The 115,343-nt window shown below is 44.8% G+C and carries 112 protein-coding genes, 1 pseudogene and 3 riboswitches (2 of these 116 cut by a window edge); of the genes and pseudogenes, 32 read left to right on the top strand and 81 right to left on the bottom strand.

What is annotated here, in order from left to right; all coding sequences use genetic code 11:
• A protein-coding gene (locus AC4E8B_RS04385; protein ID WP_490217258.1) for a hypothetical protein crosses the window boundary here: on the top strand, window positions 1-156 show its 3' portion. 123 nt of this gene lie to the left of the window's left edge; only the last 156 of its 279 coding nucleotides appear in the window; the start codon falls outside the window, past its left edge; it ends in the stop codon at window positions 154-156.
• A 261-nt stretch (window positions 157-417) separates the two neighbouring features.
• On the opposite strand, the gene AC4E8B_RS04380 is transcribed toward AC4E8B_RS04385, so the two are convergent.
• Both AC4E8B_RS04380 and AC4E8B_RS04375 read right to left on the bottom strand, forming a co-directional pair.
• Entirely contained in the window at window positions 418-1,200 is a 783-nt protein-coding gene (locus AC4E8B_RS04380; RefSeq protein WP_490217257.1) for a hypothetical protein, read from the bottom strand.
• Between the two features lie 25 nt (window positions 1,201-1,225).
• Window positions 1,226-1,594 carry a helix-turn-helix domain-containing protein gene (locus AC4E8B_RS04375; protein ID WP_490217256.1) on the bottom strand — a complete coding sequence of 123 codons (369 nt, stop codon included), beginning with the start codon at window positions 1,592-1,594 and terminating at the stop codon, window positions 1,226-1,228.
• A gap of 288 nt (window positions 1,595-1,882) precedes the next feature.
• On the opposite strand from AC4E8B_RS04375, the gene AC4E8B_RS04370 reads away from it, so the two are divergent.
• Window positions 1,883-2,227, top strand: coding sequence for a PadR family transcriptional regulator (locus AC4E8B_RS04370; RefSeq protein WP_426837263.1), 345 nt, complete (start codon window positions 1,883-1,885; stop codon window positions 2,225-2,227).
• On the top strand, window positions 2,218-3,489 hold the full coding sequence (locus tag AC4E8B_RS04365; RefSeq protein ID WP_490217255.1) for an FtsW/RodA/SpoVE family cell cycle protein: 1,272 nt from the start codon (window positions 2,218-2,220) through the stop codon (window positions 3,487-3,489). Before AC4E8B_RS04370 ends, AC4E8B_RS04365 begins: the two co-directional genes overlap by 10 nt.
• A 340-nt stretch (window positions 3,490-3,829) precedes the next feature.
• Here AC4E8B_RS04365 and AC4E8B_RS04360 read toward each other — a convergent pair whose 3' ends face one another.
• The 5 genes from AC4E8B_RS04360 to AC4E8B_RS04340 all read right to left on the bottom strand — a co-directional run bounded on the left by AC4E8B_RS04360 (window position 3,830) and on the right by AC4E8B_RS04340 (window position 9,929).
• Window positions 3,830-5,029, bottom strand: coding sequence for an AIPR family protein (locus AC4E8B_RS04360; RefSeq protein ID WP_490217254.1), 1,200 nt, complete (start codon window positions 5,027-5,029; stop codon window positions 3,830-3,832).
• A gap of 211 nt (window positions 5,030-5,240) precedes the next feature.
• Window positions 5,241-6,347 carry an IS4 family transposase gene (locus AC4E8B_RS04355; protein ID WP_490214648.1) on the bottom strand — a complete coding sequence of 369 codons (1,107 nt, stop codon included), beginning with the start codon at window positions 6,345-6,347 and terminating at the stop codon, window positions 5,241-5,243.
• Window positions 6,348-6,516: 169 nt separating this feature from the next.
• A complete protein-coding gene (locus AC4E8B_RS04350; RefSeq protein WP_490217253.1) occupies window positions 6,517-7,014 on the bottom strand; it encodes a hypothetical protein in 498 nt (165 codons plus the stop codon).
• 668 nt (window positions 7,015-7,682) lie between these two features.
• Window positions 7,683-7,976 carry a nucleotide pyrophosphohydrolase gene (locus AC4E8B_RS04345; RefSeq protein ID WP_490217251.1) on the bottom strand — a complete coding sequence of 98 codons (294 nt, stop codon included), beginning with the start codon at window positions 7,974-7,976 and terminating at the stop codon, window positions 7,683-7,685.
• 9 nt (window positions 7,977-7,985) lie between these two features.
• The gene (locus AC4E8B_RS04340) at window positions 7,986-9,929 is read right to left on the bottom strand and encodes a DNA/RNA helicase domain-containing protein (protein WP_490217249.1); all 1,944 of its coding nucleotides are present in this window, start codon (window positions 9,927-9,929) and stop codon (window positions 7,986-7,988) included.
• 390 nt (window positions 9,930-10,319) lie between these two features.
• Here AC4E8B_RS04340 and AC4E8B_RS04335 point away from each other — a divergent pair, with 390 nt between their 5' ends.
• A complete protein-coding gene (locus AC4E8B_RS04335; RefSeq protein WP_094769308.1) occupies window positions 10,320-11,873 on the top strand; it encodes an ABC-F family ATP-binding cassette domain-containing protein in 1,554 nt (517 codons plus the stop codon).
• Between the two features lie 202 nt (window positions 11,874-12,075).
• Here AC4E8B_RS04335 and AC4E8B_RS04330 read toward each other — a convergent pair whose 3' ends face one another.
• On the bottom strand, window positions 12,076-12,579 hold the full coding sequence (locus AC4E8B_RS04330) for a DinB family protein (RefSeq protein WP_490217247.1): 504 nt from the start codon (window positions 12,577-12,579) through the stop codon (window positions 12,076-12,078).
• 118 nt (window positions 12,580-12,697) lie between these two features.
• Window positions 12,698-13,201, bottom strand: a pseudogene (locus AC4E8B_RS04325) (IS1595 family transposase); the annotation flags it as partial.
• Between the two features lie 88 nt (window positions 13,202-13,289).
• Here AC4E8B_RS04325 and AC4E8B_RS04320 point away from each other — a divergent pair.
• Entirely contained in the window at window positions 13,290-14,117 is an 828-nt protein-coding gene (locus tag AC4E8B_RS04320) for a hypothetical protein (protein WP_490217246.1), read from the top strand.
• 154 nt (window positions 14,118-14,271) lie between these two features.
• Here AC4E8B_RS04320 and AC4E8B_RS04315 read toward each other — a convergent pair whose 3' ends face one another.
• From AC4E8B_RS04315 to AC4E8B_RS04270, 10 genes are all read right to left on the bottom strand, one after another.
• Window positions 14,272-15,291: an ABC transporter permease gene (locus AC4E8B_RS04315; RefSeq protein WP_490217245.1), complete on the bottom strand. Its 1,020-nt coding sequence runs from the start codon at window positions 15,289-15,291 to the stop codon at window positions 14,272-14,274.
• Window positions 15,260-16,798 carry a sugar ABC transporter ATP-binding protein gene (locus tag AC4E8B_RS04310; RefSeq protein WP_490217243.1) on the bottom strand — a complete coding sequence of 513 codons (1,539 nt, stop codon included), beginning with the start codon at window positions 16,796-16,798 and terminating at the stop codon, window positions 15,260-15,262. Before AC4E8B_RS04310 ends, AC4E8B_RS04315 begins: the two co-directional genes overlap by 32 nt.
• Window positions 16,799-16,863: 65 nt before the next feature.
• Complete coding sequence (locus AC4E8B_RS04305) at window positions 16,864-17,946, bottom strand: sugar ABC transporter substrate-binding protein (RefSeq protein ID WP_490217241.1); 1,083 nt, start codon at window positions 17,944-17,946, stop codon at window positions 16,864-16,866.
• A 142-nt stretch (window positions 17,947-18,088) separates the two neighbouring features.
• Window positions 18,089-18,253: riboswitch (SAM riboswitch) on the bottom strand.
• Between the two features lie 267 nt (window positions 18,254-18,520).
• Window positions 18,521-20,926, bottom strand: coding sequence for a S8 family peptidase (locus tag AC4E8B_RS04300; RefSeq protein ID WP_490217239.1), 2,406 nt, complete (start codon window positions 20,924-20,926; stop codon window positions 18,521-18,523).
• 17 nt (window positions 20,927-20,943) lie between these two features.
• Window positions 20,944-21,942, bottom strand: a complete 999-nt coding sequence (locus AC4E8B_RS04295) for an AAA family ATPase (protein WP_490217237.1) — start codon at window positions 21,940-21,942, stop codon at window positions 20,944-20,946.
• 446 nt (window positions 21,943-22,388) lie between these two features.
• Entirely contained in the window at window positions 22,389-23,783 is a 1,395-nt protein-coding gene (gene rlmD / locus AC4E8B_RS04290) for a 23S rRNA (uracil(1939)-C(5))-methyltransferase RlmD (protein WP_490217236.1), read from the bottom strand.
• Window positions 23,784-23,801: 18 nt separating this feature from the next.
• Entirely contained in the window at window positions 23,802-24,647 is an 846-nt protein-coding gene (locus AC4E8B_RS04285; protein ID WP_490217235.1) for a DNA-3-methyladenine glycosylase family protein, read from the bottom strand.
• Window positions 24,648-24,760: 113 nt separating this feature from the next.
• Window positions 24,761-25,561 carry a delta-lactam-biosynthetic de-N-acetylase gene (gene pdaA / locus AC4E8B_RS04280; protein WP_490217234.1) on the bottom strand — a complete coding sequence of 267 codons (801 nt, stop codon included), beginning with the start codon at window positions 25,559-25,561 and terminating at the stop codon, window positions 24,761-24,763.
• A 112-nt stretch (window positions 25,562-25,673) separates the two neighbouring features.
• A complete protein-coding gene (locus AC4E8B_RS04275) occupies window positions 25,674-27,212 on the bottom strand; it encodes a fumarate hydratase (protein ID WP_490217232.1) in 1,539 nt (512 codons plus the stop codon).
• 376 nt (window positions 27,213-27,588) lie between these two features.
• Window positions 27,589-27,774 carry an SE1561 family protein gene (locus tag AC4E8B_RS04270; protein WP_490219497.1) on the bottom strand — a complete coding sequence of 62 codons (186 nt, stop codon included), beginning with the start codon at window positions 27,772-27,774 and terminating at the stop codon, window positions 27,589-27,591.
• A 179-nt stretch (window positions 27,775-27,953) separates the two neighbouring features.
• Between AC4E8B_RS04270 and AC4E8B_RS04265 the strand changes: the two genes are divergently transcribed.
• The gene (locus tag AC4E8B_RS04265; RefSeq protein WP_490219495.1) at window positions 27,954-28,463 is read left to right on the top strand and encodes a DUF421 domain-containing protein; all 510 of its coding nucleotides are present in this window, start codon (window positions 27,954-27,956) and stop codon (window positions 28,461-28,463) included.
• Between the two features lie 39 nt (window positions 28,464-28,502).
• Here the strand turns inward: AC4E8B_RS04265 and ggt are convergent, their stop codons facing one another.
• Window positions 28,503-30,191, bottom strand: coding sequence for a gamma-glutamyltransferase (ggt, locus tag AC4E8B_RS04260; RefSeq protein WP_490217231.1), 1,689 nt, complete (start codon window positions 30,189-30,191; stop codon window positions 28,503-28,505).
• A 177-nt stretch (window positions 30,192-30,368) separates the two neighbouring features.
• Entirely contained in the window at window positions 30,369-31,235 is an 867-nt protein-coding gene (locus tag AC4E8B_RS04255) for a hypothetical protein (RefSeq protein ID WP_490217230.1), read from the bottom strand.
• A 155-nt stretch (window positions 31,236-31,390) separates the two neighbouring features.
• On the opposite strand from AC4E8B_RS04255, the gene yfkAB reads away from it, so the two are divergent.
• Both yfkAB and AC4E8B_RS04245 read left to right on the top strand, forming a co-directional pair.
• Window positions 31,391-32,506: a radical SAM/CxCxxxxC motif protein YfkAB gene (gene yfkAB, locus AC4E8B_RS04250; RefSeq protein WP_490217228.1), complete on the top strand. Its 1,116-nt coding sequence runs from the start codon at window positions 31,391-31,393 to the stop codon at window positions 32,504-32,506.
• A 67-nt stretch (window positions 32,507-32,573) separates the two neighbouring features.
• Entirely contained in the window at window positions 32,574-32,876 is a 303-nt protein-coding gene (locus AC4E8B_RS04245; RefSeq protein ID WP_490217226.1) for a DUF6199 family natural product biosynthesis protein, read from the top strand.
• Window positions 32,877-32,919: 43 nt separating this feature from the next.
• On the opposite strand, the gene AC4E8B_RS04240 is transcribed toward AC4E8B_RS04245, so the two are convergent.
• The 3 genes from AC4E8B_RS04240 to AC4E8B_RS04230 form a co-directional block, all read right to left on the bottom strand.
• Window positions 32,920-33,279 carry a hypothetical protein gene (locus tag AC4E8B_RS04240; protein WP_490217225.1) on the bottom strand — a complete coding sequence of 120 codons (360 nt, stop codon included), beginning with the start codon at window positions 33,277-33,279 and terminating at the stop codon, window positions 32,920-32,922.
• A gap of 120 nt (window positions 33,280-33,399) precedes the next feature.
• The gene (locus AC4E8B_RS04235) at window positions 33,400-34,152 is read right to left on the bottom strand and encodes a 2-phosphosulfolactate phosphatase (RefSeq protein ID WP_490217224.1); all 753 of its coding nucleotides are present in this window, start codon (window positions 34,150-34,152) and stop codon (window positions 33,400-33,402) included.
• Window positions 34,153-34,321: 169 nt separating this feature from the next.
• Entirely contained in the window at window positions 34,322-35,335 is a 1,014-nt protein-coding gene (locus tag AC4E8B_RS04230; protein ID WP_490217223.1) for an NAD(P)-dependent alcohol dehydrogenase, read from the bottom strand.
• Window positions 35,336-35,500: 165 nt separating this feature from the next.
• Between AC4E8B_RS04230 and AC4E8B_RS04225 the strand changes: the two genes are divergently transcribed.
• Window positions 35,501-35,956, top strand: coding sequence for an AraC family transcriptional regulator (locus AC4E8B_RS04225; RefSeq protein WP_490217222.1), 456 nt, complete (start codon window positions 35,501-35,503; stop codon window positions 35,954-35,956).
• A gap of 166 nt (window positions 35,957-36,122) precedes the next feature.
• Here AC4E8B_RS04225 and AC4E8B_RS04220 read toward each other — a convergent pair whose 3' ends face one another.
• From AC4E8B_RS04220 to cax, 5 genes are all read right to left on the bottom strand, one after another.
• A complete protein-coding gene (locus AC4E8B_RS04220; RefSeq protein ID WP_490217221.1) occupies window positions 36,123-36,608 on the bottom strand; it encodes a GNAT family N-acetyltransferase in 486 nt (161 codons plus the stop codon).
• A gap of 162 nt (window positions 36,609-36,770) precedes the next feature.
• The gene (locus AC4E8B_RS04215) at window positions 36,771-37,748 is read right to left on the bottom strand and encodes a ring-cleaving dioxygenase (protein WP_490219494.1); all 978 of its coding nucleotides are present in this window, start codon (window positions 37,746-37,748) and stop codon (window positions 36,771-36,773) included.
• Between the two features lie 157 nt (window positions 37,749-37,905).
• On the bottom strand, window positions 37,906-38,730 hold the full coding sequence (locus AC4E8B_RS04210) for a YfkD family protein (RefSeq protein ID WP_490217220.1): 825 nt from the start codon (window positions 38,728-38,730) through the stop codon (window positions 37,906-37,908).
• Window positions 38,731-38,795: 65 nt separating this feature from the next.
• Window positions 38,796-39,407, bottom strand: a complete 612-nt coding sequence (locus AC4E8B_RS04205; RefSeq protein ID WP_490217218.1) for a YczE/YyaS/YitT family protein — start codon at window positions 39,405-39,407, stop codon at window positions 38,796-38,798.
• A 337-nt stretch (window positions 39,408-39,744) separates the two neighbouring features.
• Window positions 39,745-40,809 carry a calcium/proton exchanger gene (gene cax, locus AC4E8B_RS04200; RefSeq protein WP_490219492.1) on the bottom strand — a complete coding sequence of 355 codons (1,065 nt, stop codon included), beginning with the start codon at window positions 40,807-40,809 and terminating at the stop codon, window positions 39,745-39,747.
• Window positions 40,810-41,048: 239 nt separating this feature from the next.
• On the opposite strand from cax, the gene AC4E8B_RS04195 reads away from it, so the two are divergent.
• Window positions 41,049-41,465: a pyridoxamine 5'-phosphate oxidase family protein gene (locus AC4E8B_RS04195; protein WP_490217216.1), complete on the top strand. Its 417-nt coding sequence runs from the start codon at window positions 41,049-41,051 to the stop codon at window positions 41,463-41,465.
• 47 nt (window positions 41,466-41,512) lie between these two features.
• Here AC4E8B_RS04195 and AC4E8B_RS04190 read toward each other — a convergent pair whose 3' ends face one another.
• The gene (locus tag AC4E8B_RS04190; RefSeq protein ID WP_490217214.1) at window positions 41,513-41,899 is read right to left on the bottom strand and encodes an OsmC family protein; all 387 of its coding nucleotides are present in this window, start codon (window positions 41,897-41,899) and stop codon (window positions 41,513-41,515) included.
• 156 nt (window positions 41,900-42,055) lie between these two features.
• Between AC4E8B_RS04190 and AC4E8B_RS04185 the strand changes: the two genes are divergently transcribed.
• Together AC4E8B_RS04185 and AC4E8B_RS04180 are read left to right on the top strand one after the other, a co-directional pair.
• On the top strand, window positions 42,056-43,240 hold the full coding sequence (locus AC4E8B_RS04185) for an MFS transporter (RefSeq protein WP_490217213.1): 1,185 nt from the start codon (window positions 42,056-42,058) through the stop codon (window positions 43,238-43,240).
• A gap of 244 nt (window positions 43,241-43,484) precedes the next feature.
• The gene (locus AC4E8B_RS04180; protein ID WP_490217212.1) at window positions 43,485-45,404 is read left to right on the top strand and encodes a heavy metal translocating P-type ATPase; all 1,920 of its coding nucleotides are present in this window, start codon (window positions 43,485-43,487) and stop codon (window positions 45,402-45,404) included.
• A 47-nt stretch (window positions 45,405-45,451) separates the two neighbouring features.
• Here AC4E8B_RS04180 and AC4E8B_RS04175 read toward each other — a convergent pair whose 3' ends face one another.
• From AC4E8B_RS04175 to AC4E8B_RS04160, 4 genes are all read right to left on the bottom strand, one after another.
• Window positions 45,452-46,444 (bottom strand): DUF3231 family protein, encoded by a 993-nt coding sequence (locus AC4E8B_RS04175; protein ID WP_490217211.1) that lies wholly within the window; start codon window positions 46,442-46,444, stop codon window positions 45,452-45,454.
• 633 nt (window positions 46,445-47,077) lie between these two features.
• On the bottom strand, window positions 47,078-47,890 hold the full coding sequence (locus AC4E8B_RS04170; RefSeq protein ID WP_490217210.1) for a YihY/virulence factor BrkB family protein: 813 nt from the start codon (window positions 47,888-47,890) through the stop codon (window positions 47,078-47,080).
• A gap of 17 nt (window positions 47,891-47,907) precedes the next feature.
• A complete protein-coding gene (locus AC4E8B_RS04165) occupies window positions 47,908-48,294 on the bottom strand; it encodes a YtxH domain-containing protein (protein WP_490217209.1) in 387 nt (128 codons plus the stop codon).
• A 25-nt stretch (window positions 48,295-48,319) separates the two neighbouring features.
• The gene (locus tag AC4E8B_RS04160) at window positions 48,320-48,787 is read right to left on the bottom strand and encodes a low molecular weight protein-tyrosine-phosphatase (protein ID WP_490217208.1); all 468 of its coding nucleotides are present in this window, start codon (window positions 48,785-48,787) and stop codon (window positions 48,320-48,322) included.
• Window positions 48,788-48,955: 168 nt separating this feature from the next.
• On the opposite strand from AC4E8B_RS04160, the gene AC4E8B_RS04155 reads away from it, so the two are divergent.
• The 3 genes from AC4E8B_RS04155 (at window position 48,956) to AC4E8B_RS04145 (ending at window position 51,030) form a co-directional block, all read left to right on the top strand.
• Entirely contained in the window at window positions 48,956-49,180 is a 225-nt protein-coding gene (locus AC4E8B_RS04155; protein ID WP_490217207.1) for a DUF1128 domain-containing protein, read from the top strand.
• A gap of 76 nt (window positions 49,181-49,256) precedes the next feature.
• Entirely contained in the window at window positions 49,257-50,078 is an 822-nt protein-coding gene (locus AC4E8B_RS04150; RefSeq protein WP_490217206.1) for an MBL fold metallo-hydrolase, read from the top strand.
• 334 nt (window positions 50,079-50,412) lie between these two features.
• Window positions 50,413-51,030 (top strand): methyltransferase domain-containing protein, encoded by a 618-nt coding sequence (locus AC4E8B_RS04145; RefSeq protein ID WP_490217205.1) that lies wholly within the window; start codon window positions 50,413-50,415, stop codon window positions 51,028-51,030.
• 59 nt (window positions 51,031-51,089) lie between these two features.
• Here the strand turns inward: AC4E8B_RS04145 and map are convergent, their stop codons facing one another.
• The 4 genes from map to treR all read right to left on the bottom strand — a co-directional run bounded on the left by map (window position 51,090) and on the right by treR (window position 54,993).
• Entirely contained in the window at window positions 51,090-51,839 is a 750-nt protein-coding gene (map, locus tag AC4E8B_RS04140; protein ID WP_490217204.1) for a type I methionyl aminopeptidase, read from the bottom strand.
• A gap of 414 nt (window positions 51,840-52,253) precedes the next feature.
• Complete coding sequence (locus AC4E8B_RS04135) at window positions 52,254-52,778, bottom strand: type 1 glutamine amidotransferase domain-containing protein (RefSeq protein ID WP_490217202.1); 525 nt, start codon at window positions 52,776-52,778, stop codon at window positions 52,254-52,256.
• 61 nt (window positions 52,779-52,839) lie between these two features.
• Complete coding sequence (locus AC4E8B_RS04130; RefSeq protein ID WP_490217201.1) at window positions 52,840-54,159, bottom strand: lysine N(6)-hydroxylase/L-ornithine N(5)-oxygenase family protein; 1,320 nt, start codon at window positions 54,157-54,159, stop codon at window positions 52,840-52,842.
• 108 nt (window positions 54,160-54,267) lie between these two features.
• Window positions 54,268-54,993 carry a trehalose operon repressor gene (treR, locus tag AC4E8B_RS04125; protein ID WP_490217199.1) on the bottom strand — a complete coding sequence of 242 codons (726 nt, stop codon included), beginning with the start codon at window positions 54,991-54,993 and terminating at the stop codon, window positions 54,268-54,270.
• Window positions 54,994-55,108: 115 nt separating this feature from the next.
• Window positions 55,109-55,191: riboswitch (cyclic di-GMP riboswitch) on the top strand.
• A 51-nt stretch (window positions 55,192-55,242) separates the two neighbouring features.
• On the opposite strand from treR, the gene AC4E8B_RS04120 reads away from it, so the two are divergent.
• On the top strand, window positions 55,243-58,551 hold the full coding sequence (locus AC4E8B_RS04120) for an EAL domain-containing protein (RefSeq protein ID WP_490217198.1): 3,309 nt from the start codon (window positions 55,243-55,245) through the stop codon (window positions 58,549-58,551).
• 56 nt (window positions 58,552-58,607) lie between these two features.
• Here the strand turns inward: AC4E8B_RS04120 and AC4E8B_RS04115 are convergent, their stop codons facing one another.
• The 6 genes from AC4E8B_RS04115 to AC4E8B_RS04090 form a co-directional block, all read right to left on the bottom strand.
• Window positions 58,608-59,597: a class I SAM-dependent methyltransferase gene (locus AC4E8B_RS04115; protein ID WP_490217196.1), complete on the bottom strand. Its 990-nt coding sequence runs from the start codon at window positions 59,595-59,597 to the stop codon at window positions 58,608-58,610.
• A complete protein-coding gene (locus AC4E8B_RS04110) occupies window positions 59,594-60,913 on the bottom strand; it encodes an FAD-dependent oxidoreductase (protein WP_490217195.1) in 1,320 nt (439 codons plus the stop codon). Before AC4E8B_RS04110 ends, AC4E8B_RS04115 begins: the two co-directional genes overlap by 4 nt.
• A 781-nt stretch (window positions 60,914-61,694) precedes the next feature.
• Window positions 61,695-61,820 (bottom strand): hypothetical protein, encoded by a 126-nt coding sequence (locus AC4E8B_RS04105; RefSeq protein WP_490217194.1) that lies wholly within the window; start codon window positions 61,818-61,820, stop codon window positions 61,695-61,697.
• A gap of 868 nt (window positions 61,821-62,688) precedes the next feature.
• Window positions 62,689-64,362 (bottom strand): acyl-CoA dehydrogenase family protein, encoded by a 1,674-nt coding sequence (locus tag AC4E8B_RS04100; RefSeq protein ID WP_490217192.1) that lies wholly within the window; start codon window positions 64,360-64,362, stop codon window positions 62,689-62,691.
• 12 nt (window positions 64,363-64,374) lie between these two features.
• The gene (locus tag AC4E8B_RS04095) at window positions 64,375-65,892 is read right to left on the bottom strand and encodes a class I adenylate-forming enzyme family protein (RefSeq protein ID WP_490217191.1); all 1,518 of its coding nucleotides are present in this window, start codon (window positions 65,890-65,892) and stop codon (window positions 64,375-64,377) included.
• Entirely contained in the window at window positions 65,889-66,272 is a 384-nt protein-coding gene (locus tag AC4E8B_RS04090; protein ID WP_490219491.1) for a MerR family transcriptional regulator, read from the bottom strand. The genes AC4E8B_RS04095 and AC4E8B_RS04090 overlap by 4 nt, the downstream gene beginning before the upstream one ends.
• A gap of 230 nt (window positions 66,273-66,502) precedes the next feature.
• Between AC4E8B_RS04090 and AC4E8B_RS04085 the strand changes: the two genes are divergently transcribed.
• Window positions 66,503-66,826, top strand: coding sequence for a helix-turn-helix domain-containing protein (locus tag AC4E8B_RS04085; RefSeq protein ID WP_490217190.1), 324 nt, complete (start codon window positions 66,503-66,505; stop codon window positions 66,824-66,826).
• Between the two features lie 147 nt (window positions 66,827-66,973).
• Here AC4E8B_RS04085 and AC4E8B_RS04080 read toward each other — a convergent pair whose 3' ends face one another.
• Together AC4E8B_RS04080 and AC4E8B_RS04075 are read right to left on the bottom strand one after the other, a co-directional pair.
• Window positions 66,974-67,114 (bottom strand): anti-repressor SinI family protein, encoded by a 141-nt coding sequence (locus tag AC4E8B_RS04080; RefSeq protein WP_490217189.1) that lies wholly within the window; start codon window positions 67,112-67,114, stop codon window positions 66,974-66,976.
• Window positions 67,115-67,149: 35 nt separating this feature from the next.
• Window positions 67,150-67,256: riboswitch (cyclic di-GMP riboswitch) on the bottom strand.
• Window positions 67,257-67,500: 244 nt separating this feature from the next.
• A complete protein-coding gene (locus AC4E8B_RS04075) occupies window positions 67,501-67,698 on the bottom strand; it encodes a hypothetical protein (protein ID WP_490217188.1) in 198 nt (65 codons plus the stop codon).
• Between the two features lie 217 nt (window positions 67,699-67,915).
• On the opposite strand from AC4E8B_RS04075, the gene AC4E8B_RS04070 reads away from it, so the two are divergent.
• The gene (locus tag AC4E8B_RS04070) at window positions 67,916-68,263 is read left to right on the top strand and encodes a helix-turn-helix domain-containing protein (RefSeq protein ID WP_490217187.1); all 348 of its coding nucleotides are present in this window, start codon (window positions 67,916-67,918) and stop codon (window positions 68,261-68,263) included.
• A 35-nt stretch (window positions 68,264-68,298) separates the two neighbouring features.
• Here AC4E8B_RS04070 and AC4E8B_RS04065 read toward each other — a convergent pair whose 3' ends face one another.
• From AC4E8B_RS04065 to AC4E8B_RS04055, 3 genes are all read right to left on the bottom strand, one after another.
• Window positions 68,299-69,210: a pseudouridine-5'-phosphate glycosidase gene (locus AC4E8B_RS04065; RefSeq protein ID WP_490217185.1), complete on the bottom strand. Its 912-nt coding sequence runs from the start codon at window positions 69,208-69,210 to the stop codon at window positions 68,299-68,301.
• Window positions 69,211-69,225: 15 nt separating this feature from the next.
• On the bottom strand, window positions 69,226-70,326 hold the full coding sequence (locus AC4E8B_RS04060; RefSeq protein WP_490217184.1) for a carbohydrate kinase: 1,101 nt from the start codon (window positions 70,324-70,326) through the stop codon (window positions 69,226-69,228).
• 157 nt (window positions 70,327-70,483) lie between these two features.
• A complete protein-coding gene (locus AC4E8B_RS04055; protein ID WP_490217182.1) occupies window positions 70,484-71,869 on the bottom strand; it encodes an alanine/glycine:cation symporter family protein in 1,386 nt (461 codons plus the stop codon).
• 155 nt (window positions 71,870-72,024) lie between these two features.
• On the opposite strand from AC4E8B_RS04055, the gene AC4E8B_RS04050 reads away from it, so the two are divergent.
• Together AC4E8B_RS04050 and AC4E8B_RS04045 are read left to right on the top strand one after the other, a co-directional pair.
• Window positions 72,025-72,444, top strand: coding sequence for a MarR family winged helix-turn-helix transcriptional regulator (locus AC4E8B_RS04050; protein ID WP_490217181.1), 420 nt, complete (start codon window positions 72,025-72,027; stop codon window positions 72,442-72,444).
• Window positions 72,445-72,522: 78 nt separating this feature from the next.
• Window positions 72,523-73,725 (top strand): MFS transporter, encoded by a 1,203-nt coding sequence (locus AC4E8B_RS04045; RefSeq protein ID WP_490217180.1) that lies wholly within the window; start codon window positions 72,523-72,525, stop codon window positions 73,723-73,725.
• Between the two features lie 501 nt (window positions 73,726-74,226).
• Here AC4E8B_RS04045 and motB read toward each other — a convergent pair.
• The 3 genes from motB to AC4E8B_RS04030 all read right to left on the bottom strand — a co-directional run bounded on the left by motB (window position 74,227) and on the right by AC4E8B_RS04030 (window position 76,422).
• Window positions 74,227-75,036: a flagellar motor protein MotB gene (motB, locus tag AC4E8B_RS04040; RefSeq protein ID WP_490217179.1), complete on the bottom strand. Its 810-nt coding sequence runs from the start codon at window positions 75,034-75,036 to the stop codon at window positions 74,227-74,229.
• Entirely contained in the window at window positions 75,029-75,823 is a 795-nt protein-coding gene (gene motA, locus AC4E8B_RS04035) for a flagellar motor stator protein MotA (RefSeq protein ID WP_490217178.1), read from the bottom strand. Before motA ends, motB begins: the two co-directional genes overlap by 8 nt.
• Before the next feature lie 221 nt (window positions 75,824-76,044).
• Window positions 76,045-76,422, bottom strand: coding sequence for a DnaJ family domain-containing protein (locus AC4E8B_RS04030; RefSeq protein WP_490217177.1), 378 nt, complete (start codon window positions 76,420-76,422; stop codon window positions 76,045-76,047).
• A gap of 149 nt (window positions 76,423-76,571) precedes the next feature.
• Between AC4E8B_RS04030 and AC4E8B_RS04025 the strand changes: the two genes are divergently transcribed.
• Window positions 76,572-78,404, top strand: a complete 1,833-nt coding sequence (locus AC4E8B_RS04025; RefSeq protein ID WP_490217176.1) for a solute:sodium symporter family transporter — start codon at window positions 76,572-76,574, stop codon at window positions 78,402-78,404.
• Window positions 78,405-78,531: 127 nt separating this feature from the next.
• On the opposite strand, the gene AC4E8B_RS04020 is transcribed toward AC4E8B_RS04025, so the two are convergent.
• Window positions 78,532-79,101, bottom strand: coding sequence for a peroxiredoxin (locus AC4E8B_RS04020; RefSeq protein WP_490219490.1), 570 nt, complete (start codon window positions 79,099-79,101; stop codon window positions 78,532-78,534).
• A 170-nt stretch (window positions 79,102-79,271) separates the two neighbouring features.
• Here AC4E8B_RS04020 and AC4E8B_RS04015 point away from each other — a divergent pair, with 170 nt between their 5' ends.
• A complete protein-coding gene (locus AC4E8B_RS04015; RefSeq protein WP_490219893.1) occupies window positions 79,272-79,448 on the top strand; it encodes a hypothetical protein in 177 nt (58 codons plus the stop codon).
• Between the two features lie 24 nt (window positions 79,449-79,472).
• Here the strand turns inward: AC4E8B_RS04015 and hutH are convergent, their stop codons facing one another.
• The 5 genes from hutH to AC4E8B_RS03990 form a co-directional block, all read right to left on the bottom strand.
• Window positions 79,473-80,960: a histidine ammonia-lyase gene (gene hutH / locus AC4E8B_RS04010; RefSeq protein WP_490217175.1), complete on the bottom strand. Its 1,488-nt coding sequence runs from the start codon at window positions 80,958-80,960 to the stop codon at window positions 79,473-79,475.
• A 1,183-nt stretch (window positions 80,961-82,143) separates the two neighbouring features.
• A complete protein-coding gene (pssA, locus tag AC4E8B_RS04005; protein ID WP_490217173.1) occupies window positions 82,144-82,845 on the bottom strand; it encodes a CDP-diacylglycerol--serine O-phosphatidyltransferase in 702 nt (233 codons plus the stop codon).
• 164 nt (window positions 82,846-83,009) lie between these two features.
• Window positions 83,010-83,270: a hypothetical protein gene (locus AC4E8B_RS04000; RefSeq protein WP_490217171.1), complete on the bottom strand. Its 261-nt coding sequence runs from the start codon at window positions 83,268-83,270 to the stop codon at window positions 83,010-83,012.
• Window positions 83,251-83,415, bottom strand: a complete 165-nt coding sequence (locus AC4E8B_RS03995) for a YvrJ family protein (protein WP_009792171.1) — start codon at window positions 83,413-83,415, stop codon at window positions 83,251-83,253. Before AC4E8B_RS03995 ends, AC4E8B_RS04000 begins: the two co-directional genes overlap by 20 nt.
• The gene (locus tag AC4E8B_RS03990) at window positions 83,408-83,953 is read right to left on the bottom strand and encodes a sigma factor-like helix-turn-helix DNA-binding protein (protein WP_490217170.1); all 546 of its coding nucleotides are present in this window, start codon (window positions 83,951-83,953) and stop codon (window positions 83,408-83,410) included. The genes AC4E8B_RS03995 and AC4E8B_RS03990 overlap by 8 nt, the downstream gene beginning before the upstream one ends.
• Window positions 83,954-84,234: 281 nt before the next feature.
• On the opposite strand from AC4E8B_RS03990, the gene AC4E8B_RS03985 reads away from it, so the two are divergent.
• The 4 genes from AC4E8B_RS03985 (at window position 84,235) to AC4E8B_RS03970 (ending at window position 90,874) form a co-directional block, all read left to right on the top strand.
• A complete protein-coding gene (locus AC4E8B_RS03985; RefSeq protein ID WP_490217168.1) occupies window positions 84,235-86,331 on the top strand; it encodes a DNA topoisomerase III in 2,097 nt (698 codons plus the stop codon).
• A gap of 361 nt (window positions 86,332-86,692) precedes the next feature.
• Window positions 86,693-88,009, top strand: a complete 1,317-nt coding sequence (locus tag AC4E8B_RS03980) for a short-chain fatty acid transporter (RefSeq protein ID WP_490217167.1) — start codon at window positions 86,693-86,695, stop codon at window positions 88,007-88,009.
• 106 nt (window positions 88,010-88,115) lie between these two features.
• A complete protein-coding gene (locus AC4E8B_RS03975; protein WP_490217165.1) occupies window positions 88,116-89,396 on the top strand; it encodes an MDR family MFS transporter in 1,281 nt (426 codons plus the stop codon).
• A 245-nt stretch (window positions 89,397-89,641) separates the two neighbouring features.
• Window positions 89,642-90,874: an aminopeptidase gene (locus tag AC4E8B_RS03970; RefSeq protein ID WP_490217163.1), complete on the top strand. Its 1,233-nt coding sequence runs from the start codon at window positions 89,642-89,644 to the stop codon at window positions 90,872-90,874.
• 155 nt (window positions 90,875-91,029) lie between these two features.
• On the opposite strand, the gene AC4E8B_RS03965 is transcribed toward AC4E8B_RS03970, so the two are convergent.
• Window positions 91,030-92,211 carry a DUF4309 domain-containing protein gene (locus AC4E8B_RS03965; protein ID WP_490217161.1) on the bottom strand — a complete coding sequence of 394 codons (1,182 nt, stop codon included), beginning with the start codon at window positions 92,209-92,211 and terminating at the stop codon, window positions 91,030-91,032.
• A gap of 775 nt (window positions 92,212-92,986) precedes the next feature.
• Here AC4E8B_RS03965 and AC4E8B_RS03960 point away from each other — a divergent pair.
• Window positions 92,987-93,265 (top strand): acylphosphatase, encoded by a 279-nt coding sequence (locus tag AC4E8B_RS03960; protein ID WP_490217160.1) that lies wholly within the window; start codon window positions 92,987-92,989, stop codon window positions 93,263-93,265.
• A gap of 49 nt (window positions 93,266-93,314) precedes the next feature.
• Here AC4E8B_RS03960 and panF read toward each other — a convergent pair whose 3' ends face one another.
• The 4 genes from panF to queF all read right to left on the bottom strand — a co-directional run bounded on the left by panF (window position 93,315) and on the right by queF (window position 96,661).
• The gene (gene panF, locus AC4E8B_RS03955) at window positions 93,315-94,763 is read right to left on the bottom strand and encodes a sodium/pantothenate symporter (RefSeq protein ID WP_490217159.1); all 1,449 of its coding nucleotides are present in this window, start codon (window positions 94,761-94,763) and stop codon (window positions 93,315-93,317) included.
• Window positions 94,760-95,050 carry a YhdT family protein gene (locus AC4E8B_RS03950; protein ID WP_490217158.1) on the bottom strand — a complete coding sequence of 97 codons (291 nt, stop codon included), beginning with the start codon at window positions 95,048-95,050 and terminating at the stop codon, window positions 94,760-94,762. The genes panF and AC4E8B_RS03950 overlap by 4 nt, the downstream gene beginning before the upstream one ends.
• A gap of 468 nt (window positions 95,051-95,518) precedes the next feature.
• A complete protein-coding gene (locus tag AC4E8B_RS03945) occupies window positions 95,519-96,148 on the bottom strand; it encodes a queuosine precursor transporter (protein WP_490217157.1) in 630 nt (209 codons plus the stop codon).
• Window positions 96,149-96,163: 15 nt separating this feature from the next.
• Window positions 96,164-96,661 (bottom strand): preQ(1) synthase, encoded by a 498-nt coding sequence (queF, locus tag AC4E8B_RS03940; protein ID WP_009792185.1) that lies wholly within the window; start codon window positions 96,659-96,661, stop codon window positions 96,164-96,166.
• Window positions 96,662-96,995: 334 nt separating this feature from the next.
• On the opposite strand from queF, the gene mscL reads away from it, so the two are divergent.
• From mscL to AC4E8B_RS03925, 3 genes are all read left to right on the top strand, one after another.
• On the top strand, window positions 96,996-97,385 hold the full coding sequence (gene mscL / locus AC4E8B_RS03935; RefSeq protein ID WP_490217156.1) for a large conductance mechanosensitive channel protein MscL: 390 nt from the start codon (window positions 96,996-96,998) through the stop codon (window positions 97,383-97,385).
• Window positions 97,386-97,441: 56 nt separating this feature from the next.
• A complete protein-coding gene (locus AC4E8B_RS03930; protein WP_490217155.1) occupies window positions 97,442-98,080 on the top strand; it encodes a Bax inhibitor-1/YccA family protein in 639 nt (212 codons plus the stop codon).
• Window positions 98,081-98,418: 338 nt separating this feature from the next.
• On the top strand, window positions 98,419-98,838 hold the full coding sequence (locus AC4E8B_RS03925; protein WP_490217154.1) for an AhpC/TSA family protein: 420 nt from the start codon (window positions 98,419-98,421) through the stop codon (window positions 98,836-98,838).
• 749 nt (window positions 98,839-99,587) lie between these two features.
• Here the strand turns inward: AC4E8B_RS03925 and AC4E8B_RS03920 are convergent.
• From AC4E8B_RS03920 to AC4E8B_RS03840, 17 genes are all read right to left on the bottom strand, one after another.
• Complete coding sequence (locus AC4E8B_RS03920) at window positions 99,588-102,185, bottom strand: ABC transporter permease (protein WP_490217152.1); 2,598 nt, start codon at window positions 102,183-102,185, stop codon at window positions 99,588-99,590.
• Window positions 102,182-102,862: an ABC transporter ATP-binding protein gene (locus AC4E8B_RS03915; protein ID WP_490217151.1), complete on the bottom strand. Its 681-nt coding sequence runs from the start codon at window positions 102,860-102,862 to the stop codon at window positions 102,182-102,184. Before AC4E8B_RS03915 ends, AC4E8B_RS03920 begins: the two co-directional genes overlap by 4 nt.
• Before the next feature lie 315 nt (window positions 102,863-103,177).
• On the bottom strand, window positions 103,178-103,594 hold the full coding sequence (locus AC4E8B_RS03910) for a hypothetical protein (RefSeq protein WP_490219488.1): 417 nt from the start codon (window positions 103,592-103,594) through the stop codon (window positions 103,178-103,180).
• 257 nt (window positions 103,595-103,851) lie between these two features.
• Entirely contained in the window at window positions 103,852-104,298 is a 447-nt protein-coding gene (locus AC4E8B_RS03905) for a VOC family protein (protein ID WP_490217150.1), read from the bottom strand.
• Between the two features lie 290 nt (window positions 104,299-104,588).
• Entirely contained in the window at window positions 104,589-104,987 is a 399-nt protein-coding gene (locus tag AC4E8B_RS03900) for a hypothetical protein (protein ID WP_490217149.1), read from the bottom strand.
• 181 nt (window positions 104,988-105,168) lie between these two features.
• The gene (locus AC4E8B_RS03895; RefSeq protein ID WP_490217148.1) at window positions 105,169-105,306 is read right to left on the bottom strand and encodes a hypothetical protein; all 138 of its coding nucleotides are present in this window, start codon (window positions 105,304-105,306) and stop codon (window positions 105,169-105,171) included.
• 162 nt (window positions 105,307-105,468) lie between these two features.
• Window positions 105,469-105,663 (bottom strand): hypothetical protein, encoded by a 195-nt coding sequence (locus AC4E8B_RS03890; protein WP_490217147.1) that lies wholly within the window; start codon window positions 105,661-105,663, stop codon window positions 105,469-105,471.
• A gap of 524 nt (window positions 105,664-106,187) precedes the next feature.
• Window positions 106,188-106,646 carry an NUDIX hydrolase gene (locus AC4E8B_RS03885; RefSeq protein WP_490217146.1) on the bottom strand — a complete coding sequence of 153 codons (459 nt, stop codon included), beginning with the start codon at window positions 106,644-106,646 and terminating at the stop codon, window positions 106,188-106,190.
• Window positions 106,647-106,851: 205 nt separating this feature from the next.
• Window positions 106,852-107,085, bottom strand: a complete 234-nt coding sequence (locus tag AC4E8B_RS03880) for a DUF3951 domain-containing protein (protein WP_490217145.1) — start codon at window positions 107,083-107,085, stop codon at window positions 106,852-106,854.
• A 253-nt stretch (window positions 107,086-107,338) separates the two neighbouring features.
• Window positions 107,339-107,761, bottom strand: coding sequence for a hypothetical protein (locus AC4E8B_RS03875; protein WP_490217143.1), 423 nt, complete (start codon window positions 107,759-107,761; stop codon window positions 107,339-107,341).
• Between the two features lie 63 nt (window positions 107,762-107,824).
• A complete protein-coding gene (locus AC4E8B_RS03870) occupies window positions 107,825-108,079 on the bottom strand; it encodes a hypothetical protein (protein WP_490217142.1) in 255 nt (84 codons plus the stop codon).
• Between the two features lie 93 nt (window positions 108,080-108,172).
• On the bottom strand, window positions 108,173-109,012 hold the full coding sequence (locus AC4E8B_RS03865; RefSeq protein ID WP_490219486.1) for a tyrosine-type recombinase/integrase: 840 nt from the start codon (window positions 109,010-109,012) through the stop codon (window positions 108,173-108,175).
• Between the two features lie 130 nt (window positions 109,013-109,142).
• On the bottom strand, window positions 109,143-109,892 hold the full coding sequence (locus AC4E8B_RS03860) for a phosphotransferase family protein (protein WP_490217141.1): 750 nt from the start codon (window positions 109,890-109,892) through the stop codon (window positions 109,143-109,145).
• 182 nt (window positions 109,893-110,074) lie between these two features.
• On the bottom strand, window positions 110,075-110,632 hold the full coding sequence (locus AC4E8B_RS03855) for a D-glycero-alpha-D-manno-heptose-1,7-bisphosphate 7-phosphatase (protein ID WP_490217140.1): 558 nt from the start codon (window positions 110,630-110,632) through the stop codon (window positions 110,075-110,077).
• A gap of 292 nt (window positions 110,633-110,924) precedes the next feature.
• Window positions 110,925-111,794, bottom strand: a complete 870-nt coding sequence (locus AC4E8B_RS03850) for a DUF6843 domain-containing protein (protein WP_490217139.1) — start codon at window positions 111,792-111,794, stop codon at window positions 110,925-110,927.
• A 298-nt stretch (window positions 111,795-112,092) separates the two neighbouring features.
• Window positions 112,093-112,572, bottom strand: coding sequence for a hypothetical protein (locus AC4E8B_RS03845; protein WP_490217138.1), 480 nt, complete (start codon window positions 112,570-112,572; stop codon window positions 112,093-112,095).
• 103 nt (window positions 112,573-112,675) lie between these two features.
• Window positions 112,676-113,071, bottom strand: coding sequence for a DUF7674 family protein (locus AC4E8B_RS03840; RefSeq protein WP_490217137.1), 396 nt, complete (start codon window positions 113,069-113,071; stop codon window positions 112,676-112,678).
• Between the two features lie 526 nt (window positions 113,072-113,597).
• On the opposite strand from AC4E8B_RS03840, the gene AC4E8B_RS03835 reads away from it, so the two are divergent.
• Entirely contained in the window at window positions 113,598-114,329 is a 732-nt protein-coding gene (locus AC4E8B_RS03835; protein WP_490217136.1) for a ZIP family metal transporter, read from the top strand.
• Window positions 114,330-114,668: 339 nt separating this feature from the next.
• On the opposite strand, the gene cccB is transcribed toward AC4E8B_RS03835, so the two are convergent.
• The gene (gene cccB, locus AC4E8B_RS03830; RefSeq protein ID WP_490217135.1) at window positions 114,669-114,998 is read right to left on the bottom strand and encodes a cytochrome c551; all 330 of its coding nucleotides are present in this window, start codon (window positions 114,996-114,998) and stop codon (window positions 114,669-114,671) included.
• Window positions 114,999-115,269: 271 nt separating this feature from the next.
• Between cccB and AC4E8B_RS03825 the strand changes: the two genes are divergently transcribed.
• Window positions 115,270-115,343 carry the beginning of a gluconate 2-dehydrogenase subunit 3 family protein gene (locus AC4E8B_RS03825; protein ID WP_490217134.1) on the top strand. The gene runs 682 nt beyond the window's last position, so only the first 74 of its 756 coding nucleotides appear in the window; the start codon lies at window positions 115,270-115,272; its stop codon lies off the right edge, out of view.

Here is a 115,343-nt window from a genome sequence, read left to right as displayed (position 1 = left end):
TCTTCACCCTACAAAGACTGTATAGGGATTGGGGTGGACGATGAGAATGAGAGCAGTGCTTTGAGGAAGGCACTTCGAGAGCTGTACCTGGACGCTTATGGGAGAGCCTCTTCGCTGAAGTTTACTAGACGGGTATTGAACCAGCTTTATGTGTAAAGTCAACTAAAAATCAATGGATAAAAGCGGCTAGTTTTTCCTAAACTAACTTCTTTTGTCCCCTCCCCTCCCTTATTCGCAAGAATGCAATTTATTGTCGTACTGGCATGGAAACTAACTTAGCAAGGGAAAATCTTTGTTACTTTAACCGACTTGATACACACACTTTAATCCTTAATTCTATGAGTCTAGCCCTGCTTATTAATGTCTAGAATTAGAATTCTGATATTACTTGAGTTATTTATTACTTCATCTAAATCCCTATAATTCCCCACTTTCCAGTTTCCCTTTCACGTCCAAGTATTTTCTTTCTAACTCAAAAATAAAATTCTTAGTCTCATTAAATACCCGGTCCCCTGGGTTATTAATTTCTTCTTTTTCTGCAAGATGTTTTAAAAGACCAAAATCTACTGTGTGTGAAGGTTTCACCAAATTTTCATCTAATGATAACGTTTTGAACAGTTCTATCCATTCTTCTCTACTTAATGCAACATCAAAGTTTTTTCTTATTTCCTCTTGTAAAGTTTCGTTTTGATGTGCAATTGCAGATTCATACAACTGTATGAGGATTGCTTTGTAAGGAGCTTTGAATGTATCCATACATTTAGCTGCACGTTCAATGAACTTCTCTTCTATTGAATCTAAGAAGTAAAGGTATAGATCTTTACCTATTAACATTTGACTAGCAAAGTAATCAGCCTTACGTTCTGTTAAGTCAAATTCGGTTAAGATATCATGGGGAACTGAGGATAAAGGTTCTTCGGTTAAATGAAATATCTCATGCCAATAAATAAAATATTGATACAATCGTGGCTGTGACGTATTAATTACCGGAACTTTTTGTCCGTTCGGCAGTTCTCTTATTGCCCCGCCCCAATCAGAATCTGGAATAGGAATTTGAATTAAATAATGATCCTTCAAAATTTGCAATGCTTGTTTTTCCGGAGATTGTATATCATATTTAGCAAAGTGCCGATGCATAAATCTGATATGACGTTGAATTTCACTCTTTATTTGTTGATTTAACTTTATCGTTTCATCCAAATTCGTACTAGTGATCCTCAAGTTTTCACCCCTTTATATAAAAAGCAGCAACAGTTAATAACTCGTCTAAATCATCTAATAAATCTTGTGCTAGATAACTTCTCTTGGCAGCAGGTGATCTATCTGAATATTGGGTTGAAGGTAATTGCCATTTCTCCGGCTTGTTAGAAGGGGGATTTATGAAATAATCTAAAGGTAATTTTAGTGCTCCAGTGATTTTTTTTAATTGCTCTTCGTATATGTTAGGATTAGGGCTTTGTCCTTCTAAAATTTGATTAATTGTTGGCCGGGAAATTCCAGTTAATTTTGATAACGAAGACTTGGTATAACCATTTAGCCTAAGAAAAGTAAGTAAATTCTCTCCAATATTTCGCTGCAGAGCATATAATTTCATTATTTTCACCTCCATGTTTTCTAATTTAATTATACACTAGCGCTAAAGAAAGGTGTAAAATTAATTTTTACACTTTGTAAAAATAATTTACCCACCAATTATCTCTTTTATACATTTTTTAAAAAAAGGTGCCTGACCCCACAAGCTTTAAAGATTTAGCTAATGTGGGGTCAGGCACCTTTTTCTGTTTTTCTTTTCAGACATATTGACACAAATTAATTTATATCATAAATTATACATATAATATCTATGCATAGATTTACTATGCATTCAAAAGGTGGACTGTTTATGAAGATTAGCAAAGAATTACTAAAGGGTAGTACAACTACTCTTATTTTGAGTTTGCTTCATTCTAAACCAATGTATGGCTATGAAATTATCAAAGAGCTGGAATCGAAGTCTAATGGAATTTTTAGTTTTAAGGAAGGCACGATCTATCCCATCCTACACAGCCTTGAGGAAAAAGAATTAATTGTATCTTACTGGGGCGAAGGTACCGGAAAGAGAAAAAGGAAGTATTACAAGATTAATGACCAGGGAAAAGAGTTTATTCAAGAAAAAAAGGAAGAATGGTCCGTTTTCAAGAATGCTGTTGACGAAGTTTTAAGTGGGGAGAAAATCGTATGGGAATAGATAATAAGTTTGAAATGTATATTAGAGATTTGTGTAAAATGATAAAAAATAAGGATGTACATGCCCATATAAAACTGGAAATTAACGATCACCTTCATACGCTCAAAGAGGAGGCCATGAGTACAGGACTTTCTGAAGAAGAGGCTATAGATCAAGCATTAACACGTATGGGAGATGCTGGGGTTTTGGGAAAGCAGCTTAACAAAACACATAAAGCCCCTATGGATGTGAAAACCTTGCTGCCAGTGCTGACAGCTTCTCTATTTGGACTGCTGGTTATGTATTATCTGCAATTCTATTCGGCTTTTACAGAGCTTCAGGAACTGAAAGTTTTCAATAAAAGTCTTAGCTTCTACTCGTTGGGTGCCGTGCTTATGCTAAGCCTATTTATATTTGATTACAGAAGATTGCTGAAATACTCCAGGCACTTCTATGCGGCAACAATCCTCATCCTTTTAGTGACCATTCTCATTGGTATCAGAGTCGATGATGTGCCATTTTTAAATATAGGTTTTGCCACTATTAATTTCACCGAAATCACTCCATTCCTTTTGGTCATTGCCTTTGCTGGAATGTTTCATTCCTGGGATTGGAATGATAATCGAAAGTCTTGGTTAGCTATAGGTATGATGTTAATACCCATTTTATTAATGGCCACTACAGGAGCCTTCGCAGCTACTATTATTAGCATCGTTGTATGCGCTGCAATCATGCATACGTCAAGGTCCAGCCTTAAGCAAACTATCACATTCGCCGTTGCTGCTTCTATATGGCCCATCTGGAATCTGCTGTCCCTTTCTCAGAGATACTCCATGGCAAGCTCCTATACAGATCTTAAAATAGGTGAAGCATATTTTATAGGAAGTGCCCTTCAAGTGTCCCCAAGTTTCATTTCTGAGGTCCATACCGATTATGTCTTGGCATACATCATCTACTCGTTTGGGTGGCTAGCCGCTATCACGGCTTTAGCTCTGGTTATATTTTTCATTTACAGAATATCGAATACAGCCAAAAGAGTGGCTCCCCCTTATGGAAAATTACTGATTACAGGATTGGCAGCAGTGTTTTCAGCTCAGTTTATACTAAGCCTGCTGACGAATCTCGGTTTATCTCCACTGACTGGTGTCCCCGTACCATTCATGAGTTTTGGAGGTTCACATTTATTGCTGGAGATGATATCCGCAGGACTGATTCTAAGCGTATTTAGAAGGCGAAAAACCAAGGAGACTGTTTCCTTGCATCACGGTACGCAAAGTGATTAAGCCACAGGGACAGACCCCTCGGCCAGCATCAAAAGGAGCCAAGGAACCTGTCAACTTGGCTTGTTTTGAATCTTAATCGATGAAAACTGGTTAATCTAAATTTATTAAAATCTGTTGATTTCTACTTGACGGTTACAATTGAATCATTCTTAATCAGCATTTTTTTCTCCTCAGGAATTGGTATATCTTATATTTTATAAAAAAATAGACTGTAAGCAAACCCGATGTTCGTCGAGTTTTTCTACAGTCTGAAAGATAGAATGCCTTATTTATAAGGCATTTTATCTTTATCACTTACCTATGATAAGGCTCTCGCGATGTATCAAAATGAGGTTGTTGATTAAATGCTAACTTTTTCCTTTATAGATTCTATTAACTTTTCTGTTACATCTTTTCTTTTAAAAGCATCTCTATTAGACAAGTCACCCACTACTTTATCTACTATTTCTGTTACCTCAATAAATATTTCAAGTGCTTTGTCATTATTGTTTAAAACTTCTATTATCTTGTTACAGTATTTATTAATAGCCTTTTGTTCAAATGGACACATTTCCTCCCCATTAATTATTAGTCTGAACAACATCATCATATGATATCTAGCTTTTTTATACTTCGAATCGATTACTCCACTCCTAAAGAAACTTTCCAATTTATAAAAAGTTAATCCACTTGTATAGTAAGGAGATAGTTCATGATTTTTTTTGAATATTTTTTCTCCCATTTCATTGGCTATGGTTCCATAATACCTAGATACCAAGTGTGGATTTTCTAAAAACATTGCAGAAAAAATTTTAATCTGTGTTGGAATGGAGATAATTGTAGTTTTAAAAACAGAATTAGATGCATATTGATTTGTTCTTCTTTCATAATGCAGCCTTGTATCTCCAGGATATAACGCATAATATTGTTCAAGCTTTTTTTGAAATTCAGATAATGCTTCTAATTCTTCTTGCTTTACTTCTGTTTGGCTATTTGTAGCTTTAGTTATATCATTTTTTATATCATCACTATCAGTAATAATAAGTCTAAAAGGAACATTTACTTCATCTATTCCATCTATGTTTCTATTATTATATAGAACATGACTTGTTTGGCATCCATTTACAATCTGATAATTATTAATTGTAAACTGGTCACCAGTTGATTGAAGCGTATCTGCTACAATTGTTACTCCGTTATTTAACACACCAAAAAATCCAAACTTTTTATCTTCTATTGTATTTGAAATACTTTTATTTACAGGATTTTCACCTAAAAAGTCTCTTACATTATCATAAAAAATATTTCTCATTTGACCTGAGTCATCTGTAATTATTTTCTTTAGTTCTCCAAAAGCTAAGATTCCAAAGTAAGATTCTTTAATACCTTCTACAACTGGTATAGTAACTCTTTTTTCAAACAAAAATGTAGTTGAAAGCTCTGTTTTTGTTTTTCGATAAAAGTCTTGTATTTCTTTCGCACCAAAAGGGTTAAAATTTATATTTGCAAACAAATTAGTATTTCGGAGATCAACCTCATACTGCTCTTTTATAGCAACCAAATTAGAATCGTTTTGCCAATTGCCAGTAGTAACGTAATATAATTTAATATCTGGATTCTTTTTTAATAAAGCAGGGTTTTTGTCACTAGTCTTGCAAATAAGAGGTTAAAAATGGAAATTTGTTCAAACTAGCTTTAATTAGCTTGTTTTTTCGAAAATGAGGGCATGCCAAAAAAGACATGACGGTCGCATTTTTTAAAAATTTTCCTTCTTAGTTTCCGTGGATGATTTGCACAGTCTTCAATTTTTTAGGATGTTTCCTTCGTCTACCTGGCTTTCCTTTTTTCCTTCTTCCTTTTGATGGTTTGGTAGGTTTTCGATCCAGAGCCTGGATAAACCGGTCCCAGCTATCATGCCAATAGAACCGAAGAAGCTTAAGCACCCGCCATGTTGACCGCTTAGTACCTGTCTCGATTTTAATCAGTTCGCTTATGCCATATGCAATCATTGCGAGCCATAATTGATTCCAAACAGCTGCGGGCTTATGGTTGTAAAGCTTGACGAGTTTAAGGTGCTGTTTCACCCACTTGAAAAAAAGCTCGATTTTCCAACGCATCCTGTAAATTTCAGCCACTTGTTCGGCGGAAAGATCTCTTCGTGTGGTCAGGATTCGAAACTTATTGTCCTTTTCATCCCGGAATTCCACCAGCCTGAGAGGGAATTTCCGGTCATTCTTGATATCGTGGATTTCAACCTCCGCATCCTTAACAATTCGGCTGTTGGAAGGAACCGAATGCTCCGTGAGGAGTTTGGTCCTTGAATTTCCTTTAATACGAACGACAAAATTGATTTTCCTCTCAATCCAATTATGGAAATGGCTGTAGTTGATATACCCGCGATCCATTACGTAAGTGGCATCCTTATCAACTACTAAATCAATGGATACTTCCTTATCTGCAACGCCTGTTGTGGAAAGTATTGCATCTTCCGGATAATAAGTTTTTTCATCCAGAACGGCCAATTTCAAGTGGATTTTAACGCCATTTTTGGATTTTGAGGAATACGCCCATTCGCCTGCCTTTTCCGGTAAAGAGATTTCAGTCGAGTCAATTACCGAAAGCCTCCCGGCTTCCATGGTGCTTACCTTTTGTGTGTAATGGCCATCAATCCGGGAGAATAATTTCATGGCTGTATCCTGCAGAAGCCAGGTTGGAAGTTTTTCAAGTTTCCGGTACAGAGTGGAGGAGTGGATTCCCTCAAGTTCTGTCAGTTCCTGCAGTTTATCCTTAGCCTTAAGGTTTTCCTCCAAATCCCAAAGGGAACCCCTTTGGTGAAGGAAAGCTTCTACGAATAAAAGGATGGCTTTACCCGATAACAATTTCTTGGCTCCGTGGTCAAGGTAAGGGTCTCGGAAATTTTCAAGTTTTAATAGGCACAAACACTTTTCAACGACAGTAGAATTGGGTAAATGATCAATGAGCATTTTACCATCTCCTAATTGTTGAAGTGTATTAAGGTGTTGCGACCGCCTTATTTGTCTTACTTCTTCAATTAGGAGATTTTTTATTATCTAAACCTTTAATGCTCTGGAAATATATACCATTCATTTGCAAGACTAGTGGGTTTTTGTATATAAAATCTTTGATTTCAATAAAATTCTTCATTTTTTCTCCTGCAAAATACGTAGGATTGCCGAAAAAGAATTTTACAGCTGTGTAAAAATTATGTATATCTCCACTTGAAAAACTAGAAGAGATTTTCGTTTGAATAAATATAAAAGTACAATCTAGAGTTTTTTGATTTTCAATAATATCCTCTAAATTGGAAATATCCTCTATTAAATCACCATTTACTATAATTCCAACTCCATCAATACCTTGCGTATGAGGGTCTGTTAATACCTCTTCACTATCGCATAAGACATTAAATTCATTTTCTAAAATTGTAGCACATGCGAATTTTTCAAAATCATTTTCTAGACCTTTAGATTTTATTTCATTTATATTTAGAAATTCTTCTACCATTCCTTTTGTTATTACATCCAAAAAAATCACTCACCTTATACATTTATACATCTTATTATATAATAATATGGAATATTTCGTATAGTTATTAAATTCTAGCGATAAACATAATTGAATTAGTACCTAATTCAATTTTAAAACTCATTCACATATGATTCGGCCCACCATTATTAATCTAAATTTTAAAAAAGGTTCATTCCTAATCAGATAACTGAAAGATGGAAACTAATTTCAATATTCCAAAATGATCTTATAGTATAACCAGTGAACTGCTATTCTTCTTGCTCAGTAAAGAATAAACGCCTACACGACCCAACTCCTCCCATTAAAAATATTTAATAGGGAATGGGAATTAGGGCTAGGTTCGTATAAATCCCTCTCTCCCTCATTCAAAATTGATAAGACAAGGATTACTCTACTTATCCTTTATTCCTTTCTCCAAGATTAAAAAGGGGGGAGTTTTCTATTCCCACCCTCTTTATTCTTCCTTTTTTTCTGTACAACCTACACGTTTTCCACAAAAAAAGGTGCTTGACCCCACACGCTGTAAAGCATCAACAAACGTAGATGCAGACTCCTATTCCCCTTCTTAGTTTACCCTTATAAATTAAATCACACCTAAAAATCTGAGCAAAAGAAAATTCCTGAACCTACCATTAACGGCAGAACTTCAGGCACTAATCACATCCTCACTTTACAGGATACTTAACCCCAATCTTCTCAAGCTTCTTAAAAACCTCTTCCTCCAAATCAACATCCATCCGATCTGCTAACTGCACTAAGTAAATCAGCACATCGGCCATCTCTTCCTTGATGTTTTGCCTGGTGTCAGCCGCTGCCTCTTCACTTGTTTTCCATTGGAAATTCTCCAATAGTTCACTAGCTTCAAGGACGATAGATATCGCCAGGTCCTTTTCTTTGTGGTAATGCTTCCAGCCTCGTTCGTCTCTGAACTTTAATACTTCTTTGATTAGATTATCCATTTGTTCTCCTTACTTATATTCTTCTTTATCTTCTGATACTCTCAACTCTGGTTTAAAGAACTCGTTTTCTTCATATAGAATATTGCTTTGTTCATATCGTTCCCTCAAATAAGAGGCAAGAGCAGGATCCGTGCAGTAAACATAGCAGCCCTTTTGCCCGCGGGTCATCAGAGTTCTATATGTATTCCTGATAATTTCATCCGCCAGCTTTTTGGCTTTCTTAGGATCGTCCTTCATCATTTTCTTCAAGCCTCTTAGTGAAGAATCTGTTTTAGCGCGCTTCGTATGATCTGTAATGACCTGGCCATTTTCATATCTCATGTCATCCCCGATAATGACTCCGACATATTCAAACTCCAGTCCCTGAGATGTATGGATGCACCCTGCCTCATTAACGGACTCCGGATCAATCGCCCAAGTATCAGAATTCCCCAGATTCCAGCTCATTTTAAAATCGTACTCATCCAGCATAATATCATGGTAATTTGGATTACTTTTACCTTCCTTTTCCCAGTTCCAACAATAGCCTGCAACCATACGAGCCTTATTGTTCATGTTCCGTCTTTCGATTTCTGTCCTCAAGTCATTCGGATTATCAAAGACTTTAAAGTCATACTGGCTTCCAATATAATCAGAATTAGCTGTTTCTCGTATCTGAAGTACATCATCCAGCCAGGCTAAATATCCGTCTGAACCATTGCAGCGGAACTGTGATTCCAAATTCATAATGGTTAAGTGAGCATGATTTTCTTTTGCATAATGTTCGATTTCACTTATGCTGCCAGCGTCTTTTAACGTCACCCTCTGCCGTTCATCTATAAAGAAAATAGAGAACTTTGATGCCGCTATTATTTCCTTAGTCTGGTTTTCACCCAGGTTTTGAAACATGCCTGATTTCAAATTCAGTCTGTGTGCTTCATCGACAATCAGTGCATCAAACTCATTTTCAGGGGCATTGATATAACTCCCAGATCCCTTAAACAAGTTATCAATATGGCCTTTCCTGAAGTCCTGCTTAAGCTTATTAGCATAAATATTCCGCGGCGCAGCATTCTTGGTCACATATTGGCAAACCATACTTTGGCCTGTCAAATGAACCAATAGATTGATAGCTAACACAGACTTGCCGGTACCTGGCCCGCCTTTTACAACCAACACCTGTTTAGTATTCGTCCTAAAAGCTTCTTTGGCCAAATGAACCGCTTCCTCGTAAACCACCTTCTGGTCATCAATCATCACAAACTCATCATTGCCCTTTAACATCAGATTTAGGGAATCCTGCAATGACTTGGAAGGTCTGATACGGCCATTCTCAATTTTATATAGATTCTCTTTATTATCCCCGAATTGAATGTAACGTTTAATAAAATTCCGGAGCTGCTGAGCCTGCCCCTTCACAAAAACAGGAGCCTGTTCAATATAATATCCATAAATCGGATCAGTTAAAGGATCATCCGCTCCTTGATTCAAGTAATTATGCAAGTATGCACAAGGATACAAACTCAAATCCTCATCCTGGGCATTCTCATTATAATCCCTAATTAAAGAAGCATAAGACCAGGCCTGATATGAAGGATGAGTGGTCTCAACAAGCCCCCGGTTCATCGCCGTCTTAACAATCGCTTCTTTCCCCCGGATGACCTCCACGGACGCCCACTGTTTCAATTCAACAATTACTATTGAGTCCTTGTCACCATCTCTTCCGGAAATAAGAAAATCAACACGCCTTGAAGTATGAGGAATTTTAAACTCGATCGCTACACCCGCATCACTGGGAATCTCGTTATCACTTAAAACACGGTACATGTATTGCATCGAATTATCCCAAGAGCGGACCTCACGTTCGTTGATTTTTCCGATCTTAGAATTGTAGTTATTGCATATATTGTTCACTAGTTCATCGTGGAAAACGTCTTCAAGGAATTCTGATTTTGTTGCTTCGTAGACTATCATGGTTTCAGTCCTTATTTATTATTTCTTATTAAATTGAATTATAAATAGAAGGGGATGGAGACATGAATTCAACAACTTAAAAATTTCATGTGGTGTTATATCCTGTTTTGCCCCGCAAAAAAAAATAACAATATATTCCATTATACCATGCTGCTGAGGCCAGCGAAGATTTTCCCATCCTCCTGCGCCGCGGGTCCTCCAGAATCGAAAGAAAATGCCTGACTCCACATGCTTTATAGCTTTAGATAATGTGGGGTCAGGCACCTATTTCCTAGAATGCACCCAACTTATTTGGGACCACATTTTGCACATACAATAACTTCAAGTACAAAATTCAGCCTAAATCAAGTAAAATATCCACTAGAGGCATTTATACATGGGGGTAAAAAAATGAGCGTATTATACGTAAAAGATTTAAGTCACGGCTTTGGTGATCGTGCGATTTTTAATGATGTGTCTTTTCGTCTTTTAAAAGGTGAACACGTTGGACTGGTTGGGGCAAATGGTGAGGGTAAGTCTACTTTCATGAATATTGTAACCGGCAAGCTGCAGCCCGATGAGGGCAAGGTGGAGTGGTCACGAAAAGTCCGCGTTGGTTATTTAGATCAGAACTCTGTACTTCAAAAAGGGACGACGATGCGAGAGGCTTTGAGTACTGCCTTTCAATATCTGTTTGATGCTGAAGCAGAGATCAATGAACTTTATGGAAAAATGGGTGATGAAGGTGCTGATATCGAGGCACTGCTCGCTGAAGTTGGAGAGCTGCAGGAAACGCTAGATAGTAACGATTTCTATCAAATTAACTCAAAAGTTGAGGAAGTTGCGCGCGGTCTGGGATTAGACGATGTCGGACTGGATCGGGATGTAGATGATCTCAGCGGCGGGCAGCGTACGAAAGTTTTGCTGGCTAAGCTTTTGCTGGAAAAGCCTGAAATCCTATTGCTGGATGAGCCTACGAACTATTTGGATGAACAGCATATCGAATGGCTGAAGCGCTATTTACAGGAATATGAAAATGCCTTTATCCTGATTTCACATGATATTCCATTCCTGAACAGTGTTGTTAATTTGATCTATCATATGGAAAACCAGGAATTGAATCGCTATGTTGGTGACTATGATAACTTCTTAAATATACATGAAATGAAGAAGCAGCAGCTGGAGTCAGCTTATAAGCGTCAGCAGCAGGAAATTGCCGGTTTAAAGGACTTTGTCGCCCGTAACAAAGCCAATGTCGCGACTCGTAATATGGCGATGTCCCGCCAGAAGAAGCTCGACAAAATGGAAGTGATTGAGTTGGGGAGAGAAAAGCCGAAGCCGGAATTCCATTTCAAAGAAGCCCGCGCAGCCAGCCGCTGGATTTTCACAGCAGAAGATCTTGTTATTGGATACGATGAACCACTGTCCCGCCCGCTGAATTTAAAAATGGAACGCGGACAAAAAATTGCCTTCGTGGGTGCAAACGGTATTGGTAAGTCTACTCTTTTAAAAAGTATCCTTGGGCTGGTTAATCCGATTTCGGGTAAAGTCGAACGCGGTGAATATCAACACCTCGGTTATTTCGAGCAAGAGGTCAAAGAGGCCAACTATAACACTTGTATTGAAGAAATCTGGAGCGAATTCCCAAGCATGAACCAGGCTGAAGTCCGCGCTGCTCTGGCAAAATGCGGATTAACAACCAAGCATATTGAAAGTAAAGTCGAAGTCCTGTCCGGCGGCGAAAAAGCCAAAGTGCGCCTGTGTAAAATATTAAACACAGAAACGAACTTACTCATCCTGGATGAGCCTACCAACCACTTGGATGTCGACGCTAAAGAAGAACTAAAGCGTGCTCTAAAAGCCTATCGCGGAAGCATATTAATGGTATCCCACGAACCTGATTTCTATCGCGAAATTGCGACCGATATTTGGAATTGTGAGGATTGGACTACGAAGGTGTTTTAATTATTATTGGGGTACCTAGTGAATTTGGAATAATTCGCTTAGGTACCTCTTTTTTATTGGCCAACATTTTTTCATAAGAGATCTTTTCATTTTTCAGTTTGGCTCTGTTAAACTTCAATGTTGATAATAGGCCAAAATTAAGGGAAACCCTATGTCTATTAGGTTTCCCATTCTTATTATAAACGAACTGTTAGTAATAATATTAAAGTGGTGGATTTTCCACACCTAAGTGAATCCAATCTTCTTTTGGTGGTCCATAAACCCCAAAAGGTTTGATTCCAGCTTGACGCATAAGAATTGTAACTTGTCCACGATGATGAACAATGTGCTTAATTAGCCCCATAAAAATTTGAGCATTTGTTTCTTCTCTGCCAAATGCAGTTTGTACTTCCTTCAAGGATTCGTCTGTCCATTGTTCTTCAATGACTTTAATTGCAGAAGAACTTACATGTTTAAATGTCTCAGCAATTTCTTTAGCTGAGGTAGGGACATTATTTGCATTTTCTACTTTGTCTACTTTCAGCCCGAAATGAGCTAAATACTCTGGAATATTTGTTGTAAAATGCCAAACAATTCTTCCCAATGTACGACCTTCTGGGTAAACTTTTTGATTCAATGAATCATCAGTTAAACCTTCCAAAACCTTTTGAGTTAGCGTCGTTTCCCAATTCCATTCTCTAATAAAGTCTGCAATCGTTACATACATATACAATACCTCCATAATCACATTTCAGTGATTTTTTATTTCTGAAAACACATTATAAAACGTTTGTTCGTATTATTCAAATTTCCTTCTTTACTATCGTTTGTTTGTTTAGTAATTGTTACACATTGAATTTCGACAGTCGTAAACTGTCATATGTGTCTGTCATTTCAAATACAAATGATGTTAATAGAAATTCTTTAATATGCTGATTAGTGCTTTCGTTACTACGACTATCAACAAATAAAAACCAAGCAAGGTAATTATCGAGATATTTTGTTGCCACTCCTTTAAATCGGTCTATCCATTGTTTCAAACGAGAATGGAGAGCATTGACATTTTGTATATGATACAAGCCCTGAATAATGTGTTTTCCACCAACTGATTTAATTCGGTAATGTTCTAAACCCTTTTCTTTTGCATAGGTTTTATAGGCTCTCCAAGCATCCGTAACAAGCACATTTTTATTGGATAGTTTTGAACCAATCAAGGCATCGACTTTTGGCTTTACAATACGCCCCATACAAGCAACTTTGACGGTTGCTTTTGTTCGGTCTCTGGCAACGAGAACACAAACCTGTTCGTGGCTAATTCCCCTGTGCTTAGATTTACCGCCACGTTTACGCAAAGAAGGTGCCTGACCCTACACGCTTTAGAAAAGGACGCTGCTCGTGTATCTATTGATACTGACTGGATGCAAGAAGGAGGATACCATGTCCGTTGAATTGAATTATGGAAAATTTGAGATTCCAGAAAGGCTGGAAGAAGTCATTCATTTGCAAAAAGACTTGGATAAGAAGGGGCTGCTGCCATATGGGGATCTATTAGGCCTTTATTATGATTATGAAGGCGTTGATTCCAGATATTTGAATACGCCGCTTGATGTTATATCGTTTGCAAGGCCTGGCATAGACGGAATTCATTTCGGTTTCCTAACAGATTTCGGAAATGTAAGTGACTTACATAATGCTTACATTGTGAGGGTTTCTCCCATGGATTTTGACGACCCGGTAAAAATTGTGGCCCGCAATCTTGAAGACTTTCTGAGTATTGCTGTCTATACTCCGCATGTACTGGACGCCATTGAACTCTCGTCAAGCCCTGAAGACGTTGAGAAATACTTAAAACAGAGCGAAGAAAACAGCGACGAAAATAGAAGAACTGTTGTAAAAACCGTTCAGGAAGCTCTTCAGCTTCAGCCAATTGACTCTCTATCTTATTATTTGCAAAAAGTAAATAATGAGCGTGAAGAATCTGTACAATTTAAGACGGAAGATGGGCTCAGTGTGGTGAGCCATATAGAAAATAACGCTGAAAAGACGCACTCACCTTTTCAATTGGAAAGAGGACAGACATTAGACTTAACTCGTGTACGAGCCTTTTTCGAACATGCCCCCCTCCCTTTAAAACTCGTGTTCCTCAGGGATGCACAGTCAAAAGCATTGCTATTCGACCATGAGGAAGTAAAAGCTTTTCTTAAAGAAAAGCTTTATCAAATGAATCTAAAAGATGAAGCGGAAAGAATATCCTGGCCGGAATAATGAATTTGAGCTTTCCGCTCTGCAGCATTATTAACCTGGCCTTTGATGGGGGCAGTCCTATAATGGACCTCCAATTAACCCTAAAAAGCCTAACCCCCAACACGTTAATGCCTTAGTGCGCCGGGGGCCAGGCCTTGTTATCTCATACCAATCATCAACTGGCACTCTTCATTTGTATTTTTGAACGCGCTGATTTTTTAGCACTGAGTCGGAAATAGGTGACCGTGAGTGCAAGGACGAGGACTGTGCCTTTTACAATTTCAAATGCGTAATATGGTAAATTCAGCATCGTCAGCCCGTTGAGGAGCACTCCTATTAAAGCTGCTCCAAAAAACGTGCCCAGCGCATTTGGTTTTCCTGCTCCAAGAACAGAGAATCCGACGAAGACAGCGGCTACAGCCTCCATCAGCAAGGAAGCTCCGGAATCTATTTGTCCAGAGCCAACCCTGGACGCAAAGAGAATCCCTGCCAGTGATGCAAAGATCCCTGATACTACATAAGCAAGGGTTTTCACCTTATTCACATTGGTTCCTGACAACCGGGCTGCCTCTGCATTCCCCCCGGTCATATACAGGATTCTTCCCCACCGGGTTTTATTCAGTACCACGTAAACAGCAGCCACCAATATCAGCATTAAGATCACGGGGACAGGAATTCCCCATAGTCTTCCCTGCCCAATCCAAAGGAAATTTGGATAAAACTCTCCAGGCGCCTTTCCTCCAGTAGTCAATTCCATGTGGCTGTAGATAGAATATCCCTCAGTGTATGTGCGGTGCATGCCTGAAATGATATACATGACCCCTAAGGTTGCCAGCAGATCGGGTATTTTAATTTTTACAATAAGAAGGGAGTTAAACAGCCCCACCGCGGCGCCTGCCAAAATCGGAAGAATCAGGACTGCCCAAAGCGGGAGCTCAAACCATACCATCAAAGAAGCTGTTAAGACCGTCGCAAGGGACATCGTGGATCCTACCGACAAATCAAATCCATCCACAATCAGGGTAAATGTCACTCCTAGAGCCAGCAGGGTGACAATGGAGATGGAACGCAGAATATCGGATATATTACTGTAAGAAAAAAAGGCCGGATTTACGATGGTGAAGTAAACCAAAATCAGAGCCATCAATAGGATGGCACCATATTTATATACAAACTGAAACACTTGGCTGCTCATCACTTTCCTCCTTTCCCCCGCTCGCATATAGCAGGATTTTTTCCTGTGTGGCCTCTTCCCTTGATAATTCTTTTACAATTATCCCGTCATACATCACTAAGATTCGGTCCGAGACAGTCAGGATTTCTGAAATTTCACTAGTCAGATAGAGAATACCCTTCCCCTGGTCGGCAAGGCCTTGGATAAGGTCGAAGATTTCCTTCTTTGCACCAATGTCCACGCCTTTGGTCGGTTCATCGAAAATATAGAGGTCACTGTCTGCTCCTGTCCATTTTCCGATCGCCACCTTCTGCTGGTTTCCTCCGCTTAAATGGAGAACCGGATCCGTTGTCCCGCCTGTTTTAACACCCAGGTTTTTAATAATTTTTTTCGCGTGGCTTTTTTCCGATTTTTTATTCATGAAAAGAAAAGAGGAAAACGATTTTAGATGAGGGAAAGAAAGATTATGTTCAATCGACTCATTGATAAACAATCCTTCTTTCCTTCTTTCTTCCGGGATTAAAACCACACCGGCACGTATCGCATCCGCAGGGCTCTTAAAGGGACCTATTTCCCCATTCATCTTCATTTCACCTGATTCTGTTTTCGTAAGGCCGAACAAAATTCGTGCCAGCTCTGTTTTTCCTGCTCCAACCAGCCCTGCGACTCCTACTATCTCTCCTCTTGAAACCGAAAGACTGGCATTTTTCACTAACCCGCCATCACTTATCCCATCGACTTCTAACAGTTTCTTCCCCGGTACCGTTTTTTGTTTTTCTGTGATTTGAATGTCTTTGCCAAGCATCGCCTCGACAATTTCCTGATGGGTAGCTTGTGTTGTTTTAAAGGTCTGAATGGTTTCACCGTCTCTCATGACGGTAATCCGGTCACTTATTTCAAATACTTCCGGCAGCCGGTGGGAAATGAAGATGATGCCCATCCCCTGCGCCTTCAGCTTTCTCACAACGTTAAAAAGATACTTTGTTTCCTCGATCGACAGCGGGGCAGTCGGTTCATCCAAAATGATGATGCCCGCCTCTTTGACAAGGCATCTAGCAATCAGTACCATTTGCTTTTGAGCGAGGGTCAACTCAGAGACATATTGGTCTACAACTATTTGCTCTTCATTCAGGAGAGCAAGAATTTCTTCTGCTTTTCGCTTCAGCTCCTTTTTTGAGACGAAAAAACGGTTTCCCCCGGCAAAGGAATCAAGCAGAATATTCTCCGCCACTGTCAGCTGCGGCACCAGTGCTGTATCCACCTCCTGGTAAACACAGTGGATGCCCAAATCCTTCGCCTCTTTTGGTGAATGGATAGTGACTGGCTTTCCGTTAATATAAATATCTCCTTCATCATGGCTGTAAGCACCCGCCAAAATTTTAATTAGCGTACTTTTACCCGCACCATTGGCTCCCAATAAAGCATGTACTTCTCCAGAGGCCAAATGCAGTCCAGCTCCCTTCAAAGCCTTTGCTGCACCAAAGCTCTTGGATATATTTCTCATTTCAAGTAGTGATGCACCCATCATGCTGCCTCCTTTAAAAAGGAAAACATCAGGCGGCCTTTAACCTAAGGCTGCCTAATGTCCCTCTGTTATTTCCCTTCTTCCAATTCCTTCAGGGTTTCGGTATATCCCTGGTCGCTGTTGCCCCATCCTTCCACGTATTCATTCAGCTCCGTGGTTGTGATTTGCTCTTCCGGGAGGTCATCTTTTGATACGAACACCGGTGTTAATTTAACATTGTCAGGAGTCTCTTCTCCGGATAATTTTTGATAGGCATAGCGAACCTGTATTCTGCCAATATCCTTTGGATCAACAGCTGCAGATGCCACCCAAGGAGAATTCTTGTCCTGAATCATTTGCAGGTCTTCATCACTCATATCGATTCCGTACACTTTGATATCTGTCCGGCCGGCCTGCTGGATAGCACGGACCGCTCCTTTGGCAAATTCATCCCATGCTGCCCAAACCGCTGTAATCTGCCCTTTCTCCGGATACTGCTTTAAAATGGCTTCCATTTGTGACTGAGTATCCAATGCTGTATTCTGCGTCGCTGCTCCAAATGCGGCGACCTCTTTAATCCCCGGATTCTGTTCAAGGAATTCCTTATAGGCAACTTGTCTTCGCTCCATCGGCGCAAAGCCGGCTACCCATATCTTAACGATATTTGCATTTCCATCTGAGTCCTCAGCCAGTCTCTCAAGAGTGCTTTTTGCCATCTGCTGATCACCCTGTTCAAGCACGGTCACACCCGGTTCACTAACCTCTGCGTCAAAGGCAACGACCGGAATTTCTTTCTCGATCGCCTTTTGGACTCCGGCCGCCAATGCTTCTTTCGTGCCATGGTCTATTAAAATAGCATCAAATCCCTGGTTGATCGCTGCGTCCAGGTTTGAAGACATTTTCGCCAGGTCACCATCAGAAGTAAAAACTGTGGTAGTTCCGCCGAATTTCGTAACCTGCTCCTTCACACCGTCAATATATTGAGCAGAAAACGTACCAAGATTTTGCTGCATAATTAATGCGATCTTTTTATCGGCAAGCTGGTTTTCACCATTGGTTTTATCGGCCGCCGCCTCTCCCTCGGTGCTGACGCCTGTCTTTGGCTGGCACCCTGCTGTAAGCAGGATAACGACAAAAATACTTAATAGAAAGCTCCATTTTTTATTCTTCATTTTCTCTCTCCATTATTGTTTTTTTTTATGCTTTTGCTTTAAACCCTTTGATGCTGACCTGTATATCACTCCTTTTATGACATAAAAAAGCCTCTTTCTACGTAGAGAAAGAGGCTGAAGATTATCTATCGAATCTCCACACCTCTTATCTCCCAGAAAAGAAAAATCTCCTCTGTTGGAATTAGCACCGTGCCTTAAAGGTATTTACATACCGGCGCAAATCTTGCTGCGCCCCGTTTCACAACGGAATTACGGTCGGTTGCTGGGCTTCATCGGGCCAAATCCCTCCGCCTGCTCTCGATAAGAGTTGAAAGCTTGCTATTAATCTTGATTACCTTTGCTGAATATTATCATCAAAATTAAATGTACGCAATATGTTTTTTTAATTTTGTGAATTTTTATGAAAGGAGTACATGTGGAACTGGGCCTGAAATTTAAGATAAGCAGTGATTAGCGAAAAGAGATGTTGTAGGATTAGGTGCCTGACCTCACACACTTAAAAGCTTTAACAAGTATATATTGTGGGGTCAGGCCCTTAATTCCTAAAACGTTGTACATTATTTAGAATTTGCACTTACCAGTCAATATCAACAGATACCATATTTTCAATTGGAACATAAAGGTTTACAGTTTCATCGTCTGTTATTACTGACACAATTAATGAATAATCAATTGAAGGGGTAGGTCTTTCTTTTACTTTGTCTTTCCACCACCCATGCTTCGGAAAAATGGCTATATATCCACAACTTGCAAGCTCTGCAGCAGTTGTTGTCCATCGATCAGATTGTACTGTTCCCCTGCTCCGAGCAACAGAACCAACATCCCAGCTAATGCCACTTTTAAATCCTTTTTCATCCCCATCTCTTCGATCTTTATTTACTCTCTTAAAAAATTCATCATCACTTTCTGCAGGGCCTTGTAATTCCCAAGATAACGAAGCACCTTCGTACGCTTTAGTATAATGTTTTGGATTAGGCTCTATAAAAAAAGATAAAGTTACACGTAACTCCACTTCAGTAGACCCTAACTCTAAAAGGACCTCTTCTGGCCATGGAATCCTGTAAAAGTTCATGTCTCGTACTTTATTCTTTTTCCCCTTAACTACTTTTTCATAGCCTATCTTAATATTATCTTCTGCAATAAGAGTTACAGCGGAGTTAGCAGACTTACAAGCAAGTTCTAAGTTAGGAACTCCATAGCCAAATGCTCTTAATCTATCAATCTTTTCAGGGAATTGTTTTTTCATCTGATCAGACCAACTTGCAGAGTGAATTAAAAGACCTCTAATAGTTGTAGGTAAATATCTAAGATTGTACGACCATATAGTTGCTAACATTTTGGCTGCTTGAGGAGCTGCCATACTTGTTTGTGCAGTATTTACAAATAAATTATCGATAAAATTTTTACTAGTAGAGAGCAAACTTAGACCTAAAACATCCCATTCCCAAAGTGGTTCATTTACAAGGACATTTCCCGCTTCAAGGACAACCTCTGGTTTAATTGCAAACCTTGCTGGGCCTGTTCTACTATGAGGTGAAATTCCTTCATTACTCACTAGTACTTCGTAGCCTTCATAATCACCAGTAAGTGGAGGAGACTCCATTAGATTGGTAATACCCCCAACCGTTATTGCATTTAATGCTTGTGCAGGATCGTCAACTTGAGATGCTAAATTCCTAGTAGGATATCCTACTTTATCAATAGGTTGTACATTACCAGCAGCAACTGTCATTAATCTGCCATTTCCATCATTATAACAAATTGAATCGACCGCAGATGACCATGATGTTGGTTTGCCGTTAAGTGTATCCTCATGTGTTGCTCCAATAGACATGTTAAAAATTCTTTTATAGCTGGGATTTGCATCTTCTACAACCTTTACAGCATTTATTGTTGTTCCACCCCATAATTCTTCTGTACCCGTACCACCTAAAGGAATTTTTACAGATTCTAAATGGTTTGTTAACTCTATTTGCTCACCTTTATATAATATGTTTGTTAAATCCCCATAACCCGCTATCCCAGCGACTTCGGTACCATGACCTATAGAATCTCCAGTAGTTGGTGACGATGGATCAATACTATGCAAACTATTCGGAGGATAAAGGGATTCAAGTAAAGGATGTTGATTGTTTACACCAGTATCTATAACTGTTACCCTCGGTGCATTATCAGATGGATAAACTAATGATTTCATTAACTCTTCAATATCAAAAGAATCTGGTCCTGAGTTAGACATTTCCTGTATTAATACTCTTGATGGACTATGAATTTCTGCTATCACATCGGATTCATTTACGATTTGTTCCAGTTCACGACGAGTAGCTTGTAATAATAGAACTTGCCTTTCTCCAAACTTAATTACATTATTAAGATTAGCATTTAGGTTGTTCTTTTGAATAGATTTTCTAAAATTTTCAATATTTTTATTTGCTATATGTAAGTCAAACGTGCCGCCTAAAAGCCATATTTCCCACCATGCCCTATTTTCTTTATTTTCTTCCCAATAAGACATTTCCCCAACATATAATTCTTCCAATAGAGTAGAGCTAATGCTTTCAATACTTGCTACTAAGTCATTATGTTTTGGCTTTTGTTTTTTTGTATTCTCACTCTGGTATTCATAAAGTTTCTTTTCTACTACATCAAAGCTCCCTTCAGGAACTCTTGCTACCGCAAAAGGGATACTATCTTTTTCACCTTTAATTAAAACCTCGATACCAGATTTTTTATCTCCTATTGATTCGGCTTTTAACTCAAAGTTTTCTTTTCCCGAGAAAGTAACCAATTTTGATTCTTTTTTCTCATTCATTTTGGCTACATTTTTCAATTCGTTTAATTCTTTCCTAAGCCTTATAACGTGTTCTTCCCGCTTTCTTTCAGGAATATTTAGTTTCGTTGGATTTGTTTTTGGTGATTTAAAGTTTTCAATTTTGACATTTCTTAGGTGTAAATGATCTAAGTTGTAGTTTCTCCCCATTTAACTACACCTCTTTATTATTTAATATTTTCACTCGGGTTCATTTCTTTTCTTTGTTTAATTGACCAATAAAGGATTTCCTCTGACAACTTATTCTCATTATTCAAAATAGTGCTTTTTAGTGCTTCTTGTAATGCCTTGTGAATCTCCGCATAGCTTAACCCTTGACTAAGCTCACCAAGTTTACTGTAATCATTTATTTCTTTAGGGAAATTTTTCATTTTATTCCTTAACATTTTTACTGAAGTTTCCTTATCTGGTTTTGGAAAATAAATTACATCATCAAATCTCCTGAACAGTGCAAAGTCAAGTACTTCACTGTAATTAGTAGCAGCAATGACAAGACTCTTTGCAGAAAAATTCTCTAATAATACAAGAAAAGTACTTAAAACCCTTCTGACTTCACCAACGTCTCGTTGATCTCCCCTGGTTGTTCCAATAGAATCAAACTCGTCAAATAAATACACTCCAGGCGTATTCTCCATCGAACTAAATATTTCTCTCAGATGTACAGCCGTCTCTCCTAGGTACCTAGAAATAAGCCCTTCTAATTTCACTACAAACAATGGTAATCCTAACTCACTTGATAGGACCTTAGCAGCCATTGTCTTACCGTTACCAGGTGGACCGACAAGTAAAAGTTTTTTCTTGTAATCAAGCCCATAAGAATTCAGAAGACTGTGACTTCTCCATTCTACTAATATCCTCTTAAGACTTTCTAAAGTTTTTGGGTCTAAAATCATATCATTCAATTTTTCCTTGGGATAATATGATTGCAAAAGTTCAGACATCGCCCCACTTGGAAGTGAGCTTTTAATTTCAGGTAGTGGTTTACCAGCATACTGACCAATTACAGGAGTAACATTATCTATAAGTTTCCTTATATCGTTTGCTACATTTGAATGTCCTGCTGAAGCCTCTTTAGCGGCTATTTGTAATGCTACCTGTCTAAACTTGTTATTGTCCCCGTTGATATGGGCTTTAATTAAAGCTTTTATATACTCAGCTTTAGCCATTTACACCATTCCCCTCATTATGCACGAATGGATTTACCATGCTTATAAATTTCCATAAAACTACATTACATCCCTTTTTTATTAGCCAATAACCTCTGTTATGTCTATATTATATGTTTTATTACTAATATTGACGAATAAAATAAAAAACATTATCGTTTTCATTAAATAACATAATCCTTGGTCTTTACATAGGATTATGTGCCTGACCCCACACACTTTAAAAGCTTTAACATGTGTAGGTTCAAGCATAGGGACCTTATTACTAGATCGTTTCTCATTTTCACTAACTGATAAGTAAATTTTTTTCTTTGTAATCTAGTAAGATTTCTGTGAAAAAGACCAGGGAATGGGTAACTGATCCCACCCACTAATTATTCATAGCCTTTCCGCTTATCCCCAGCAATACTCCCCCTATGTTTTCCATAAAAAAACAGGTCCCCTCCTCAGGAACCTGCTCCACTCCTCAATACCAATTCACTTACCACTTCAACATGCGCCGTCTGCGGAAACATATCCACCGGCTGCATATACTCAACCCTATACTCCGGATCCAGCACCGCAATATCCTTCGCCAATGTAGACGGATTGCAGGATACATAAACCACCTTCTTAGGCTTCACCTTCAAAATCGTTTTCAGCAGCGCCTGGTCAAGTCCAGTTCTTGGCGGATCGACGACGATAACATCCGGTCTCCAGCCTTCTTTCATCCATTTCGGAAGCAGGACTTCGGCTTTGCCTGTTTCGTATTTGGCGTGTTTGATGTTGTTGCGGGCGGCGTTTTTCTTGGCGTCCTGGATGGATTCGGGAATGATGTCCATGCCGCGGACTTCGCCTGCCTGGTCGGCGAGCCAGAGGCCGATGGTGCCTACGCCGCAGTAGGCATCTGCTACTTTTTCTTTGCCTGAGAGGCTGGCGGCTTTTTTGACTTCGTTATAGAGCTTGACGGTCTGCTCGGGGTTGAGCTGGAAGAAGGTCCGGGCAGACAGCTCGAAGGACAGGTCCCCGAGTGTTTCCTGGATGTATTCTTCCCCGTGCATATGGCGCGTTTCTTTTCCGAAGATCAGGGATGTTTTTTCGCCGTTGATGTTTTGCATGATTGATTTGACCTGCGGCAGCCTTTTGGTGATTTCTGTGATGAGCTGCTCTTTTTTCGGCAGGTCCTTGGTTGATGTGATGATGACGATCTGGAGCTCGCCGCTCTGGATGCCGGTCCGGGCCATGATGGTGCGGACGGTTCCTTTTTTCGTCTTTTCGTTGTAGACGGAGATGCCGAGCTTGTTCATGACCTTTTTGACAACACCGATCGCTTTGTTGGTGTGCGGATGCTGCACGACGCATTGCGGGATGTTGATCAGGTTATGGGAGTTGAGCCCATAGAGGCCGGCGATGATTTTTCCATCCTCCTGGCCGACCTGGAAGGCCGCTTTGTTGCGGTAGTTCCACGGGTCCTCCATGCCGATTGTGTCACGGATATCGAGACCAGCAACCGGAAGCTTGGTATGGCGCTCGAGCGCCTGGATGACGATGTCGCGCTTTTCCTGCAGCTGCCGGTCATAGCGGAGATGCTGCAGCTGGCAGCCGCCGCACAGCTCATAGACCGGGCATGGCGCCTGGACGCGGTACTCGGATTCTTTGCGGATCGTTTTGATTTTGGCTTCGGCGAACTTCGGGCTCACCTTTGTCGCTTCGACGACGACCTCTTCGCCAGGCAGCGCACCTGGTACAAAGACGACCTGCCTTTTAAAATAGCCGACGCCCTCGCCATTGATGCCGAGCCGCTTGATTGTGAGCGGGAAGGTCTGTTTTTCTTGTATTTTCACGGTTTGTTCGTTTTTCATCGTGCTGCTTCACTCCATTTATTCAATACTTCTCCAGAGATACAGGGAAGCATAGGTTAGATAAGGATCCCACCCCAGCATATATTCGTCCATCTGCTCGTGGGTCGGTTTTGCTTCAAGCTTGTATAATTTCTTCAGGGCATTTTGCAGCCCGATATCTGCCTTCGGGAAAAGATTCTGGCGGCCAAGTCCGAACATCAGGAAGTTCTGGACCGTCCATGGGCCGATGCCGCGGATTTTGATGAGCTTTTTCATGACCATTTCATCACTCTCTTCGGCCAGCTCCTCGAGATTCAATCTTCCCTCGGTGATTTCTTTTGAAAGGCCAATAGCGTACTCGGCCTTCCTGCCGCTGAACTGGAGCTCGCGGAGCTGTTCCACCGTCAGGGCAGCCACTGTTTCAGGGCGCGGATAGAACCAGACGCCGTCTTTTTGGAATCCGAATGCCTCGACAAACCGCTTTGTCAGTGTGAAGGCAAATGACAGGTTGAGCTGCTGGTGGATGATGCATTTCAGCAGGCAGCCATACGGATCGAAATCCAGCACGACCGGGGTGCCGTAATGCTCGTCAAAAATCGCCTTCAGCTCTGTCCCCTGGAAATGGGTATGGATATCCTCAAGCGGGATATGCCATTGAAAGATCTGCGCCAGGCGCTCTTCCGCTTTTTCTTTATGTTTTCCCTCTATGCCGTTTATGATGAATTCGGGATGCTCAGTGGTTCCCGTCGCTGTCACCTCGGCAGCGACCGGTTCATTTTCAATCATCAAAGGAACCTTCACGCTCCGCTTATCCTTGTCGACAGCATGAAGCGGATCAAGCGATAGCCTGTCCAATACAAGATCAAAGTTATAAGGTCCTTTCATTTGAAAAATAGCCAACTCTCATCCATCCCTTGTGTTTTTACCCTTATTATAACACTTGGGATTATGCTGCTCCCAAGAAACAAGCCCAAATCCGTTGCGATTTGGGCAGGTGTCTAGTACAGCATATCATGTTCGAACGCTTTATTCATCTCCAATTGATCAAGGCTTTTAAACGTATAGCCCCTTTTCTTCAGATCCTGGATCGCTTTTTCCAGTGCATCGGCATTGTCCTTTGAGACGGTATGCAGCAGGAGGATGCAGCCGGGGTGGATCTGCTTCATGATGTTGTTATAGGAATATTCCCAGCCCTTTTGTGCGTCCCTATGCCAGTCGACGAAGGCAAGCGACCAGAATACATGGGTATAGCCCTGCTTTTTCGCAAGGTCGAGTGTGCGCTCGCTGAAAACCCCGCGCGGCGGCCTCAGATACGCCATTTGCTTGATGCCTGTCAGCTCCTCCGTCTTTGCTCGGACCATCTCCAGCTCCTTCTCCAGCTTCTCATCGCTGATCCGTGTCATATCCGGGTGGTGCCAGGAGTGGTTGCCGACAATATGGCCTTCCTTTGCCATCCGCTTGACGAGGTCCGGGGCGCTGTTCAAATAATGGCCTGTCACGAAAAAGGCGGCCGGCACCTGTTCTTTTTTCAAAACATTAAGGACCTTCTCCGTATAGCCATTTTCATAGCCGTTATCGAATGTCAGGTAAATATCCTTCTTCCCCGTATCGCCTTTATAATAAGACCCGTACCGCTCCAGCAGATCATCGAGCGGCTTGCCCGCCTCGGCCGGCACTTCATCCTTTGCCTTCTGGAAGCCCCAGTGGATCGGTGAATTGGCGGTCCCTGCGTGGGCAGCACAAGCACTTCCGGCAAAAAAAAGCACAATGGCCATCGCAAGCTGTCTCCAATATCTCATCCCATTTCCTCCTTCAAACCTTTTAGGTTTAGTGTTTGTGAAAATGGGCGGGAGCATTCTGTCAAACATTAGAAAAAGCGGGAAGCACCTGGCTCCCCGCTTTCTTTTCTTATTAGTAAACCCGTTCTTTGAATTGGGACAGTTTTTCGAGTGAAGACTTATCCACATCCTGGTGGAGGCTGTTGCCGTGTGAATCCATCGTTACAACGGCTGTGAAGCCTTCAACCTTCAGATGCCACATCGCTTCCGGAATGCCGAATTCCATCAGGTCGACGCCTTCGACTTTTTTGATGCAGTCTGCATAATACTGGGCTGCGCCGCCGATGGCGTTCAGGTAAACGCCGCCATGCTCCTGGAGGGCTGCCAAAGTCTTCGGCCCCATTCCGCCTTTGCCGATCACGGCGCGGATGCCGAATTTTTTCATAATATCGCCCTGGTAAGGCTCCTCGCGGATGCTTGTCGTCGGACCTGCCGCTTTGACATGCCATTCGCCTGCATCGTCCTTCATCATAACCGGACCGCAGTGGTAGATCACCTGGCCATTGAGGTCGATCGGTGCATCATGGTCCATCAGATGGTGATGGATCGCGTCACGGCCTGTGTACATCATGCCGTTGATCTGCACCACATCGCCGACATTAAGGGCGCGGATCTGCTCTTCCGTGATCGGCGCCTGCAGCGTGACCACTTGCTGAGCAGCTTCTTCTACAGCAGCCGCTGTTTCAAGCTCTGCTTCTGTCGGAGCGAAATCGATTTTCTCGCCTTCCTGGTACATCCACTCATTGATTTCGCCTGTTGCAGGAGAAATGCTGATGCCCAGACGGCGGAATGCCCAGCAGTTGTAAGCTACTGACACAAAGAAGCTGGCCGGGATGCGGTTCATGACACCGATTTTGCAGCCGAGCAGCGTTGTTTCGCCGCCAAAGCCCATTGTGCCGATGCCAAGCTTGTTGGCATTTTCAAGTACATATTCCTCAACCTTCTGCAGGTCTGGATGCGGGTTCACATCATCCACGGAACGGAACAGCTGCTCTTTGGCAAGGTCATAACCTGAAGAGCGGTCGCCGCCGATGCCGACGCCGATGAAGCCGGCGCTGCAGCCCTGTCCCTGTGCCTGGTACACAGAATGCAGGATGCACTTGCGGATGCCGTCCAAATCGCGGCCCGCGCGGCCCAGTCCATCCAGCTCGCAAGGAAGGCTGTACTGGATATTTTTATTTTCACAGCCGCCGCCCTTTAAAATTAGGCGCGCGTCGATATAATTCTTCTCCCATTGCTCAAACTTGATGACCGGCGTGCCGGCGCCAAGATTGTCGCCGCTGTTGTCCCCTGTCAGTGAATCCACAGAGTTCGGACGCAGCTTTCCGTTTTTCGTTGCAAGGGCAATCGCGTTCTTGATCGCTTCCTTGATTTCAAGCTGGTTCACACCGACCGGCGTCTTGATTTTGAAAGTCGGCAATCCTGTATCCTGGCAGATCGGCGATACATTATCGTCCGCCATCTTAATATTATTCGTAATCGTCGCAAGGCTCATCGCCGAACGCGTGCCGGCACTCTCGCGCTCCTTGGCACTCTTGATCGCGCGGCGCACATCCTTCGGCAGGTTCGTAGAAGTCTCCACAATCAACTGGTACATGCTTTCCTGTAACATTTCGAAATTCACAGCAAGATCCCCTTCCCTTTCGTTCCCCTCAAAAATCTTCTGTTTTTTGTACGAATTTTCACGATTTTATTATACTCCTATCCTTTGGTGATTTAAAGGGGGAGGTGAAATCGGTTACAGAAGGTGGAATGATGGGCGGCGGGGTGTGGTTACTGGGGGATATTTGCGAGTTGGTGGTGGAACTTTGCGGGATTTTCGTTTTATTTGCGACTTCCGGGATATATTTGCGGGTTTCAGTTTTTATTTGCGACCCCAAACATACGGCCGCCTTCAAGCTTCCATTTGCGACCAGCCATCCCACAGCCGCCCCCAGCCCCACTTCCCGGCAAAAAGCAAAAAGAGCCCTCAAAATCAGGGCTCCCTCCTACTCTTCACGGTTATTGAATTCGCGGCATTTAGTTTCCAGCTCATCGATCATCTCGATCAAGCGGTCTATGTCTTCAAGCTCTGTGTCTTCTGGATCTATCGCATCCAGGACATCCATGAACATATTTAAGCGGTGCTTCAGGAATGTTACCTGCTGGTTTTTATCTTGTATGGGACTGCCCAAAGCAATCTCTCCTTTCATACCGGCGCCTGTCACATGCACCCGAAATGCTCTTTTTACTTTAACGGAAATATCGATTTTTCGCAAATGCTGACGATTTTTAGTATCTCCCAAACTTTTCGGATGTTTCACCGGCAGGCTGGGAGGAAAAAGGTTATTAAAAGACTGCTGGGAGGTATATGATGTTTTTTAACAGCTGGGATAATATATACAGAACCGTGATTGTCGGGATATGCAGCTATCTTCTGCTGATTCTTGTGCTCCGTGTGTCAGGGAAGCGGACACTGTCGAAGATGAATGCCTTTGACCTGATTGTAACGGTCGCGCTCGGTTCGACGCTCGCCACGATCCTCTTGAATAAAAAAGTGGCATTGGCCGAAGGATTCGTTGCTTTCTGCGTCCTCATCGGGCTTCAATATATCGTGGCATGGACCTCTGTCCATTCCAAAACCGTAAGCAAGCTGATCAAATCAGATCCGACGCTTTTGTACTATAATGGCAGCTATCTGCAGGGTGAAATGAAGAAAGAGCGCATCCTTGAAGTAGAAATCCTCCAGGCGGCAAGAAGCCAGGGCCTTTCCTCGCTTGAAAAAGCAGAAGCAGTTGTCCTTGAGACCGACGGATCAATTTCGGTTATTAAGAAATCGGATGCAGAAGGATCATCCACTCTGCAGAACATCAGTAAAAAATAAAAGCAAACAGGCTGCCGGGGATGGCAGCCTGTTTCTTTATTATTCCAGCCCGACTGCTTTTCCTTCGCGGCTCGAGTCGGCCGCACCGTAAAGCTTGCCTGCTTTTCTATCGATTTGGATGGCCTGGACATTGCCGATCCGGCTCGGCTTGTCCCCGAATTCATAGCCGCGGGACTCCATTTCTCCCTTTGCTTCCATATCGATCCCCGGCTCCCATTCGATCAGCGGGCCGGTGCTCGCAAAGATGCGCGGCTCTTCAATGGCGTCCTTCAGATCCATTTCAAAGTCGATCACATTGACAATCGTCTGGAAAACCGAGCCGATGATCGTCGGACCGCCCGGTGATCCGAGGGTAAGGACCGGTTCATCGTCCTTGAAAAGGATGGTCGGGCTTTTGCAGCTGACCGGACGCTTTTCAGGCTCTACTTCATTGATGCCGCCAGGATTGGCATCAAAATCAGTCAGTTCATTATTCAGCATAAAGCCATGGTCCGGGACGAAGATGCCTGATCCGAAAGGATGTTCAACCGTCGAAGTGACAGCAGCAATATTGCCCCATTGATCACGGACGGTAAAGTGCGTGGTTTCACTTTTTTCCAAATCGTCAGGCTGGCGGATGACCTTATTCGGCTCACCTTCATCATATTTCCAAGGATTGCCGAAGTCGACCGCGTCATTTCTTCTTTCAAAATTGAAGAGCTTCTGGCGCTCTTTAATATAGTCATCATGCAGAAGGCCCTTGATCGGCATTGCCGCGAATTCCGGATCGGTGTTGAAAGCAATTTTGTCGGTAAATGCAATCCTCATCGCTTCTGTGAACAGATAATATTTTTCCCAGGACTTCGACCCATATTGTTTGAGGTCGAATTTTTCAAGAAGCTTTAAAATTTGGATGACTGTGAGGCCGCCGGCACTTGGAGGTGCAGAAGAAGCAATCTTATAGCCGCGGTATTCGCCCCAGACCGGCTCATCGACCGTCACGCGGTAATTTTTCAAATCATCAAGTGTCATAAAGCCGTCAAGATCATCCAGCGCCCCTATGATGGCCTCGGCAATCTCTCCTTCATAAAAGGCCTCGACGCCTTTTTCCTGCAGAATCCTGAACGTGTTGGCCAGCTTCTTTTTCACAAGAATGTCGCCTTCCTTCAGGGCTTTTCCTTCAGGCATGAAGAAATCCTTTGCATGCTCGCCGAGACGGTAGTGGAAGTTCTCGAGCGCTTCCGCCAGCACCCAGTTGACCTCGATTCCTTCTTCCGCGATTTCGATCGCCGGCTGGATCAGGTCGGCCAGCTTCATGGTTCCATGTGCTTTGAGGGCCTCATCCATCGCTTTCAGGATGCCGGGCACCCCGACCGCTGTGGCATGTGTGCTCCGTTCACGGAACGGGATGACCTCGTCATTTTCATCGAGGAACATTTTCGGATGTGCAGCTTTCGGCGCTCTTGTGTGGCCGTCGTAAATTTTGGTATCCTTCTTCTCATTATCATAGACCATCATGAAGCCGCTGCCGCCGATCCCTGTCATCATCGGCTCAACGACATTGAGGGCAAATTGGATGGCGATGACCGCGTCGACCGCATTTCCGCCTTCTTTCAAAATTCTTTCGCCGATGTCGGCTGCCACATTATGCGGTGCTGCCACCATCGCTTTCGTCCCTTCTGCACTCTCCCTTTCATTCGAGATTTTTTCATCTTCCGCTGTCATATTTTTTCCTTTGCGAAACATCATATATATTCCTCCAGTATTATGGATATCTGCTTGTTCAGTAGTACCAATCAATACCCCTTCTTTTCAGGACTGAAACGATGATAGGAAGCAAAAGCATTTCCAGCATGCCCAGAAATTGTCTGGCCGCACAAAAGGGCAGCACCCGGAATGGATGCCGCCCCCTGATGGATGGTTATATTAAAGGTTTTTGCTGTTCTTTTGTGTAGATGGAGTCGCAGTCGCTGTGCTCTTGCTGGAATCACTTGAGAATGCAGTAGTTCCATTTGAGCTTGAAGTGTTTGACTTGCTGCTGTTAGTGCTGCTGTTTGAAGATGAAGATGAGCTGTCAGAGCTGTTTGACGAGCTTGAGCTATCTGATGAGCCTGAACCGCCCACTGGGGTTTCAACCAGTTCAGAGCCGGCATCCTTTACCTTGCTGCCGATATCCATCAGATCGTCCTTTGCGTCCATGAGACCGCTTTTCGCGTCTTGGAAGTTAGACTTCGCATCACCTGACATGCCCTTAAACTCATTCACTTTTCCGAATACGTCATTATTAACGCGCTCGTACAGTTTTTGGGCATCGCTGATCGCTTCTTTCAAAGTCGATGATGCAGACTTGAATTGGCTGATCATATTATCCTTGGCTTCGCCTGGATTCTCCTTGACTTCATTGAACATTTTCACAGAAGAATCCTTCAGGTCAGTCGCAGTGCCCATCACCTTGTTGCGCGTTGAAGTGTCGAGCAGGGCAAGGGCGCCGCCGACGATTCCTCCAAGCACAATCCCTTTCAGGAGCTTGCTGTTGTCATTCGTCGTTGAACCATAGTGGCTGCTTGAACTTGAATATTCGGATTTCATGGCTGGAGAATCAGGGCTGATGCCTGAAGAATCAGAGCTTATGCCTGAAGAATCAGAAGTCATCGTTGTAGAACCTGTGTTGTAAGATGTAGTTGTGCCTGTGCTTGTCATTGTGCCTGCACTTCCAGTTCCAGGCACAGATACACCTGCGCCGGTTCCCGTATTTTCAGAATTCGTATTGGTATTATCAAATTGCTGTGCCATCTTGCATTCCTCCTCTTAATTTATGCTATCATTACTAGGTTATTTCCCGAAAAGATAGAATCATAAACTATCAATTGCAAAGGAACGCAAAAAATCATTGACATGTGCCTCACAGCATAGTAATGGTTAATGACTTTTTTAGAAGGAGTTTAATCATGATTATTGAAAAAACAAAGATTTCACCAAAGCATGATCCATGGGAAGCTTATATGGATATGGAACAATATAACAAGCTGACATTAACCAATATTGAATTTACGACGACCGTGCTCTGCAATATGAGATGCGAGCATTGCGCCGTCGGATATACACTGCAGCCCAAGGACCCGGATGCCCTGCCCCTCCCGCTGCTTCTGAAGCGCCTTGAGGAAATTCCTGCCCTCCGCTCGATCAGCATCACAGGCGGTGAACCGATGCTTTCAAAAAAATCGGTGGAGAATTATGTGCTGCCGCTTCTCAAATATGCATCCGAGCGCGGCGTCCGCACCCAGATCAACAGCAATCTGACGCTTGATATGGACAGGTATGAGCGCATTGCCCCTTATCTTGATGTGCTGCATATTTCCCATAACTGGGGAACAGAAGAAGATTTCATCGAAGGCGGATTCGCGATGATGGAAAGAAAGCCGACAAGAGAGCAGCGCGTGCGGCTTTTCCACCGGATGATCGAAAACAGCCGCGCTTTGGTGGATGCAGGTGTGATGGTGTCTGCGGAAACCATGCTCAATAAACGGACCCTGCCATATCTGGAAAGCATACATAAGCAGATTACAGAGGAAATGAAGTGCCAGAGGCATGAAATTCACCCTATGTACCCATCAGATTTTGCTTCATCACTGGAAACTCTGAATCTAGATGAAATAAGGAAGGCAATCCACCACCTTCTTGATGTGAGGAATGAAAACACCTGGATGCTGTTCGGCACCCTGCCTTTTTATCCGTGCAGCACCAGCGACGAAGATCTGGAGCTCTTGAAGCGTTTGTACGCAAGCAAAAATGTCACTGTCCGCAATGACCCGGACGGCCGATCACGCCTCAACGTCAATATTTTTACAGGCGATGTGATCGTAACCGACTTCGGCGACACCCCGGCGCTCGGCAACATCCAGACCGATGCCCTGCCTGATATTTTCAACAGCTGGCAGGAAACAAAGCTCGCAGGCGAACTCAACTGCCACTGCCCGGCGGTCAAATGCCTCGGCCCGAATGTGCTGGTCAAGAACAGCTATTATGGGGATGTTGATTTTCAGAAAAACACCTCGCGGATTTAAACGGTTTTGTGAAACTTTTCCAGAATGCCTGCCGTATGAATAGTAAGACATACTTGGGAGGCCTCTTATGGCTGATGCATATCTGCTAATTGTTTTCATGATTCCTGTTTATGCTCTGCTGCTGTGGACTTATTTTAACCCTGAGGAGAGTATGCTCTGGGGGAAGCGATGGATGTATAATGAAGAACCTGAAGTTTCCGAGGCGGCAATCCGCTATACTAAATTCTCTTCATTGTTTATGATGATTGCATTGCCCGTTTTTATATTGCTCATGACACTGGATATCGGCCCTTTCCGATTGGGTGTGGTAATTCTTCCGGTCATTTTTATCATTGGGGCCTTACGGATTTATACAGATGAAAAGGAATGAAAAAAGCTCAGAGCGCCGTGTTCTGGGCTTTTTTTGTGGAGTATCAAACCTTCGTTTCGATAAACTCTACCTTACATCTGCCTCTAGTATCAGCACCTATCAGGTTAATGCCGTGAAGGCGGTTTGAAGCTGCTGCTGTAAAAGTCTCCTTCCCTCTCTCATGGAATGTCTTCCTCCAAATAATCTCTCTTCCATCATTCCATTCAATCGTCAGTTCTCCCTCTTCAACCACTGCCTCGCAGGAGATCGTAAGCTCGGCTCCCTTTTTGAAAGTGAAATTATAAAAATCTGAACCGGTAAAGGTTTTGTAGGACACACTTACACCATTGCCTGACTTTTTGTAGGTGTAGCCCCATTTCTTTGTTGTTTCGAGTTTGATGTATTTCTTCAGCCATTTTAGCACCCGATTTCCAGCCTTCCTTTTATGCAGCAGCTGCTGCAGCTCTTTGGGGTTATTTTAACCGAAGCAGTCATAGGGGTCTAGAATTCCAGCCGCCTGTCCCATTTCGCTTTTTATATCCCGTTACGGTAAAGAAACAAAATGATTTCCTCTTAGAATAGGGGCAGTATCCATAGCATCCAGCCTGCTGCAGTGGCCCACATCCTCTTCAAACCCGCGTGCACGGAGTTCCCTGCCGCTCCCGCAATCCCATATATATTCTGCGAGCTTAGGCTGAGCGCTTTGGAAGGCGCCCTCACAAACCGCTGCCTCCGGTGATTTTTCACCTTTGAGGCAGGACAGGATGGCGCCGGCCCCCAGATAATCCTCGACAGCTGGACGAAGAGTATCTTCCTGCTCCAGAGCACCGGCCCATTTTTCTCCACACGGAATGATCGTGATTCCGGCGCCAAGCTGCTTTTGCAGAATGTTAGCCGCAGCAGCAACGGCTGACCTATTGAGAAGGCAGCCTGCCAGCACGGCCGGCGCCTTTGAGCCAAGCCAGGTGCAATAGGCCCCATTCAGTGAGATCAGCACATATTTTTTTCCTGCATGCTCTTTATTAAAAGAAACAGGAGACAAAGTCGGCTTCCCCAGCTTCGCCGCTTCCGCCCTCCCAAAGATATACTCAGCTCCCAGACTTTCCGCATATTTCTGCCCATCCAGATGGGGAGGAAACGGATATATTTCCGCACCAGCAGCCGCTGCTGAAACAACAGCCGATGAAAATGAAAGAACATCGACTACAATGATAATATCTCCCCGGGCAGCAGCCTCACGCGCGCCCCGCTTTCCCCATTCCACCCGGCACTGATAAGGAGATTGATCAAATAGCATATCGTCACCCACTCTTCTTTTTTATAGGATCCTATATGCCTAATTTTAGAGAAGAGAGAAATAATATATAGACTTATAATTGGGAAAATTTTATAATGATGATTGAGTTCTGCGTGAAAAACCCCTTTCTTTTTTAGAGAGGGGTTTCTTGTTTCCAGCATATTCTTCCTTAATCAAAGCTAGCCGCATCAGGCCCTGCCCTCTCTTCGTCCCGGCTCACTACCACCGACACATTCCCCTTCTTATGACCGCCATCAACATACCGATGGGCATCAACTATTTCATCTAACCTATAGCTTCGGTCAATTTTCACCTTAAGCGTTCCCGCTTCCGCCATTTCTCCCAAATAGTCTAAGGCTTCAGCTGTTTCCGGCGCATTGCGGCTCAGCAGGATTTTCGTGCCGCCCTTCCATTTAGCCCACAGCATTTGCGCGCTGGGGAGCGGCTCTGTGACATTGATATAGGTGCCGCCCTTTTTCAGCCACTTCATGCAATCTTTAAAAGAACTTTTGTTCACTGCTTCGAAGATGAGATCATAGGCACCGTCCGCCACTGGGAGGTTCCCTGAACGATAATCCAGGACCCTGCCGGCCCCAAGAGATTTTACCCACTCAAGATTATGACCGCTGCAGACACCATCAACCTCTGCCCCCAAATGTCTGGCAATCTGTACGGCATAGCTGCCGACACTGCCGGAAGCCCCGTACACCAATATCTTCTCGCCCTTCCGGACATTGGCTCTCTGCAGAAAATACAAAGCTGTCCTTGCGCCAATCGGAATGGCGGCGGCTTCTTCAAACGTGAGGTTGTCAGGTTTGATTGACACAGGCCCGTCCTCCCGGAGGCAAATATATTCAGCATAAGCGCCGAAATCCTCCAGTGAAGCGGCAAAAACCAAATCGCCTGCCTTAAATTTCTTTACATTCCTCCCGACTGCTTCCACTTCCCCGGCAAGCTCCGCTCCCAATATCGCTTTCTTCGGCTGCCGGAGTCCAAGGGCAAGGCGCGCGGGCAGCACCACAGAGCGGGGTACTGTAAAGCTCCGCGCCCGGATATCCGCTGCTGTGACCGTTGTGGCCATGATCTTGATCAGGATCTCATGTTCTTTTGGGACTGGCTTTTCCATTTCTTTCAGCTGAAGGACTTCTGGAGGACCGTACTTTTTATATACAATTGCCTTCATATCTCCACCTCTGATTCTTTAGTCCGTAATATATACGGACTTTCCGGCAAAAATAGACCTTCAGCCCGGCTCTATCCCAATGATGACCTGATTTTTAAAAATAGCTGTGATTATTTTTTTATATCATGCTAGCATCAGAGTACAGGAAAGAGAGGAGAATGTAAGATGGATTTCAAAACTGAAACTGTGCCTGAATACCGATTAGCCTATGTACGCCAGACTGGACCTTATGGGCCTGCCAACCAGCATGTGATGGAGGAATTGAAACTGTGGGCAAAAGAAAAAATCCTGCTGGACGAATCCGCCATCATACTCGGCATTTCCCATGATCATCCGCAGACAACACCAGCTGAAAGCTGCCGGTATGACGCCTGCATTGTCATACCCGAGGAATTTGAAATGGACGCATCATTGGGTGAAGGTAAGTTCCCTGGCGGAGAATATGCTGTATTCCAGGTACAGCATACAGAAGAAGAGATTCAGAAACTCTGGGCAGAAATCCTTCCAGCCCTCCATAGCCTCGGATTCCAGCTCGATAACAGGCCGGCTTTTGAAAGGTATACCGGTATCATGCTATCGAATCATCAGTGCGAGGTATGCCTTCCGATTAAAGAGCTGTAGCTTGGAAAGGACGGGAATTCCTCCCGTCCCGGTTCTTCTATGTAGAAACAGCCATCTTTTGCTCACGATACAGCCATTGGGCCGCATCCCGGAGATCTTCAGCAATAATGAACAGTGTCATCCCCGCCGATTGTTCCATCCCGGTCGAGAAATACTGCCTCTATCCTCACTCCCCGTTCCCACCCTTCTCATACCGCGAATGGCTGTCTGTCACACCCTTCAGCACAAACCCGATTTTTTGATAATAATGGTTCAGCTTCTCATTATCACCCACACAGTCGAGCCTCAGCGGTGTACCGCTGTACTTCCTGCAGATCCAGCTGACTGCTTTTTTCCCAAGTCCATTGCCCATGCTGTCTGGATGGACTGCAAGTCTGTGCAGATACACGGCTCCGTCTGCTTCTTTGTCCCAAATATGCCGGTCCCAGCCTGATGGCCCCTCATAGAGGGTGAAGGTCGCCTTCACTTTGCCTTTATCGCATATCACATAAGTTTCGCGGTCAAGAATCGCCTGCTTGATTTCTCCATCTTCACCGCCGTTGAGCAGAAAGTTCCACTGCAGGATGCTTTGATCATTCAGCCACTGGGCTGCCCCTTTCAAAACCCTGAATACTGCCTCAGTATCGTCTGTATTCGCTAATCTGATTTCCATCTTCACCAGCTCCTTTGATAGATTAATATTTCTATAGGAACACGCCATTTTCCTTTTTTAGGAAAGTGTTTTTTCGACAGAAAAAGTTGGGAAAAAAATTTCGGATTTTGTACCTGGCACCTATAAAAAAAAGAGCCTCCCCGCCAAGGAAGGCTCCACCTGTTATTCTTTCGTAAAGTCAATCGTGCTTCTGACTGTATCGATCGGCCTGACAAGGTTTTCGATCTGCTCGCGCTTGTTTTCAAGGAATGGCGGCAATGACAGCTTTTCGCCCAGTGTTTCATATGGCTCGTCGCCCATGAAGCCTGGCCCGTCTGTGGCAAATTCGAACAGAATCTGCGGTGCGACCCGTGCATAAAGCGACTGGAAGAAAAAGCGGTCAACAAAGCCGGAAGTCTGGAAGCCGAATTGCGGCAGGCGCTCGGTCCATTCATCCAGTACAGCCCGGTCCTCGACGCGGAAAGCGGCATGATGCACGGTTCCGAAGCCCTGGACAGCCTGCGGCAGGACAGCATTATGCTCCACAACGACCTGGGCGCCGTTTCCGCCTTCCCCGACCTCAAACAGATGGAACGCGCCCTCCTGTCCGATTTCCTTGAAAAGCAGCACTTTTTCCATCATTTCTTTAAAATAATCAAAGTTCGCAATGCGGACAAAAATCGGCCCGAGACCGGTGATCGCATGCTCCAATGGAATCGGCCCCTTCTGCCAGGGTGTGCCGGAAGCGACACCAGAATTATGTTCGTCAGAAATCAGCTGATATTGCTGGTCATCAAAGTCAGCGAATGACAGTATTTTTTTCCCAAATTGCTCTTTTATGCCTGTATGCTTTACATCAAGACGGTCAAAGCGCTCTGCCCAGTATGTTAGGGCTGCGTCGTTTGGCACCCGGAAGGATGTTTTCGAAATTTCATTGGTGCCGTGCCTTCCTTTAGGAATGCCGGGGAAATCAAAAAACGTCATATCTGTTCCCGGACTGCCTTTGTCGTCAGCAAAAAACAGATGGTAAGTCTGGATATCATCCTGATTGACGGTTTTCTTGACCAGGCGCATCCCCAGTACAAAGGTGAAAAACTCATAATTTTTTTCCGCGCTGCTCGTAATCGCTGTTACATGGTGTATGCCTTTTAAATGGTTCATCATGGACCTCCATAGTTAAGACTTTTTATCCATACCCGCCCAAGGGTTAAATTTATCTCGAATTCAAGATAATTTTATTATAAAGTACTGCCTCCCCTGTATGCAAGGAATGACTCTTTCTATAGAAAAAGCACCGGCTGCAATAGCCGGCGCAAGATTAACGCGGTCGTTCTGATGCCATGAACCCGAAGGAGATATGGTCCTGGACAGGAATCCAGGCGCCGATTCCCTGAGAGGTCACATTCTTGATGACCAGGAATCTTTTGCTTCCCTTCAGCATCAGGTATACCTCTCCATAAGTCACTTTACCCTTCTCATTGACGGCAGGTGCATAGCCGTAAAGATAGCCGAGGCGCTTTGGCGGGATATTATAAACCTGATCCTTTTTCGTACCGGCCCCGATTACTGTTTCGAATGCGAGCGGCAGCTTTGATTTTTCCATCGCCTTCAACAGCATCATATTTTGGACATCCTGTGCTTTCGGGACTTTGGCTGTCAGCGCCCCCCTTACGACCTTCTGGGCTTCCTGGACGTAATGGATCTGGTATGGCGCTTTGCCGCCCCTGTTATCGAAATAATTGGTGTTGATTTTCTGATATTCCCAGTTTGGCGCCGTTTCTGTGCTTTCGTAATTGAGCGGCCACTGCCCAAGATAGACGATGGCCCTGTAGCCGAATGCAAACGGTGTGCTATTGACAGAAGACTCGTTCAGCATCCTGATCAGGTCCGGATTTTCAATCTTGATTTTGGACGTATCAAGCAGCGACTGTGTCAGCTCGCTCGGCTGCAGGGTCGGCTGGTCCTGCACCGGGTTCGGATACGTGTTTTCCTTGGTGACATTCAGGACTGAACTGGGAATCGGAATGCTCAGCTGCTGCTGCTTCTGCTCGGCCTTGTCCTGCTTTTTCTCTGCTCCGGCATCGGGCAAAAAAGAAAGCATGGCAAGAAGAGTTATGATTAGAACGGATACATACTTTCTCATGATGTGGAACTCCTTTCATATGATTGTATCTGTTCTTAGTTTTTTCGGAGTTCCCATGATTTATCCTAAGTGCCGGAAAATCTTTTTAGCAGCTGCTGGCAATAAGGAAAGAATAATTGGATGAACGGCCCGATCAGGACAGCGATGACAATGGTTCCTGCACCTACAGGACCATGGAAAAGCATGGCCAAAAGCAGCGCTCCCGCTTCCCCGATTGTCTTCGCCATCATCATACTCACCCCGAACCGCTCTTTGATGGCCATCATAAAATGGTCGATCGGGTTAAGGGGAAACTCTGCCTGCAAGTAAAGAGCTGCACCTAATCCGATAAGGGCAAGCCCCGTGATCAGCGCGGCGATTTGAAAATAGACATTCAGTATGTACATGCCGGAAAATACACGCAATATCCAGAAGTCCACCATGAAGCCGATAAGGCATACTGTCAAGAGCGCGAAATAATCAGGCCTGGTTTTTAAAAGCCAGGAATTGACCACCATCAGGATGATGCCGATGATGATGACCCAGCTCCCGATCGTGAGCCCGGCCGTCCTCGAAAGCCCGGCATTCAGCGCATCCCAAGGCCCTGCCCCGAGATTGGATAGAATTGAGACACAAATGCCCAATGTCAAAATCACCAGGCCTCCACCATAAAAAATAATCCTTACAAGCAGTTTCATATTCACTCCCCCAACTGTTACACAATTGTAAAAATCTGAATATTTACATTTTTATAAAAATAGTCTATAATTACCTTAACAACAGCAAAGGAGGGCTGAAGGAATCGCTTCTATCACAGCAAAAGGAGGCTAAACACTCATTATTATCCATTTGTTCATGAAGAGCTTGTCCAACAAGACATGAAAGCGGGTGATAGATGCAGGTAGAGTTAAGCGATGATTTCTGTTCTTTAAAACATATTCGTCCAAAAGGATACTTATGATAGAAAATGCACAAGCTGCGTTATTTGCCAAAATGAAAGGCTCTGCACGGAATCCGTGCAGAGCCTTCTTGTGTTTATAAAAGATAAAAACCGATGCCCATGATCACATAGGCTGCCAGGAGTGTGGCTCCTTCAAACCAATTCGTTTCACCGTCATTGGAGATGACGATCATCAGAAGCACGGCGGTGACCATCGTGATCAGCTCTGGCAATGTGAAGACGAGCGGCATCGATGTTGGGAAAAACAGTGAAGCAATGACCAGCACCGGTGCGACGAACATTGCTACCTGCAGGGTCGAGCCGATGGCAATTTCAACGGCAATGTCCATCTTGTTCTTGAATGCCATGATGATGGCCGAAGCATGCTCGGCCGCGTTTCCGACAATCGCGACGATGACAACCCCGATGAAGAGCTCTGACCAGCCAAAGGTTTCGCCGACCGCTTCAAAGGTATGGACGAGATTTTCCGATACATACGCAACCGCCACAGTTGCCAGTGCCAATACTGTAATCGCCTTTCCTTTGCTCCATTCCGGCTCTTCTTCATGATGAGCAGCCGCCCCTTCTTCACCAGCCGGCTGGTAGACCCCGCGGTGTGTGACAAGCTTGAAGAGCAGCGCTGCAATGTATAAGGCAATCAGGATAACGGAAATCCCGACGCTGAACGTCATCCGCTCTCCCTCTTCCATCGTCATGGAAAATACCTCGGGAATGACGAAGGCCACGACAACAGCAAACATCAGCAAGCCCGAATTATGCCTTGCATCATACACATTGAATTTCTGGCGCTTATATTTGACCCCGCCGATAAAAAAGCTGAGTCCGGCAACAAGCAGCAGATTGCCGAGCACTGACCCTGTGAGTGACGCCAGGACAACCTCGACGAGCCCTTCCCTCAGTGCAAAAATCGAAATGATCAGCTCGACCGCATTCCCGAAGGTTGCGTTCAATAATCCGCCGATCCTGGGCCCGGCTACGATTGCCAGGCTTTCCGTCGCCCTGCCCATATAGCTTGCCAGGGCAATGATCGTTAAACAATAGATGATAAAAAGTGCAACACTCGGCCAGCCCATAAGCGTCCCGATGACAGACAACGGCACGCCGGCAAAGGTGAGCACCATAAAAATTTTATTGACCATTTTCCCGATTCCCGCCTTTCTATTATTCACAGCATGTGTGAAGCCGCCTGAAACATTTCCTTATGTACAGTTTTTCCTGCCCCTGGATAAATATCCGGCACGGCCCTTCAACATATATACCCGCTTTTACAAATTGCATTCCTGATGTTTTTTCAGCCGCAATCTGCAGAGAATCCGGCATAATCCTGACATTATAATGACAGATTATAAAAGGAAGAAAATTGCGAGGAGTGAATTGAATGGCAGACACAAAGCAGAAAGTGCTTGATATGTTTGAAAAATACAGCATCGGCACATTATCATCCATCCGGAATGACAAACCTTACAGCCGCTTTATGCTGTTTTTCCATGATGATCTGATTCTTTTTGCCGCAACCGACAAAGATGCCCATAAAGTAGAAGACATTGAGAAAAATCCAAATGTCCATATTCTGCTGGGTGTTGAACAGGGCGGATATGACGGGCCGTACTGTGAAATTGAAGCGAAAGCCTCATTCGAAGATTCCGGCGAGCTGAAGGAGAAATTCTGGAGCGAAAAGCTCAAAGACTGGCTCTCCGGCCCTGATGATCCGGATTATCTGCTATTGAAAATGGAGCCTTCGCTGATCCGCTATTTTGATAAAGCGGGTGCAGAGCCTGAAGAGATTTCTTTATAAAAATAACAGGGGCAGACCCGTATACCGGATCTGCCCCTGTTTGTTTATTATGCTTCCACTAAAGTGAACGTTTCTTCGATTTCAATGCTGTCTTTGACAGACTGGACCATGCTGCAATTTTTGCGTGTCAGTTCCATCGCCTTTTGGATTTTCTCTTCTTTAAGGCCTTTTCCGCTGATGGTAAAATGAACCGAAATCTTCGCTACCCTGTTCGCTTCTTCTTCCACTCTTTCAGCCTCTGCGCTGATTTTGATATCTTCCACATCAATCCTCTGCTTCTCCAGGATCTTGCGGAGCACGCCGCCGCTGCAGACTGCCACTGAGGAAACAAGCAGCTGATAAGGCCTGAAGCCGTACTCTTCATCGCCGGCGACATCCAGCTTCCCATAGCTCGTTTCCGTGAAAAAGCCGACTTCCTTCATAGAAAATTCCATTATAAGCACTCCCTTATTTCTGTTGTATGCAGTGATTATACTACTATTTCTTCCATTGCTATGAGCAATACGCTCTTTTTTTCCTTGCAAAGCCCCTGATGAGCCGTTACCATCAACTTGGAAACCAATTTTTTATAAGAAACCGAGGCCATCAACATGAATAAAGAAAATATGCGTTTTTGGATTTTAATCAGCATTGTGGCGATTTCGGGGTTCAGCCAGGGCATGCTGCTCCCCCTGATTGCCATTATATTTGAAAATGACGGCCTGTCTTCAAGCCTGAACGGCCTGAATGCGACCGGCCTTTATGTCGGCATCCTGCTCGTCTCCCCTTTTATGGAGCAGCCCCTCCGGAAATATGGCTATAAGCCGGTCATCATTCTCGGCGGCCTGCTTGTCATCGTGTCGCTCGTGTTGTTTCCATTATGGAAATCATTCTGGTTCTGGTTCGTGCTCAGGCTATTGATCGGGATCGGCGACCATGCGCTCCATTTCGGGACACAGACATGGATCACCAGCTTTTCGCCCGAAAATAAACGCGGCCGGAATATCTCCCTGTACGGACTGTTCTTCGGAGTCGGCTTTGCCGTCGGGCCGATGATGGCGCCGCTCGTCAACATACATGAAACCTTGCCGTTCATCCTTTCATCAGTCCTCTGCCTGCTCGCATGGGTATTTCTGTTCCTTTTGAAAAATGACTATCCGGAGCAGAGTATCGAGGTCAATTCGATGAAAAATACACTGAAACGCTTCTCGTCTGCCTTCAAGTATGCGTGGGTCGCCTTCCTGCCTCCTCTCGGCTACGGATTCCTGGAATCGTCCCTGAACGGCAGCTTCCCGGTCTACGGACTCCGCATCGGACTTGAGGTGAAAAGCGTCTCGATCCTCTTGACAGCCTTTGCGATCGGCGGGATCATCTTCCAGCTGCCGCTCGGGATTTTAAGCGATAAATGGGGCAGGCAAAGGATTCTGACCATTATCCTTTTATCAGGCTCCATCTTCTTTTTCCTGGCGAGCTTCCTGGAAGGAGCTGTCTTGGCGCTGACGGCTACGCTGTTTCTCGCCGGAATGGCGGTAGGCTCGACTTTTTCACTCGGAATCAGCTATATGACCGACCTGATGCCAAAGGATCTGCTGCCGACCGGCAATCTGCTCTGCGGCATCGCCTTCAGCCTGGGCAGCCTGGCTGGCCCTTATCTGGGCGGCATATTCATTCAATTTTTCAAGAATATTTCGTTCTTCAATATTATCAGCATGATGCTGCTTGTGATTTTCCTGGCTGTCCTGACCAACCGCGGAGCGGGACAGACTGCTGACCAGCAGCATTCACTGAGCCAATAAGGTTTGCCTTCCGGCGGGCTGGGTAAAAAAGAAATATAGGCCATTTTTATTTTTTCCAGCTAAACCCCCTTTTTAAATAAAAATGACTATGATATGATAACAATACTAATCTAGAAACCTATGCGAAAATGCTGTCCCCAAAAGAGGTCTAATCCTCCGGCGGGGACAGCTTTCGTCGTTTTATAGGGCTATTGATGTTGATTATTCTTCTCAATGAGAACCGATAACCCAGGAGGGAATCCAAATGACGACAGAAGCCAAAGCACTATTAGAACTGAAGCAAGAACAGGAAAGCATGCTCCATAAAATACTCCCTCATGCCGAGCTGATCGCCGCCATCCTGAGCGGGATCCTCATCCTTGCCGGCTGGCTGCTTGCGCGCAGCGATATGGGGACCGCCTCCATCACCTCGTATCTGCTCGCCTTTGTGATCGGCGGCTTTGCCAAAGCCAAAGAAGGCATCGAAGAAACGATTGAAAACAAAGAATTGAATGTGGAAATGCTGATGATTTTCGCAGCCGTCGGCTCAGCCATCATCGGCTACTGGACAGAAGGTGCCATCCTGATTTTCATTTTCGCCATCAGCGGCGCCCTGGAAACGTACACGATGAACAAAAGCAATAAAGAAATTTCGTCTCTGATGGAGCTGCAGCCTGAGGAAGCCCTGCTTTTAACAGACGGAGGAGAACAGCGTGTGCACGTATCCGAGCTGAGCATCGGGGACCAGATCCTTGTGAAGCCAGGAGAGCGCGTCCCGTCAGACGGTATGATTCTGAAGGGCACCACCACCTTGGACGAAGCTGCGATCACCGGGGAATCCATCCCTGTCAGCAAGGGCCATTCCGACGAGGTTTTCGCGGGTACCGTGAATCTGAACGGCTCCATTACAGTCGAGATCACAAAGCCTGCTAGCGACACCCTTTTCCAAAAAATCATCCAGCTTGTCCAGACCGCCCAGAGCGAAAAGTCGCCATCCCAGCTTTTTATCGAAAAATTTGAAGGCACTTATGTAAAAGTTGTGCTCGCTGCAGTGGCCGCGATGATGGTCCTCCCCCATTACCTTTTAGGCTGGAGCTGGAATGAAACCTTTTACCGGGCGATGATCCTGCTTGTGGTCGCCAGTCCGTGCGCCCTTGTTGCCAGCATCATGCCGGCCACATTATCGGCCATCTCGAACGGCGCGCGCCGCGGAATCCTCTTTAAAGGCGGTGTCCATCTGGAGAATCTCGGCCACCTGAAGGCGATTGCTTTTGATAAAACCGGCACCCTGACGAAGGGCCGGCCCGAGGTGACTGATTATCTGGTCTGCGAGGATATGGATGACGAGGAAATCCTCTTGGCGGCGGCTTCCATTGAAAGCCACAGCAATCACCCGCTCGCGGGCGCCATTGTCAAATATGCCAAGAGTGAGCTGAAGCAGCCGCTTGTTAGCCCGGAAAGCATCGAAGATATCTCCGGGTTCGGCGTAAAAGCCATGCTGGAAGATGAAGAATGGAAAATCGGCAAAGCCGACTTTATCGGCCGTGAAGAAGCGGAAAAGTTCGCTAATGGAGCAGCGCTGTCTCTGGCCGGAGAAGGCAAGACGATCGTTTTTATTAAAAAAAGCTCCCGGATCGCCGGACTGCTCGCGCTGAAGGATGTTGTCCGCGAGGAAACGAAGGCCGCGATCAGCACCCTGAATTCTCAGGGCATCTACACGGTGATGCTGACAGGCGACAGCGAAGCGACCGCACAGGCCATTGCCGCTGAAAGCACGGTGGATGAATATATCGCCGAGTGCCTGCCGGCCAATAAAGTTGAGCACCTGAAGGATTTGAAGAAGCGCTATGAGAATGTGGCCATGGTCGGCGACGGCATCAATGACGCCCCGGCACTCGCCACAGCCAATGTCGGGATTGCCATGGGCGAAGGAACAGATGTCGCGCTGGAAACAGCAGACGTCGTCCTGATGAAAAATGAGCTTCCTAAGATTGCCGAAGCCATCACCCTGTCACAGCGGATGAACAGGATCATCAAGCAAAATGTCATTTTTTCCATCACCGTCATCATGATTCTGATCGCCTCGAACTTCCTGCAGATCCTTGATTTGCCGTTCGGTGTCATCGGGCATGAAGGAAGCACGATCCTTGTGATATTGAACAGCTTGAGGCTGTTGAAGTCATAAGAAAGAACGTAGGAAAGAACGCTCGGGTATGGTGCCCGGGCGTTTTTCTATTGCTCCAGCACTTTCCGGTCATCCGCGTCAGGCGGCTGCTCGATCCAGTTTTTCTGGATCATCAGCTTGCCGAAGTTTCCATACACAAGCAGATCATCCAATATCGCTTTCTCGGCAAGCACCGCGATATCGGCCCTCATACAGGCAACCGCAGCTGTTCCGTAATATGAAATCGCAGCGGCAAAGAAAAAACCGGAATGAAACAGCATCAGCTTTTCCGAAAAAGGAGCTGTTGTGGAGTTCGTGATCTCTGACTCGAACGGCCTTGGCGCATGCAGCCCTTCTTTTAAAAGAATAGAAGCAAAGCTTGAGATATGCTTGTTTTTATTATTGATGCATTTATCCAGGAACTTCTGCACGTCTGTATCCCGGGAAACCTGCTTGAATGCGATAAAGCTGCTTTTGGCGATATAGCTTTTCTGCAGATTGAAAAAAATATTGCCAGCCTCGATTGTATTGATTTTCCGCTTCTTCCCGAACACATCGGTCACATATTTAAGATCCGGGATAAACACCGGTTTTTCGGGCGTTGCGTACAGCGGCGGTTTTTCGAGCAGGTTTTTATTGGACAGCAGCTCCATCGCCCGGTCGTACAATTCAAGCGTATCTATATTGCATTGCCTGTAAAAAGCGCGGACGTCCTTCCGGATGGACACACTCGAGGCCAGGCCATACGCCTGCATCCCGTGCATCGTCATCGTATGCATATATAACAGGCAGTAAGCATCTGTGAATAGTGGCGGTGCATCCATATTCACATCTTCCTTTGAGAACCCCTTTGGTATCGGGAAATTCTCTTTTTTGAAAAGCTCAGTGAGCGAGTTTATATGCTGGAACGACAGGTCGAGCGCATATTGAAGGAACTCGTGTATCTCTTTGTCTTTTATATCCTTCATCATGTACTTTGTGATGCAGACCGCCATCGTTTCACGGATATAATGAGTCCAAATATTTGATATTTCAGATGAAGTCAGCCTTTCCTGCTGCATGAAGAACACCTCCGGGACTTAGTTTTGGCTATTTTAGGGGAAATTAACCGGGAGATTGGGGTTGGCGGGGGAGATTTTGTGCGGCTGGAGGTGTGGATAGTTGGATTATTAGCAACTTTTGGGTTTTATTAGCAACTTTTCTGATTTATTAGCAACTTTTTCCGTTTATTAGCAACTTTCTCGTTATATTAGCAACTTTTCCATTTTATTAGCAACTTCCGCTTGGTTGCCGCCTCAGCCCCCTCGGTTTGTAAAATTATGTTAAATGTGTAGAATCACTCAAATTTTATGTAGAAAAAACCGTAACTTATGTAGAATCCCCGCAATCTTATGTAGAATCATTCACTTTTTATGCAGAATCCCCCCATCCCCCCAGCCGAACAACTAAATCCCACCGAAATCCCCCCGCCAAAACCAAAAAAGAACGCCCCCCAAAGGGCGTCCTCTCCATTAATGATATCCATTCGATTTATTAGCTGATCCCGATGTCTTCTGCTTCGGGCTGTCTTTGCCTTTTTGTTTTGTTTTGCCTTTTCCCATGTGATTCCCCTCCTGAAAATGGTGGTGTGTTCCCCTTTTATAGTGTGGGCATCATACCAGCTTTCTAAAGAAGGCAATATCAGGTCCTGCACCCTAGCAATCCCCATTTTTCCTATTGCTGACATAGGCGTTGACTTCGCCGCCGAGGATGATGATGACACCCGTAAGGTAGAACCAGACCATGAGGACGATGATGGCGCCGATGCTTCCGTAGGCAGCGGTGTAATTGGCAAAGTTTCCAACATAAAAGGAGAAAGCGAGTGAGGCGAGAATCCAGCCGGCCGTTGCAAAAATGGCGCCGGGCAACGCGCTGATGCATTTCATTTTCACATTGGGGGCAATCCAGTACAGCACAAGAAAGACAATGAACAGGACGGCAATACTGACAAGCCAGCGCAGGGCGTTCCAGGCAGAGAGGAATTCTGATGACAAATCAAAGGCGGAAAACAGGAAAATGCCGATCTGCTTTCCGAATACAGGCAGCAGAAGCGCCACGACAAACACAAAAATCATGGCAAACGTCAATAAAATCGCCATGCCGCGCGCCAGGATGAACGGGCGGCTTTCTTTGACCTCGTAGGCCAGATTGAAGGCTTTGACGATCGCATGGATGCCGTTGGAGGCCGACCAGATGGTCCCGATGATCCCGACGGAAAGGAGTGTCCCGCTCCGGTCAGCTATCTGATTGAGGTTCGACTCGATCAGCGCCATGGTGTCGCCGGGGGCATAATCCCTGATGAAGCCGAGGATATCCACCTGGCTGACAGGCAGATACGTGATGAGCGTAACAAGGAAAATAAGGAGCGGAAATAGAGAAAGCAGAAAGAAATAGGCCAGCTGGGCTGCGAGGCCAAAAATATCGTCTTCGTGGATCTTTTTCCATAAATGCGGAATTCCCTTCCCCATTGCAGCCCCTCCTTTGCTCATTCTTCTTCTGTACTGATGCTTGATGTCTTCTTCAATGGCTCATCCTCGGCCAAAGAAGCTTTCTTGTTTTCTTTTGAAAAAGCAGAGCGTGTTTCCTGGACAATGTCCATCACCTGGGGAGTCACTTCCCTCAGCTCCTCGACTTTTTCCGTGATAAAAGTAACATCCTCTGTTACCTGTTCAATGGTCGTCCGGATAGAGCTGGCGGTCTGCTTGACCGATTCGGCCGCTTTCGAAGGATTTTTTATGTAATAAGCGGCACTTCCCGCTGTTTTGCGGCTCGTCTCCAGTACGGTCCGGCGTGTTTCTTTATCAAATAATGACAATGCGCCGCCTGCAAGCGCACCAAGCAGCATTCCCTGCAATAATTTAGTTTTCCCCATGCTTATCCCTCTTTCCATTTTTACTTTATAAATCATGAATTATGCTTATTTCTTTCAGCAGCTTTTCGCAGCTTTCCTTCAGGAGGCTGTATACTTCCTCGAAATTCCCGGTGTAATAAGGGTCCGGCACGTCTTTATCCCTGTGGTCGCTGTAGTCGAGGAGCCTGACAACTTTAGCATCAGGATTGCCTTTTTTAAGGCTGCGGATATCCTCAAGGTTTTGGCTATCCATCGCCACGATCCAATGAAATTCATCCAGGTCGGATGCTTTAATCTGCCGTGCGGCCATTCCTGCAGCATCGATCTTGTATTTCTCAAGGATTTTCCTGGTTCCTTCATGCGGAGGCTTGCCGATATGCCAGTCCCCTGTCCCGGCCGAATCCGCCTTGATGGCTTCCTCAAGCCCTTCCTTTTTGACCTGGTCCCTGAAGATGGCCTCTGCCATCGGCGAGCGGCAGATATTGCCGAGGCACACAAACAATACTGTAATCATAAGCACATACCTCCTTAGCTACATTTTCTTCTATTTCACTGCTTTCATGCAACTATAAGCAGGAAGGTCCCTCCACAATTTAATTGACAATCCGCTCTTATCATGGAAAGATGAAGAGTAAAGGACAGGCACTCCCTGTCGATATCGTAATGAGAGGATGACGCCCCCATGAACTTATCGGAAAAATCAACGGAAAACGTTGAATACATGATTGAACAGATCAAGGAAAAGCTGAAGGTCCTGAATCTCGGCGCCATTAAACCGTCCCATTTTGACGAAGAAATGTACACAGAGCTGAAGGAAATCTACGAGCTTGTCATGAAAAAAAACTCCTTCAGCCCCAATGAAATGCAGGCTCTCGTAGAAGAGCTCGGCAACTTGAGAAAAATGTAAACTGTGCAGCAGGCCTTTTGGGGTCTGCTTTTATTGTACAATCTGCCGTGCCAGTAACCATCAAAGGAGGATATCCATGTTCATCCATAAAGACTATCATACAGCGATTTTTCAAAGCAGCTTGTTCAAAACCAATTCTGCCGTGATTGAAACGGAGGACCTCGTACTCGTTGTCGATCCTTGCTGGCTTCCTCATGAAATTGAAGAAATCCGCTCCTATACATACCGCACAGCCGGAAGCCGCCCGATTTTTGTGCTGTACACCCATTCGGACTATGACCATATTATCGGCCACGGCGCTTTCCCTGATGCGGCTATCATCGGAAGCAAAGCCCTTAACGAAAAAGACGGGCAGGAGAAGGGAAAAATAATCGAGCAAATCCTCTCTTTTGATGATTCATATTATATTGACAGGGATTATATACCTTCGTATCCGAAGGCTGATGTCGTGATTTCACAGGACGGGCAGTCACTGGCAGTCGGCGGGACAGAGCTGAGATTCTTCCTGGCACCCGGGCATACCGACTGCGGCATTGCCTGCCTCATCCCGTCCCTGGACCTGCTGATTGCCGGCGATTATCTGTGCGATACGGAATTTCCTTATGTTTATTTTTCCAGCACCGATTATCTGCTCACTTTGGAAAAATTCACGGACAGCCTCGCAGACCACAGCTTCCGGCTCATGATGACCGGGCACGGGCTGCCGGCTTACAGCAACGAAGAAATTTCGTCCCGCATCCATTCCTCCGCCGATTATCTCGCAAAACTGAAGGAATTCGTGACAGAAGGAAAAGCTGATGAAAGCTATATACTGTTTGAAAAATATAAATATCCCCGCATCATGAAGGATTTTCATGATGGCAATATTGAATTGATGAAGAAAGAATTCGGAAACTGACGCCCGGCACAAGCCGGGCTTTTTCTGTGGATAAACAATTTTCCGACAAAATACCCCTGTGGATAAGTGTGATTTTTCAGAAAGATATACACTTTTGTGGATAGTTTGACTGTTTTATGGGGATAAGCCTCATAATAGTAACCTTCCATTCCCTTTTCCATATTTATATACTACACTGCGCGAACGATTGAATATGGTGAAAAAAAGCATGAAATGGAAAGGATGCACAATGACAGATTCCCAAAAACATTATCATTGTCCTTTTTGCAGTCAAAGCTTTGACTCGTTTATTCCGTGGCCGGATTTTTATGACTTTCCCAGCCATACCTATGAAATGTGGAACAAAGAAACCGCCATCTGCCCTATTTGTGAATCCCTTGACCGGGAAAGGCTCTACAGGCTTTATATGGAAAGGGAAACAGATCTGCTGAAAGAGAAGCAGCTATTATTGCATATTGCCCCTGAAAAGAATTTAAGGCAGTGGATCAGCAGAGAACCAACGGTCATCTACCTTGCAGGGGACCTGATGCCAGAGGATGAAGAAACCATTAAGATGGATATTCGGGCCATTCCTTATCCTGAGGGCAGCTTTGATGTCATCCTTTGCAGCCATGTGCTGGAGCATATAGTAGATGACCAGGCTGCGATGAAGGAGCTGTATCGGGTGCTGAAGCCAGGCGGCTGGAGCATTCTGCAGGTTCCCATCAGCCTGAATCTGAAGAAAAGCCTTGAGAACCCCTCGATCACTTCTCCCGAAGAAAGACTGAGGTATTTTGGCCAGGATGATCATGTCAGGCTATATAGCAAGGAAGATTTTACTGGCAGGCTGGAGGCTGCAGGCTTTGAGGTAGAACAATACGATTTTGCTGAGCACCACGGCCTCGAGGAAGCAAGGAAATATGGATTGTCCGCTGGCGGCACCCTTTATATCGGAAGGAAAAAGGCCCGGTGAATATTCACCGGGCCTCCCTATTTGTAAAAAAAGACAGATCCGAAGACCTGCCCTTCTTCCTATTCCTGATCAGTCAAAATCAATGTGCCTTCCTTCGTAACGGCAATCGTATGCTCATACTGCGCAGAAAATTTGCCGTCAGCAGACCGTGCTGTCCAGCCGTTATTGTCCATTTTCGTGTCATATACGCCGACATTGACCATCGGCTCGATTGTGAAGACCATGCCTTCCTTGATGCGCGGCCCTTTTCCAGCAAGGCCGAAATGCGGAACATCCGGCTTTTCATGGATGACATTGCCGATTCCGTGGCCGATGAAATTGCGGACAACAGAAAAGCCCTCACCCTCGACATAAGTCTGGATGGCGTGGCCGATATCCCCGATCCGCTTGCCGGGCACCGCCTGCTCGATCCCTTTATAAAGGGCTTCCTTCGTGACCTCGAGCAGCTTCCGGTGCTTCTCGGAAAGATTGCCGACCGCATACGTCCAAGCAGAATCTGCCAGTGCGCCGTTATATCTGACAACCATATCAATGGTGACGATATCGCCGTCTTTTAATTCTTCCCTGCGCGGAAAGCCGTGGCAGATTTCATCATTGATGCTGGCGCATGTCGCATATTCATAGCCTTTATAGCCCTTCTGCTCCGGAGTCGCACCGTGCTCCTTGAGGAATCCCTCAACAAACTCATCGATCTCCCAAGTCGTCACGCCCGGCTTGATTCTTTTGGCAATTTCTTTATGGCAAGCGGCGAGAATTTCGCCCGCTTTTTTCATCGCTTCAATCTCACGCGCTGATTTCAATACAATCATCACTTTACCTGCCTTCCCCGCTCATTTATGTAAGACCAGTTTTTTTGATAGCAAAAAAGTCCCTTTCTCTATCTTATCGCGACAAAGGAAGAAATTCAAAAGGAATGAAGCCCGATGTACTTTACTACTATATGTATCCTTGGCTGGGTATGCCACAAAACAGCTGAAGCCGGACTCAAGGTACTGGAATTTGGTTTCTTTTATGCTGAAAAAATGGCCATTCTCCCTTCATTTTGGAAGATTCATCCTAGAATTTGATTTTTTCTCCCCAAATTACGATTTATTCTCCCTACATTCAGCATGATTCTCCCCCAAAACAGCAATAATTTTTCCCGCTTACAAAAATACCCAAAACCACACACAAAAAAAAAGAGCGGGCCACGCTCAACCAAGCGCCCCGCTCCTGTCAGTTCATTATTTTGAAAGAAGGTTCAGTGATTCTTTAATAAACGCCGGGATATCATCCGGGTTGCGGCTTGTTACCAGCTGGTTCTGGCATACGACAACTTCCTGGTCCTTGAAGTTGACGCCGGCGTTTTCCAGGTCGACTCGGATGGATTTGAAGCCAGTTGCATCTCTGCCATCCAGTGTTTTTGCCGTGATAAGCAGCTGCGGCCCATGGCAGATCGCCAATACCGGCTTCATGGCATCCATGAATGATTTAGCAAACTGGACGAAACGGTCATCGGCACGAAGCTGGTCAGGAGAAAATCCGCCTGGCAGGAATAGTGCATCAAAGTCGGAAGGACTTACATCATCGATTCCTTTATCGATTTGTACGGTTGCGTCTCCCTGCTTGCCTTTGACAGATTTGCCTGCTTCCTTCTCGATCGCCGTAATTTCATGTCCCGCTTCTTTGAAAGCTTTTGCCGGATCTGTGTACTCTACGTCTTCAAACATATTCGTAATTAAGCATGCGATTTTAGCCAATTGTGTCATCTCCTTTAAAATTGATCACATTAATGAGATTTCCCTCCCTGGGCAGTGATAAAACCTTGTTTTACAGCACAACCTCTTCTTCCCGAGGAGAAAAGCGGTGAAAGACGTTTTTCTTGTTGTTCTTATAGATCTCTTTTTCAGCGAGCGTGTTGATGATCCGCCGGTTCCTGTCGACTGACAGGCCAAGATGGGTGGCAGCGGCCCCATGGGAATGCTCGATATTCGTCAGGGTGAAGATCCTGTTTTGGCGCTTCTTTTTAAAAAGGATTTCATAAGAGAGAGACACCTTGAATTCGCGCTCGCCCTCCCAGAGAATGTCTCCTCCATAACGGCTGAGCAGCCATTCCGGCAAATGCGGCCGGTATCCTGTGGCCAGGACAACTTTTTCAGAATACAGCTTGAATGGTGTTTCGGACTGCTTTTGCTGGAGCTGGAGCCCGAAGCCGGATGATGTGCGCTCCATTCCTTGAAGTTCGGCATGAGGCTGGATCCGCGCTTTGGCAGACTCTCCTCCGATGGTCTGGTGATAAAGCTCTTTGTAGATATTGTCCAGCAGCCCCGGCTCGATGCCATTGCGGAGGCCGTTCAAAGTATCCAGTGAATGAATACGTTCCTCGTAAGGCAGGCTGTGAAAATAGTCCACATATTCCGGCGAAAAAAACTCCTGCCCGAGCTTTGTGCTTTCCAGCTGCAGGAATCCGGCAGAGCGGGCCAGCCAGTTCAGCTGAAAATCATGATTTTTCTGGCATTGAAGCAAATCATAAAAAATTTCCGCGGCACTTTGCCCTGAACCAATGACACTGATGGACGCGCCGTCAATCAGCTTTTCCTTATGCTGCAGATAGCGGCTGGAGTGGATGCAGTCTTCCCCCAGGAAATATTTCATATGGTCCGGCACCAATGGTTCATTCCCTGTGCCCAAAACCAGATTTCTGGCAAAATAGGTCTCTTCCTGCCCTTTTTCCATATTCAGCACAGTCACCTCGAAAAAGCGCTCTCCATTTTCCTCCCGGTCCCGCACATCCGCCACTTCCATGCCGAATCTGCAGTTGTCCAGGTTTGAAGCTGCCCATTGGCAGTAGTGGTTGTATTCCTTCCTCGGGATTTCCAGCCGGTGAAAATAGGAAAATTGTGTCAGCCTGTCATGTTCATGCAGATAATTTAAATACGTGTATGGGCTCGTTGGATCAGCAAGGGTGACCAGATCATCCAGAAACGGCACCTGCATCTCCGAGCCTTCGATCAGCATGCCGGGATGCCAGGAGAATTCGGGCGTTTTGTCGAAAAAGAGGGCCGTCAATTCAGGGGCCTTCTGCAGCATAGCTGCCAGGCTTAGATTATATGGGCCGATGCCGATGCCAATCAGACTGTATATTTTCATACTCTTATCCCCTTATCCAGGATTTTTGCAATAAAAAAACTAACAGACATTTATCTGTTAGTTTTTACCCATATTCCCTCTTCTTCAAGCCAAGCCCTGCACATCCTGTCAGCCGGAAGGCGTGTCCATCCGCCTCGCAAAATCGACAAAACGGAACTTGTCCGGCCGGTGCCGCGACTCGGTATATTGAAATAGCGATGCATCATCAAAGTAGATATAATTTTTCACCACAACGACCGAATGGTAGCCTTCCAGGTCGAGCATCCTCCGGTCTTCCTCTGTCGGATCTTCAACCGTGAATTCCTTTTTGGCAAAACTGATTTTCTGGTTCAGCGTATTCTCGATATACTCAAAAATCGAATTGCGGCAAATCTCCTCGGTCAGGCCGGGAACCAGCTTCTCAACCAGGAAATCCTTATCAAGGATGATCCGCTCGCCTTCAATCTTGCGCACACGGCATACTTTCCATATCTTTTCCTCTTCCTTGATATGAAGCTGCCTCATCAAATCAACATCCGGGAAAGATAGCGCAAACTCCGCCACATCGGTTTCCGCCTTCTGCCCCATTTTTCCCGCCAGCTCCTTGAAGCTGACCAGGCCGGAAATCGGGAACTGCAGCTTCTTCAAATCCAGCACCATCGAGCCCTTGCCCCGGATCTTCTGGATGAACCCATTCTGCGCCAGCAGATTCAGCGCCTTCCGGATCGTTTCCCTCGAAGTCTCAAACATCTCGGTCAGCTCATTTTCTGACGGAAGAATGCTTCTTGCAGGATAATATCCATCCTGGATCTTTGATGCCAGGTCTTCGTATATGAGCAGATATTTATTCTTCATTATTAATCACCTATGGATAGTGTAACGTTTTTTTATGAACTTGAAAATGGCTCAAACTTTAAGTAGGTATATATTACCATTAAAATACCTAATTTCCCATTAAAGGTATATGGTACTATATAAGTGGCAAATTTTATGAAAGTAAAAGACGCAAAGCTGCGGGCCTAAGGCTTTTGCTATGGCAGCCGGGCTGCTTGCTATTTTTTTAGCATGACACCTTGCCAGATTACTAGAAAGGTGAAGAAATCATTGAAAAAAATAGAAAATCACAATTTGAAAACAACTATTCAAGAACCAGGTGTCCCCCTGGTTGAAAATATACATATCTATGAAAGCTTATTCTTGAACACATCAGACCTGGCTTACATACTGGATAAAGAAGGCCAAATCCTTAAAGTAAATGAGGCGGCCGTTAAGGCCACAGGATTTAGTGCACAAGAAATTCAAAAGAGGGGATTTTTTCCCTTTGTCTGCAAGGAAGACCTCCCCAAGGCAGAGACAAGCTTCCAGGCAGTATTGCAGGGTTCTACCCAAACACATATTTTCCGGATCAACCGCAGAGACGGCGGGCTGATTCTGTTAAACAGTGTCGCCATCCCGATTATCCAGGAAAACCAAACCATCGGGATCATTGGGATCTCAAAGGATATTACAGCTGAAGAAAACTTAAAGCAAAAGCTCAGCATAAGTGAACAGATGTACAGATCTCTTTTTGACAACCATCCGGATGCCGTATATTCACTGGATTTAAACGGAGATGTGACAGCCTTTAACGATTCCCTCGTCCGTTTGTTCCATTATGATCCCGACATGCAAGGAATATCTTTCAGGCAATTTGTTGCCCCGGAATCTATGAGCCTTGTGCTGCACATGTTTAAACTGGCCGCAAAAGGAAAACCGCAAAACTACAATATGACCGGCATCAACAGATCCGGGGAAAAGTTTGATGCAAATATCACAAATATTCCTATCATTACAGATAATCAGATAACCGGCGTATTCGGGATTGCCAAGGACATCACAGAACTGGCTGATAAGGAGCGCATGCTGCAGAAGGCGGAGGAAAGGCTGAATCTCGCCCAGAAAACGGCTGACTTTGGATATTGGGACTATTATTTCAAAGAAGACTTCGCCTACTGGTCTGAGCATATGTATGAAATGTTCGGAGTATCAAAAGAAGATTTCAATCCTTCCTTTGAATACTACAAAACGTTCATCCACCCTGATGATCTATCGGCATTTCTGAACCGCTATCAAACATCACTTTTTGAAAAAAGGCCCGCAGATATTGAATACCGGATCATCCGGAAAGATGGCAGTGTACGCCGGATGCACCATCAGTCCACCTTGATCCTGGATGAAGGCGGCACCCCTGAACGGGCGGTCGGTATCACGCGTGATGTTACGGAACAGCGTGAGATAGAGAACATGCTGGCGGAAAATACGGAGCAATTCAAGAATTTTTATAATAATGCAGATGTGGGTGTGTGGTCGCTTGACCCTGCTACCAAAAAGGTTTTGATCTGTTCCGATGCTATTCTTGCCATCTACGGCTATACCAAAAAAGAAGTATACAGAAATCCGAATATATGGAATATGTCCATTCACCCTGAAGATGCACAGGAAGTGATGAACAACCAGAATAAAATATCAGAAGGTCAAATTGTCAGGCAGCAATACAGAATCATTGCAAAAGACGGTGGCCTTAAATGGATCAGCGACCACCTCATCCCCATCTATGATGAAAGCGGGAAGCTCATTCGCCTGGATGGCATTGTCGCAGATATCACAGCCCAAAAGCAGGCTGAGGCACAGATGGAATTCCTCGCCTACCATGACTATATGACAGGCCTGCCGAACAGGAGATTATTCGACCAGACCCTGAATGAGGTGTTCCAGGACAAAGATCCTGAAAAGTTCGCCATCATGTACCTGGATCTTGACCGCTTTAAACATATCAATGACACCCTGGGCCATCCAATCGGCGACCGGCTGCTGAAAGAAGTTGCCGGGCGGATTAAGGATTCTATACCAGATGACCATTTTGCGTCCCGGATGGGCGGGGATGAATTTGCCATTATCGTCCCAAAGGCCGCAAGCATCGAGGATGCAAGCATGCTGGCTGCAGAAATAACCAGCAGCATCCAAAAGCCGTTCCATATTGAAGGCTATGAATTATTCATCACCGCAAGCATCGGGATCAGTTTGTACCCCCATAATGGGAGTTCTCCGGAGGAATTGGCGCGTAATGCAGATGCAGCGCTGTACCATGCCAAGCAGATGGGTAAAAACAGCCATCAAGTCTACAACGCATCCATGAATATTGAAGCGTTCAAAAAGTACTGCCTGGAGAGGGACATGCGGAATGCATTGAAGACCGATCAATTTTACATAGAATTCCAGCCGAAGGTCCAGCCCAGGACCAACAGGCTCGCAGGTGCAGAAGCCCTGCTGCGGTGGAGCCATCCGGATTGGGGCATGGTATCCCCAATGGAATTTATCCCTGTGGCAGAAGAGTCAGGCCTTATCGTTGACATCGGCGACTGGGTGATCGAAAAGGTGATTGGGAGAATGGAGGAATGGCAATTAAGCGGCCTCCCTCTTGTACCAATCTCCATCAATGTTACAGGACAGCGGTTTTATCAAAATAACCTGGCAGAAATGATCGGGGAGCTCTGCCGAAAGCATGGAATTTCACCCGAACTGCTGGAGCTGGAGCTGACTGAATCCAGCTTGATTCATTATTCAGACCAGGTCCTGCAGGAGCTTGAAATGCTTGGAAAATTGAAAATCAAACTGTCGCTGGATGACTTTGGCACAGGATACTCATCACTTACGCACCTGCGGAAATTCAAATTCAATACATTGAAGATAGACAAATCCTTCACCAAAAATATCACCTCCAACCTGGAGGACGCCACAATCACTTCAAGCTTGATTGACATGGCCCATGGATTGAATATGAAAGTAGTTGCGGAGGGCGTCGAAGAGTTCGAACAGCTTGATTTTTTAAAAAAGAAAGGCTGCGATGAAATCCAGGGATTTCTCTTTTCCCGGTCAGTTTCGGATAGCATATTCAGGGATTTTCTTAAACAAGGCTTCGTCCAGCCGGACAGCGCAAAAAATACGGACAAGCTGAAGAAACAGAGGAAATATTTCCGGATCGACCTTCCCCTTCCGCTCAGTGCAGACCTGACCATTTTGAAGCTGAAAGATAAAAAGGTGGAAATGGGCAAAACAGAGGTCCTGATTGAAAATATCGGACCAGGAGGCGCCAGATTGTATACCAGCATCAAACTGCCGATCAGACAGGATATCCTCTTCCAGATCCAAACCAAAATTTTTGGGGAAACACTCAGCCTTGACGGGCATATAGTCTGGAAAGAAGAAAAATCGGATCTTGTGACACAGTATGGGCTGGAGTTCAGCATAGATAACAAGCGCCGTGAAGAGCTCACCAAGCTTCTGAATGACATACAGGGACCTGCCGAAAAAGGCACCAGGATTCCTGGCTCCCGGCAAGTAGAGGCAGAATGCCCGGTTGATTATTTTGGCTAGAGTGCCGCATTGCCAGCGGCATAGAAAAAAGACGGAGCCCCTGCCCCGTCTTTTTTCTATGCCCGTCCCATCTCAACAAAATACCAGCCGCCTTCTGTAATGATCGGCTTGAAGGTTTTCATTTCCATCCCGAGCTTATCGGCAATCTTCATCATATCCTCTTCCGTCGGAGTCGCATACAAATTTTCAAATGCCGAGAAAAAGCTATTGAAGACGCTTGAAAACTCCTCGCCCTTCTTGGAATGGAGGATCGGGGTGATGACCGTGATCGTCCCCTTATCAGAAAGCCAGCCGCTGATGCGCTCAAACAGGCCTTCCCGCTCCTCCGGCTCAATATAATGCAGGAGATTGTTGATCATGATCAGATCTGCCTTTTTCTCCGGCTCATAATCCTTCATATCTGCATGGACGATGCTGATATTCGGATTGTCAGCGCAATTGCCGGCTGCAGATTCAGCTACATCTTCATTCACCTCGATGCCGGTCATAATAATCTCCGGATGCTTCTGGGTGATCCGTTTAAGGTAACCTCCTTCGCCGCATCCTACATCCAGAATCGAACCAATTTCATTATTTTTGATCACCTTGGACATCTTCGGCAATGCCAGCTGCTCTAAAAGGGAGGAGGTCCGCGCCACAGTCGGGCCGTGCTCGTCGTTGTCAAATGTGTTCAGTTCATTTTTCCGCAGCATTTCCGGATAAGTCAGCAATGTCGGGATATGAAGCTCCATCATTTCCTTCAGGATCACACCGGTCGAACGCGGATTCTTCGGCGATGAGGGGAGGCTGAATTTTGAAGCGGTCTTGATTTTTCCGTCGCGCTTCTTTTTCAGATGCTTGACCGCCAGGCCGACTTCGACCCACCTGGTAAGGAGCTCCTCCTGATAATCATGGGCGGCCGCAACCTCGCGGACCGTCTTTGGATCTTTGAACTGGGAAAATAAATCAAGCTCAAAGCCTACATAAGCATGCCAGCTGTACAGAAAAGGCTGGTTTTTCTTCATCCAGTTCCTTGCCTTTAAGAGTCTTATATATTCTGAGATCATAGCACGCCTCCTGCCAATTTCGTTTTCCAAGGATAGTCATCCTTTTCTTTGTAAAAATAACTTTCCTTCTCTGCTGGCGAGAGCTTCTTCTCGCGGGCAGGCAGCATCCCGATCTGGATGGCGCGGTCCAGCAGGCTTTCCTGCCAGAATCCGAGACCTGAAATATTCAGCATCTGTTTGAACTGCAGCTTCTTGTCCCTCTCAATCTGCTTCAGCCCCTTCTGCCTGATCCCCGTCACAAGCTGGTATGGATAAGAATAGGCAAGTGCTGATAAATGGCTGAACTTGATCATTTTTTCCGCACGGTGCTTGCGGACTTTTTCATAGCAGCTCAGCCATTTCGGGCTGAGATTTCCTGTCTCATACATAGTCACGAACAGCTCGCCGAGCACATCGGCATCCTGGATCGCCATATTCATGCCTTCCCCGGCCATCGGATGGACCGTATGCGCCGCATCGCCTAGGATCACATGGTTGCCGTCCACATATTTGTCTGCATAAAAAGCCGTCGGAATCATCAGCTGAATATCCTTCCAGCTCTGCAGCTTCGTCACATAGCCATCAAGCTCAGGATACAGCTCAATGTACTTCTGATGAAAATGGGCGATGCCCTTTTCCTGAAATTCCTTATACGTCCCCTCAGGTATGAGATACACCGAACGGACCTTATTATCAGGAAGCGGGAATAATCCGAGGAATTTGTCCTTCGCCGTGATGATCTGTCCCTCTGTCAAACTGTCCGGGCGCGGGAACGTCACCGTCAGGAAATGATGATTATAATCAATTTTCTTCGTCTCGCTCTCAATCTTCTTTCTTGTCAGCGAGTTCCGGCCCTCCGCCCCGACATAGAAATCCGCTTTAAGCGAAAACTGCTCCTTCCGCTTCCGCACCTCCACAATCAAGCGGTCATCGCAATACCCTTTGCCAAGCCCGCCTTTTATATATTCAAAATTGGAGTAGCTCATCGCGTGCTTCAAAAGGATGCCCTTCAGCGTCTCATGCTCAATCATCAGTGCATAATCAAAGTCTCCGGGAAGCACCTCGTAATCCATCGCCAGCTCTTCTTCCTCTTCATCTAACTCAGAAAAATTGATCCTCGAAAACTTATGGCCGTTATACTCGATCTCATTCAGGATTTCCAGCTGCTCAAAAATCTGCAGACTCTTCGGCTGCAGCAGCTCTCCCTTATAAACCGGCGACGGACCATCAAGCTTTTCAATCACCGTCACATGAACATCCGCCTGCGCCAGCTTCAGCCCCAGCGTCAGCCCGCCGATTCCGCCGCCCAATATCGCCACCTCTGTCTTCAGAACCATCCAGTCCACCACCTTTTTCTCATTCTATAGCCTGGAATTGGGATTTTGAAACCAGGGGATGTGTTATTGGGGGGATGGGGTGGGGTTGGGGTATTGGGGTTGGGGTTGGGGATGTTGCGGGGATTTGCGGTGGGTGGTGCCAGGAACGGGGATTGGGGGAGGCGTTTTTTGGGTGGGTGCCTGGTACCTGGGTTGCGGGAATGCAGCATTGGCGGGAGTTTGCGGTGGAAGTGGGGTGGTGCCTGGCACCGGATAGCGGTCAAGAGAAGGTTTATTAATTGGTGCCTGGTAAATTGGTGGAAGAAACCCATAATTGGCGCGGTTTGCGGCGGGTGGTGCCTGGCACCTTAGCAGCGTGAAAGCAGAGTTGGCGAGGTTTCATCCGGTTTGGTATCGGCACCGCGTTATGGTGGAGCGCCCTGGCAGCGGAGTTGCTAATAAAACCTGAAAGTTGCTAATATAATTGAAAAGTTGCTAATAAACGGAAAAAGTTGCTAATATATTGGCAAACTTGCTAATAAAACGGAAAAGTTGCTAATATCCGGCCGGCCAAGGCTCTAATCCGGCCAGCCGCCCCCTCAACGGTGCCAGTTTCGCCATCCCAAGTCGCAAATAACTCAGCAAAGTCGCAAAATAAATCCCAAAAATCGCAAATATATCTCAAATCCCCCAAATATCCTCCCAAACTCGCAAATAACCACCCGCCGAACCCCCAGCCAACCACCCCCAAAGCACAAAAAAAGCGCCAAATCCCAGATTCAGCGTCCACCCCTCATTAATCCTACACTTCCACCGTTTCCCCCACATGCATCAGCACATGAAAATGCTTCTCCGGCAGCATTTCTTCGCCCCAAATGGTGGTGCCTGGCACCTTGGCAGCGTGAAAGCAGAGTTGGCGAGGTTTCATCCGGTTTGGTATCGGCACCGCGTTATGGTGGAGCGCCCTGGCAGCGGAGTTGCTAATAAAACCTGAAAGTTGCTAATATAATTGAAAAGTTGCTAATAAACGGAAAAAGTTGCTAATATATTGGCAAACTTGCTAATAAAACGGAAAAGTTGCTAATATCCGGCCGGCCAGGGCTCCAATCCGGCCATCCGCCCCCTCAACGGTGCCAGTTTCGCCATCCCAAGTCGCAAATCACTCAGCAAAGTCTCAAATATATCTGAAATCCCGCAAATATCCTCCCAAACTCACAAATAACCACCCGCCGAACCCCCAGCCAACCACCCCCAAAGCACAAAAAAAGCGCCAAATCCCAGATTCAGCGCCCCACTCCCACTCAAACCTCCACTTCCACCGCTTTTCAGCACATCAAAATGCTTCACCGGCAGCATTTCTTAGCCCCAAATGGTGGTGCCTGGCACCTTGGCAGCGTGAAAGCGGAATTGGCGCTATTTTGCCGCGGGTGGTACCTGGCACCGCAGTATGGCGGAGCGCCCTGGCAGCGGAGTTGCTAATAAAACCTGAAAGTTGCTAATATAATTGAAAAGTTGCTAATAAACGGAAAAAGTTGCTAATATATTGGCAAACTTGCTAATATAACGGAAAAGTTGCTAATATCCGTTCGCCCAGGGCTCCAATCCGGCCACCCGCCCCCTCAACCATGCCAGTCCCGCCATCCCAAGTCGCAAAATAAATCCCAAAACTCGCAAATATATCTCCAATCCCCCAAATACCCTCCCAAACTCACAAATAACCACCCGCCGAACCCCAGCCAACCACCCCCAAAGCACAAAAAAAGCGCCAAATCCCAGATTCAGCGCCCCACTCCCACTCAAACCTCCACTTCCACCGCTTCTCCCACATGCATCAGCACATCAAAATGCTTCACCGGCAGCATTTCTTCATCCAAAACCTCAGTCAGCCCCCAAGTTTCATTCAAAAACACCCGCGCCACAATCTCTTTCCGCTCACCGCCCAAGGCTGCATCCTTCAAAGCGATCACACTTTCATAGATCTTCCCCAACAGAACAGCTGCCCGCTTGCAATGGTACGTCTGCATATCCCGGTCCCCGCTGCCCACAGCCGCAAGCAGCTCTTTCAACGCCAAAAGCCCGCCGAAAACCGGTGCCGCCACCTCCTGAAGACACTCATCCAGCCCCTCAAGCTCCGCCTCCATTTTCCCAACAAACAGCTCATCTGCCCGAAACTTCTCTATCAATCTCAAAACCTCAAGCCCCAGAATATTAGCCGTTCCTTCCCAAACCGTCAGCACCTGCGCATCCCGCAAAAGCCGCGGCGTGACAAAGTCTTCGATATAGCCGTTCCCGCCATGCATCTCAATCGATTCATGCGCAAAATGAATGGCCTGCTCAGCTGTTTCCTTTTTCAGCACTGCAATCAGAAGCCGGTTCATCGCTTCCTCTTCGCGCGAAGCCTCACCTCCCGCAACCCTATCGTACAGCGAAATCAAACTGAACACAGCACTAGTCTCCACCTCCTGCTTACAGGCCAGCTTGGCAAGTGTCTCTTTTACCATCGGAAAATCAGCAAGCCTGCTGCCAAAGGCGTTCCGCATAAAAGCATATTTTTTCGCCTCCAGAAAAGCCCGCTGCATGATGCCGATGCTTGCCACACTATTGCAGATCCGCGACAAATTAAGCGCTTCCATCATATAATGGATGCCTTTATCGGGCTCGCCTACCAGATGGGTCTCTGCCCCGTGGAACACCACTTCCCCCGAAGGAACCGCACGGACGCCAAGCTTATCCTTCAGCCGCCTGATCTCAAGCCCGTTCAGCTCACCTGTCTCCTTTCGCCATGGAACAAGGAACAAACTCAAGCCTTTCGATCCAGATGCCGCTCCCTCTCTCCTGGCCAAAACCATCGCCACACCGCATGCACCCGCATTGGAGGCAAAGTATTTTTCCCCATAAATCCGGTACTGCCCGTCCTCCAGCACAGCCTTCACCTCATTGGCACCTACATCAGAGCCTCCCTGTCTCTCAGTCAAAAAGGTTGCGCCTTCAAACAGCTCGGTCTCGCCCGTGCTAATCACATGAGGCAGATACTTCGCCCTCAGCTCTTCATCCGCATAATGGTCGATCAGATAAGCGGTCGCCATCGTCAAAGTGACAGGGCAGTAAAATCCAGGCTCCGTCTGTGACAGCAGATAACCCTGCGCATACGAATACACATAATTCCCTTTCCGCCCAAGATCCGGAATTTCCTTATGAACGTAACCGACAATGCCCGCATGATAAGTCTGCTCCACCGTTTTCCTGTATCCTTCATTCAGCCAGACATAGGAAATGTCATTGCCCATTTTGTCATACTTAATCAGCCGCGGCTGGCCTTCCCGGTCGGTATGGGCCGCCCGCTCGTCAATCTCCCCGGCGCATAATCCGCCGAACGTTTCAAGCTCCTTTTCAGCCCATGAAAAAAATTCCTCATCCAAATACTGCTTCAGCACAAATGCTAAATTAGGATCTTCCTTATAAAAATTCAAAAGTTCCCCTCCTCAAACAGATTGCTCCTGCCCTCTCAATGACTGCTTCAAAATCTTGCCTGTCGCATTCCGCGGCAGCGACTCTATTTCTTCATATAATTTCGGAATCTTATAGCCGGCAATTTTCCCTGCCAAAAACGCTTTTAAATCACTCTCATCCAGACTGCCCGGCTGCTTCATCACGACATACGCCTTAACTGTCTCTCCCCACTCCGGATGCGGCACGCCGACAACAGCTGCTTCAGCAACCGATGGATGTGAAGCCAGCAGCTCCTCGATCTCTTTCGGAAAAATATTGACGCCGCCGGAAATGATCATATCCTTCTTCCGGTCGACGACCCAGATATAGCCGTCCTCATCGAATCTGGCCATATCGCCGGAATAAAGCCAGCCGTCCTTGATGGCTTCCGCTGTTTTTACAGGATCCTTATAATATCCTTTCATGACGCCTTCGCCCTTCAAAAGGATTTCGCCAACCTCGCCCGGCTCGACTGGATTGCCTTTATCATCAGCAATTATGATCTCCGTTCCAAGCGCCTCTCTCTTCCCGATGCTGCCTGCTTTCTGTCCATGCTCGCCGGCCAGCAGCAGTGTCCCGCTCGGTCCGGCCTCTGTCAGTCCATACACGCAATAAAGGCTGTCCGTTTTCAGCCGCTCCTTCACAAGCCGGACTTCTTTTTCCCCAAGCGGAGCCCCTCCGTACACCCAATACTCCATTGAAGACAAATCATATTTTTCGATATCAGGCTGCTTTGCTGTGAAAAGATAAGCAACCGGCGCACCGAAGAAATGGGTCGCTTTTTCCGAAGAGACAAGCTTTAACAGAACTTCCGGTGTGAAAACCGGCGCCATGATATGGGCTGCCCCCACATAGGTGCCTGCGATCAGGAACAGATGGAGCGGCGCCGAGTGGCTCAGCGGCATCAGGTGAAGCATGCGGCTTTCCGGCTTCATCGCCATCTCCACCGCCATCATGATCGCTGCGGAAAGGATGTTGCGGTGGGTGAACAGCACTCCCTTAGGACTTCCGGTCGTCCCGGACGTATACAGGATTGCCGCCTCGTCACCCTCTGTTAAAGGAATGCCGGCATCCAAATCCCTGCCGCCCGCCACCAGCTCATCAAAGCTGTCCCAACCAGCAGCAGAGGCACCAGTTTTCACACATTCCAGCCCTGCCCTTTCATGCAGGCCAGCTGTCTGTTCAACCAGCATTTCATGTGCGAATAAAACTTTCGCTCCGCTATGGTCGAGGATATAGCCCAATTCAGAAGCCGTCAGCCGGCTGTTCACCGGCACAATCAGCGCACCGATCCTTATTGCTGCAAAATAAGTAACCACAAATTCCGGAACATTCGGCATGAAAAGCAGCATGCGATCTCCCTTGCCATAGCCCCTGGACCTCAATGCATCTGCCAGCTTATTGACCCTGCTGTTCAGCTCACTATAGGAAAGCCTCTCCTCGCCTGAAATGACAGCCTCCCTGTTTGGATATTTCCTTCCGTTCCTCGCCAGCAGTTCAGATACGTTCATATATGATCCCCCTTTTCGTCCAGCCTTTTTTCGAATTGGTCCAGCATCTTTTCCATTTCCCCTTTTAAAAAAAGCAGCTCCCCGATGCGGGCGTTCACCTCCTTTACTCTCTCCCTGCCATACTCAACCGTCCGTTCCAGCTGCTTCCTTCCCGACCGGTCCTGGTCAAACAGGACAATCATCTCTTTGATTTCATCGAGCTTAAATCCAAATCGCTTGCCGCGGAAAATCAGCTTCAGCCGGATATAATCCTTTTTCGCAAAAATCCGCCTGCCGTTTTCATCTCTTTTGGGGCATAATAAGCCAAGCTCTTCATAATATCTGATGGTCCTGGTGCTGACCTGGAACTCGCTGGCCAGCTCCGATATCGTGTATTCCATGCTATCACCCGAATTCATTAACTATTCTGACACTAATATATCATTTACGTTAACGTAAAGTTCAAGCTTCAGTAAATCCTGTTTTTATTAAGAAAAATTTGATTTTTTCGGCTGCACCCTTAGGAAAAAATATTACTATTGTGTTAAAATGAAATATAATGATTGAACAAAACGTTCTTAATAAATAGCCCTCGATCATATAACTTCTGGATAAAAGGTGTGTGAAATAAATGATTGGCGAACGTGTTAAAAGACTGCGTCAGGAGAAAAAGATGTCACTTTCAGAGCTCGCAGAACAGGCAGGCGTAGCAAAGTCCTACTTAAGCTCCCTTGAAAGAAATCTTCAGACAAACCCTTCCATTCAATTTTTGGAAAAAATCTCAGCTGTTCTTCATGTTCCGGTCGATACGCTGATCCTGGACCAGCCCAATAAAGAAGAATTGGATTCTGAATGGATGAATATCGTTAAAGAAGCGATGGATTCCGGCATCTCGAAGGACCAGTTCCGCGAATTCCTCGAATTCAATAAATGGAGAATCAATCAAAAAAAATAGCTATATCCGAGGCTGTTATATAAAAAAACGGCAAACAGTCAGCATACCAATTGACAGCCTCCGCAACCTCCGTGACGTTTCCGCAAAATAAAAAAGCATTTCTCCTGCAGAGAAACACTTAGCTTTCTATATTCTGTTATTATGTTTTCAGCCGTTATCCGCAATCAGATCCATTGCCGGCTGGCCGGCAAGAAAGTTAAGTATATCTTCTTTTTTCAGGCCAATTTCCTTTGCTTCAGCAATAAGTGCCACCCATTCCAAATCGAATTCCTGCAAATTATTCTTCATAACCAACCTCTTCCCCCTAAAATACGTATCGTATTCCAGGCAATCCAGCCATCCTGGCGCCTCTTCCGACTTTGCTGTCTATAGGCGCGGTAGACCTGTGACTTTGCGTCCCTATCTTTCAACAGGTTTGCCTTTTTCTGCTTCGTCATGCCTTTTTTCATATCCTCTTAAGACTACTATAAAAGGTTTTCCAACATAATCGTGTTGTTTTTTGTCAAATCCTTCAAATTATTTTAAGATATTATTCGACAAAAAGAAGGATAATTGGATAGTTTTAGTAATAATCCAAAAACAAATGAGACTTATGGCCCGGTGAATTTAAGGGTAAAGTGTTATGTTTTTGCTCTTTTAGTCGACAGCTTCTATATGAGCCTTATTTCCTCTATCTATTTAATGATCCTCCCCTTATAACTCTCCATCTTTCTCTTAAAAGGCACCACCTTCACAGGAAGCCGCTCGAAAGTAAACGCATCAAAAAACGGAAACAGCGTCAAATCATTCCCGCACACCGGGCAGAGCCATTCGCCTATTTCGCTGCTGCTGTAGGATGGCCGGTGGCATTTAGTGCAGTTTTTTCGGTACATGGGGGAGCTCCTTCCAAGAAATTCTTCTGCTATGTTACAAGTAGTATAGTTTATGCTTTCATTTATATAAATTTCCATATTTATTCATATTTTCGTCAAATAGAACGAATTCCGTTCTTTATCTTGAATATACTCTCGTTTTCTTACTTTTTCGTATTTTATAAATTACTATAATGTTCGTTATAATGTATGAAATGTGTGTAAGGGAGTAGATACTATGCTCGGAAAAAAATTAAAATATCTGAGATTAAAAAAAGGCTACTCACTTAATGCATTGGCAAAAAAGGCTGCCATATCTAAGTCGTATCTTAGCTATATTGAAAGAGACGTCCAGATGAATCCGTCACTCCAGATCTTATCCAAGCTGGCAGGAGCTTTGGAGGTACGCCTTGATGAACTGATTGAGATTGAAGATCATACCAGAAATCACCATACTGAGATGGCAGCAGATCCGGAGTGGATAGAAATTGTACACGAAGCAATAGAACAGGGCATCTCTAAAGAGGATTTCAGCTATTATCTTGATTTCTTAAAATATAATCGCGAACAGAAAAAAAGGCAGTAAAAAACCGGCCCCCTCACAGGACCGGCTCTCCACCATTATTTCTGCAGCTTCACCGCAATCTTCGCTCCAACTTCAGCATTGTGCTTAACCAGCGCGATGTTGGCTGTGAGGCTTGTTCCTTCTGTCAGTTCTTTTACTTTGCTTAGGAGGAAAGGTGTGACCAGCTTTCCGGCAATCTTGTTGTCTTTTGCTTCCTGCAGCGCCGTTTCGATGACGTTTGTGATGAAGCTTTCTTCCAGGGCATCTTCTTCCGGGATCGGATTAGCGATGACAACTCCTCCATTGAGGCCAAGATCCCATTTTGTGCGGATCAGGCTGGCTGCATCTTCAGGAGCGTCAACGCGGTGGTTGACTTCGAATGGGCTTGTGCGGGTGTAGAATGCCGGCAGCTTGTCTGTTTCATAGCCGACGACCGGTACGCCGTGTGTCTCCAGGTATTCAAGTGTCAGGCCGATATCCAGGATGGACTTGGCGCCTGCGCAGACGACCGCTACATTTGTCCGGGCGAGCTCCTGCAGGTCAGCAGAGATGTCCATGGTAGTTTCGGCTTCGCGGTGGACGCCGCCGATTCCGCCTGTGACGAATACTTCAATTCCTGCAAGCTCTGCGCAGATCATCGTGGCTGCAACTGTGGTTGCCCCATTTTTGCCCTGGGCGATTAGATAAGGCAGGTCGCGGCGGCTTGCTTTTTCAATATCCTTGCTTTGGGCAAGGAACTCAAGCTCGTCCTCAGAGATTCCGATCTTTATTTTTCCATTGATGATGGCAATGGTTGCCGGCACCGCTCCGTTTTGGCGGATGATGTCTTCCACTTCTTTGGCTGTCACGATATTCTGCGGGTATGGCATGCCGTGGGAGATGATCGTTGACTCTAATGCGACAACCGGTTTATTTGCTTTTCGCGCTTCTAATACTTCTTCTGAAAATTCAAGATAGTTTTCTAGCATTATTATAACTCTCCTTTATTTGCTGAAGTTTTGCTGAAATGTTTCCTGCAGTCTGACATTATTTAAAATGGGGCTGACGGTTTCTTCCGATTGCAGCGTCAGCATGCTGCAGGCAATGCCGATTTTGCAGGCGTTTTCTGTATTGAGCCCTTTTAGATGGGCGTAAAGGATTCCGGCAACCAGAGAGTCGCCTGCCCCAGTCACATCCTGTACCTTGATCTTCGGCGGAAGCAGCACTCCTGCCTCGCCTTTCTTCGTGTAAAAAATCAGCCCTTTGTCGCCTCTTGTAATGACAACCTTCTCCACGCCTTTTTTCATGATCCTCTCGGCTGCTTTAAAGAAATCTCCATCATTGTCTATCTTCATTCCTGACAGCGCTTCAGCTTCGTCATGGTTGGCGATCAGCCATGTTACACCCTGAAGGTTTTCGGGCAGCTTTTTCACCTTTGGAGAAGAAACCGGCGTGATGCAGAGCGGAACGGATTCTTCATAACAGCGGGAAATCGTCTTTTTCAATACATCTGCCGGAAAATTGGTATCCAGCAGGACCATCTCTGCTGAAGCAATATAGCCCCATCTTTTTTCAATAAATTCCGAGTCTATGCTATCGTACAAAGCCATGTCGGCAAACGCGACAGTCATCTCGCCATCATGGTCAAGTATGGCTGTATACGTTCCTGTTGCTGTATACGGCAACGTCTGGGATGGGGTGATGTCGACAAAATCCTTTGTATAGCCCAGCAGCCAGCTGCCTTCTGTATCATCGCCCACAGCTGTCAGGAGACTTGCGTCACAGCCAAGCCGCCCAAGATTTTCTGCAATATTCCTGGCAACCCCTCCGCATGACTGGGAGCTGGCAGATGGATTAGAGGTACCGCTTTCAATTTTGCCAATAGCCTGAATTTTACGGTCGATATTTGCCCCCCCGATGCAGAGCACTTCTCTCTTGTTCGGCAGCATATAAGCCCTGCCAAGGATTTTCCCCTGTTTGGCAAGCGAAGAAATATAGCCTGCAGCAGCCGAGCGGGATAGCCCCGTCTTCTCTGCAATCTCATTCTGGGAAATAAACGGGTCTTCTTTTATCAAAGTTAAAATGGATTGTTCTTTTTCATTCACAGCGTTTCACCGCCTTCATCAACATTTGTCTAAATTATAAACATTTGTTTGATAAAAGAGCAATGGATTTTAGGCAAAAACATAGGTCTGACTTATAGGTATGAAGTCAGACCACACAAAGAATTGCACGAAAAAAGACGGGGAAACCCCCGTCTCTTTATGCAGCATCATCTTTCTTTTTAATATCCTTCAAATAGTATTTTTCCGAGGTAAAGAACTCATTTTTCAGCTCTTTCACCTGCTTGCTCAGCAGGAGTACGGCGATGATGTTCGGAATCAATATCGCCGCCAATGCAAGGTCAAGGAACTGCCAGATCGTTTGCGCGGCGCCGACCGACCCAAGGATGATGGCACCGATATAGACAAACTTGATGGCCTGTCCGGCGAAATCGCCAAACAGGAACTCCGCCTGCTTCGATCCGTAGAAGATGACAACAATGATGGTTGAAATCACAAAAAATATGAGTGAAATGGTAACAATGAGGCTCCCCGTCTGTCCGAAATACTGAGAGAATGCCGCTGTTGTCAGGGATGAAGGGTCATCCATGGCTCCTTCCCTCTGCCAGACGCCTGAAGACAGCACCACAAAAGCTGTCGCAGAGCAGACGATCAGTGTATCAACGACAATTCCGACGATCGCCCAAAAGCCCTGCCGCACAGGATGATCTGTCTGTGCAGCGGCATGGGCGATCGGCGCCGTCCCCAGTCCTGCTTCATTGGAATATAACCCTCGTGCAAAGCCCCAGCGGATGACCTCGCCGATGGCAGCACCTGCGAAACCGCCCATCGCCGCTGCAGGCTGGAACGCGTACGTGAAGATTAATTCCAATACCTCAGGAACCTTGCTGATGTTCATAAAAAGAATCACAAGTGCTGTTCCTACATAAATCAGTGCCATAAACGGAACCAGGATTTCGGTCACCTGCCCGATCCTTTTGATTCCGCCGAATACAATCAGGGATACAACTGCTGCAACGGCAACTCCCGTCCACAGCCCGCTGATTTCAAAAGTTTCTGAAACAGCAGACGAAACCGCGTTCCCCTGCACCATGATGCTTGGGATCAGCTCGATCATAAGGGCAAAGGCAAACCAGACGCCAAGCCATTTCATGTTAAGCCCTTTTGTCATATAATACATCGGCCCGCCGACATATTCGCCGTCCTCATTTTTCTCGCGGTACTTGACCGCCAGGACGCTTTCCGAAAATTTGATGGCCATGCCAATCAAAGCGATGACCCACATCCAGAAAACTGCGCCGGGACCGCCGAACATGATGGCTGCCGGGACACCGACAATATTAGCCGCTCCGATGGTCGATGAAAGAGCGGATGTCAGCGCCTGAAGCGGAGTGACCGTCCCCTCCCCTTTCGGCTTTTTAAACACGCTGCCAAAGGTCTGCTTGAAAATATAAAGCGGGTATCTGAATTGGAAGAATCCCAATAAAAAGGTTAAATATATGCCTGTACCAGCCAGGATAATAATGATCGGCGGCCCCCACAGCCATGCCGATATGTTTCCTACAAGCTCAAGAAATGAATCCAATTGTCTTTCCCCCCAGTAGATTTTTTGCGCAATGCTGCTGTTTATCCCATTCCCTTCGGACCACTCTTCAAACCTGTTTCATGAAAACGGACTGGACAAAGATGTCTTATTAGCTTATAGTTAGCTAGGCAACTAATTGAAACGGGTGATAGTATATGAATAAAATGGATCCTTTTTTTCACAGCTTCAACCAGTGCACACGGCAGTTCTCAAAAGGCCTGAACGACGTGCTGACCCCCATGGGGCTTTATGCCGCACAATGGCCGATCATCTACAGGCTGAAAACAGCAGGCTCCAGCACACAGGTCGAGCTTTCCACCTATCTCAGCGTTGAGGCACCGACCATGACAAGAGCCCTCCTTCGTCTTGAAAAATCCGGCTGGATCAGCAGGGTGCCGGGGAAAGACAAGCGGGAAAAAAAGATCCTGCTCACGGATGCAGCCCTCACACAATATCCAGATTGGCTGGCCGCTGTAGAACGATACGAACAAAAAATGCTGGAGGATATTTCTGAAGAAGAATTAATGGCTGCCATGTCAGTCATGCAAAAAATGAAGCAAAATTCCGGACGCTGATCAGCCCCGCAAGGCCTTCCGTTTTTCTTCTCACTACTTCACAGACTCTCAGTAAACAGAACATCAAGGAGGACAATCATGAAGAAACAACCCCTTTGGACAAAGGACTTTTTAGGTGTTTCCATTACCAGCTTTTTCTTATTCATTGGCTTTTATATATTACTGACAACCCTTCCCATTTACATTCTCGATGATTTAAAAGGAAGCGAATCACAGGTCGGCCTCATCATCTCGGTATTCCTGATTGCCGCTGTCATCTCCCGGCCTTTCACAGGAAAATGGATCGACGAAATCGGCCGCAAGAAAATCCTGATGATTTCTATGGTTATTTTTACAATTGCTTCTGCACTCTATTTTACGGCAGACAGCCTGCCGATGCTTTTGGCAGTCCGCTTCCTGCATGGCGCGGGCTTCGGGATGGCCACAACCGCCACTGGTGCCATTGTCGCGGATATCGTCCCAGCCGAAAGGCGCGGCGAAGGGCTCGGCTATTATGCTATGTTCATGAACCTTGCCATGGTAATCGGGCCTTTCACCGGGCTGACCATCATTCAGTATGCGGCATACAGCTGGATTTTTGTTTTATGCACGGTGCTTGCCGTCCTGGCTCTTGTGCTGTCGGCGATCATCAGCATCCCGGAAAAAAATGGCGCAAAAACAAAGCAGCCTTCATTCGCTTTTTCAAGCTTGTTTGAGAAAAATGCCGTGCCGATTTCCATTGCAGCCGGCACACTCGCTTTTGCTTATTCAGGTGTATTATCCTTCATTTCCGTGTACGCAAAAGAGCTCGGACTGATGCAGGCGGCATCTTTTTTCTTTGTCGTCTATGCAGCTTTCATCCTGATCTCACGCCCGTTCACAGGCCGCTGGTTTGACATGTACGGAGAAAATCGGGTCATCTATCCGGCCATCATTTTATTTGCCGCCGGTCTTTTCCTGCTCAGCCTTGCAGATAACAGCTTCATGTTCCTGCTTGCCGGCGCCGTGATCGGCCTGGGCTACGGCACCATTGTTCCAAGCATGCAGACAGTAGCAATTAAAAATGCCGATCCGGCAAAAAGAGGGCTGGCAACATCCACCTTCTTCACAATGTTTGACTCCGGTCTCGGCCTTGGCTCCTATGTACTCGGCATCGTCGCCGTCTACACAGGGTTTGCCAAGCTATACATGGTGCTCGTCGTGGTCTCGCTGATCGGCCTCGGGCTTTACTATATCCTTCATGGGAAAAAAACAGCATCAGCCGAAGAAGAATTGCAGTCAGAAGTAAAGATTTCTATGTAATATTGAACAGGACCCCCGGCTGGAGGGTCCTGTTTTTGTATTTGAGGGTGGGCATTGGAGGGGATTAGCGGCTTTTCGGGGTTTAGCGGCAGCTTTTCGCGTTTATTGGCGAGCTTTTCACGTCTATTGGCTAGTTGGATTCGTGTTTATTAGCAACTTTTTCATTTTATTAGCAAGTTTCAGCTTTTATTAGCAACTTTCCGTTTTTATTAGCAACTTTTTCGATATATTAGCAACTTCCCACTTTTATTAGCAACTCTGCAAAAACCCGGCCAGGACTCTTATTTACGGCTTTACAGTTATATTTGCGAGTTTCGGAATTCATCTGCGAGTTTCGAGATATATCTGCGACTTCAGTATACTTGCGACTACCAGCTTTTATCTGCGACTTCCCCATGAGACTCTCCCCAAACACCCCCTCCTGCCCGCCCGCAGCACTCCAAACTTCACCCGCTGCTCCCTCTGCCGTCGCACAAAAAAACCGGACCAATCCGGCCCGGTCTATGTTCTTGGCAATATTAAAATTTCAACCCGCCTGTTTTTGTCCCGGCCTTCTTTTGTATCGTTGGAGGCGGCCGGCTGGAATTCGCCGAATCCTTTTGCACTGAATGCGCGGGCATCCAGGTCTTTGTTATGCAGAAGGATTTTCATGAAGTTCACGGCTCTCATGACGCTTAATTCCCAGTTGGATTCAAACTCGGAATTTTTGATCGGCATATTGTCCGTATGGCCGCTGATGATGATATTGCGCGGCGGGTCCATAACGAGCAATTCCCCGATTTCGTCGGCGATCGTCAATTCGCCGGACCTCACTTCAGCGCTTCCGGAAGCGAAAAAGACGTTGTCCCGGATCGTTACAAGCAGTCCTTCATCTGTCAGTGAAGTTTCAAGCTTGTTTGTAAGGCCATTGTTTTGAATATAGGTTTTCACCTTTTCTTCGACTTCCCTGAGCTCCTGCTTATCTGTGAGCTTCTGGATTTTGCCTTCTGCTTCCATATCGCTCTGGCCTTCTTCTAAGGTGCCGGCAGCGGAAGCCTGTTCTACTTCGTCTTTGTTTTCGGTCTCTGCCTTGTCGGCTGACTGCATGGCTCCGTCCGGCATCGGGCTCGGGTACTCGAAGAAGCCGGTTCCGCCATTGAAGGCATCATTGAATGCCTTTGAAAGGGACTGAAACTTCTGTGCATCTACAGAGCTCATTGCAAACAGGACGATGAAAAGGGCAAGCAGGAGCGTCAGGATGTCAGCATAGGGAATCAGCCAGGACTCGTCAACATGTTCCTCATGATGCTCCTTTTTCTTCCGCTTACTCATCTGCCTTCACTTCGCTTTCCTCGAGGAATTGCTTCCTCTCCCCAGAAGGCAGGTATGATGCCAGCTTTTGCTCGATGACGCGCGGTGCTTCTCCCTCCAGAATGGAGAGTACTCCCTCTATCATCATATATTTCATCTTTGACTCTTGCTTTGATTTGCGCTTCAGCTTATTGGCAAACGGGTGCCATAGCACGTATCCAGTGAAAATTCCAAGCAATGTGGCAACAAAGGCCGCACTGATGGCATGACCGAGTGCGTCGGTGTTGGTCATATCCCCCAGGGCGGCAATCAGGCCGACAACCGCTCCAAGCACACCGAGTGTCGGTGCATATGTACCGGCCTGCGTGAAAATGGCTGCTCCTGAAAGATGTCTTTCTTCCATTGACTCGATTTCTTCAGAAAGTACATCTCTGATATAATCGGCACTTTGTCCATCCACTGCGAGCGAGAGGCCGTTTTTCAGGAATGGGTCTTCAATCTCGTTCGTTTTGGCTTCTAGTGCAAGAAGGCCCTCCTTCCGCGCCAGCTGGGCCCACTCTGAGAACATCCTGATCAGGTCTGTCGGTACCATCTGTTTTTGTTCCTTAAATAAAATGCCGAAAAGCTTTGGCACTTTTTTCAGCTCATTCATCGGAAAAGCGATGGTAACCGCCGCTATAGTTCCAACGATGATGATCAGGATGGCAGCCGGGTTCACCAATGCTGAAGGATGCACCCCTTTCAGCACCATACCGACCCCTACGCCAATGATTGCAAGAATAACCCCAATTAATGATGATTTATCCATATACGTCACCTGTCTTAATAAAATGTCTATTTCTATTTATTTCGACAGAGACCCTTAATTATTTAGGCCATTCCTAATATTAATCTGCAATTCTTTTACTTTCTGAAAGAAAACCGCCCGAAAAGCAGGTACATAGCCCTAAAACACACTAGTCACTTTTTCAAAGAATGAAAAAAGGGTCAGCCGCAGCTAAAAGAAAAAGCCCCCGTTTCAAGGAGCTCTCAATAAAGCAATTTATGATTGATTTTATCTTCATAGTTTTTGAAAATCGAGGAGTTTGTCGCTGACCGCCTTTTCGACATGATGCTGTTGAATTGCAGCAGCTTCTGGTTCAGCTGCTTTTGCAGCTCCTTCTTTTCTTCCGGATCTTCGCATTTTTTTATAAGATCCTCGATGGTAGACATCTCCTGTTTCAAGCTGCTGTCTTCTTCTGTATAGCCTGCATTTTTCATCATTCTATAGGCCATGCGCAAATCGTCGGGAACATGTGAAAGCTCATCATGGGGAAGCGGCTTCCCAAAACCGGGAAGGTTCTCAAATTCGCCTTCTTTATAGCCCTTCTTGATCCGTTCTTCTGAAATGATCGCAAAAAAGTCCATCTGCGGCCTCCTTTCAATCCTTCCCTCTATTATAATAGCCTCTACCTCTATTTAAAAGCATATGCCATTATATTCCTTTTTATAAAAAGGTTTGAAATAGGCTGTTTGTGGTTATTAAACGTACAAAAAAGAGAAAAGGAAGTGCACCTATGTTTACTGGGGGAATAGCTTTTACCTTAATATCCTGCGCCTTTTTTATGGCGATCGTTGCCTGGATTTCGTATGTGAAAACGAAGGGGGCAGTCAGCGATTCTACAGGATATTTCCTCGCAGGGAGGGGACTGACAGGGGGCTTTATCGCCGGATCGCTGTTGCTGACCAATCTGTCGGCCGAGCAGCTGATCGGCCTGAATGGACAGGCCTACCGGACCAATTTGAGCAACATGGCCTGGGAAGTTACCGCTGCTTTCGCTATCATCTTCATGGCTGTTTATCTGCTGCCAAAGTATTTGGGCGGAAACTTCACCACGCTGCCTGAATTTTTAAGCAAGCGCTTTGACGAAGGGGTCAGGCGCTATACCGTGATCCTGTTCATGCTTGGCTATATTCTCGTTACCATCCCATCCATGCTTTATTCGGGGGCACTGGCTGTGCTGCAGCTTTTTGATGTGCCATCCTTATTGGGTATTACATATGAATCTTCTGTTTGGCTCGTCATCTGGATCATCGGCATCATCGGCGCCATTTACGCTATCTTCGGCGGACTGAAAGCTGTTGCCGTTTCTGATACATTAAACGGGATCGGCCTCTTAATCATCGGTATCCTGATCCCGGTTCTTGGCTTTTTCGCCCTTGGCGATGGCAATTTCTTCAGCGGCCTGAAAACCATTGCCACTGAGCATCCTGAAAAATTGAACAGCATTGGAACAAAGGAAGATTCTGTTCCATTCGGCACCATTTTTACCGGAATGATCTTTGCCAATCTTTTCTACTGGGCATCTAATCAGTATGTCATCCAGCGTACATTAGGTGCGAAAAATCTGGCTGAAGGCCAAAAGGGTGTTATGATTTCAGGCTTCTATAAGCTGCTTGTCCCTGTTTTTATGATGATTCCCGGCGTTATCGCCTTTCATCTTTACGGCAATTCGCTGAAATCTGTCGACCTTGCCTACCCAACCCTGATTTCAGATGTGATGCCCGGCTATCTGTCCGGATTTTTCCTGGCGGTCCTGCTGGGAGCCGTGTTCAGCTCCTTCAATTCATTGCTGAACAGCGCCGCCACCCTTTTTGCACTGGATATCTACAAGCCAAGGATCAATCCTAATGTGAGTGATGAAAAGCTGATCAGCATCAGCAAATGGTTCGGGACTATTCTCGCCATTGTCTCTTTATTCATCTCTCCGATGCTGATGAATGCATCTGACGGCCTTTGGGATCTGATTCGCCGGTTCACCGGATTTTTCAATATCCCGATCATCGCCATCGTACTCGTCGGTATTTTCTCGAAATATATCCCGGCACTGGCGCCGAAAGTGGTTATCATTTTCCATGTGATTGCTTATTATATGCTCGTCTGGGGCACTGACCATCTGTTTGGCTATACGGTGCCGATCCACTTTATCCATATCTATGCGATCCTGTTTGCTGTCGAGATCCTCATGATGGTCATTATTGGTAAAATAAAGCCGAGAGCGTCTGCTTATCATTTCCGTGCAGATGCCCAGGTGAATATGGTTCCCTGGAAGGGCGTTATTCCTGTTTCCATCATTCTTCTATCTCTCGTCGCTTTTACTTATATCGTCTTTTCAAAAATCGGCCTTGCTTACGAAGCTGCTGTCGTTTCCCCAGCCTTCTGGCCAGCCACAGTTGCCATCTTTATCATTGCCGCTATCTTCATCTATCTGTCCATGAAATTCTGGCACAGAAAATACGCTTCCTATCTGGAAGGCCAGAACACAGAAGGTGCCACGCAAGTCAAAAGAACAGGCACCGGACTGAACCCGCTGATTGTCAATGCCAAGCAAAGTACGGTTAAAGACTAGGAAAACGGCGTCCCGCAGTTTATATATCATGCAAAAAGACCCGCTTATGAAAGGCGGGTCTTCTGTTTTATTGGTCAGCCGATGGTCCCTGCTGCAATCAGTACTATTACTGCTGAGCAGCACCAATTTATATCTTCCCAATCATATTCGGGTCGCTGGCCATCCCCTGCTGGCCCGGCATCCAGTTGGCAGGTGTGCCTTTGCCTGTCTGTTTTGCATACTGAAGGGCTTGCAGGATGCGGACATGCTCGTGGAGATTGCGGCCGATATTGCCTGGGTAAATCAGCTTTGCCTGGATGATCTGCTCCGGATTCAAGAACACAGATGCCCGGAAGGATGCGCCTGAGTTTTCGTCAAGGACGCGGTATGCTTTGCTGATGCTGTGGGTCCGGTCGCTCAGGAGCGGGAAGGTTACATGCTTCAGGGAAGGCGATGTTTCTTTGAATACTTTATGAGAATAGACGCTGTCCGTGCTGATGGCAAGGATTTCCACATTCATGTTTTTTACATAAGGGTAAATAGCGGCGACCGCCGCCAATTCTGTCGGTCAGACAAAGGTGAAGTCGCTGGGGTAAAAAAACAGCAGCACCCACTGGCCCTGGAAATCCTGCAGGCTGACCTTCTGGATTCCCTGGTCAATGACAGCATCCGCTGTGAACAGCGGGGCAGGATCTCCTTTTGATGCTGTAAAAGGCATGTGCTGTTTGGCCAGATCTTCCGCCTGGAACGCTTCCCGCATACGCACCGCTCCTTTCTAATTTGCTATATATCATTATAGATATGCGCCGCCCGCGAAAGCTGAACAAGTTTTGCACACATACTCGGCGGTCCGGGCGGGAAAGCTACAGACAGAACATATTTCCACCTATGAAAGGAGACGATTTGCTTATGTCACGCGGAGAGCATTTTGACCATAAACGAAAAGGCCATCCCGGAAAATTTCCCGAGGGAACGCTCGTAGAAAGACATTCCAAGGATGCCATTGAAGATGAAGAATTCATCGTCGTCCAGGAAGCCTTTAAAAACCGGGTCGAAGAAGATTGATTTTTTGGGGAGGCGATCCTCCCCTTATTTCATTATTCCTTCCTTCAGCCAGGCCGCACAATTTTCAATATCCTTTGAGAAAATCCTGTCTTCTGTAATCGATGGGACGATCTCCCTTGCCTTGTCGTAGATTTTTCTTGTTTTAGGGGCCATTTTTTCAACACCCCTGAACTCTGCTGCCTGCATCGCGCAGATCAGCTCGATCGCCAGTACCCGGGTCGCATTTTGGATGATCTGCCACGCATGGCGGGAGCCAATCGTTCCCATGCTCACATGATCTTCCTGGTTGGCAGAGGACGGGATGGAATCCACACTCGCCGGATGTGCCAGCGTCTTATTTTCCGAAACAAGAGATGCCGCACTGTATTGCATGATCATCGCACCTGACTGCAGGCCAGGCTCCGGACTTAAGAAAGCAGGCAGGTCACTGAGCTGCGGATTGACAAGCCGCTCGATTCTTCTTTCCGAAATATTGGCCAGCTCAGCAACAGCAATTTTCATAAAATCCATCGCAAAAGCAATCGGCTGCCCATGAAAATTCCCGCCGGAAATGACCTTTTCCCCCTCATCAAAAATCAGCGGATTATCGGTCGCCGCATTCATTTCAATCTCCAATTTTTCTTTTACATAATCAAGCGCCTGCCAGCTTGCGCCATGAACCTGCGGAATGCACCGGAGAGAATAGGCATCCTGGACGCGGAACTCCCCCTGAACAGTCGTCAGCTTGCTTCCGGCCAGATAATCCCTCATCCTCGCTGCCGTATCGATCTGCTGCTGATAGCCGCGGGCCTGATGGATTCTTTCATCAAATGCATCTGTGATGCCGTTCAGTCCTTCCATTGTGATCGCCGCAATCATCTCGCTTTGAAAAGCCAGCTGCTCGGCTTCAAGATAAGCGACCGCCCCCATGCTCGTCATCGCCTGGGTGCCGTTGATGAGGGCAAGCCCCTCCTTCGCCTCCAGATGAAACGGAGGAAGTCCGGCAGACTCGATAGCCTCTAATGAAGGCATCCTCTTTCCTTTGTAAAAAACCTCCCCCTCACCGATCAAAGCAAGAGCAAGATGGGACAATGGAGCAAGATCCCCGCTCGCCCCTAGCGACCCCTGCTGCGGAATGACAGGGTGGATTTCTTCATTTAAGAAAGTGAGCAGCCTTTCAACCAGCTCCGGCCTCACACCTGAATACCCTTTCAAAAGCGCATTTGCCCTCAGCAGCAGCATCGCTCTAGAAACTGACTCCGGGAAAGGCTCCCCCACCCCGCATGCATGGGATCGGATGAGATTCAGCTGAAGCGCCTTTACATCCTTCTGATTGATGAGCACATCGCTGAACTTCCCAAATCCCGTGTTGATCCCGTAAATGACCCTTTCTTCATCAACAATCCTTCGCACAGCCTCATGGCTTTCCTTCACCTGCTCCATGCTCCCTGCTGATGCTGCCGCATGTTCTTTTTCAAAAACAATTACCCTTACCTGTTCCAATATCAATGTGCTGCCAGTCAATTCGATCATGATCTTTCCCCCTCAGCATATTAGCGAAATAAAGAAGAGACTGCCATCAAACCAGGGGTTTGAACTGCAGCCTCTTTCGAAAATTTTATAAGTTGATGTGTTTTTCTCTTCATTTGCGCATCATCCATTATGATTTATTTATTCTATTCTTCATTGTATGAATAGATTTTTTGCAGTGTCAACAGGTTTTTGCTAAATTTTAACAAGTTAGATTGGCAGATGATTAGCATGGTAGCGGGGTGAAGAGGGGGGCCAGGCATTGACGGGTGAATGGCTGATCGTGGACGCTTGGGCTGGATGGATTTTTGAGTTGGGATATTTCTGCTTTATTGGGGGCGGTCCTTTGGGGTCGAATGGTGGATAAACTGCTGATTTGGTAGATTATGTGCTTGATTTGGTAGATTAAGTGGTGAAGTCGGTAGATTATGTGCTCAATTGGTTAAATTAATCGCTGATTTGGTAGATTCCGCCGTAACTTGATCAAAATAGCCGCATTGGGGGTACCCCACGATCTAAGATAGGTTAGATTACTCGAAAAATTGGTGCTGCCAGCGCTCAAACTGGTTGAATAACCGCAAAGCTGCACTCTCTGCGGCCTTTTCGTGAAAATGGTAGATTATATGCTCATTTGATTAAATTAATCAGAAAGTCGGTAGATTATCCGCTCATTTGATTAAATTAATCGCATACTCGGTAAATTCCGCTCTCATCTGATCAAAAAAGCCGCAATGGGAGCACTCCGCTCTCAAGATAGGTTAGAAAAAACGCTAACTTGGCAGCTGCTGCACTCAAACTTGGTTGAAAAACCGCTAAAGCTGGCCACTCTACAGCCTTTTCGTGAAAATGGTAGATTATATGCTCAATTGATTAAATTAATTTCAAAGTCGGTAGTATTATCCGCTCATTTGATTAAATTAATCGCAAGCTCGGTAGATTCCGCTCTCATCAGATCAAAAAAGCCGCACTGGGAGCACTCCGCTCTCACGATAGGTTAGAAAAACCGCTAACTTGGCAGCTGCTGCACTCAAACCTGGTTAAATAGCCGCAAAAGCTGCACATTCTGCGGCGGTTTCCATGAATTAGCATCCCCCCCTCTGCCCTAAAGCCAATTCACCTTATGCCGGACACCTCCGCGCTCCATGACCTCCCCCCCAATCAAAAAAACCGCTTCGCAGCGGTTTTTTCAGTCAATATCTCTTTTATTTTTCCCTTTGACAAAGATATATGCCAGATAAGCAATATACATGGGTGCCGCAATATAGATCAGGTAAGGAAATTGCTCGTATGTGCCTTTGTAGATCAGATACAGGAGGCAGCCGAGAAAGATGGTGACGATTGTGCCGTATTTCGGAAGCGGGACTTCCTTCAGGCTTGGGATCCTGATTTTTGAGACCATTAGAAAGCATAATGCTGTAAAAATGACGGTCGTGACGATATTGGGAATTTTGTCTCCGAACAGCGTGAGGAGCGCCATGATGCCTCCGGCGGCCGTGATCGGGACGCCGACGAAATAATTCATGGATGACTTGCTTGAACTGATGTTGAACCGGGCCAGCCTGAACGCCCCGAACAGCGGGAAAAGCCCGGCGACGGCAAGGCCAAGAAGGTCAAATTGGTAGAAATATGTATAATACACTAAAAAGGACGGCGCCACTCCGAAAGTGACGATGTCTGCGAGCGAGTCGAGCTCTTTTCCGAGCGCGCTGTCAGCCTTCAGCATCCGGGCAAGCCTGCCGTCCATGCTGTCGAGCATCATGCCGATCAGAATGAGGATCGCCGCATTCTTGAATTGGCCGTTCGCTGCAAACCCTATAGAGAGGAAACCGCAGTACAGGTTTCCCTGAGTGACAAGATTGGGGATAGATTTCGTAAATCGTAATCGCACAGGCTTCCATCACACTCCAGCAACATAATATGTATCCGCCGGATGCCAGGCATATTTACCTAAAGCCTGGCACCCGAAGCCGTTACAGCCATTATACCACTTCAATGCGGCAGGGAAGAAAAAAACTCAATATTGTCTTCCCCTTTACCCGCAGTGCTGAACAGCTAATCACGGTGCATGGTGCCAGCAGCTGGTCTATAACTGGTATAGGTGCCTGTCACCATTTCAAAAAATCCCGGCACTTCCTCCAGCTTATTGTCGCGGAGCTTGCGGAGGACGGCTTCGCGCAGTTCCTGCTCGAGGTCTTCCCGGTTTTCCTTGCCTGTCTGGTACAAGGATTTCTTGATTTTAGGCTCGATGGCCTTCATGATTTCCTCTATTTCCTGCTGTGACAAATTCATGATTTCACCCTTTGTCTTTTTCAATCTGAGCGATGCTTCGGGAAATGTCCTCCATTTTCATTTTCAGCTGTTCAAACCGGTTTTCGTAGCGGTGCAGCAAATACATGGTGATGGCAATGGGGAATCCGAAATTGCCGATGATCTGGAGAAGGTTCAGCTGTTCAAACATTGTATTTCCTCCTTATCGTTTCAATCGCCTTAATTTTGGTTTTTGATACTGCCTGCGGGCTGATGCCGAGCAATCTGGCTGTTTCGGCATCAGGGAGGCTGCGGACGAATGCGTAATAAAGTATTTCCTGCTGCCTTGGCGTCAGCTCTTTTATAACTGCTGCAAGCTGGGGATCGGCTGTGTAATCCTCCAGCCTGCCGGAGGGGATTTCCATGAAAGGCCTGAGCGCCGAGTCATCTTCAAGGAGGTGTGTCAGCGGTTCTGCGCCGCCCTCTGCTCCTGCAGCAGGCTGGTCCAATGTGAGCTGATACCTGGTCCGGGATTCGCGCGCCTTCATGTCGAACTTCCTTGACTCATAATATATGGTCTTATTCAGGTATGAGACGAAGCGGACATGTCTGAAGTACCGTTTAAAAGCTGCTTCAAGCCGGGCTTTATTTTTCTCATGGGGATCATCCAGATATTCTTCATACAGCTTTTGATACTCTTCCTGAGCCAAAAATTCACGAACCACCCTGCTTGGCTCCCTGCCTTCCATTTTGCCACCTCCATTTTTAGAACATATGTTCTGTTTTGGGTTAAAAAAATGAGAACAAGCTTGCCTGTTCTATCTTATAAAGTATAGAATTCACGAAAAAAAACAACCTGTCCTGCATTATTTTAACATTGCTGCCCCTTTTTTATAAGGGTCTTTGGTGCCAGGCACTGTTATTTACTTTATATCCTTTTTAACGGGTTTCCATTCCGTTTGTCCATTACAATTTTTCCTGCGTTTCCGTTATACTTATAGAGGAAGCACAGATTTGAAAGGAGCACTACATGAAATCACTCGTACTTGCGGAAAAACCGAGCGTGGCCCGGGAAATTGCCCGTGTGCTCGGCTGTACGCAGACACATAAATCTTACATTGAAGGAAATAAATACATTGTCACCTGGGCGCTCGGCCATCTGGTTGAGCTGAAAATGCCTGAGAATTATGATACGAAATTCAAGCATTGGAATCTGGAAGATTTGCCGATCATCCCTGACCGGATGGGACTGAAGGTGATGAAGCAGACGAGCCACCAGTTCCGCGCCATTGACACGCTTTCCAAGCGGAAAGACATCAATGAAATCATCATCGCGACCGATGCAGGGCGTGAAGGCGAGCTTGTCGCCCGCTGGATCCTCGAGAAAATATATTGGAAAAAGCCAGTCAAGCGACTGTGGATTTCCTCTGTCACCGACCGTGCGATTAAAGAAGGTTTCCAGAGCCTGAAGCCCGGGGACCAGTTCCTTGCCCTTTACGACTCAGCGGTATGCCGTGCTGAAGCTGACTGGCTGATCGGATTGAATGTGACGCGGGCTTTGACTACGAAATACAATGATCCCCTGTCAGCAGGGCGTGTCCAGACACCGACGCTTGCCCTGATCATGGAAAGAGAGAAAATGATCCAGTCTTTCACACCGAAGGAATACTGGACCATTTCCGCCCATGTCGGACCGTTCAAGGCAGACTGGGAAAAGAATGGCGAGAAAAGGACGTTTTCCAAGGATACGGCAGAAGCGGTCGTTGCAAAGACAGATTCAGCAAAAGCGGTGATCCAGTCTATCAGCACCAAGGAAAAAAGCGAGCAGCAGCCGCTTCCTTATGACCTGACCGAGCTGCAGCGGGATGCCAATAAACGCTTTGGCTTTTCTGCGAAAAAGACATCCAATGTCCTGCAGCGACTGTATGAGCAATACAAGCTTGTCACCTATCCGCGGACAGATTCCCGCTACCTGACAACCGATATGGAAGCAACGATGCTGGACCGCCTGCATGGAATCGCCTCAGGCTACAGAGATGAAGTGAAGCCTCTCCTGGCCAAAAAAGGGAAGGTCCTTGCCAAGCGCGTGTTCAATAATGAAAAAGTGACCGATCACCATGCCATCATCCCGACCGAGGAGCGCCTTCATCTGAGCGATCTGGATAATGATGAGAAAAAGCTGTACGACATCATTGTCCGCCGCTTCCTGGCCCTTTTCCATGAGCCGTACAAATATGAAACAATCCAGGCTTCTTTTGACCTGAACGGCGAAACCTTCTCAACAAGAGAAACCGCCGTCATCGAAGAAGGCTTCCGGAAGGTGACAGGGAAAGGTGAAGAAAAGGACTTGAAGCTGAACCTTTCTTCCCTCTCAAAAGGCCAGACCCTGACGGTAAAATCAGTTTCTTCCGAACAGAAACTGACCGAGCCGCCTGCACGCTATACCGAGGCCGATATTTTATCGCAAATGGAGAAGTACAGCCTCGGCACACCGGCGACAAGGGCAGAGATCATCGAACGCCTGCTTTCCACTGAAGCTGTTGAACGCCAGAACGGCGGCCGCCTCCACCCTACAGGCAAGGGCAAGCAGCTGATGGACCTTGTGAACGAGGACCTGAAATCACCTGAGCTGACAGCGAAATGGGAACAGGAGCTTGAAGCGATTGCGCGCGGAAAAGCGAGCCCGAAGGAATTTTTGAAAAAAATCCGCCAGCAGACCCAGCAGCTGGTGTCCGAAATCAAGACAAGCGATAAATCGTACAGAGCCCATAATCTGACAGGGTCCAAATGTCCGGAATGCGGCTCCTTCCTGAAAGAGCGCAATACCAAGGAAGGTAAAGTGCTCGTCTGCTCGGATATGGAATGCAGCTACCGGAAGCGCAAAGATCCGAAGCTCTCCAACCGCCGCTGTCCGCAGTGCCATAAAAAGATGGAAATGCACAACGGAAAGGCCGGCACCTACTTCCAGTGCCGCCCATGCAATGTTGTTGAGAAGGCGCAGGATAAAAAGAAAAGCGTCAACAAGCGGGAAGAACGCAAGCTTGTCCAGAAATACAGCAATAACGATGACTCCTTCGGAACCAGCCTCGGCGACCTGCTGAAAGCGGCCATGAAGGACGACGATTGATGAAAAGACCCCGGCCGGCAGCGGCTGGGGTCTTTTATAATTGGCTAAGCTGTGCGGGTGTCCGGGTTAACTTGGATAAGAGAACGGGTGGTCCGAAGTTTCTGAAAAGCACTGTTATGACTGGCCTCCGAAGCTTTCGGAAAGGGATTCCGAGTTTTTTTTTCCGGCTCCGAATGAAGTTCCGAAAGCTTCGGAAGGTTTTAAAGAATTGTTAAACCTTCGGAAGGGGGCTGCGAATCTTTCGGAAGGCATCTTTGAGATTGCGACTAAAGCTATTCCCCTTCTTCTGCCCCACCACTTTTTAACGAATATTCCCATCACTTTGTCCATACTCTTCTACTAAAATGGAAGGAGTGATACGATGCTGACAAAACTGGCAGATCGATTTTCGAGACTGGTAGAAAGGTATTTACCGGATGCTTTTGTCATTGCTGTGCTGATGACTTTAGCAGTATTTGCTGCAGGTTTTTTGATGAAGCCGCAGGAGCCGATGGAGCTTGTTAAGTCTTTTGGGGATGGATTCTGGGTGTATCTGGCGTTTACGATGCAGATGGTTTTGCTGCTCATGACGGGGATGGCTCTCGCCTCGGTGCCTTTTGTACAAAAACTGCTTGCTGCTCTCTCTTCAAAAGCCCAAACCGCCGGCCAGGCTTATATTCTGACTTTCCTTGTGTCTTCGGCTGCTTATTATGTGAACTGGGGACTGGCGGTTGTTGTCGGCGCCATTATGGCGAGGGAAGTCGGCAGACGAAACCAGAATGCTCATTTTCCTTTGCTTGTTGCGGCTGCCTATGCACCGACCGTCCTGTATACCGCCGGGCTGTCCAGCTCTATCGGGTTGACTGTAGCGACGAAGGGCCATTTTCTTGAAGATTTGACCGGTGTAATCCCAACTTCAGAAACTATTTTCCACCCTGGCACCATTGCGATTTTTCTCGTGCTGCTGGCAACGATTCCGCTCTTCATCTATTTCATGGCCCCTAAGGAAGGGATTCTTCCCTATAAGCCGGCAGATGAGGCAAAGCCTGTAAAAAGTGCGGCAGCTTCTGAAGAAAGCACCCCTGTTTCCTCACTTGAGAAAACAAGAATATTAGGAAGTCTGATTGGAATCATCGGGCTCGGATATCTGGTTTATGAGTTTTGGAATGGCCGGGACATTGACTTGAATATAATCAATATTGCCTTTCTATCGCTCGGGCTCCTTTTCCACGGCTCCCTTTCCAGCTATGCTGCTGCGTTTAAGGATGCGGCCGGGGCGATATCGCCCATCATCCTGCAATTCCCTTTTTATGCGGGCATCATAGCCATGCTGGGCAGTTCCGGGATTGCCGAGTCGATGATTAACGGGATGGCTTCCATAGCCAGCAAAGATACCTTTGATATTTTTACCTACTGGTCAGCCGGTCTGGTGAATATCCTTGCTCCTTCTGGCGGAGGCCAATGGGCGCTTCAAGGTCCCCTGCAGGTTCCGGCCGGCCTCCAGCTTGGCGTCGATCCCGCAGTCACCGCGATGGCAGTCGGCTGGGGGGATGCCTGGACTAATTTGATCCAGCCTTTCTGGGCACTCCCGATTTTAAGTGTGGTCGGCTTGCATATCCGCCACATCATGGGATACTGCATCCTCCTCGCCGTCTGGGTTGGAGCCGTCACTACCGTTATGATGTTCTTTGTCTATTAAAACCCACATCCTCTCAGCAAAGGCCAATTACGTATCATTGCACCTGTCATTTTTTTCAAAAAAATAGTATGATAGCGTTATTGACCAGAGAAGTGAGGATTTCAGCATGAGAATCAGAGATTGGGATTTCAACTTGAAGGTGCGCCTGTTCGGCGAATCTTTGATGAATATTACGTTTTGGATGTTTTTTCCGTTTTTGACGATTTATTTTGCAGAGGCGTTCGGCAAGGGTAAGGCCGGCCTTCTGCTTATTTTATCGCAGGTGTTTTCTGTATTAGCGAACCTGATGGGCGGCTATTGCGCCGACCGTTTTGGCAGGAAGATGATGATGGTGATCTCCGCCTTCGGTCAGGGGATCTGCTTTATTCTGTTTGCAATCGCCAGCTCCCCTTCCATCGAATCCTACTGGCTTGGCTTTGTCTGCTTCACTTTTGTCGGGGTATTCGGCGCCTTCTACTGGCCGGCAAGCCAGGCGATGGTGGCCGATGTGGTCGAGGAAAAGCACCGCAGCGATGTATTCGCGATCTTTTATACCTCCATCAATATCGCAGTGGTGGTCGGGCCGATCCTTGGGGCCCTCTTTTACGTACAATACCGCTCACAGCTCCTTTTGATTGCCGGCATTGTCTGCATCCTGCTCGCCCTGATCCTCGCGAAATGGACGCGCGAAACGGTACCGGAGCATACAGCTGTAGCAGGAGAAAATGATAAATGGTACAGCTTCCTTGGTGCCCAGGTGAAGGATTACGGCATTATCTTCAGGGACAGGACCTTCCTTCTATTCATCATTGCAGGCGTCCTGGCCGCCCAGACATTCATGCAGCTGGACCTGCTGATCCCTGTTTATACGAAAGAAGCCGTCGACAACCAGTCCCTCTTCAGCATCGGAAGCTGGTCGTTCACTGTCCACGGCGAGCAGGCCTTTGGCGTCCTGCTCTCGGAAAATGGGTTTCTGGTGGCATTGTTCACAGTCGCTGTCACTAGATATGTAGCCAGATTTAAAGAGCGGAATGTCTTTGTCACCTCCTCCCTTTTCTATGCTGCCAGCATCATTATATTCGGGCAAACGCAGTGGATTTGGGGCCTGATCATCGCAATGGCCGTCTTTACTTTAGGAGAGCTGATGGCGGTCGGGCTTCAGCAGAGCTTTGTGTCGCGCATCGCCCCGGAGCATATGAGAGGCCAGTATTTCGCAGCAGCCAGCCTGCGTTTTACCGTCGGGAAAACAATCGCTCCCATTTCCATTCCGCTGACCGTCTGGATCGGCTATGATTGGACTTTTGCTATACTCGCAGTGCTCGCGGTATTAAGCGCATTTCTTTATTGGATCATGTTTGCAATATACGAAAAGCAGGAAAAGCAGCCTGCCGGAGAAACCTCCGTTTAACCCTAAGAGGGCCGGTGCCAGCCGGCCTTTTTTCTTTGCTTTGTGCGCCTGCCTCCTGGAGGCATCGTTTACAGCCATGATAGAAGTCATTTAAATGCTGCCACAGAACAGCGCATCCCCAGGCCGGCGCTCCGTTCCAGGCGCCTGCGCTGTTCTATGAAAAAAGGTATAGGACCAAACAGTTTCTTTTTCCCCCGGAAACCGATAAAATGTAGAGGAAGATTCTGAAAAAGGAGATACATAATATGAGCCAATTCCAGCAAAATCTCGAAAAATATGCCGAGCTTGCAGTCAAGGTCGGCGTCAATGTCCAGGAGGGCCAGACGCTCGTGATCAATGCAGCACTTGATGCAGCAGAGTTTGTCCGCCTTGCCGTAAAAAAAGCCTATGAAACAGGAGCAGCCAATGTGGTGGTCAACTGGTCTGATGATACAGTGACGCGCCTGAAATATGATCTTGCGCCTGACGAGTCTTTTACAGAGTATCCTGAGTTCCGCGCCAAAGAAATGGAAGACCTTGCAGAGAAGGGTGCTGCGTTCATGTCGATCGTATCTGCAAGCCCTGACCTTCTAAAAGGGGTTAAATCCGGGCGGATCGCCAAGTTCCAAAAAGCCGCAGGAAAAGCGCTGAGCAAATACCGCCGCTACGCACAGTCTGATAAGGTGAGCTGGACGGTCATCGCTGTCCCATCTGAAGGCTGGGCAGACAAAGTTTTCGCAGACGATCCTAAGGAAAGCCGCGTGGAAAAGCTTTGGGATGCCATCTTTAAAGCAACGCGCGCAGATCTTGATGATCCTGTGCAGGCTTGGAAGGACCATGACGCTTCCCTGCATGAAAAAGTCGATTACCTGAACAGCAAAGGATTTAAAAAGCTGCATTATACAGCGCCAGGCACTGACTTGACCATCGAGCTTCCTGAAAAGCATCTATGGGTCGGAGCAGGCAGCGTCAATGAAAAAGGCCACGAATTCATGGCTAATATGCCGACAGAGGAAGTCTTTACCGTTCCGCTTAAAACCGGTGTCAACGGGCATGTTTCCAGCACAAAGCCCCTCAGCTACGGCGGAAATATTATTGATAATTTCACGATTACCTTTGAAAACGGGCGCATTGTGGATGTGAAGGCTGAAGAAGGAGAAGAAATCCTGAAGCAGCTTGTTGAGACAGATGAAGGCTCACATTATCTTGGTGAAGTGGCCCTTGTGCCATTCAACTCGCCGATTTCACAGTCCAATCTGCTTTTCTACAACACATTGTTTGACGAAAATGCCTCCAACCACCTGGCAATCGGAAGCGCTTATGCATTCTGCATCGAGGGCGGCAAGAAAATGTCCTCTGAAGAGCTCGCTGAAAATGGCCTGAACGAAAGCCTTACACATGTCGACTTCATGATCGGCTCAGCCGAGATGAACATTGACGGCATTAAGGAAGACGGCCAGTCAGAGCCTGTTTTCCGCAAAGGCGACTGGGCATTTTAATCGCTATAACCAAAGGAAGCTGCCGGCCATCATGGCCCGCAGCTTTTTTGCTGTTAACGAAGTTGCAGCTTTTACCGTTCGTTGATCTGCCAGGTCCCTCCAGTGCTCCGTCCCGGCAAATCATGTTCCCGGGTGCCCCGGGGTGCTCCATTCTCTTAAAACTTCCTCAGCTGAACAGACTTTATTTTTCCTGACTGGTCTGCATACACATCAATATTGTATTTTCCGGCAGCATAGATCGCCAGCACTTCTGTTCCTCTCCTGCTCTCCCTGAAAGGGTCGCCGAACATTTTCTTGATATCTGAAATAGTGGACTGAAGACGGATTCCCGGAATTGATACGACTGCCACTTCCTGTGTGGCTTCATCATAAAAATACGTCACTTCCGGATATTTCAGATACGCATATTTGCCTTTTTTCCCTGCTTCTATAGAAGGAGGGCTTGCCTTTTTAACATCATTGATATTCGTGCCGATCGGATATTGGCTACCCGTCAGTATGCCTTGGGAGGCTTTATCAACAATGCCCTTTTCAAGCTGGATGTTGTAGAAAGGATGATAGTTCTCTTCGGCTGCGCTCCAGATTTTAAACCATTTCTCCCCTTCGCCCATGCCGTCTTTCATTGCAGAATCATTGTAGACCGTCTCGCTGACCTGATTGATCTCAAGCTTTTGCTTGTCAAATGCCCATGTTGAAAAAACCCATCCCTCGTTGTCATCAATGGACTGGACTGTCTGGATGTATTCCTGTTTGATTGCTTTGATTTCCGGTCCGAGTATGGAGTGAATTTCCTCACTGGACTGGACGTTTTTCAGCTCTCCATCCTGGATGCTGTACAGCTCTGCCGAGAACCGGCTGTCCCCCTCGGGCTGGACGATTGTGAGCAGGGTCTTATCACCAAGCTTAAGCGGATACGCCCCTTTCACCTCTTCATTGAAAACAAGCGGCAGGGATGAAAGTATATCCTGCTTAAAGGCAGATTTCGCCCCTTTTTTGGCCATATAGACTGAATAATTCCCTTCATGCACCGTATCCTGCTTATCTCCTAAAACACCTGCTTGTTCAAGCTTGACGGTTGTTTCATTTTCCGCATAAATATAGATTTCATAAGCCAGGCCTTCATCGGCCGCTTCCATGCGGTAAAGGGATTTTTCCCTGAGCCATGAAGTATCCTTTTTATCCTTGCCTTCTGTCTGGATCGTCAGGACAGCAGAATCGTCTTCCTGCTTCTCGGTTTTATTTGAAATTTCTTCTGCCAGTGATGTGTGGATCTGATTGCTGCATGCCGCGGTTACCATGGACAGCAGCATAAGCATTGCATATATAAGTTTATTCATTTTATCTCCCACTCATTTAAGTAGATTATTATGCCGGCTGACGCTTTATCCCTGTCATGGCCGGTCACATTTCTAAATGTTTAACAATAGCCATTTATATTCTACAAATCTGTTTTAACTGCTTTTTAAACAGTTTGTAATCTAATTGTAACATAAAAGCGGAAACTTTTTTAACCCCTTCTTTTACAGGCAGGTATTTCCATCATTTTTCTTTTGGGTCTTTTCCCATAGATCGCTGCTATGTTGCCATCCTTGTAAGACGTGATAAAATACGCTTTCAGGATGCGGTGTCTTCCCTGCCCAGCCATAAAAGAGCTGACCTTTCCGGACCCATTGACAGGTTGAAAAATAAGCGGAGAAATTTCACCTATCTTCGAAAAAACTCAAAAAATAGCTCATATAGACGGAGAAATTCCGGCTATCGACTCAAAAAACAGGAAAATGGGCCACTTCGCTCCGCACAACCGGAAATTCTCCGCTTATAAACACCCATCCATGCCATATTCAGCAGCCTAACCGGAAATTCTCCGCTTATTTTAAGGCTTGCTGGCCACTCATATCAGGTCTGCAATTCCATAAAATGTAAATTAATGATTGTTATATTTAAAAGCAGCAATCTTTACGAAAAAAGCCTTCTTTTTTAAAGACTATCTATATCATTCGTTATGCCAGAAAATTTTATGGGGGTCGTCCTTTATTTTTTCCGTCCTCTTGAATATTGCATTAGCCTGCCTTTTATGGGACGATGTAGGTAATTATGGTGCCGGAGGAGAAGATGATGATCCATTTGAACATAATAGTTTCCGGAAAGGTGCAGGGAGTGGGGTTCCGCTTTTTTGCACAGAGAAAAGCTGTTCAATACGGCATCAATGGCTGGGTGCGCAACCTGGATGACGGTTCTGTGGAAATCCGGGCAATGGGAGACAAAAAGCAGATGGATTCTTTTATGAGGGATTTGAAAAGAGGGAACCCTTTTTCGACGATCGATCATATGCAAGTGGATGAACTGGATGGACAGGGCGGACTGTCTTCTTCTTTTAAAATAAAATATTAGCATATACATAAAAAGACGGGACTGGCTATTAAAGCTGTCCCGTCTTTTTTCAGGCTGTCTGCCCGATATCTTTCTGTGCTGTCCCGGCCGTCAGCATGCTGATGAGCATGTAGGCGGCAAAAGACAGGATGATCGGCAGGATGAGTGTGTTCATGCCAAAGGCGTTCGGATAGTACGTATAAAAAAGGATATACGAGACTACCCCGGTAAGCATGGAGGCAATGGCTCCATGCTTATTTCCCCTGCTCCAGTACAGGCCGAGAACGACCGGCCAAATGAAGGCGGCCTCAAGCCCTCCAAAAGAGAACAGATTGAGCCAGATGATCAGATCCGGCGGACTGAGCGCCATCAGGCAGACCAGGATCCCGAGGACCGTTGTAACGCCGAGGCTCAGCTTCTTAACCGTCCCTTCACTTGCATCAGGCTTGATATAATTCAGATACACATCCTTCACGACAGCCGAGCTGACGAGGAGGAGCAGGGAATCGACAGTCGACATGATTGCTGCCATCGGGGCGGCCAACACCACCCCTGCCAGCCACGGAGGCAGGACCTCCATCGCGATGAGCGGCATTACCTTGTCCCCTACCTCAATACCAGGCAGGATCGGACGCGCGAACACGCCGATCAGATGCATGCCAAGCATGATGAAGCCGACCACAAAGGTGCCGATGATGATCGCCCTGTGCATGGCCCGGGAGTTTTTGTAGCTCATCGCCCGGACAGTCACCTGCGGCAGTCCGACCACTCCGACGCCTACAAGAATCCAGAAGGAAGAAACATAGAGCGGTGACAGTCCGCCATCAAATCCATACGGAGAAACTAGCCCCGGATTTTCCGTCCTTAGGTCTGTGATGATATTTCCAATCCCGCCGCCGGCAATAATGACGGCAATAAGAAGGATCAAGGTCCCAACAAACATGATGACACCCTGGACCGCATCTGTCACAGCCACGGCCCTGAAGCCGCCGATGATAACATAAACAAGAACCGATGCAGCAAAAATGAACAGGGCAGTCCCATAAGAAAGGCCTGTCAGTGACTCGATCAGGCGGGCGCCGCCGACCCACTGGGCAGCCATGGAAGCGAACAGGAAAATGATGATGCTGATCGCTGACAGCAGCACCACCCATTTGCTTTGATACCGTTCTTTCAAAAAGTCGATCAGTGTGACTGCATTATACTGCCTGGCGACAATCGCAAATTTCTTCCCGAGCACCATCAGCACAAAATAGCCTGTCACAAGCTGTGACATTGCAAGCAGCACCCAGCCGAGCCCCTGGGTGTAGGCGACCCCGGGTCCGCCGATGAAGCTGCTGGCGCTGCCGTAAGTGGCGATCATCGTCATTGCCAGGATGAATCCGCCCAGCTCCCTTCCGCCGAGGAAATATTCCTGCAGAAAAGAATGGCTTGTCCTGACATGCCTGCTCGCCCAAAAGCCTACCAGAAAAATGCCGATCAGGAACACAAGAAGCGGGATAATGACACTTATATTCATTCCGCCTTCCCCCCTTCTTCTCCCTCATCGAAAGGAACCTCTTTAAACAGAAACTTCACGGCTGCCCAAACAAGGACAAATACAACGGCAAATCCTGCCACACAGCTATAGAAAAACCAGGCAGGCAGCCCCATGATATATGTATATTCTTCAACAGGCCCTGACCCCATGCCATATGCAAAGCCAAACCACCATACAAAATTAAAAAGGACAAGACCGATACCGATCCAGGCTTCCCTCTTCGCCACCTTAAAACGGGGATCCTTCCCCCCGGCTTTATTATCCAAGTCCTTTCCCCCCTCTTTCCATTATCCTTCACCTTAAAATTAAGAATTATTTCCAACTTGATTGTAAACGAAAAACACCAAATCAGAAACAAAAACTTGGTTTCGGTGCCAGGCACCGCGGTGGACACTTTTGCCCTTTTTGTCTTTTCGCGGTGCCAGGTACCGTCCGTGGACACTTTGGCCACATTTGTCTTTTTACAGTACCAGGTACCCTCTATGGACACTTGACCACATTTGTCTTTTTACGGTGCCTGGTACCCTCCGTGGACACTTTTGCCACATTTGTCTTTTCACGGTACCAGGCACCGCCCGTGGACACTTCGGCCGCATTTGTCTTTTCACGGTGCCAGGCACCGTCCATGGACACCTCGGCTATGATTGTCCTTTTATGTTACCTGGCACTACCAGTTGGAACCATTAAAAAACAGCCCCCGGAAAGAGGCTGTTTTCATGACGCAGATTCTGCTGTCAGCCTGCCAGCTCGGCAGGCTGCCTTTTTTCTTTCCTGGCCATGCTGACCAGCAGGTAAACCAGCGGTGTGTCGATCAGAGCAACAAGGAACTTAAAGACATATTGAGTTCCAATCATCGCCAGCAGAGCTCCTGCAGGCATTGTGCCGTAAAAGGCGATCAGAATGAAAACAGATGTATCGATCAGCTGGCTTGAAACTGTGGACAGATTATTGCGGATCCACAATTTCTTACTGCCATGCTTTTCCTTCAGTTTATGGAAGACGTACACATCAAGGTTTTGGCTGACCAAATATGAGATGAGGCTCGCAATGGTGATGCGAAAGCTGCCGCTTAAGATCGTCTCGAATTCAGCCTGCGCCCCGAAGAATGGGGCAGAAGGCAGATTGATTGCCGCAAAAATGAATACGGCTGACAGAAGCTGGGTTACAAACCCGGCGAGCACGGTCTTCCGTGCCGCTTCTTTTCCATAAACCTCACCGATGATATCGGTGATTGGATACGTAAACACATACACAATCACTGCCGCCGGCAAAACAGCCCAGGATCCCAGGCTGAACAGCTTGACGGCAAGAATATTGGATAATATAAGCAGGCCGGCAAATGCGGCATTCAAATATAATAGCAAAATGTCTGTCTCCTTTTAGCGGTTGTCGATGGTTTCAGGATACAGATCATGGTTCATCATCCTGTATTCCGCCATCTTTTCATATTTTGTACCGGGTTTTCCGTAATTCGTGTAAGGATCGATGGAGATGCCGCCGCGCGGAGTGAATTTGCCCCACACCTCGATATAGCGGGGATCCATCAGTTCAATCAGATCATTCATGATGATATTCATGCAGTCTTCATGGAAATCGCCATGATTGCGGAAGCTGAACAAATACAGCTTCAGTGACTTGCTCTCTACCATTCTCTGATCAGGGATATAGCTGATATAAATCGTCGCAAAATCCGGCTGCCCCGTTTTCGGGCACAAGCTTGTGAACTCCGGGCAGTTGAATTTAACAAAATAATCGCGGTTCGGGTGCTTATTATCAAAAGCCTCCAGGATGGAAGGCGAGTATTCAAACAAATACTGTGTCCCCTGATTGCCAAGCAAAGTAACATCTTTCAATTCTTCATCTTTTCTTCCAGACATAGAAAAAAGCCTCCTTATATGGTACTGCACATACAAGAGAGGCTCCCCGGATATAAAAAATCAGCCTGAAAAAAATTAAAACCATATCCTCGGGGATATGGTTGATTAGTTTCATCAAAGCCATAGTTTTTTATAGAGGGTTTACTGCTATGAACCTCTCCTGCATGATGCAGGAATGTCGTATATTTTTTTGTCCTCTGTAACTATAGTGAAAAAGCCCGGTTCTGTCAATACCATACATATAAGCTTCTCTCTCCTTAACAATCGGACGTTTTAAAAGTATAATACCTTTATCGTTATACAACTTGATCAAAGAAAGAAAGGAATGACCTATATGCTGAAGGAATTCAAGAAATTTGCCATCAAAGGCAATGTGGTCGATCTGGCAGTCGGGGTCATCATCGGCGGAGCTTTTGGAAAAATCGTCACCTCGCTCGTCAATGATATTGTGATGCCATTTCTCGGCCTGCTGACTGGCGGAGTCGATTTTTCTGAGCGTTCTGTAAAAATCGAGGACGCTACCATTAAATACGGTGCTTTCATCCAATCTATCATTGATTTTGTGATCATCGCTTTTTCCATCTTCCTCTTCGTCCGCTTCATCACCCGCCTGAAGAGCAAGCAAGAACAAGAAAAACAAGTCGAGGAATCACCTAAGATCGATGCGAAGGAAGAACTGCTGAAAGAAATCCGCGATCTTTTAAAAGAAGAAAAAATGAATTGAAACCTAATCCATTTTACCGCGTATAAAAGGTATTCAATTTTAATGAGGTGAAACATATGTATGCACAAACTGCCAGCACCGGCTATCTTCCATCTGTTTTAAGAGCCTTTGCCCTGTCACTGGCATTTGCCTTTCTCGGGACGATGGCTGGCGTCTATATCCCTCCGGCGCTGTTCCTGCCGCTCGTCATCCTTGAGCTGGCCATGCTGATCGGAGCGTTCTTTTTAAGAAGGAAAAAAGCGATTTCCTACACTTTTCTTTACAGCTTCACCTTTATTTCCGGTATTACAACGTATCCGATCATTGCGCATTATATTGCGACAGCAGGTGCTAATACCGTCCTGATGGCCGTCGGAACGACAGCTGTTGTATTTGGCGGACTTGCTTTTTATGCAACCACAACCAAGCGTGACCTCTCATTTCTCGGCGGGATGCTGATGGCTGCCCTGCTGGCTCTGATCTGCATCTCCATTTTCCATATGATCTGGCCGTTAAGCTCCACAGCACTGCTCGCTTTTTCCTTTATCGGCGTGCTAGTCTTCAGCGGCTATGTCCTGTTTGACTTCAACAGGATGAAGCAGTACGGAGTGAGTGCGGAAGAAGTGCCGCTCATGGCGCTGAATCTGTATCTTGATTTTATCAACCTGTTTATCAATATTCTTAGGATCTTCGGCATTCTTGCCAGTGATGACTAAGAAAATAATGCGCCTTGATTCTGTACAAGAATCGGGCGCTTTTTTATGTTAATCTTTCGAGTCCGGCAGATACGCAGACTACAAGAGTTCCTTACCTGCCGCGCTTTTATGCGCAGCACACCCGAGCCCTCTTTTTTGCCCATTTCCCCCTCTTCCGTTATGATAGAGCTAATTCTTAAAAAATTTGTTCTGAAAGAGGGATGGGTATGGATTACCAATTGGAGATCCCCGGTTCGCAGGATACGGTTACCTTGGGTGAGGCAATCAGCGGGCAGGATACGATGCTCGTTTTTGTCCGCCACCTTGGCTGACCGGTCTGCAGGGAATATCTCTCGCAGTTGCGTGAGCGCATAGCAGAAATTGAAGATAGAAAGTTTCACGTGAAAATCGTTGCGCCTTCCAAAGGGGCGTTCATTGAACAGTTCCTGGAGCATTTCGGGCCGTTTCCTTTTCCGATCTACGGAGACCCGTCGAGGGCAGCTTATAGAGGGATGGGCCACGAGACGATGCCGAAGTGGAAGCTCCTTGCTAAGGCCGGGTTTGGATTTGTGACCGGCCAGGTGAAAGGCTTTATCCCGGATGAAGAAAAACAGAAGCAATTTGTGATGAAATCGATGAAGACGCAGGATGTTTATATTCAGGGCGGTACATGGCTATATTCATCACAGGGTGAGTTGCTGTGGAAGCATATTGATCCTTCGCCGGAAAAACATGCCGGCATTGATGAGGTCTTGGCGGTCATTGACAGGCGGGGCTGAGAGCTGCAAAATGACGCGCCTTCACATTTGTAACGGGTTTTCTGGTGAGGTACAAAATGTTAAATAGCAGACAAATCACACAGCAAATCACACAAATTCAACAAACAAATCACAGTATATTTGCAGTCAAAAAGGCTTAGAGTATTTTCAACTCTAAGCCTTTTTTGTAATAACTTGTTACACTAAAGCACCCGTTAGTTTAAGTACATTTAATCACAAACTACGTTTCTTATTAAAGGAATGCTGCCCATAAGGGGTGGCGGTTTGGCAGCTGTGCTTAGACTTCAACCACTTTTTAGCTAAAAACAATAAGTCTCGCCGCATACATTATTTACCTTGCCTCAAAGAAATTACCATATTTATTTCTAATACCTTATTAGACTAACCTACCGCTCATTCTCATCCATTATTGGTTCCTCTTCATAAGGTCTTTCTTAGAAATTCCTTTCTACTTTCACCCTTACTACTTAATATTTTGTATAATTCAACTTTATTTACCGTACTTCCAACCCAAAATAGAAACTAACAAACCCACAGCTGAAATATAGAAACCAAACTGTACTGCAGAACCGCTCGATGATAGCATAAACGCTATTGCAAAAAGTATAATTGAAATGCCCATAAGCATGGTACGCATAATTAGATCTCCCCCTTGATAAATCCTTATCTTTGTGACCATTTTGATTAGATCCCTGTAGTCAAGTCAATGAAATTGAGTAACTGATTATTAATTAACAGAAATAAGCCCACTATTTTTTTATTCCTACCATGGGAGCTATTCTTGCAGCCATTTCTGCAGGTATTAAAGAACCAATGACACCCGAAACTACTGGCAAAATGATAGGCAGAATTAAATAGACTAAGTAACTATCTACGCTAATTTCGCTATATGTTAACCATATCAAAACTAGGGATAAACCGAGACTTAAAATACCTGAAAATACTCCGATAAATACCCCTTCATAAATTACAAGTTTACGAACCATACTGTTATCCCATCCAACGGCTTTTAACAGTGAGATTTCCGGCTTCCTCTCAGTAACATTCTGCCACATTATTTCTGCTATTATCAGAATAGCCATGACAATAGCAATAATGGATGCTACGTAATGAAAAGTACTTATTTCCAACGCAACATACTCGCCTAGGTAAGATGTATACATAACCCCTTCTAGTTTGTATGTAATAACAATGAAATTAACAAGAAGAGTTACAGGTATGGCTAATGCAATGATAGAGACAATTGTTCTCCAGGTCTTCCCGAATAAATATTGGAGTGCAATACCAAAGATTGTGTTGGAATAAAATAACCGTTTCATAGTCAGGGTGATTTCACCCGTTTTTAATGCTTCATACGGTTCTATATTTCCAACTAATTTTGCTGGCCAAAGACTACCCAAAAAGTAGATTAAAAGACCAGCAAATCCGGTTAACAAGGAGAGAATTAATGAGAATTCGGTCTTTAAAACAAGATGTAAAACAAATTGAGAGATACAAATTGTAATAAAGGCTATACTCCCCAACAGAAAGGATTCTAGTATTAATATTTTTTTTAATTGAGAAGTGCTCCATCCAAGAGCCAGTAACAAAGCATATTGTTTTCGGTTAGTTAAAAATGCAATTAATCGTGTCATAATGACATAGACTATTGCAACCAGCAAGACTGTTAAAATAATGCTTGAATAGCCAAGCTTTGTCTCTTTTAAAATTGTAAACGCAGCCCCCAAATTTATCCACGGTTGTTCAATCCAGCCTAAAGCTGGAACACTGTTATTTTCTGGAATAAAAGATAATACTGATTGCGGTGAGGACCCCAAAGTAATCTTTACTTTTAATCCTGTTTTTTTAGTTATTAAAGAAGCAATATCTTCTAGCTTTTCATGAGAGGTGCTCTCCAATTTGTCTGCACCCTTTACTTTAATTCGTATTGCAGAAATAGGTTCTTTACCTTGTAAAGCTGAGATTTCACTTGCAGCTTCAATGGTTGTAAGTACAGTGGGGGGTTGTAAAAGAAAATCAACTGGATTGTTGGTTGCTGTAAGATCCACAGGAGGATTGATCGGTTTTCCATCTTCGTCCAATACCAACTTAGCTGAAGCAGGGCGATAGGTATCTAAGGGAAGTTCAGTCAATGGATCCTTTGCAACATTCAACTCTTCTGGGTGGTATGCCCCCACAATACTTAAATTTAAGCGTATATAGTCATTTAGATCCTTTATTTTCTCAACTTCTCGGAAGGCGTAGGTTCGATCTTGAGCCCAAGGTAATACCGTATCTTGAGTTTCTAACGAATAGGCAGACTCCCAACGTTCAGGAAATGGACTTTGAATGTTTTTATAAACCAATGGCCCAATTTTTTCCCCTAACACGGTTGTTGTATTTAAATACTTTCCACTTGAATCGTTTTCCTTTTGACCTAGTAATCCATTGTAAATGGCTTTATATGCTTCTTGTGAAGAATAAGTATTACTTGTAATCTTTTTTGATTCCAAACTCTTTAAATAGTTCACTCCGCCTTTATCTCGGATACTTTTCATTAACTCATTTATTTGGGACTGTTCCTTTGGAAAATCCAGTTCTAGTTTCTCCAATTGATATTTATACTTTGTTTCCGAGAAAGGTTGAGAACTTAAAAGAAGGGGGATTTGTATTTGATTTGCATTTTTATCAATTATGAAGGGTTTGTCATTCTCGCTAAAATATTGGGTGGACGCCTTATCAAGCCCTACCAATTTAGCTTCTTGCTGCGGGTCTATTCCAACTAATAAGTTTCTGCTTGTTATAACATGGTTTCCAGCATAAGATTGCCAAGGGAGAGCTCCAAAAGTTTCTGAAGGATTTTCCTTTGTACTAATGCCCGGATGCCAAGAGCCGGCTACTAAATACTTTGTATGGAGCGCTTGGATACGTGTATGGTAGCCGTTATCAACAGTCTCTATGTATTCTAGTTTATAAATTCCATTATCATTTTCAGGAGGAGTAAAGCTCCCCATTTGAACACTTAAGGGCAAATCTCCAAGGATTGCAATGGGAGCTGCTACCTCTATATCTTCCACATCTTTAATTTGCTGATATTGTTCAAGACTAATTCCACCTGTAACCCCGCTCATAAAATTTGGCTCTAACAATCCTTTATCTTCAGCTGAGGAACCATTTCCTTGGGGGAGTACAACCATATGATAAGAAGTCTTCCAATTTTGTTCGATAGTATTTTTCACAGTTCCCTTATTCGTTTCAGTTAAGCTTACTAACGTACTTAAACCTATGCTTATTACCAAAATTCCAACAATCAAAAGGATTAATCTTTCTCTATGTCTAAACCAATTTCTTAGGATTATAGAAATCATAAGGGTATCCTCTTCTTATCTGTAATCACTACTCCATCTTGTAACTCAATAGTTCTATTTGACATGTTTGCCAGGTTTATATCATGAGTAACAAAAATAACTCCACACTTCTTTTCTTTGTTTAGCTTTTTTAGTAACTGAAACATATCTAAACTTGTTTTTGAATCAAGATTACCGGTAGGCTCATCAGCCAAAATCCAATCTGGTTCGTTTATTAATGCTCTTGCGATTGCTACCCTCTGCTGTTGTCCACCTGACAACTGAGAGGGAAAGGAACTTAACTTGTTTTCCAGACCCATATCAGTTAGTAGCATTTTAGCTTTTTCTATCTTATCAATTTTATTCTTTTTCGGAATAGTCGGTAATAAAACGTTTTCCAAGGAATTAAGAGTAGGTAGAAGATTATACTGTTGAAAAACAAAACCTACATGTTCCGAGCGAAATTCTGATAACCTTTTTGAGTTTAAACTAGTAATATCTTCTTCCTTAAAAAGGATGGCTCCATTTGTTGGTTTATCTAATGTCCCTAATATACTCAGTAAAGTAGACTTCCCTGATCCTGAAGGTCCTACAACAGAGATAAAGTCTCCCTCATTAAACAGCAGGTTGATATTATTAAGAACTGGAACACCTTGAAATCCCTTATTAATATTTTTTAACTGAATATCTTTTAGCATCGTTTTTCTCCTTATTAAACACTTTGAAATCAACTATTGCTGGTTAACACACTACAAATTTGTATTAAATAGTAAAAACGTTATTATTAAGGCTTGTGCAAAGCAAATAATTGGATGATAATAACTACCCGTAAACTATATTACCATAAAAACCCATATAGTTCTTGGAGTTCTTCTCAAAATAAAAATGCTGCATCTGCAGCATTTTGTTTGTATAGTTCTCGTTTTAACTCCCTTTCGCATAATTCCTATTCAACAAACCTGCCCCTTTTATGATATAAGAAAAGCTGCCTGGACTGGCAGCTAAATTTAAATCTAACCTGACAAATGCTTGTACTCTAACACTTCTACTTTGAAACCATGACTACAACCAATTTTAGGACTATCACAAGACGGAGATACCCTAACTTTAACCTGATCATGAGAATAGTTGCCGAGTGCATTACTTCCTTCTGGAACTTGAATACTTATGGAAATATCATAAGAATGATTATTGTTATAAATAATACCAACAATTCTTTGGAACTGCCACCCAAAGATAGCATCTTCATTACCTGAATACTCAAGCATCACTTTATTATCAATAGATGGAAAGATAATATCTTTAATAATGTCTTCTGGAGTGACATACCAATCTTCTGCATAAGGTTTAATTACTTTTGGCTCGGGAGGTTTAGCATTAACAAAGTCCTCACTTGTAAAAATAAATAAAATTGTAAAGAGAACGATCATTTTCTTCACGATGGTCACTCCTATAATTTTTTATTAGATTTCCCACCGCAATAAAACTTATCCGCTAATACCAACCTTGGGCCAACTGTTTCCTTTATTAAGGGTAAACGAAAGATTAAGCAACCTGCCCCTCATTAAGAGATGTCCCATAATGAAAAAATATTCCTTCTTAAACTAACCTGCCCCGTTTGTTTTATAGGAATCCATCATAAAAGGTGGTTAATCCTTTTAATCAAGGCAACATGCTAATTAGCAAATTACGAGTAGAGATTTTCCCACTCACTTAAATATATTTTATCTTTTTGCTCTAGTTCTTTTGGTAATCTTGTTATGAACTCTAAACTATTACCATCCGGGTCATCAAAATAAATCATTGCGTGCGCTTGGTTAGGAACAACAATTGGTTCCCTTGGTTCCTTGCCATATTCTGATCTAACCTCAATTCCACGTTCCTTTAACCAAGTCTTAGCTTTCTTTATATCTTCCAAATCAACATAAAATGCTATATGTTTTAATGATACGTGATAAGGAATTTCAGATTCTGAACCTTCCCATAAGCCAATCCAACTTTTTTCTTCTTCAATCCAGAAAAAGGCCGCTTTATCATATCGTTTATATAATCTCAGACCCAATTTTTGATAAAACTCAATTGATTTTTGTAAATTACTAACAGGTAAATGTGCTTCGTATAATCCTTTTATCATATAATTAACCCCACTTTTATATTACCTCTGTGTAGAATCATTTGATTACGCCATTTATAGTTTGAGATAATTTAAATTATTTTTATTATTTCTGCGCTTATTTCTGATATAAGCCAATATTACCTAACAAACAAAAAATTGTATTCAGTCCAAAGTTGATTTTCCTTACAACTTTAGTCTGATATTATCTATTTTTGTATTTAACTAACCTGCCCCGTTTGTTATATTAGAAAAGCTGCCTGATTTGGCAGCTGATTTGGAACATAAGCATCTTTTAGTTCAACAAACACTCAATTACTGAATGTTTCCCTTCCATCGTTATTTGTTTGTCTTGTTTCCTTCTTATATTTAATATAGGTGCCAATAACACCTAACAAATATAACCCCCACAGTATTGGATCAGTCAACTCAATACCAACCTGAGAAACACCACCAAGTAAATTTAAAACTATTAGTAATGAAAATAAGTATATCCCTGAAAGAACAGTGAAAAGAAATTCTTTTTTGCTTGATTTAAACACTGGTTCTCCTTTTTGACGAGTAATAACGACTATTACAATAAAAGTAATAATCCCTATTGTTCCAATAGATATATTTATTCCTATATCGGGGAAGAAGTCTATTACAACCATTAGAGTAAAAAAACACACCGCTAAGACCTCGGATATAAAATTAACTCTTTTTTTCATAATTCACCTCTCTCTCCATACAGTTATTTATTCTAATCATAATATAGATATCCCTTTATATAGGTGAGAGTGATTAAAAATAGACTCCTTTTAAACAAACCTGCCCCTTTTGTAATATAAGAACATCTGCTAATTCGGCAGCTTTTCTGGAACATATATGCCGTTAGTGTGAAATTTCAATTTAGTTTTTATCTCTTATTTCTTGCAGTATTTCTATTACTCGATTGTTTTGTTCTTCAATAGATTTTAACCTTTTTTCAATTGTGCTTGAAGAGAAAAAAACAATTAATACAATAGCTATTCCAAATATTAAATCCACTTCTACTCCCCCGTCTAAATCATGTTTATCTATGTATTTTTACCTAATGCTGCATACGTTTCAAATAACTTTAAGTTAGATGCTTGTTCAACTAACCTGCCCAGAAAAGCTGCCTGGTTATGGCAACTGAAATAAAACTAACATGGTAGTGAAACAGACACTTTACATACTATTATCATTTTTTGTTTTTAGTTTTCTAAAAAGGAAAGCAATGATAGTAACAATTGCACCAGTAAATATTAAGATAGAGGTTAAATTCCCCCAAAACGTATCGGCCATGCCGTTATGTCGAAGTATACCGTTAGCAGTCATAGAACCTAAACAAATGATGAAACCAAACCATTCTATAACTTTCATTCTTGGTTCCCCTCCTTAACCAATTAATATTACTTAATGCTAGGTTACCATATATTTACCAGAAAGAATCGTTTCTTTATAGAAGTATTCTGCCCCGTTTCTACAAGAAAGGCTCTAAAGAATACGGCATAATTCTTCATGACCAATATACAGATTTACGCACCAGAATTTACAAAATTGAAGAAGTAAGCCTTATAGCCCAGATTGACTAAAAACTGCTTCACCAAATGTTACTTATTAAGCGAATTATTAATTTCGGTATAAACATTAAGAAGTTCCAAACGACTTCACCAATTAGTTCAATTAGGGTATCTTTAAAAAAGCCGCCTTTATTCCTTTTCTTATTTTTCATCTTCCAGCTCCCTATTACATCAATCTTTACTTAACTATAATGATTCAAGATAACGAAATTCCCCTTCTTTTAATACTACTATTTACTCAATTTATTCTTTCGCTAACCTGCCCCTTTTATAGAATAAGAACAGCCGCCCAACTTGGCAGCTATCTTATTACATAAACCCCCGTTACTTCAACAATAAGGCATTAATAAATTCCCTTATCACTGGCCGGTCAGGAGGGCTAATATTCGAAGGGATTTGATCAACATCAAAGAATCCTAAATTCACCACTTCTTCATTATCAATCCTCAGTTCTCCATCAAAATCATTGCAAATATAGGTGGCGGTCACATTGTATACCTCATCACCGTGTGGTAATTTGTAATAAAATTCTTCTCCTGAAAAAACATTAAACAATTTTAAATTTTTCGCTACCAACCCTGTTTCTTCGTACATTTCCCTCTTTGCTGCTTCTTCTAACGACTCTCCTGGTTCCAGGGATCCTCCAGTCAAGCCCCAACAGTTATTATCTTTTCTTAATTGCAATAACAGCTTATTGTTCTGGTCCAAAATAATAACACTCGCTCCTGCCATGATAAGAGGGCGGGTGCCGACAATCTTCCTTAAATCCATAATGTAACCCATTGAAATAGCTCCTTAATATAAGATTTCTTATTAGAATTTCGAGATTAAAGAGTTAAATCCTTCTTCCATAAACCTGCCCCTTTTGTTATATAAGAAAAGCCGCCTGAATCGGCTGCTGCTCTGGAATATAAGCACTTGTTTGTTGAAGAGTAACTAAAACAGTTTGAGGAAATATATATTTTGTTTAGTTTAAATTTTGTTCATTTTAGGAATTTGTTTTCATTTTATTCTTATTCTTATCGTCTCCTTGATCTTCATCTACTACAACAATTCTTTGTTCTTCGTGAAATTCAACTTGAGATTGTCCAGTAATTTCATCAAGTGGAGTGTAAAAAGGAGTTAAAGTTTTCTTCTTAACAAACGCTTTATAAAAGAGAATTAGGACGAAAGTAAATAAAATAGCTGGTAACCCTGCAACCATAAGAAGCATTAAAACCATCCACATACCCCTTTCTTTCATTCTTCTTAAGACTTACGAATAAAAACCGCTATAGTTTCAATGATTCTAACTTATATGTTTTAAAACATATCTTGACGAAGCATTACTGGAAAAGCCCAATGAGGACATTTCAGAAATGAAGAATGAATTTATTAAATAATCCTGCCCCTTTTATGGCATAAGAATAAGCTGCCTAGTTGTGCAGCGGTATGGAACATAAGTATTCATTAGCTAAATAAAGAAATACATCTTCTTAATACAAAGATGTATTGTCTTTAATTCCCACTTCGAGCTTTCCACTTTCATCCATAGATTCTATATTTATGACTGCCTGCCCTGAATAACCTTTTTCAAAATATCCAATTATATACTCTGTATGTGAATTCCCTTTGTTATCCTTGTATTCTAGTTTTAATGCTGCTTCACTAAAATCATGATTGGAATTCTCGTTTGGATTAACATTAAGTGTATATTTTTCACCTGATGCGATGGATGGTATTTTAATATCCGATTCTATATTGTCATAGGTTAGGTATAAGCCTGATACTTCTTTATTCGTTTCATTTTCCACTCTAATATTAAATCCTTCTTGTGCTACCTTAAAAGTTGCAAATCCTAGAGCTCCAATTATCACGACTATTATAGAAACTATAGTTTTTTTCATTTTACCTTTCACAATCTCCTTTCTCTATAGTGGAAATGTTCTCCTGCGAAAAATTTCAAGTTAATACCCCGTTAGTTAGGTAAATAACTTATATAAAGAAATAACGACTCCGCAAATCACTGTTATTCCTAAAAATAAAATGAAATAAAGAAACGGTGAACTTACTTTGCCGAAAACCACTTCACTTTGTAGCGTTTCAGCTTTGTCCCAGGAACTCGCCATATTAGGTTTATAGTTTTTTGTTTTTAGATATCCAACTAACATCATACCAACTATATAAATAACATGAATGACAATCGAACCAATGAGTGCTTGAAAAATTAACTTCATTTACAGACCTCCCTATATAACCATATTACCATAAAAACCCAAACTCCACTTTTACTCCCCCGTATGCAAATAAAAAAGGCTGCATCTGCAGCCTCAAAAGAATTTCTTGTATAACTCGCGTCTTAAATGTCCGCTTAAATAAGCGTATACTCTGGTTGTTTCGCTTTTTTCGTGTCCCATTAAATTCTGTATTACCTCTAAAGGTGCTCCATTATTAATAAGAGTCGTTGCGTAACTATGTCTTAGCTGATGTGGATGAATACACTTATTGATCCCTGCTCTTTTGGAGATCTGTTTAATGACATATCTCATCTGTGCAATGCTCATTCGATGTGGTGCCCGGGTTGTAACAAACAGGGCTTGTTGATCATCCGTTCTTTCTTCCATATATCTTTTTAACCAAATACTGCATCGAGTATTAAAGTACACTTCCCTTTCTTTTTTCCCTTTCCCAAATACGATAACCGACTGTTCTGCAAAGTTGATTGCGTGCTTTTCCAAGCCTACAACCTCTCCGATCCTGCACCCGGTTGAATACATAAATTCAAATAGGGCTTTTTCAAAAGTGGAACCACAGGCTTCACGAAGTAATTCGATTTCTTCCTCGGTTAAAAACTTAGGAATCCTGCTTTCTGGCTTCGGTTCTTTTATGTTTGATACAGGATTAACCGGGACATAATTCTCTTCCTGGGCCCATTTGAACAAAGATTTAATAAAACGAATTCTATGACAGAGACTAGATGCCTTTAACTCAGCTGCAGCTTCTCCAAGATAAAGTTTTACAGATTCTGTCGTAATATCAGTGATTTGGATGTCCCCAAAGTATTTAATCAACAAGAGCAGCTGTACATTATACACCTTTAATGTCTGTGAGGAATATCCTTGAATTTGTTTATCTGCTTTATATAATTTCCAGGCTTCAGAAACAAGCATCATGAACAACTCCCTGGTACTTTTACATCTAGTGTTCACCTGAAAACCTGAAAATATACTAAGTTAATAGTTTTTATTCGGTTATTGCACCCGTTAGTTTAAGTGAAATTACGCATATAGTGTTGTCATACTATAATGGGAAGTAGTGACTTATAATCTCCATAAGTCGTTCTGAATTCTCCGATGAGACACTTTCAGATAGTCTTGCTCCAGCAATGAGAGGAGCCCATTGAAAAACTTCAGACCTTAAAAGTCCACTCTTTTCACAATAAAGTCGCAAATACATATCAGCTAATTCAGACGAAAATTGGGAATATAAAAGATAAGTCCGATATATATCAGCACGAATATCTCCTGCACTCGAATCAACCCAATCTATAACTACCACTTGCTTATCTGCCATAATCAAATTAAATAAATGAAAGTCACCATGACAGAGCCTATTCTCATATGTTAATGATTCCAATTTCTTTAACAAATATGTTTTTTGTCTTTTATCTAATTTATTCACAGTCTCAATTTGACGGTATAATTTATCATACATTGGTTCGATTGCATCTGGAATAATGCTATGAATTTCAAGTTGCATATCGACAGAGATATTCATATAATATTCCGCTTGTTCTTTATCTTTCAACATTAAATCTCCTAATGTTTCTCCCTTAACATATTCCATTATGATTGCTTGTTCTCCGTTTATCTTAGTAACCTCTAAAATCTTAGGTACAGGAAGTCCACATGAGTAGGCATATTTTTGTTTAGTTGCTTCATTTATGGATTCCGTATCTGGCAAAAAATCGTTATAAACTTTTACTATTTTGTTATCAGAAAGATAAATTTTTGCAGTATTTCCTCTTGCTATTGGATTACCTAAAATCATTTGGTTCTCTCCCTACATTTAGTCCATCATTATCTTACAATATTTAAAAATTCACCATATAAGCTAACAGTAGCTAATGGTTTTTATTCGTTAAATATAGCGCAAAATCCTTTCCAATAGATTTGTATCCTCTGCAGCTAACCTGCCCCTTTAGTTCAAAAGGTTATTTGCTAGCACAGAAATTAATTCTCCTTTATGTCGTTTGATATCCATTCGACCGCGTCTACTAAGTTTTCTGCAATGTATTCCGCTTCAATATTAATCCAACTATCCCTATACTTGGTAAGCGAACCTATTCCCCAACCTGTCTTAACTAAGACTTTTTTGGCTCCAGCTCTATGAGCTGCTAGCATATCGGAGTTTCCACTATCTCCAACAACATAGCATTCCTCAAGATTTAGTTTGTGTTCCTTTTTTGCTCTTAAAAGAAGACCGATTTTGGGTTTTTGGCATTCACAACCTTCCTCCGGTTTATGTGGACAATAAAATACGCCATCTAAAAAGGCAGAGTGTACTTTTAATTCATACTCCATCTTTCGAAATCCAATTAATAATTCTTCTTCAGTAAAATATCCTCTTCCGACTCTAGTTTGATTAGTAAAAAGGAAAACCTTAATTCCCAACTCGTTAAGAGTTCTTATAGCTTGAGGAGTATAAGAATACATTGTAAATTCAAAAGGATGAATACCGTTTCCATTCCCACCAATAGTCCCGTCCCGGTCTAGAAATACAGCTTTCATTCTATACCTCCAGAAGATAAATTTTTTAACCTTATATTTGAATTTGTTATTGCACTAACCTGTCCCTTTTATGGTATAAGAAAAGCTGCCTGGTTTGGCAGCTGATCTGAAATATTAGCTGCGTTTACTTTAGTACATCCCTCCACAAACTGAGATATCGGCACAAATTAAAAGGTTGCGAAAGCAACCCTAACATTAGGAATATTGTGCTCTTAAGCAACTGCGGTAGTCGCTGCAGGTACATTTTATACTTATAGATAAGGAGAGCTTCCAGCTCTCCTTATTATCTTTATTACCCCGGTATGAATTTATATTCTTGCATATCAAAAACGCCTTCTTCATAAAGGATGTCTTCAACAGATGGTCCTTCTTTGAAATAGTAAAGTTCTTCTTGCTTAATATCTTCAGTACATCCTACAGTAAAATGAGTATAGGAATACTCATATCCATCCCCCGTTGATGAACCAATTCCACCAGGCTCGATGCATCTCTCCGGAATTTCTTCACGTTTTCCCTTTTCATCAACATAATAGTATAAGTCCTCAATCAAACCCTCGCTTTGCGGCAAAGCGGTTACAACATATCCTTTATTGTTTACGCTGAATACATCATACTTCCCTTCTGTTACTGGTTCGGGGGCATACTCAAACTCATGCAGAATTGTTACTTTTCCAACATATCCTTTTGGTATTAAATACAGATCATTTGTCTTTTCTTCCATTTCGGCTTTCTCCAGCATCCAAATAAGCCCAATCAGCAGCAAACCAGGCAATAGGAATGCAGTGGCATTTATTACAGTTATTTTTCCACCAGGCATTTGCCGATCCCATTTCCTCCACTCATCCACCATAAAGAAAAATACTGATGCCAATAGAGCAAAAAAAGCAAAGCTATCGATTATTAAATAAGTTACTGCTCCAAAAAACGTATGTAAAATTCCCGCTGCGGCAAACCTCCACTTAGTTAACCTGTTTGTTAGATAGTCGGACAGCAGTGAAACAGGAACTCCATAAATTACATTTCCAAATAGACAGTATAGAAAAATTACCACCATCATAAAGGAAAATAGATTCTCCCGATTCTGAATCAATCCTAACACCCAGAATCCAAATATGAAAATTAAAGAAGTATATAATGCAGTCTTAAATTTGAACGTTAGCACAAAATAACCACCTTTATGTGAACTACTTCACATTGATTATAGCATCACAAAGGGTATTATTCCTGCATTCAATATAAAAAAAACTGTTCACTGGCTATAGTAATCCAATCCTCATGTCCATACATGTACTACTTGTAAATTTCTAATTATCATGACTGTCCGGTTCCATTATTCGGACCTTTTATGAACAAAAGTTAAACATCACTTTTCAATTAACCTGCCCCGTTTGTTATATAAGAAAAGCTGCCTGGTTTTGCAGCTGATCTATAACATAGGCACCTGTTAGTCCAAGAAAAAATTATAATAATGGAAGAATATCAGACAAATCGAGAAATTCTAGTTCAGTTTCTGCTTCTGCTTTCGAACGATAAACGGTAATTTTATCATAGGGTTTCATGTTGTCTTGCCATGTTCCTATATTACTCAGAAAATCTTCTACGTTTTCAGAAATTATAAAGCACTCTAAATCCCTATTGATATAACAAATTGGTGCGTCACTTTCCGAATTCCACTGCTGATAAAAAGTTCCGATAAATCCTCCTTTACTATCTTTTGCCATAATATCTACATGTGGAACCGTAAAAAGCTCTAAATGCGGAATATCATCGTCAAAGATAAATTGAATAGCATAATCGTTAGCGTATCTTTGATACTCCTCATTTCTATCATGAACACCCATTGAATAAATAGATGTTCCTGCTGATATAATCTCAGTATCTTCTAAACTAACACCTATGGCTCCAGAGAATGCTGTTCTATCTAGATAAATTTTTCGCATATAACCCTCCATTTAATCTTATTTTAAAGGAAAATGCTCATTATTTTTGTGATTTCTTATTCAACAAACCTGCCCCTTTAGTACAACAAACCCTATAGTTTATTTATTCCTCTATGTTGTCCCAGTATTTATTGAGTTCTCTCCACCATTTTAATGATTCAGTCCTCAGATATTCTTTAAAGATGTCTGGGTCAATTCCCTTATAAAATAACTTGTTTTGCAGATCCTCCAATAAACCAATAGTTGCAGCTTCTTTAACAAAAGAATCCCCTTTTATATGCAGATCTTCAATGGCACCGAATACATCAGGAAATTCGTCTAATAGGTTTTGAGCATACAGTTCGACTATATGAGAAGCAAAATCAGCCAAGTCGATATAAAGTAAATGTTCTTCTCCGTCCTCATAGTCCTTAATATATGAGTCCCATCGTTGCTGATAAGAAGGACAAGCCTTTAGAAGAAAATTCATCACATCTATTTTAGTTATAATACTTTTCATTTTCTTCACCCTAATCAAATGTCTGTCATTTCGTTTTTAGGGAGATAAATCCCTCTTAAATAAACCTGCCCCGTTAGCATAAGTAAATCTTTTCACAAACGTTGATATATTTCTAATATCACTTTAACATAAATATCCAATAACCTTCGTGATTGCAACATAATTCACTCACTAATCACAAAGATTTCGCACATCCTCCAATAATCATTACATACAGTGATTTGATATGTGAATTGGAAAAAAGTGAATGACTTAAACTCGCAAATATATTGATATATCAATAAAAACGCACTGTGAATGATATTGTGTATTCATGTGGGTTTTCCTATGTGTTTTTTAATGTTTGCACTTCTGAAGTCAACCCGTTATCACATTTGGAGGGCGTTATTTTTTTTGCCCGAAAGCAAAATTTGTGCATGCCTGAACTAAAATACTTTATTTGCTCTATAGTTGGCTGTATACTTAACACAAATTATCTGTGTTAATCGTCTGCATATTTTCAGTCTGACAAATCAGGGGGCTTATCATGCAAGAGGCAATTATCGGCAGCATCCTTTCTGCCATGGCAACGGGGGCCGGAGCAATCCCGATCCTTTTTTTCAAAAGCGTCACCCACAAGTGGCGGGATGTCCTGCTGGCGTATACGGCGGGCATCATGATGGCGGCATCCACCTTCAGCCTGATTCCGGAGGCGCTTAAATCCTCGAATATGGTTGTCCTGACCATCGGTCTCCTGCTCGGGACCTTTGTGCTTAACTTTCTTGAAAAACACACACCGCACATTGATTTGGAGCATACAAGGCTAAATATGAAGCTGGAGCAAAAGGCGGTCCTGATCGTTGCTGCCATCACTCTCCACAATCTGCCTGAAGGATTGTCGGTCGGGGTCAGCTACGCATCGGACGGCGGGGAGCTTGGTCCGCTGATCGCGTTTGCGATCGGCCTGCAGAATGCTCCGGAAGGATTTCTGGTCGCGCTCTTTCTTGTCAACCAGAATATTTCCAGATGGAAGGCGCTGGCAGTCGCCACACTGACAGGGATGGTAGAGATCGTGACAGCCATTATCGGCTACTTCCTCTCCCGCAATATTGAGGGCCTTGTCCCTTATGGCCTGAGCTTTGCAGCCGGAGCGATGCTGTTCATCATCTACAAAGAATTGATTCCTGAAAGCCACGGTGATGGAAATGAACGATTCTCCACCTATTCCTTCATTCTTGGGCTTGTGACCATGCTCGTCATGATCAATAGCTTCGTATAATACGGGGGAGTTTCCATATTTTTCTGTTGCGAAAATGTTTTAACACCGTACACCCGGGTATATGTATAATGCAAAGCCAATAACAAACAGAAGGGACTGGTAAACGATGAAAAAGTTAACAGCGACTTCACCGTTAGACATTGGCAATGCAAAAGGCACGGATTTTGCTAGGAGGACAAAAGGCACTACAGTATATAACCGATATACTTAGAACCGATTTCCCCCATGTAAGTTGAAGTGCTGAGAAAAAAGGCAGGCTGGATGGCCTGCCTTTTTTATTTTTGCTGAATTCTCCTAAAAAAGCTGGCCTCCCTTGTCGGACGCCAGCTTTTTATTTTTTTATTTTTTCTCTGCAAGCCATGCCGCAACATTGTCAGCCTTCTCGCCTTCAATCAGATTCGCCGGCATCCCGCCGCCGCCTTCTTCAATCTTATTGCGGATTTCTTCTTCACTTAAATCACTTCCGACATTCTGCAGGGCAGGTCCCGCTCCGCCGCTGAGATCACCGCCATGGCAGGATGCGCAGCTCTGCTGAAAGGTTTCCTCTGCTGCTGCAGTATCTACCTCACCGCCGCCTCCATTGCTTTCGCCGCCGCTTTCTTCGTCACCGCCGCCGCAGGCTGCCAAGCTGAGTACAAGACCGGAAACAACCATCGCTCTTTTTAACATTCTATCTCCCTCTTTCTTTCTGCTGATTACATATAACAGTTCCACTTCGGCTTTTAAGCTAAACCTGATTTTTCAAGGCGATATTTTCTTGCTTATACCGCCGCGGGACTGATTTTTCCAAAAATGTAAAGACTGTTCCAGGTATTTAGGGCTAAAGTTTTAATTTAAAAAGAATTTTGCATTCTATGTTTAGCCCAAAAACAAGAGTGGAAGCTTGATAGAGTATTTTCTTTCCTATTTAATATATTTTTTTCAAGAAGGAGGAACATTTATGGCTGACCAATCGACTGGTTCAAAAATGTCGAGACGCAAATTCATACGCAATTCCAGCTATGTTGCAGGTGG

It is taken from the genome of Bacillus sp. SRL543 (assembly GCF_984799205.1).
The sequence above is the reverse complement of the archived record's forward strand: the minus strand, read 5'-3'. Positions and strand labels throughout refer to the sequence as shown.

Excerpts from the sequence above, each read along its gene's own strand:
- AC4E8B_RS04375 (WP_490217256.1), bottom strand. The coding sequence starts at position 1,594 with ATGAAATTATATGCTCTGCAGCGAAATATTGGAGAGAATTTACTTACT.
- AC4E8B_RS04370 (WP_426837263.1), top strand. The coding sequence starts at position 1,883 with ATGAAGATTAGCAAAGAATTACTAAAGGGTAGTACAACTACTCTTATT.
- AC4E8B_RS04365 (WP_490217255.1), top strand. The coding sequence starts at position 2,218 with ATGGGAATAGATAATAAGTTTGAAATGTATATTAGAGATTTGTGTAAA.
- AC4E8B_RS04345 (WP_490217251.1), bottom strand. The coding sequence starts at position 7,976 with ATGGATAATCTAATCAAAGAAGTATTAAAGTTCAGAGACGAACGAGGC.
- AC4E8B_RS04340 (WP_490217249.1), bottom strand. The coding sequence starts at position 9,929 with ATGATAGTCTACGAAGCAACAAAATCAGAATTCCTTGAAGACGTTTTC.
- AC4E8B_RS04335 (WP_094769308.1), top strand. The coding sequence starts at position 10,320 with ATGAGCGTATTATACGTAAAAGATTTAAGTCACGGCTTTGGTGATCGT.
- AC4E8B_RS04330 (WP_490217247.1), bottom strand. The coding sequence starts at position 12,579 with ATGTATGTAACGATTGCAGACTTTATTAGAGAATGGAATTGGGAAACG.
- AC4E8B_RS04320 (WP_490217246.1), top strand. The coding sequence starts at position 13,290 with ATGTCCGTTGAATTGAATTATGGAAAATTTGAGATTCCAGAAAGGCTG.
- AC4E8B_RS04315 (WP_490217245.1), bottom strand. The coding sequence starts at position 15,291 with ATGAGCAGCCAAGTGTTTCAGTTTGTATATAAATATGGTGCCATCCTA.
- AC4E8B_RS04310 (WP_490217243.1), bottom strand. The coding sequence starts at position 16,798 with ATGATGGGTGCATCACTACTTGAAATGAGAAATATATCCAAGAGCTTT.
- AC4E8B_RS04305 (WP_490217241.1), bottom strand. The coding sequence starts at position 17,946 with ATGAAGAATAAAAAATGGAGCTTTCTATTAAGTATTTTTGTCGTTATC.
- AC4E8B_RS04300 (WP_490217239.1), bottom strand. The coding sequence starts at position 20,926 with ATGGGGAGAAACTACAACTTAGATCATTTACACCTAAGAAATGTCAAA.
- AC4E8B_RS04295 (WP_490217237.1), bottom strand. The coding sequence starts at position 21,942 with ATGGCTAAAGCTGAGTATATAAAAGCTTTAATTAAAGCCCATATCAAC.
- rlmD (WP_490217236.1), bottom strand. The coding sequence starts at position 23,783 with ATGAAAAACGAACAAACCGTGAAAATACAAGAAAAACAGACCTTCCCG.
- AC4E8B_RS04285 (WP_490217235.1), bottom strand. The coding sequence starts at position 24,647 with ATGAAAGGACCTTATAACTTTGATCTTGTATTGGACAGGCTATCGCTT.
- pdaA (WP_490217234.1), bottom strand. The coding sequence starts at position 25,561 with ATGAGATATTGGAGACAGCTTGCGATGGCCATTGTGCTTTTTTTTGCC.
- AC4E8B_RS04275 (WP_490217232.1), bottom strand. The coding sequence starts at position 27,212 with ATGTTACAGGAAAGCATGTACCAGTTGATTGTGGAGACTTCTACGAAC.
- AC4E8B_RS04265 (WP_490219495.1), top strand. The coding sequence starts at position 27,954 with ATGTTTTTTAACAGCTGGGATAATATATACAGAACCGTGATTGTCGGG.
- ggt (WP_490217231.1), bottom strand. The coding sequence starts at position 30,191 with ATGATGTTTCGCAAAGGAAAAAATATGACAGCGGAAGATGAAAAAATC.
- AC4E8B_RS04255 (WP_490217230.1), bottom strand. The coding sequence starts at position 31,235 with ATGGCACAGCAATTTGATAATACCAATACGAATTCTGAAAATACGGGA.
- yfkAB (WP_490217228.1), top strand. The coding sequence starts at position 31,391 with ATGATTATTGAAAAAACAAAGATTTCACCAAAGCATGATCCATGGGAA.
- AC4E8B_RS04245 (WP_490217226.1), top strand. The coding sequence starts at position 32,574 with ATGGCTGATGCATATCTGCTAATTGTTTTCATGATTCCTGTTTATGCT.
- AC4E8B_RS04235 (WP_490217224.1), bottom strand. The coding sequence starts at position 34,152 with ATGCTATTTGATCAATCTCCTTATCAGTGCCGGGTGGAATGGGGAAAG.
- AC4E8B_RS04230 (WP_490217223.1), bottom strand. The coding sequence starts at position 35,335 with ATGAAGGCAATTGTATATAAAAAGTACGGTCCTCCAGAAGTCCTTCAG.
- AC4E8B_RS04225 (WP_490217222.1), top strand. The coding sequence starts at position 35,501 with ATGGATTTCAAAACTGAAACTGTGCCTGAATACCGATTAGCCTATGTA.
- AC4E8B_RS04220 (WP_490217221.1), bottom strand. The coding sequence starts at position 36,608 with ATGGAAATCAGATTAGCGAATACAGACGATACTGAGGCAGTATTCAGG.
- AC4E8B_RS04215 (WP_490219494.1), bottom strand. The coding sequence starts at position 37,748 with ATGAACCATTTAAAAGGCATACACCATGTAACAGCGATTACGAGCAGC.
- AC4E8B_RS04210 (WP_490217220.1), bottom strand. The coding sequence starts at position 38,730 with ATGAGAAAGTATGTATCCGTTCTAATCATAACTCTTCTTGCCATGCTT.
- AC4E8B_RS04205 (WP_490217218.1), bottom strand. The coding sequence starts at position 39,407 with ATGAAACTGCTTGTAAGGATTATTTTTTATGGTGGAGGCCTGGTGATT.
- cax (WP_490219492.1), bottom strand. The coding sequence starts at position 40,809 with ATGGTCAATAAAATTTTTATGGTGCTCACCTTTGCCGGCGTGCCGTTG.
- AC4E8B_RS04195 (WP_490217216.1), top strand. The coding sequence starts at position 41,049 with ATGGCAGACACAAAGCAGAAAGTGCTTGATATGTTTGAAAAATACAGC.
- AC4E8B_RS04190 (WP_490217214.1), bottom strand. The coding sequence starts at position 41,899 with ATGGAATTTTCTATGAAGGAAGTCGGCTTTTTCACGGAAACGAGCTAT.
- AC4E8B_RS04185 (WP_490217213.1), top strand. The coding sequence starts at position 42,056 with ATGAATAAAGAAAATATGCGTTTTTGGATTTTAATCAGCATTGTGGCG.
- AC4E8B_RS04180 (WP_490217212.1), top strand. The coding sequence starts at position 43,485 with ATGACGACAGAAGCCAAAGCACTATTAGAACTGAAGCAAGAACAGGAA.
- AC4E8B_RS04175 (WP_490217211.1), bottom strand. The coding sequence starts at position 46,444 with ATGCAGCAGGAAAGGCTGACTTCATCTGAAATATCAAATATTTGGACT.
- AC4E8B_RS04170 (WP_490217210.1), bottom strand. The coding sequence starts at position 47,890 with ATGGGGAAGGGAATTCCGCATTTATGGAAAAAGATCCACGAAGACGAT.
- AC4E8B_RS04165 (WP_490217209.1), bottom strand. The coding sequence starts at position 48,294 with ATGGGGAAAACTAAATTATTGCAGGGAATGCTGCTTGGTGCGCTTGCA.
- AC4E8B_RS04160 (WP_490217208.1), bottom strand. The coding sequence starts at position 48,787 with ATGATTACAGTATTGTTTGTGTGCCTCGGCAATATCTGCCGCTCGCCG.
- AC4E8B_RS04155 (WP_490217207.1), top strand. The coding sequence starts at position 48,956 with ATGAACTTATCGGAAAAATCAACGGAAAACGTTGAATACATGATTGAA.
- AC4E8B_RS04150 (WP_490217206.1), top strand. The coding sequence starts at position 49,257 with ATGTTCATCCATAAAGACTATCATACAGCGATTTTTCAAAGCAGCTTG.
- AC4E8B_RS04145 (WP_490217205.1), top strand. The coding sequence starts at position 50,413 with ATGTGGAACAAAGAAACCGCCATCTGCCCTATTTGTGAATCCCTTGAC.
- map (WP_490217204.1), bottom strand. The coding sequence starts at position 51,839 with ATGATTGTATTGAAATCAGCGCGTGAGATTGAAGCGATGAAAAAAGCG.
- AC4E8B_RS04135 (WP_490217202.1), bottom strand. The coding sequence starts at position 52,778 with ATGACACAATTGGCTAAAATCGCATGCTTAATTACGAATATGTTTGAA.
- AC4E8B_RS04130 (WP_490217201.1), bottom strand. The coding sequence starts at position 54,159 with ATGAAAATATACAGTCTGATTGGCATCGGCATCGGCCCATATAATCTA.
- treR (WP_490217199.1), bottom strand. The coding sequence starts at position 54,993 with ATGAAGAATAAATATCTGCTCATATACGAAGACCTGGCATCAAAGATC.
- AC4E8B_RS04115 (WP_490217196.1), bottom strand. The coding sequence starts at position 59,597 with ATGATCTCAGAATATATAAGACTCTTAAAGGCAAGGAACTGGATGAAG.
- AC4E8B_RS04110 (WP_490217195.1), bottom strand. The coding sequence starts at position 60,913 with ATGGTTCTGAAGACAGAGGTGGCGATATTGGGCGGCGGAATCGGCGGG.
- AC4E8B_RS04105 (WP_490217194.1), bottom strand. The coding sequence starts at position 61,820 with ATGAAACCTCGCCAACTCTGCTTTCACGCTGCCAAGGTGCCAGGCACC.
- AC4E8B_RS04095 (WP_490217191.1), bottom strand. The coding sequence starts at position 65,892 with ATGAACGTATCTGAACTGCTGGCGAGGAACGGAAGGAAATATCCAAAC.
- AC4E8B_RS04090 (WP_490219491.1), bottom strand. The coding sequence starts at position 66,272 with ATGGAATACACGATATCGGAGCTGGCCAGCGAGTTCCAGGTCAGCACC.
- AC4E8B_RS04085 (WP_490217190.1), top strand. The coding sequence starts at position 66,503 with ATGATTGGCGAACGTGTTAAAAGACTGCGTCAGGAGAAAAAGATGTCA.
- AC4E8B_RS04080 (WP_490217189.1), bottom strand. The coding sequence starts at position 67,114 with ATGAAGAATAATTTGCAGGAATTCGATTTGGAATGGGTGGCACTTATT.
- AC4E8B_RS04075 (WP_490217188.1), bottom strand. The coding sequence starts at position 67,698 with ATGTACCGAAAAAACTGCACTAAATGCCACCGGCCATCCTACAGCAGC.
- AC4E8B_RS04070 (WP_490217187.1), top strand. The coding sequence starts at position 67,916 with ATGCTCGGAAAAAAATTAAAATATCTGAGATTAAAAAAAGGCTACTCA.
- AC4E8B_RS04065 (WP_490217185.1), bottom strand. The coding sequence starts at position 69,210 with ATGCTAGAAAACTATCTTGAATTTTCAGAAGAAGTATTAGAAGCGCGA.
- AC4E8B_RS04050 (WP_490217181.1), top strand. The coding sequence starts at position 72,025 with ATGAATAAAATGGATCCTTTTTTTCACAGCTTCAACCAGTGCACACGG.
- AC4E8B_RS04045 (WP_490217180.1), top strand. The coding sequence starts at position 72,523 with ATGAAGAAACAACCCCTTTGGACAAAGGACTTTTTAGGTGTTTCCATT.
- motB (WP_490217179.1), bottom strand. The coding sequence starts at position 75,036 with ATGAGTAAGCGGAAGAAAAAGGAGCATCATGAGGAACATGTTGACGAG.
- motA (WP_490217178.1), bottom strand. The coding sequence starts at position 75,823 with ATGGATAAATCATCATTAATTGGGGTTATTCTTGCAATCATTGGCGTA.
- AC4E8B_RS04030 (WP_490217177.1), bottom strand. The coding sequence starts at position 76,422 with ATGGACTTTTTTGCGATCATTTCAGAAGAACGGATCAAGAAGGGCTAT.
- AC4E8B_RS04025 (WP_490217176.1), top strand. The coding sequence starts at position 76,572 with ATGTTTACTGGGGGAATAGCTTTTACCTTAATATCCTGCGCCTTTTTT.
- AC4E8B_RS04015 (WP_490219893.1), top strand. The coding sequence starts at position 79,272 with ATGAAAGGAGACGATTTGCTTATGTCACGCGGAGAGCATTTTGACCAT.
- hutH (WP_490217175.1), bottom strand. The coding sequence starts at position 80,960 with ATGATCGAATTGACTGGCAGCACATTGATATTGGAACAGGTAAGGGTA.
- AC4E8B_RS03995 (WP_009792171.1), bottom strand. The coding sequence starts at position 83,415 with ATGTTTGAACAGCTGAACCTTCTCCAGATCATCGGCAATTTCGGATTC.
- AC4E8B_RS03990 (WP_490217170.1), bottom strand. The coding sequence starts at position 83,953 with ATGGAAGGCAGGGAGCCAAGCAGGGTGGTTCGTGAATTTTTGGCTCAG.
- AC4E8B_RS03985 (WP_490217168.1), top strand. The coding sequence starts at position 84,235 with ATGAAATCACTCGTACTTGCGGAAAAACCGAGCGTGGCCCGGGAAATT.
- AC4E8B_RS03980 (WP_490217167.1), top strand. The coding sequence starts at position 86,693 with ATGCTGACAAAACTGGCAGATCGATTTTCGAGACTGGTAGAAAGGTAT.
- AC4E8B_RS03975 (WP_490217165.1), top strand. The coding sequence starts at position 88,116 with ATGAGAATCAGAGATTGGGATTTCAACTTGAAGGTGCGCCTGTTCGGC.
- AC4E8B_RS03970 (WP_490217163.1), top strand. The coding sequence starts at position 89,642 with ATGAGCCAATTCCAGCAAAATCTCGAAAAATATGCCGAGCTTGCAGTC.
- AC4E8B_RS03965 (WP_490217161.1), bottom strand. The coding sequence starts at position 92,211 with ATGAATAAACTTATATATGCAATGCTTATGCTGCTGTCCATGGTAACC.
- AC4E8B_RS03960 (WP_490217160.1), top strand. The coding sequence starts at position 92,987 with ATGATGATCCATTTGAACATAATAGTTTCCGGAAAGGTGCAGGGAGTG.
- panF (WP_490217159.1), bottom strand. The coding sequence starts at position 94,763 with ATGAATATAAGTGTCATTATCCCGCTTCTTGTGTTCCTGATCGGCATT.
- queF (WP_009792185.1), bottom strand. The coding sequence starts at position 96,661 with ATGTCTGGAAGAAAAGATGAAGAATTGAAAGATGTTACTTTGCTTGGC.
- mscL (WP_490217156.1), top strand. The coding sequence starts at position 96,996 with ATGCTGAAGGAATTCAAGAAATTTGCCATCAAAGGCAATGTGGTCGAT.
- AC4E8B_RS03930 (WP_490217155.1), top strand. The coding sequence starts at position 97,442 with ATGTATGCACAAACTGCCAGCACCGGCTATCTTCCATCTGTTTTAAGA.
- AC4E8B_RS03920 (WP_490217152.1), bottom strand. The coding sequence starts at position 102,185 with ATGATTTCTATAATCCTAAGAAATTGGTTTAGACATAGAGAAAGATTA.
- AC4E8B_RS03915 (WP_490217151.1), bottom strand. The coding sequence starts at position 102,862 with ATGCTAAAAGATATTCAGTTAAAAAATATTAATAAGGGATTTCAAGGT.
- AC4E8B_RS03910 (WP_490219488.1), bottom strand. The coding sequence starts at position 103,594 with ATGATCGTTCTCTTTACAATTTTATTTATTTTTACAAGTGAGGACTTT.
- AC4E8B_RS03905 (WP_490217150.1), bottom strand. The coding sequence starts at position 104,298 with ATGATAAAAGGATTATACGAAGCACATTTACCTGTTAGTAATTTACAA.
- AC4E8B_RS03900 (WP_490217149.1), bottom strand. The coding sequence starts at position 104,987 with ATGAAAAAAAGAGTTAATTTTATATCCGAGGTCTTAGCGGTGTGTTTT.
- AC4E8B_RS03890 (WP_490217147.1), bottom strand. The coding sequence starts at position 105,663 with ATGAAAGTTATAGAATGGTTTGGTTTCATCATTTGTTTAGGTTCTATG.
- AC4E8B_RS03885 (WP_490217146.1), bottom strand. The coding sequence starts at position 106,646 with ATGGGTTACATTATGGATTTAAGGAAGATTGTCGGCACCCGCCCTCTT.
- AC4E8B_RS03880 (WP_490217145.1), bottom strand. The coding sequence starts at position 107,085 with ATGGTTTTAATGCTTCTTATGGTTGCAGGGTTACCAGCTATTTTATTT.
- AC4E8B_RS03870 (WP_490217142.1), bottom strand. The coding sequence starts at position 108,079 with ATGAAGTTAATTTTTCAAGCACTCATTGGTTCGATTGTCATTCATGTT.
- AC4E8B_RS03865 (WP_490219486.1), bottom strand. The coding sequence starts at position 109,012 with ATGCTTGTTTCTGAAGCCTGGAAATTATATAAAGCAGATAAACAAATT.
- AC4E8B_RS03860 (WP_490217141.1), bottom strand. The coding sequence starts at position 109,892 with ATGATTTTAGGTAATCCAATAGCAAGAGGAAATACTGCAAAAATTTAT.
- AC4E8B_RS03855 (WP_490217140.1), bottom strand. The coding sequence starts at position 110,632 with ATGAAAGCTGTATTTCTAGACCGGGACGGGACTATTGGTGGGAATGGA.
- AC4E8B_RS03845 (WP_490217138.1), bottom strand. The coding sequence starts at position 112,572 with ATGCGAAAAATTTATCTAGATAGAACAGCATTCTCTGGAGCCATAGGT.
- AC4E8B_RS03840 (WP_490217137.1), bottom strand. The coding sequence starts at position 113,071 with ATGAAAAGTATTATAACTAAAATAGATGTGATGAATTTTCTTCTAAAG.
- AC4E8B_RS03835 (WP_490217136.1), top strand. The coding sequence starts at position 113,598 with ATGCAAGAGGCAATTATCGGCAGCATCCTTTCTGCCATGGCAACGGGG.
- cccB (WP_490217135.1), bottom strand. The coding sequence starts at position 114,998 with ATGTTAAAAAGAGCGATGGTTGTTTCCGGTCTTGTACTCAGCTTGGCA.